The organism is Streptomyces sp. NPDC037288 (genome assembly GCF_055603265.1).
The window spans coordinates 113,698-228,804 of the sequence record NZ_JBVJVY010000002.1; the positions used below are offsets into that span (position 1 = coordinate 113,698).

Here is a 115,107-nt window from a genome sequence, read left to right on the forward strand (position 1 = left end):
CGCCTCAGCGGCCACCTGCCGGGTCTCCTACGACCTCGTCAACCAGTGGCCCGACGGCTTCCAGGCCACCGTCACCGTCCGCACCGACCGGCCCCTCGACGGCTGGAAGGTGTCCTGGGCCTTCCGCGACGGCCAGCAGGTCGGCCAGATGTGGGACGCCACGGCCCGCCAGGCCGGCTCCCGCGTCACCGCCACCGCCGCCGACTACGACAAGACCGTCGCCGCGCACGGCACGCTCTCCTTCGGGTTCCTCGGCACCTGGCAGGACAGGAACCGGTCGCCGTACGGTTTCACGCTCAACGGGGCGGCTTGCGGGGGCGGCTGAGCAAGCGGAGCGGATCGTGCTTCACAGGGTGAACGGCGCCTGGTGGGGCAGCCAGGGGGTTTCGTCCGGATCAGGTCGGATCAGGCCGCGGCGTCCGGTGCGGTGCCTCGCAAGGCGCAGGATCACCCGCGTACCGGGCGTACTCGGGTGATCCGACAGCGCGGCGAGGTGCCGTGCCGGGCGTCGCGGACCCGGGCTGGTCCGGACGAGACCCCTAGGTGGCCGAGGTGCGGCGACCGCCTCGGCGGTCGGAGCCGCGGCCGCCGGTCCCGGCAGCACCGCCCGTGGCTCCGCCGGCCGCCGTTCGCCGGCGGGATCCGCGGGCGTCCTTGCCGGAGGCGGTGCCGGTCGCCGCACCGGTCGCGGACGGGCGGTCGGCTCTGCGGGCGCCCGCGCCGCCGGCAGCTCCCGCGGCTCCGGAGGATCCGGCCCGCCGGGCAGCACCGCGCCCGCCGGCCGCGGAGGCGCCGCCTGACGCCGGCCCCCCGGCCGCGGCCCGGCGGTCCGAGCCCCGGCTCGCCGTCCCGGTGGCAGCGCCTGCTGCCGCTTCGGCCCCGCCGCCGTTCCGGCGTCGGCGGCCGGATCGCCTGCCGGGCTTCGTGCCGGTCTTTCCGTCCGGGCGGGAGCCCTGCGGTGTCGCCGGCTGGGGGACCTCGATGGTGACGGGTACGCCGCAGGGCTCGCGGGCGCCGGTGATGGTGGCCAGTGCCGTGTCGCCCGACGTGATGCGGGCCGTTCGGGGGCGGATGCCCGCGTCCGACATGAGCCGGGTGACGTCCCGTTTCTGGTCGGGCAGGACCAGTGTGACCACGCTGCCGGAGCCGCCGGCGCGGGCCGTGCGTCCGCCCCGGTGGAGGTAGTCCTTGTGGTCGGTGGGGGGATCGACGTTCACGACCAGGTCGAGGTCGTCGACGTGTATGCCCCGGGCCGCGACGTTCGTCGCCACCAGCGCGGTCACCTGGCCGTTCTTGAACTGCTCCAGGGTGCGGTTGCGCTGCGGCTGGGAGCGGCCCCCGTGCAGTGCCGCCGCGCGCACACCGACGGCCAGGAGCCGCTTGGTGAGACGGTCGGCGGACCTCTTGGTGTCCAGGAACAGGATGACCCGGCCGTCACGGGCGGCGATGCGCGTGGTGACCGCCTTCTTGTCGGTCTCGTCCTGGAGGTGGAGCACGTGGTGCTCCATGGTGGTCACCGCCCCCGCGGACGGGTCCACGGAGTGCACCACGGGGTCGGTCAGGAACCGCTGCACCAGGCGGTCGATGTTGCGGTCCAGGGTGGCCGAGAAGAGCATGCGCTGCCCGTCGGGCCGTACGTGCTGGATCAGCTTGGTGATCTGCGGCAGGAAGCCCATGTCGGTCATCTGGTCGGCTTCGTCCAGCACCGTGATGCGTACCTGGCCGAGCACGCAGTCCCCGCGTTCCACGAGGTCGTTGAGTCTGCCGGGGGTCGCCACGAGTACCTCGGCGCCGCGCCGGAGCGCATCGGCCTGCCGGGTGAGGGACAGCCCGCCGACCACGGTGGCCAGCCGGAGGTTGACCGCCGTCGCGTAGGGGGTCAGGGCGTCGGTCACCTGCTGGGCGAGTTCACGGGTCGGCACCAGCACGAGGGCGAGGGGTGCCTTGGGCTGCGCGCGCAGTCCGGCCGTGCGGGCCAGCAGCGCGAGCCCGAACGCGAGGGTCTTTCCGGAGCCGGTGCGTCCCCGTCCCAGCAGGTCACGGCCGGCGAGCGAGTTGGGCAGCGTGGCGGCCTGGATGGGGAAGGGGGTGGTCACGCCCTGCGCGGTGAGGGTCTTCAGCAGTCCCGCGGGCATGTCCAGACCGGCGAAGTCCTCGACGGCGGGAAGTGCGGGCGTCGTACTCTCCGGCAGCCGGAACTCATGCGGCGACGATGCGGACGGTCGGGGTGACGAGGCGCGCCGGTTCGGCTTCTGGGGCCTGCGGGACATGCGGTTGTCTGCCTTCCTGGAAACAGCACAAACCGGGGTCCGCACCATGCGGTGCGGACCCCGGTGAGCGGATACGCGTCCGGCGATCAGGCGGGGACGATGTTCTCCGCCTGCGGGCCCTTCTGGCCCTGCGCGACGTCGAAGGAGACCCGCTGGCCCTCCTGGAGCTCACGGAAGCCCTGGGTCGCGATGTTCGAGTAGTGGGCGAAGACGTCGGGGCCGCCGCCGTCCTGCTGGATGAAGCCGAAACCCTTTTCGGCGTTGAACCACTTCACGGTTCCCTGTGCCATGACCTTCTCCGATCTGTAGGCAGAGGCCCCATCCGGAGATGCCGGAAACAAATAATGCGCCTGAAGGAGAAACATTCCCGTCAGGCGCACATAGGTTCATGGGTACCACAACTGCAACGCCGTAATCTTAGCACAGCTCGGCGGACCGCAGTGGTTCACCGGAAGATCCGCGGCGACTCGGGCGCGTGCCGCTCTGCGGTCAAGACCGCTTCGCAAGGCGGCCGTTGGCCGGCCCGCCTTCGGTTTCGCCGGCGCACCGGACCGATCCGACGGCCACACCGCTCCCCTGTGGCGGTGTGACCGTCGGAGCTTCAGGGGCCGGCGCCGGGACTCGCCCCGGTGCACGGCCGTCCAGTCCGCCGCGACGCCCTCCTGCCGCAGGTCGGCACTGTCACCTCGACCGACGAGCGAGGTGTTCTCCGCCTCGGTCGTGACGGGGAGGGGCTGTTGTCGTGGGGAGCGGTTCCGTGAGTCGAGGAGCCGTTGCTCCGGCGCGGTGTGATCGTCCCGTCCGAGACGGTCCGCCGCTGGCGCGGGAAGTCCGGGCAGGTCCGCGCGAACGCGCTGCGGCGCCGACGGCCCCGGCGGGGGAGAGGCGGCACGAGGAAGAGGTCTTCATCACGGTCGACGGTCGGTGGCGTACGTGGCGGGCCGTGGATCCCCTGCTACCGGCCCCGGCGCCGTCTTGCGGCCACGCGGGACCACCGAGCCGGTACGGCCGTCCGCTTCGCCGTCCGGAGACGGATCACCGGCACCACCGGCCGGCACCCCGTGGCCCGACCCCGGGTTCGCCACCCTGCCCCGGCGCACCGCCGGACCTCGGGGCAGCCAACGGCGTGGCAGCGCTCCGGCGATCGGTGGGCGGCGAGGGCCGTGATGATGCAACGCTCATTTATGTCTCCTGTGGAGGCGAGAACTCCATCACGTTCACGGATCATGCTGCACCCACTCGCGGATGTCAATTGGCGCCTAGATCATCCACCGAGGCCCCTCGATGGGCTACAAATGTGTCCCCCCTGGTGCGGTGCGCGCCCTCCTGGCGCTAACCTTCAGTGCGCCGCCCACGCGGGTTTACCGACGACGAAGCAGGAGACCGCCTGTTTATGGAGAAGACCACCGGGGTGGAGGACGTCGCGGCGGCCCTGGCATCGATCAAGGCGGAGCTCGAGGAACTGGGCCACACCATCGAGGTGATCAACTTCGACCGGCTCACCCACGAAACGGGCATCGCCGAGGCGACGGTCCGCAAACTCTTCGCGGGGGAGTCCGTCAGCCCTGACGAGGTCGACCCGCCCTTCAAGGACCGCCTGCGGTTCCTTCTGGACACGAGGCTCAAGGAGAACGGGCGCAAGCACACGTTCCAGGAGGTCGCCGACGCCGTCGGTGTGGCCAAGTCGACGATCACCAACCTGTTGAACGGCTCGCGCAACCCGGGATTCGACGTCAGCAAGGACCTGGCGGAGTTCTTCAACGCCCCGGGCTTCTTCACGCTCGGACCGAAGACGGCTCTCCTCGCGGCCCTTGAGCCCGTCCTGGAACAGGCACGGCTGATCGCCGAACTCAAGGGCCGGCGGGTGGAGCGCGTGGCTCTGCGGGGAAGCGTGTCGGCCGGCAGTGACCAGTTGTCACGGCAGCTGCAGGCGGCGATCCACCAGGTGGTCGAAACGGCCCAGCGCGCGTCCCAGGCGCCGGCGGCCGCGGACGGGGGCGACGAGGACCCTGAACTCAGCGAACTCGCCGCCACCATGCGCTCGTTGCCGGCCAGACACCGCAGGAGCGTGATGGGCATCCTCAGAAACGCGGTAGGCCTGGCCAAGCACGACGATTGACGACAGCTTCCCGATGCGGTCCGCGGCCGCGTGGCGCCCGGCCGGCCGGGCCAGACCGGCCGTCACCTCGACGGGCGCCGCACGCTTCTCGCCGCGCGATACTGCCGCGCCAGGACGCCGAGGGCGGCAGGGACCGACGGTCGCGCCCCGCCGTGCAGGAGGGAACCTCCCTTGCGCCGTACGGCCTGGAGGTGGAGAACCTGGAGGGAGATCAGGGCTCGCAGAAACGGCCGGTAGGGCGCGTCGACCAGATCAGGCAGCCCCCGGCACGCGGTGAGCGCGGTCTCGGCGAGACCGGCCTGCGCGCCGACCAGCCGCCCCAGAGCGGGCACGCATGCCTGCGACTTGCCGCGCAGGTCCTCGACGGTCAGCCCGTACCGGTGAAGTTCCTCGCGTGCGATGCCGATGCGGCCCTGCTCGGCGTCCTCGGCGAGATCGGCCAGGAAGTCGACGCGCTGCCACCCCTCGATCAGCGCCCGGCATCCCTGGAGGAACAACTCGTCCACACCTGCCTGCGGCGCCGGCGCGATCAGCGACGCGGTGAGCATCAGGGCGGGTAGCGAGTAACCGTCGATGTAGGCCTGGTAGTCGGCCTCGCTGTCGAAGCCGGTCCATTCGGCCTCGACGGGCGCCCCGTCCAGGAAGTCGTGCACGCGCGCAGCCGTGTGCGGGCATCGGCGTGCGGTGTCGGCGAGCGCCCGGAGCAGAGCGGACGCGGGAGCCCCCGGGCCGGGGCCTGCATCGAGTGCCGCCGTGACCTCACGGTGCCATGAACCCAGTGCTTCCTTGCGGGCGCCGACCTCTCCGGCGTCGATCCGCTCGTCGGTTTCGTGCATGAAGGCGACCATGGCGACGACGGACGGATGCAGCTTCGCGGGGAGCAGCAGCCGGGTGGCGAGGTACTGGTGGAGGGCGAACTTGCGTACCAGGTCGCGCTGGGCGTCGTAGGCGCGCCGCAGCGTCGGGTCAGTGATGCCGGCCTCGGTCAGGGCCGCGGGCCATCGGGGCACTGCTCTCCTTCGGTTGGTGGTTCTGGTACGGGTACGGGCGGTCAGCGGTCCAGGAGGACGCGGGCCGTGCGCAGCAGGACGTGGGCGCGGGTGAGGGTTCGCGGATGCTGTCGCATGTGGACGACGTCCATGTAGGCGCGGTTGATCTCGGGGTCCCGGACCGATGCTCGGGTGATCTTGTCGCCCACCCAGCGGATCAGGGGATAGCCGCGGGGGTAGGGACCGGTGACGTGAGGCTGGGCCAGGTCGGCGGTCGTCGACAGTTTCCACCCCGCGTCGACGAAGACGTCCGCGCGACGGAAGTAGTCCCAGGCCGGAGCATGCGGCGCGGCTCCGGAGCGCAGGTACCCGGCGAGCGCGCCGGCCTGCAGAGCGGCGAGGGTGAGCCCCTGCCCGTAGACCGGGTTGACGCAGGCCATGGAATCGCCCGCCGCGACCAGTCCGCCCGGGAAGCGACTTGTCGCACGGAACAGGCGGCGCCGGCTCTCGCGGAAGTGGAACGTGCCGACGTCGCCCTGCAGCGCGCAGTGCTCGGCGACCTCCCGCAGCGGGGCGATGCAACGGCGCATTCTGGCGACGAACTCCCGTGGGTCCCTGGTAGGGCGGTGACCGGCGTAACCGGCCAGGACGACCGTCCACCGGCTGTTCTCGACCGCCGCGAGTGCTCCGGGTTCGCAGCGTGCGGGCTGGTAGCCGCTGTCGGGTCCCGGGGCGGAGTGGGCGATCACTGTCCCCGGGAGTTCGCTGCCCCGCTGGAATGCGGCCGTGGCGTAGCCGAGGTCGATCCGCATCCGCTCCACGGGCGGCACGGGCCACCCCTCCTGGTCGAGCCAACGGCTGAGCGGACTCGACCGGCCCATGGCATCGACGACGAGGTCGGCGGTGAGCGTCGTCACGCGCTCGGGCTCGTGTTCGTGCCCGGCCGGGGTGTAGCGGACGCCGCACACGCGGTCGCCTCGGATCAGGAGTCCTTGTCCGCGGCCGGCGAGGAAGCGCACGTTGGGCAGGTCCCGGGTGCGCCGTCGTACGGTGCGCTCGATGAACGGGCGCGTGGCGCCGAGCATGTCGACGTCGTCCAGGGGTGGGCGTGGCCTGCCGTCGACGTAGAACCGGACCGCCGGGCCGCTGCCGACCAGGGCACCGCCCGCGGTCATCTCCCCGGTGATGCCGGGAAACCAGCGTTCCAGCTGTGCGTGCCCCATCGCGAGCAGGGCGTGCAACTGCTGCCGGTGCGGTGCGCCTGAGCCGACTGCCTCACCGTCGAGGTGGTCCGGTTCCACGATGACGACCTCTTCGGCGAAGTCGCTCAGCACGCGGGCCGCCAACAGGCCCGCGTAGCTTCCACCAAGCACAACTGCCCGTTGCACGGCGCTCCCCTCCGAGCCCGTGACGGCTCAGCTCCGTTCGAATGGGTGCGTCGCTGGGAAGAGCGACCCGACGGGACACTATCGTGCCGCTGCGCGGGTCCGGGGCGCTCCTTCGCCCTCCTGGGCGGAGCGGACCACCTGTAGCGACGAGTCCACCAGGGGGGAGCGGAGGGCCCGGGCCAGGCGCACCAGTCGGGTCCTCTCCTGGGCGGCGGGCGTGTTCTTTCCCGGGGCGAACAGCGCGGGCCCGGCAGAAGCGGCCGGTGCCGCGCCGTCAGGGCCTGCCGCCTGAAGGCGTTCGACCGCGTCACGCAGGACTGCGGCCGTGGCGGCGGCTTCGAGTTCGTGGGGGGTCAGGCCCTTCTTGCCCAGGCCCAGTTCGCTTCGGAAGGCGTCGGACTTCATGGCCTCGCCGTACAGGCCCGCGACGGCCTGCACCGGCAGGTCGCTGATCCAGGCGCGCCGTTCCAGCTGCCGGATCCCGTCGAGGATCTCGATCACTCGTCGATGAAGCGTCCACCGGACGTTGAAGATGCGATTGGGCTTGGATCGCTCGGGACCGGCTGAGGCTTGCCGGTCGCCGTGCTCCGACCGGCGGTGCCCCGGGCCCAGGGACAGCTCCTGGTCGACCCCCGCGACGACGAGATCCCACAACGGCTGCAGAACCGCGATGTCCCGACGTTCGCCGAGCCACTTGCTCAACGCCGCTCCGGAGACTCCGTAGCACGTCATGATGGATCCCGCGACGCCGAAGGCGGAGCCCAGCACCCCCACGTCGTCGAGTTGGTGGTGACCGAGGGCGGCGGCTGCGGCTGCGGGCGCCGAACACGCCACGTACCCGGACGTCACGAGCATGCTGCGCCCGTACCAGCGGACGGAGTGCATGATGGCCTTGTCGTCGGCCCGCGCACGGCGCGTGCGACGCCATGTGTGCACCGTTCCGCAGGTGAGCATGGTCAGGAACACACTGAGGAAGACCTGCACCTGCGGATGGTTCACCTGGTCGGTGTTGAACTTGAGCGGATCGGCCGATCGGCCGAGATCCGTGGTCACAAACGCGACGACCATGACCGCGAAGGAGATGCCGTAGGCGACCGCCCAGGCCGTGATCCGCCGCCGGACCCGCCACGGCTGATCCGACCGGGACGGGGTCCACAAGATCGTCAAAAGGTGCTGCGTCCCGAAGCACAGGAGGATGCCCAGGTAGATCGGCAGCGTGGGGAACCACGGTTGACCGGTCGCCGAACCGAGACTCCGGTATCCGAGAGGAGAGGCGACCACGTAGACGATGCCGCCCAATCCGTGGGTGGCAACCTGCAGGGCCAGCGCGAAAGAAGGGGAACGTACGAAAGCGGAGGCCTTCCAGACGGCGATCGTCAGATGGAGGCCGGCGATGACCAGGTAGACAGTGGTCGCGCTGCTCTCAGACACCAGTCCTCCGGTGAGTGAAGCTGAAGGCGAAGCCGTGTGCGTCGGACTCCTGCAGCGCGATCTTGCGGTCCAGTGCCACGGTGGCGAAGGCCTCGACCTTTCGCTCGACCGGCGAGTCGTAGTGAGACCGCTGGAAGAAGGCGGTGACCGTATCGGGGTTGAGCGCCGGTGTGAGCTGGACCGCCAGCTCCCTCGACAGCGGGCTGCCGTTGCCCGCCCCGACGGGCACCCTGACGTCCTCCGCCTTGTCGAAGAGGAAATGCCCCAGTTCGTGGGCGATGGAGTTCACCTGAGTGAGTTCGCTGGCGTACTCGTCGACCGCGATGTAGTCCTGGTCCGGGGTGGCGAGAGAGAACGCGCTGACGGTGGGCGGCATGTCGATGTACAGTACAGAGATGGGGTTGCCGCGCCGTTCGGCGACGAGCTCCACCAGACCGTCGATGCTCTGGACGCTTGAGAGGCCCAGGTCTCTGCGGATCTGCCGGGCAGCCGCATGGGTTTCGCGGCGTATGGCGAGCTCTTCCCTGACCGTGCCCATCCAGCGGGGCCACTGCGGTCGCCGACGGCCCGTTCTCACGATCGGCTGCATCCTCGTTCCCCTCCGCCCGGGACCGCGGCCACCGCACGCCGGCCGAACCCATGGGGCCGAACCCGCGGACCGCCACGGCACCTTGCGTCGACGAGGGCGGCGGTCCGCGCGGCGCGGTGACCATGTCCGGGTGGCGCGGTACCGCAGGAGTGACGCCACTGCCGGCGAGCCGATCGATGCGCGGCGCCCGGTCGCAGGAGCCGTGCCCGGCGCGCGGCTCGAAGGCCCGCTCGTACGGCCCCGGTGGCCGCTCCTGCGGCGGATCGCGCGATCCACCCCGTCATCCGATCTCCTCACCCTGCCCCGACCACACCCCGGAAACCGCGTTCAAGTCACCAGACCCGGACAGTGTTTCAAAGCGTGTCGACCAACGCGTCGTCAACTATAGGTCCGGAACGCCGAGGGGTGGGCCGCGCACGGTGGCCGAAGCGATCCCTCGTACGGCAAGCCGGCCGCGCACCCGGGCCGACGGCCCTGCCGCGCCCGGCGCAGGCGCAGGCGGGAGCAGGCGGGTCCCTGAGGAAATCTCGAGCTGTTCTGCAGTTCTGGCACCCGATGTCATGACAGACAGTAGTTTTTCCATGACACGAGACGAGTCGATCTCAGGCGCCCACCTCTGGTGACCGGCAGCCTCAAGGAGCCAATGTGCCCGACGAAGCGTTCAGCATCGACAAGCGGCCCCTGCGAGATCTGCTGCGGCAGGTCGAGGTCGGCAAGGCGCAACTGCCCGAGTTCCAGCGGGGCTGGGTGTGGCCCTACCCGAACATCGCCAGCCTCCTCGCGTCGATCTCGCTGAGCTATCCCGTCGGCACCGTCATGTTGCTCAAGGCGGGTGGCGACGTCCGGTTCAAGTACCGGCCCATCGAAGGGGCCACCCCGGCCGGCGACCCCGAGCCCGACACGCTCGTACTCGACGGGCAGCAGCGGCTGACGTCGCTGTTCCAGTCCCTGAAGCTGAAAGGTCCGGTGGTCACCCAGGACCTGCGCAAGCATCAGGTGTCGGGCTGGTTCTACGTCGACATGGTTCAGGCTCTCGACGAGAACAGCGACCGCGAGGACGCCATCCGGTTTCTGCCGGAAACGCGCAGGGTCCTCAACTTCCGGGGGCAGGTCGTCGAGGACTACTCGACTCCCGAGCGCGAGTACGAGGCACATCTCTTCCCGCTTCACGCCGTCTTCGACGGCGGCGACTGGGGTTACGAGTTCACTGACCACTGGGACGGTGACAAGGACAAGCGCACCTTGTGGCGCGACTTCAACGAGGCGTTCGTCCGCCCCTTCGACCGCTACCACGTACCCGTCATCGAACTCGGGCAGGCGACTCCTCGCCAAGCTGTGTGCCAGGTGTTCGAGAAGGTCAACACCGGCGGTGTCACCCTGACCGTCTTCGAGCTGCTGACCGCCACTTACGCGGCGGACGAGTTCGATCTACGCGACCACTGGGAGCGGGAATGCCGGGCTGCCTGGAAGGCGCCCGAGTACCGCATCCTTCGCGAGGTCTCGAACACGGACTTCCTCCAGGCGGTCACCCTGCTGGCCACGGCCGAGCGGCGCGGGCGCGAGGCCGAACGCGGGACGGAGGAGGAGCGACTGCCACGCATCGGCTGCAAGCGCAAGGACATGCTCGCCCTCGCGCTGGAGGACTACGTACGCTTTGCGCCGTCCGTCATCGACGGGTTCAAGGCGGCGGCGAAGTTCCTGCACCGGCAGTTTCTCTTCGATACGAAGTTCCTGCCTTACGGGACTCAGCTGATACCGCTTGCCGCGATCCTGGCCCTGGCCGGAGATGCCGCACAGAGCGCCGGGGCTCAGCACAAGCTCGCCCGCTGGTACTGGTGCGGTGTGTTCGGGGAGCTTTACGGCGGCTCGACCGAGACGCGCTTCAGCCAGGACTTGCCGGATGTCGTCGACTGGATCCGCGAGGATGCGGCAGAGCCCCGGACCGTCACCGCCGCGCAGTTCGCCCCAGGACGTCTGCTGACTCTGCGTACGCGCAACAGCGCCGCCTACAAGGGGATTTACGCACTCCTGCTCAAGGCGGGGGCCCTGGACTGGCGCACCGGAGAGAAGGCCGAGGTCACCGGGTATTTCGACGAGTCCATCGACATCCACCACATCTTTCCCAAGACGTGGTGCGAAAAAGCCGGGTACGCCCCCGCCGACTACAACTCGATCATCAACAAGACCCCCTTGACCGCTCGCACCAACCGAATCATCGGAGGGGCAGCCCCCTCCGACTACCTGGGTCGTCTGGTCAGGACCGCCCAGACCCCTCACGAGAGCGTCGCCGAACGCATTCGCTCCCACCTGGCCCAACCGGAACTCATGGCCACCGACGACTTCGACGGATTCTTCACCGCCCGCAGAGCGGCGCTGCTCCGCAGCATCTCGGACGTGATGGGCAAGCCGATCCTGGACGACGAGCCGGGTGCCGAGGATCCGGGGGTCAGTCTCGACACAGCGGATGACACCGACGATCTGTGATCAACGAGATCCTCGTACGCACAGTGATCAACCCGGTGAAGCAAACATCGGCCCGGCCACGCTCCTTCGCACGTACGGCTACGTCGAGTGCGCCGCTGCCCACGCCTACGGCGAACAGGCCCTGCAGGCGGTGTCGGCGACGGGTGGGTCGCCGTGCACGCGCCGACCTCGCTGCGGACGGCAGCACCCACCTGAGCGTCGCCCGCGAACTGCACACCGCCGGCCGCCCGGACGAGGCCCTGCGATGGGCGGCACGCGGCATCGAGGAAACACCCGACGACGTCTCGGCCGGCTGCCGGCAGGTCGAGCGGGCACCGGCCCTCGTGCTGCCGCGCGCCGACGCCGGGCAGCGACAGCATGCGCGACTGCCATCGCCGCCTGGGCACCGAAGACGAGTCCAGGCACGGCCTATGACCCCGCCGGAAAATCGGTGGCGCCCGAGTACGCGCGCATCTAGGTTGGGATGGCTTCGGGCAGCGGCTGCTGGCCGCCGCTGTCGACCGGGTGAGGAACGGGAGGTGTGACCGATGGCTGTCTCTGTGATGGGTGCTGCCGGCATCCAGAAGTTCATCAAGTCCACCTCCGCGGCCACCGGCTGACGACTTCTCTGACCTCACCGCGCACGACGCGCGTATGCCGGGGCCCACCCTTGTGAAGGGTCTCCCTTGACTTCCAGCTTCGTGTTCTCCGCCTTCTCCGCTCTCGCTCCCTACGGCTGGGACGAGGCATGGGCGGACCATTTCGCACCCTACGACTCCGAAGGCCTGCTGCCCGGACGGGTGGTCCGCGTCGACCGCGGTCAGTGCGACGTCGTCACCGCCGACGGCGTCGTACGGGCCGACACCGCCTTCGTCACCCCGCACGACCCGCTGCGCGTCGTGTGCACCGGCGACTGGGTCGCCGTCGAGCCCGGCGGAAACCCACGCTACGTACGGACGTATCTGCCGCGCCGCACCGCCTTCGTGCGCTCCACCTCCTCCAAGCGGTCCGACGGGCAGATCCTCGCCGCCAACGTCGACCACGCCGTCGTCGCCGTGTCGCTCGCCGCCGACCCCGACCTCGGCCGCATCGAACGCTTCCTCGCCCTCGCTTGGGAGTCCGGCGCCCAGCCCGTCGTCGTCCTCACCAAGGCCGACCTGGTGCCCGACCCGGTCACCCTGGCCCACCTGGTGCAGGACGTCGAGACGAGCGCGCCCGGTGTGGCGGTGCTCCCCGTCAGCGCCCTGCACGGCGAGGGGCTCGACGTCCTCGTCGCACTGGTCGGCTCCGGTACGTCCGTGCTGCTCGGCCAGTCCGGCGCGGGCAAGTCCACGCTGGCCAACGCGCTCGTCGGCGCGGACGTCATGGACGTACGGGCCGCGCGGGACGTCGACGGCAAGGGCCGGCACACCACGACCACCCGCAACCTGCTCGCCCTGCCCTCCGGCGGGGTCCTCATCGACACGCCCGGGCTGCGGGGCGTGGGGCTGTACGACGCCGAGAGCGGCGTCGGCCAGGTCTTCGCCGAGATCGAGGAACTGGCCGGGCGGTGCCGTTTCCATGACTGCGCGCACGACAGCGAGCCGGACTGCGCGGTGCGCTCCGCCGTGGAGAGCGGGGAGCTTGCGGTGCGGCGGCTGGAGAGCTACCGGAAACTCGTGCGGGAGAACCAGTGGATCGTGGCGAAGACGGACGCGCGGGTCCGTGCGGAGCTGCGGCGGGACTGGAAGAGGAGGGGTGCCGTCGGCAAGGCCGCGATGGAGGCCAAGCGAGGACGATTCCGTTAGGCGCCGTGTGCTGCGGCCGGCCGGGGACGGGCGTCGCCCCAGTGGCACGGCCGCCCCGGCGGCGCGCCTCCCCGCGGCCCCAGCGCGACGTCCGAATCCCGCTGGCCCCACCCTGCTCCCCGCCCCACACTGGAACACGTGATGGACGAGGACACCAGGTACGAGGCGGTGCGGAGTCGGGACGGGCGGTTTGACGGGGTCTTCTTCTTCGCCGTCGAGACCACCGGGATCTACTGCCGGCCCAGCTGCCCGGCGGTGCCGCCGAAGCGGCGCAACGTGCGGTTCTTCCCGACGGCCGCCGCCGCACAGGGCTCGGGGTTCCGGGCCTGCCGGCGGTGCCGTCCCGACGCCGTGCCGGGGTCGGCGGAGTGGAATGTGCGGGCGGACGCCGTGGGGCGGGCCATGCGGCTGATCGCCGACGGTGTGGTGGACCGCGAGGGCGTCGCCGGGCTCGCCGCGCGGCTCGGGTACAGCGCCCGGCAGGTCCAGCGGCAGCTCACCGCGGAGCTGGGCGCCGGGCCCGTGGCGCTCGCCCGGGCGCAGCGGGCGCACACCGCGCGGGTGCTGCTGCAGACCACCGTCCTGCCGGTCACGGAGATCGCGTTCGCGTCCGGGTTCGCCAGCGTGCGGCAGTTCAACGACACCGTCCGGGAGGTGTACGCCTCGACGCCGACCGAGCTGCGGGCCGCCGCCCACCGCGGCCGGGGCGGTGCGCGGGGCCGGCGGATGCGCCGGCCCGCGCCGGGCGCCGGGATACCGCTGCGGCTCGCCTACCGCGGCCCGTACCAGGCCGGCGCCGTCTTCGACCAGCTCGCCGAGGAGGCGGTAACCGGAGTCGAGGAGGTTTCCGGCGCGCCGGGCGGCCGTACCTACCGGCGCACGCTGCGGCTGCCGTACGGCACCGGGCTCGTCGCCGTCGAGGAGCGCACCCGGGGGTCCAGGGGCAACGCCGCCACCCGTCCGGGCGGCTGGCTGGACGCGCGGCTGCATCTCACCGACCCCAGGGACCTCACCACCGCCGTGCAGCGGCTGCGGCGCCTGTTCGACCTCGACGCCGACCCGTACGCCGTCGACGAGCGGCTCGGCGCCGACCCGCGGCTGGGTCCGCTGGTCGCCGCCCGGCCCGGACTGCGCTCGCCCGGCACCGTGGACCCGCTGGAGCCGGCCGTCCGCGCCCTGGTCGGCAGGGAGGGCGCACAGGAGCTGGTGCGCCGGTACGGCAAGGTGCTCGACGCGCCCTGCGGCAGCCTCACCCGTCTCTTCCCCGAGCCCGCCGTCCTCGCCGAGGCCGGGCCCGGCGGCCCGCTGGGCGCGCTGGCCGCCGCCCTGGCCGACGGCACCGTACGGCTGGATCCGGGAGCCGACCGGGACGACGCGCAGGAGGCCCTGCTCGCCCTGCCCGGCATGGACCCGGCGACCGTCGCCGCGCTCCGTGTGCGCGCCCTCGGCGATCCGGACGTCGCCCCGCCCGGCGCGCAGGTGCCCGACGACTGGCGGCCCTGGCGCTCGTACGCCGTCCAGCATCTGCGCAGGGCAGGGGAGTGGAGCCGATGACCGGCGTGTACTGGGCCCGACTGGAGGCTCCCGTGGGCCCGTTGCTGCTCACCGCCGACGCGGACGGGGCGCTCACCTCGCTGTCCGTGCCCGGGCAGAAGGGCGGGCGGACGGTGCGGGACGGCTGGCGGCACGACACCGGTCCGTTCCGCGCCGCCGCGGACCAGCTCGCCGCCTATTTCGCCGGTGAGCTCAGGGAGTTCCGGCTGCCGTTGAGCGCTCACGGCACCGAGTTCCGGCACCGGGTGTGGGCGGCGCTGGACGAGGTGCCGTACGGTGCCACCGCCACCTACGGCGAGATCGCGGCGCGTATCGGCGCACCGCGCGCGGCGGTTCGCGCCGTCGGCGGCGCGATCGGCGCCAACCCCCTGCTGATCGTGCGCCCGTGCCACCGGGTCATCGGCGCGAACGGGGCGATGACCGGGTACGCGGGCGGAGTCGAACGCAAGGTGTGGCTGCTCACGCTGGAGGGCGCGCTCGCCGCCGGCGCGCCCTGACGCGGGCCCGTGGCCCGGAAGATCCGGTCCAGGTGGCAGGTGAGGACGGCGGTGGCGGAGTACGCGTCCCGCCGGCCGGCCAGGACGCCGGTGCCGGACCCGGCGGACATGGGCCGGCAGCCCGACGGCCTCGGTGCGGGGGTTGACCCCGGGCCGCAGAGGGCTGGAGCAGCCGGTCCTGGTCGTGCCGGAGCCGTGCGCCGTGATCAGGGCCGGTGTGTGCGCGCCTCTCGCATCCGCCGGCCCGTGCCGCAGCCCCTGACCGAGGCCGAACCGGGCGCCATCCGCACGCCGTCGTACCTGGTGCTCGGCAGGCGCAGCCCCCTGGTGCACCCGGACCGGCAGGCCGAGCGCGTTCCCCGCCTGAACCCGGGCGCCAGGCCCGAGATCGTCTCCCGCGCCGGCCACGGCCCGCAGACCGACCACGCGGAGCAGGCCAACCGCCTGATGCTGGACTTCACGAACTCCGCCGGACGCGGCCAGCCGGTGGTGCGCCAGCCGTCCTGCGGGGCTGGTCCGCGGTCGGCCGCGCGGGTCGACGGTGGCCGGGCGGCCGAGCCGCCGTGACGCCGGACGCGCGGGCTCCGCCTCGCCGCATACGGCCATGACGGTCGCCCGGCACGCCGCCCGCGCCCCGCACATCGGCTCCGCGCCCCGGGGCAGCCGTCCGACGTCCGTTGCGCCGAGCGGGTGGACCGCCGCCGAAGGTGCGGCGGCGCGGCCCGGCCGTGTGGCACGGTCTGCTCCGACGAGCCACGGGGAAGGACGGGTGCGGAGATGGCCGAGGTCGGACGGGCCCTAGCGGTGCTGCTGTTGGCGATACTGCCGGGCACGACGGCACCGGCCGTCGCGGAGCCGGCGCCGCCGCCCTGGACCGGCAGCTGGGAGACCGCGCCGTCGGGCACCGCCGCCGCGCTGCCCGGCGCCGCCGTCCGCAACGTGGTCCACCTGAGCGTCGGCGGCACGGCCGTGCGCATCCGGCTCAGCAACCGTTTCGGCACCGCGCCCCTGCACCTCGGCGCGGTCACCGTCGCGCTGCGCACGGCCGGTGCGGACGCCGTGCCGGGCACCCTGCGCACCGCCACCTTCCAGGGCGCCCCGAGTGTCACCGTCCCGCCCGGCCAGGACATGGTCACCGACCCGGTGCCGCTGTCCGTCCCGGCCGCCACCGACCTCCTCGTCACCGTGTACACCCCCGCCGACAACGGCCCCGCGACCTACCACCAGACGGCCCTGCAGACCAGCTACCTGGCCCCGGCGGGGGCGGGCCGGGCCACCGACGAGAACGGCACCGCGTACACGACCGCCATCAGCCGCTGGTACTACGTCACCGGGGTCGACGTCCTCGGCGGCGCCGCGGGCAGCATCGTCGCGTTCGGCGACTCCCTCACCGACGGAAACGGTTCCACCCCCGACACCAACCACCGCTGGCCCGACCGGCTCGCCGAACAGGTGCGCGCGGACCGGCTCGGCGTCCTCAACGCCGGCATCTCCGGAAACCGTCTGCTGCACGACGGCGCCGGTCCGAGCGCCCTCACCCGCCTGGACGCCGACGCCCTGGACCGGGCCGGGGTACGGGTCCTGGTCGTCCTGGAGGGCATCAACGACATCAAGGGCACACCGACCGCCGACGACGTCACCGCGTACGCCGACGCCTACCGCACGCTCGTCGCCCGCGCCCACGCCCGGGGCGTCCGGGTCGTCGGCGTCACCCTCACCCCGTACCGCGGCTTCCCCGCGTACACCGACGCCCGCGAGGCGGTACGGCAGCGGGTGAACGCCTTCATCCGCACCGGCGGCGCCTTCGACGCGGTCGCCGACGCCGACGCCGCCCTGCGCGACCCCGCCGACCCGACCCGCCTCCTGCCCGCCTACGACCCCGGCGACCACCTGCACTTCAACGACACGGGCATGGCGGCGGTCGCGGACACGGTCCGCCGGGCGCTCGCCGCAGTGGCCCGGTGACACCGGTTTCCGGCGCACGGTGACACCGGTTCCCGGACCCGGGTGCGGGGGGCGTGGTCCGGCGAGGCGGTGGGCGTCGCCGGTCCGGTTCGTCCGCGTCTGCCCTAGGGCGGTGACGGGTCAGCCCCACAGCACCGTGCCCAGCCACGCCCCCGCGATCAGCAGGCGTGCGACGTCGCCGGGTGGTCCTCCCGTGGGGGGCGGGCCGCCCGGCGGCCGTCCACCGTCATCTCCCGTTTGCCGTACGGCTGTTCACTCCCTCACCCGACGCGCCGTGCGGCGGGGCCGATGCGCCGGATTTTCCCGATGAACCGTTTTCACACCGCCCGTGCGGTGGACAATGAGCGGCATGAGCCAGCAGGGGGGAAGGCCCGCCCGTCCTGAGGACGACTGGTGGGGACAGCTGTACGACGACTCCACCGAGGACACCGGACCCACGGCCGCACCCGATTCCCTGGACGACCGGTTCGCCTCCGCGAAGCGCACGGTGACGGGCCGGCCGGTCCCGCCACCGTCGGGCGGGCCGGGACCGGGCACGCGGGCCGGAGCCGCCGCCGGTGCGGCCGGCAGCGCCGACGTGCCGGACCGTGGGGACCCCCCGGGGAACACGCCGGCGGGCCGGACCACACCGCCACCCCAGCGCACCCCGTGGGAACCGCCCCCGACCCGCCGCGAACCACCCCGACCGACCGACGGCCAACCCCCCGCACCCCCCACGGAACCGGCGGCGCGGAACCCGTCGGCACCCACCACCCCACCCCCTCGGCCCCAGGATCCGTCCACGCCCGCCGCAGACACCGCGCAGGAGCAGCCCCCGGCCGCGCCGCCCACCGGCCGGTCCGAGCAGGATGCGCCCGCGCCCGCGTCGCCCCCGGAGCCGGAGAAGCCGTCAGCGCCCGCCGCGCCCGCCGCGCCGCTGGATCGCCCAGCGCCCCGCGAACGCACCGCGCAGGAGGGGAGCCCTGCCTCGCCCGCAGCCCCGCTCACCGGCTGGTCCGCGCAGGATGCGGCCGGGCCCGACTCGCGCGCTCGGCCGCAGGGTCTCCCGGAGCCCGTCTCGCTCCCCGGGCCGCAGGACACGCCGGCGCACCTCTCGTCTCCGCAAGCGCCCCCGGCAGCCGCCACCCCCGACCCGCCCGAGCCCGCCGCTTCCGCACCCCCGCCCGCGCCGGCCACCTCACCCGCGCCCTCGCCCATCACTGCGTCCCCTCCCCCCTCCTCCCTGGACCACGTCGGCTCCGGTCCGCCCACCTACGACCCCGAGCCGACCGCGCTGCCGGCCGCCGATCCCGAGGGGCTGGGGGAGTTGGTGGCGGACACCGTGTTGGACGGGGCCCGGTACGGCGCGTGTACGTTGCGGGCCGTGTCGTTGCGCGGGGACTCGGCGCGGTACCGGGGCGAGCCGCGGCGGGACTCGCTGCTGACCGCCCGGTTCGGGACGGGGGAGCAGGCGCTGGTGCTGGTCGCCATGGCGACCGGGGTGCGGGGCACGCCGGGCGCGCATCTCGTGGCGGCCGAGGCGTGCCGGTGGATCGGGTGGGCCGTGGGCCGCAGCCGTCACCGGCTGGTGGCGGACATCCGGGCCGCCCGGTGCGGCGACCTGAAGTCGGGCCTGCACCGGCTGACCGACCGCAGCCTCGGCAAGCTCCGGGTGAGCGCGGTGGAACGGGGCGTCGACCCGGGGGAGTACACGGCGAGCCTGCGCTGTCTGCTGCTGCCCGCCGACCCCGACTGCCGTACGCGCGTGTTCTTCGGGGTCGGCGACGGCGGCCTGTTCCGGCTGCGGGACGGGGAGTGGCAGGACCTCGAGCCGCGCGTCATGTCCGACGACGGCAGCGGTGCGTCCGTCGCCGGCTTCGGCTCCCCACCGGCAACGCCCGCGAAAACGTTTGCCGAGACACCCGGGGGCGACCGGCTCACCATGGATCTCGGCATCCCGACCCCGCCGAGCCCGTACGAGCCGGCGCCGGAGCCGCCCCGCGAGCCGTTCCGGTTCCGAGCCTCGGTGGCCCGCCCGGGTGACGCGCTGGTGATGTGCAGCGCGGGCCTCGCCGACCCGCTGCGCGGCGAGGCCGCCCTCTGCGCCTATCTGGCCCGCCGCTGGTCCTCACGCACCCCGCCGGGCCTCGCCGCGTTCCTCGCCGACGCCCAGGTGCGGGTCAAGGGCTACGCCGACGACCGTACGGCGGCGGCCGTGTGGGAGGCGTAACCGCTGCCGCGGATGCGGGTGCAGAAGCCCGGGCAGCGCACCGGCACGCGCACCGGCACGCGCACCGGCGCGCTCAGGGACGCCCGCAGGGACGTCCCTCAGGCCCGAGGGACCGGCCCGGGTGGGCATCGACACCGGCCCCGGCGCCCCGTCCGTCGCGCCGAAGATCAGCGCCGAGACGGTCACCCCGTGCGCGCTGCCGGCCTCCCGCGCACGGCACCGCGCCCCTGAACCCGCCAGAACGGGAGCGGATTTCGGCCACTTTCACGGCGTGTGACGGTGTGCCGACGGCCGGTGCCGGACGCATCTGCCTTGCCGTCCCGGGGCGTCCGTGGCGCCCAGCGCCCTACGGGAGGCCGGCGAGGCGGGTGCGGCGCGGCCCGGCGGGCGGTCCGGACCCCGTACGGCCGTGGCCGAACCTCCGGTCATCGGGCATCTGCCAGGACTGCCCGGGTTCGTGCTGGGCAAGCATCCTCCGTGAACGTGTTCGACCAGGAGGGGCAGGGTCCAGCGGCGTGCGGGCGGGGGTCATGAAGAGTCAGGCACGAGGGGGCGGTCCCGCGGTCGTCGGGGGCTCCTCGGCGACGACGGGGGAAGAGGCCGACACCACCACGGAACACGCGCACCGGCTCCGGCGCAGGCTGGGGCGGGCGGATCTCGGGGCGGTGCCCGTGGCCCGCCGGGAGTTGCGCGATCTGCTGCGGCACTGGGGCAAACCGGGCCGCTCGGAGATCGCCGAACTGCTCACCAGCGAACTGGTCACCAACGCGCTCGTCCACACCGACGACGACGCGGTCCTCACGGCCGTGGTGGAGCGGGGCGGACTGCGCGTGGAGGTACGGGACTTCGTGGCCCGCAGACCGGATCTGAGAGGCCCGGACACGGACGACGACACCCACGGGCGCGGTTTGCTGCTGGTGCAGTCCCTCGCGGACGCCTGGGGCGTACGGCCGCACGGGGTGGGCAAGTCGGTGTGGTTCGAACTGGGCGCCGAGGCGGCGTGAGGCTTCGCGACGGGCGGGAAGGCCGGTTCTTCGGGTGCGGTTCGCCGTGGCCGGTCGCTCCCGTGGCCTCGCGCCTGTCAGGAAGGCGCAGTCGCGTCGCCCGGAAACGCGCCGGGGACGTGACCCGTGCGGTCATGCCCCCGGCGCGTCGGCGTGACGGACCTAGCCGAACTGCTGCTCCAGGTCCTTCAGCTTGCGCTCCAGGGAGTCCAGGCGGGGCAGGGCCATGGTGTCGTCCTCGGCGGTGAGGTCGACGGTCACCTGCTCAGCGGACGCGCTGCGGACCGGCTGCAGGGAGGGCCGGGCGCGTACGGGCAGTTGTTCCGCGGTGGATATGGCAGGCTCCGCGGTCGCCGGGGCGGGGCCACGCTCCACCGCCTGCACCTCGACCTGCCGGGCGCCGCGGCCGACGAAGCCGCGGTGGCCCCGGCTGATGGCCTTCAGCTGGGCCCGCTCGATCCGCTGCTGATCGCGTCGGCGCTGCCGCGTCTCCTCCTTCTGCCGCCTGTCCTCGCGGGCCTCCTCCACGGCCTCGTCCAGGCTGCGCACGCCCTCCAGGAGCATCAGCGACCAGGCCCGGTAGGTCTCGCGGGGGGCCCGCAGCCAGCGGACGATACGGATCTGCGGCAGCGGACGCGGCACCAGGCCCTGCTCGCGCAGCGCGGCCCGTCGGGTCTGCTTCAGCGCGCGGTCGAACAGGACGGCCGCCGACAGCGACATACCGGAGAAGAACTGCGGGGCGCCCGCGTGCGCGGCGCCCCGGGGCGCGTGCACCCAGTTGAACCACGCCGCGGCGGCGGCGAACAGCCACACGAGGATCCGGGAGCCGAGGGCGGCGTCACCGTGGCTGGCCTCGCGCACCGCGAGGACGGAGCAGAACATCGCCGCGCCGTCCAGGCCGAACGGCACCAGGTACTGCCAGCCGTCGGTCAGTCCCAGGTTCTGTTCGCCGAAGCCGACGAGGCCGTGGAAGGACAGGGCGGCGGCGACCGCCGCACAGCAGAACAGAAGGACGTACGAGGCCGTGCCGTAGATGGCCTCCTTGCGTCTGCGGCGCTCCTCGCTGCGCTCCCACGAGTCGTCCGCGCTGGCGTTCTCCCCGGAGGAGCGCTTGCCGCGCGCGAGCACCGCCACCGCCGCCAGCATCCCCAGGAGCAGTACGGCGCCCGGAAGCAGCCAGTTCAGCGATATGTCGGTCAGTCTCATCAGGGGTCCCTTGCATTGGGATAGGGCGTAACGCCCGCCATAGTGGCCCACTCCCGAGGGCCCTCAGGGGGTTTCGGGGCAAGAGGCCGCCAAGGAAGTGCAAGGGGATGTCCAGGGCGGCGTTCTGCTCGAACTGCCGCGTGAGCGTTGGGAATTGAGTTCGAATAAGACTACCCGGACGCGCGGTTCCGCGGAAATTTTCCGTGACGGGTGGGGAGCGTGTGAATCACCTGTTCCGGGATCCTCATAGGTAAGCCTTGCCTTATTTCCTCGGGGGTGAATTGGAACTCCCGCCTCGGGCGCCTAAGGTGCTTGACGGACAAGCGACAACCCGCCGTTAATGACCCAAGTGCCGACAAGCCCGCCAGGAGGAGCCGTGAAGCAGAGCGCACAGGGCTCCGCCGAGGCGGGGACACCGGAGCGCCGGAGGCCCGGCGCCGCCCGGGTGCCCGCGCAGGCGCGCGCGGAGGACGCCCCGGACGGCTGCCGCGAGCGGGACACCGCCCTGCCCGGCGCGCGCGGCGAGCACACGCACAGTGAGCGGCCGATTGCCGGGCCGCGGCCGGCGGTGCAGCGCTCCTCGGTGCGCGGGCAGATCCTGGACGCGCTGCGGACGGCGCTGGTCACCGGGGAGCTGAAGCCGGGTGAGGTGCACTCGGCGCCGGTGCTCGGCGAACGGTTCGGTGTCTCGGCCACGCCCGTGCGCGAGGCCATGCAGCAGCTCGCCCTGGAGGGCGCCGTCGAGGTCGTGCCCAACCGAGGCTTCCGGGTCGTCGAGCGGGGGGCGCGGGAGCTGGCCGAGCTGGCGGAGGTGCGGGCGCTCATCGAGGTGCCGGTGTTGCTGCGGCTGGCCCGGACCGTGCCGGGCGAGCGCTGGGCCGAGCTGCGTCCGCTCGCGGAGGAGACGGTACGGGCGGCGGCGTCCGGCTGTCCGGCGACCTACGCGGAGTCCGACCGGGCCTTCCACCGGGCGCTGCTCGCCCTGTCGGGCAACGAGCAGCTGGTCCGTATCGCCTCGGATCTGCACCGGCGGTCGCAGTGGCCACCGGTTCGGCGCGGCCGGACGTCTCTCGTGGCGGACGCGGCGGACCACATGGCGCTGCTGGACGCGCTGATCGCCGGGGAGGCGGACGTGGTGCGGGGGCTGGTGGAGGAGCACTTCGCGGGCGCGTGCTGAGCGGGTGCGGGGAGCGCCGTCGAGGTCCAGGCCGTCGCCGGGGCACGGGGAACCGCGCGATCAGCGCCGCCGGCCGCACCCGGTGACGAGACGGTGCCCGCCCCTACGCCGTGGCCACCCCCGGCGCCGGTGGGGACAACTGCCGTGCCAGCCAGGTCGGTACACCCCCGAGCAGCCGAAACAGACGGCGCGCCTCCTCCCGTAGCCGGGAGGCCTCCGGCTCGCACTCCGCGTCGGCCAAAGAGGCCAGCGCAGGGGCCGTACCCACCAGATAGCCCAGTTCCTCGCGGATCCGCAGGGATTCGGCGAAGCCGTGCCGGGCCTCGGCCAACTCGCCCTCGCGCAGCGCGAGTCCGGCAAGGTGACGCCACGTGAAGGACAGCAGCAGCGGGTCCGCGTGCGCGGCGGCGCCCGCGTGCGCCCGGCGGTACGCGGCGCGCGCCGCCTGCGCGGAGCGGGTCAGGTTCTCGGCGATCAGCCCCCGGCGGAAGTCCAGCAGTGCCCGGCCCGGCGCGCCCGGAGCGATCAGCGCCGCCGCCCGGCCGAGTGCTGCCCGCGCCTCGTCCGCGCGGTCCCGCACCCCGTGCAGCGTCGCCGTGTAGGCGAGTTGACCCCGCTCGCACGCGGCGGCCCCCCGCTCCTCGTCGGTGTGCGCGAGTGCCTCCGCCGTCCGCAGGGCGTCCTCCGCCTCCTCCCAGCCCCGCTCGGTGTACAGGCACCGTTCGACCAGCAGCACGGCCCGCTGCAGGGCCGTGGCGGGAGTGTCGGGCGGTAGCAGCGCCGCCGCGTCAGCCCAGCAGGCCCGCGAGCGCAGCCGCCATACCGCGGTCTGGAGCGGATCGTCACCTGGGGTCGTTCCGTTACCAGACATGGCGGTATGCGCCACGTTGCCCTCCCCGAGCACGCCATCGAGCTGTTGAGTGGTGGCGGCATTCCAGCACCAATCGCGGGGCCGGGCCAAGAGGGTGGGTGAAAGATTTCACAAAGTCGTGGGGTGCGCGCGGGGCGGGTTGTGGCCGTCGCGGCCACCGCGCGCCCCCGCTGACCTCAGCTCATCCGCAGGGCCAGGAAGAAGTCCAGCTTGTCCTCCAGCCGCGACAGGTCCCGTCCCGTCAACTGCTCGATGCGGCCGACCCGGTAGCGCAGCGTGTTGACGTGCAGGTGGAGCCGGGTGGCGCAGCGGGTCCAGGAGCCGTCGCAGTCCAGGAACGCCTCCAGGGTGGGGATCAGCTCCGCCCGGTGGCGGCGGTCGTAGTCCGTCAGCGGGTCCAGGAGGCGGGCGGTGAAGGCCCGGCGGACGTCGTCCGGGACGAACGGGAGCAGCAGGACGTGCGACGCCAGCTCCTGGTGCCCGGCCGCGCAGACCCGGCCGGGGCGGGCCGCCGCCACCCGGCGGGCGTGCCGGGCCTCCTCCAGGGCGCCGCGCAGGCCCTCCGCCGAGTGCACGGCCGCGCTGACGCCGAGAGTGAGCCGCCCGTCGCCGTCCAGGCCCGCCGACAGGGTCTCGCGCACCGACTGCAGCAGGGAGTCGGCCAGCAGACCGGTCTCCGAGCCGTCGTGCTCGGCGGAGACCGCCGGGAGCGGGACGAGCGCGATGGCCTCGTCGCCCGTGTGCGCGACGGCGATCCGGTCCGAGGGCTCGGGGCCGGTGGCCAGCGGGTCGACCAGCACCTCCTCCAGCAGTGACTGGGCGACCGGGCCGCCCTCGACCTCCCCGCCGTCCCACTCCACGCGGGCCACCACCACCTGCCAGTGCGGGGCCGCCCCGAGCCCGGGCAGCAGCACCGGCGCGGCCACCCGCAGGCGGGCCGCGATCTCGGCCGGCGCGGCCCCCGTCTGCACCAGCTCCAGCACCTCCTGGGCGAGCCGGCGCCGCACCGTGCGCGCCGCGTCCCGGCGGTCGCGCTCGACGGCGATCAGCTGGGTCACGCCCTGCAGCAGGTCCAGGCGCTCCTCGGGCCAGTCCCCGGCGTCCGCATCGACGGCCAGCAGCCAGTCCGACAGCACCGTCTCGCGCACGTCCCGGGCCGCCTGCGGGGTCCGGCCCAGGGAGCGGATCGGGAACAGCGAGTACGTCGTACCCCCCAGCAGGACACGGTGCGGGCCGCGCCGGCCGGTGCGGGTGGCCGCCAGGTGCTCGGCGGCGAGCTTCGCGCAGGTCTGCGCGGGCAGCGCCGGGCCCGCCACCTTGGAACCGGCGATCAGCCGGCCGGTGGGGGAGAGCACCCAGGCACGCAGGTCGAGGTCGGAGCAGAGCAGGTCCAGGACCACGTCCGGGCCGCCGCCCGCCGGGCCCGAGGTCATCATCCGCCGGTGCCGGTCCACGACGGCCGCCAAGTCCCCGGCGCGCTCGCCGGAGACCTGGCGTACGACGTACTCGGTGATCGTGGCGAAGGCCACCGACTCGTGCACGGCGAACAGCGGCAGCCGGTGCTTGGCGCAGGCCAGGACCAGGTCGTCCGGGATGTCGCCCAGCTCCGCCTCGCCGGCCGCGAGCGCCGCCACCCCGGCCTGCACCAGGATCCGTACGAACGGCTCGGAGTCGCCCGCGTCCCGGCGCCAGGCGAGGCCGGTCAGCACCAGCTCGCCCCCGGAGAGGTAGCGGCTCGGGTCGCGCAGGTCGGTGGTCATGACCCCGCGCACCGACCGGTCCAGTTCCTCCTCACCGCCGAGCAGCCGCAGGCCCAGCGCATCGGTGTCCAGAAGTGCGCGCAGCCGCATCTCGTCGCCGCCGTTCTTTGTCTCGAAACCTACGATGGATCTTGGAGGGTGACGGAGTAGGACCCGCACGGGCCGCACAGGGCACTCTCCCGGGGTCTCCGCGCTGTTTCCTGTGTTTCCCCAGGAAATCGGAGAGGTTACCGATGACCTCCGTTCATACGAATCTACAAGATGCCCGGTGTGGCCAGCCAACTCCTTCATGGTTTCGGTGACTGACCGTGCCGGAGTACGGGGCGGTGTACTGAGTCCACTCCGCGTTAACAGCACGTGAACGAGCCGGGCCCGCCGCACACGGATTGGCTCAATCTGTACGACCCATGAGACCAAGAAGAGAGCCGGTCATGGACTTCCTTCGCCCCGCCAGCTGGGAGGAGGCGCTCGCCGCGAAGGCCGAGCACCCCACCGCTGTGCCGATTGCGGGTGGCACCGATGTGATGGTCGAGATCAACTTCGACCACCGCCGGCCCGAGTACCTGCTCGACCTCAACCGCATCGGCGACCTCACCGAGTGGGAGGTCGGCGAGGAGAGCGTACGGCTGGGTGCCTCCGTGCCGTACACCAAGATCATGGAGAACCTCCGTGCCGAGCTGCCGGGCCTCGCGCTCGCCTCGCACACGGTCGCCTCCCCGCAGATCCGCAACCGCGGCGGCGTCGGCGGCAACCTCGGCACGGCCTCGCCCGCCGGTGACGCCCACCCCGCGCTGCTCGCGGCCGGCGCCGAGGTCGAGGTGGAGTCGGCGGCCCGCGGCACCCGCCTGATCCCGATCGACGAGTTCTACACCGGCGTCAAGCGCAACGCGCTCCAGCCCGACGAGCTGATCCGCGCCGTCCACGTCAAGAAGGCGGACGGCCCGCAGCAGTACTCGAAGGTCGGCACCCGCAACGCCATGGTCATCGCCGTGTGCGCCTTCGGCCTCGCCCTGCACCCCGAGACCCGTACGGTCCGCACCGGCATCGGCTCGGCCGCCCCGACCCCGGTCCGGGCCAAGGCCGCCGAGGAGTTCCTGAACGCGGCCCTGGAGGAGGGCGGCTTCTGGGACAACGGAAAGATCATCACCCCGTCGGTCGCCAGGCAGTTCGCCGCGCTGTGCTCGGCCGCCTGCAACCCGATCGACGACGTCCGGGGCACCGCGAGCTACCGCCGCCACGCGGTCGGCGTCATGGCCCGCCGGACGCTCACCTGGACCTGGGAGTCGTACCGCGGCAACCACCGCACCATCGAGGGAGCTGCGTGATGCGCGTCAACTTCACCGTCAACGGACGTCCGCAGGAGGCCGACGACGTCTGGGAGGGCGAGTCCCTGCTGTACGTCCTGCGCGAGCGCCTCGGCCTGCCGGGCTCGAAGAACGCCTGCGAGCAGGGCGAATGCGGTTCCTGCACCGTGCGCCTGGACGGCGTCCCGGTCTGCTCCTGCCTGGTCGCGGCCGGTCAGGCCGAGGGCCGCGACGTCGTGACCGTCGAGGGCCTCGCGGACTACGCCAAGCAGCGCGAGGAGCACGGCGGCTGCGCCACCGGAGCCTGCGGCACGTCCCTGCAGGACGCCCGGCAGTGGAAGGCGAAGGGCACCGACTCGCAGACCGGCGAGGGCACCGGACTCTCCCCGGTCCAGCAGGCGTTCATCGACGCCGGCGCCGTCCAGTGCGGCTTCTGCACCCCGGGTCTGCTCGTCGCTTCCGACGAACTCCTGGAGCGCAACCCGAACCCGTCCGACGCGGACATCCGCGAGGCGCTGTCGGGCAACCTGTGCCGCTGCACGGGCTACGAGAAGATCATGGACGCGGTCCGCCTGGCGGCCGCCCGTCAGTCCGAGGAGGTCTGACATGCCCGCCAACGGCGCCCCTACGAAGATCACGCAGGGTTCTCAGACCAAGGGCGGCATCGGCGAGTCCACGCTCCGCCCGGACGGCACCCTCAAGGTCACCGGCGAGTTCGCGTACTCGTCCGACATGTGGCACGAGGACATGCTGTGGGGCCAGATCCTGCGCTCCACCGTCGCCCACGCCGAGATCGTCTCGATCGACACCTCCGAGGCCCTGGCCACCCCGGGTGTCTACGCCGTCCTGACCTACGACGACCTGCCCACCGAGGTGAAGAACTACGGCCTGGAGATCCAGGACACCCCGGTCCTGGCCCACGGCAAGGTGCGCCACCACGGCGAGCCGGTGGCGCTCGTCGCCGCCGACCACCCGGAGACGGCCCGCCGCGCCGCCGCCAAGATCAAGGTGGCGTACAAGGAGCTGCCCGTCATCACCGACGAGGCCTCCGCCACCGCGCCGGACGCCATCCTGATCCACGAGGGACGCGACGACCACCACGCAGGCCACGTCCCGCACCCGAACATCGTCCACCGCCAGCCGATCATCCGCGGCGACGCGGACCGGGCCGCCAGGCGCGCCGACGTGATCGTCAGGGGCGAGTACACCTTCGGCATGCAGGACCAGGCCTTCCTCGGCCCCGAGTCCGGCCTCGCCGTGCCCGAGGAGGACGGCGGCGTCCACCTCTACATCGCCACCCAGTGGCTCCACTCCGACCTGCGCCAGATCGCGCCCGTCCTCGGCCTGCCCGAGGAGAAGGTGCGCATGACGCTGGCCGGCGTCGGTGGCGCCTTCGGCGGCCGCGAGGACCTGTCGATGCAGATCCACGCCTGTCTGCTGGCGCTGCGCACCGGCAAGCCCGTGAAGATCGTCTACAACCGGTTCGAGTCCTTCTTCGGACACGTCCACCGCCACCCGGCGAAGCTCTACTACGAGCACGGCGCCACCAGGGACGGCAAGCTCACGCACATGAAGTGCAGGATCGTCCTGGACGGCGGCGCCTACGCCTCCGCCTCCCCGGCGGTCGTAGGAAACGCCTCCTCCCTGTCGGTCGGCCCGTACGTGATCGACGACGTCGACATCGAGGCCATCGCCCTCTACACCAACAACCCGCCCTGCGGCGCCATGCGCGGCTTCGGCGCGGTCCAGGCGTGCTTCGCCTACGAGGCGCAGATGGACAAGCTGGCGAAGAAGCTGGGCATGGACCCGGTGGAGTTCCGGCAGCTGAACGCCATGGAGCAGGGGACCATCATGCCGACCGGGCAGCCGGTCGACTCCCCGGCCCCGGTCGCCGAACTGCTGCGCCGCATCAAGGCGATGCCGATGCCGCCCGAGCGCCAGTGGGAGTCCAGCGAGGGCGCCGACGTACGGCAGCTGCCCGGCGGTCTGTCCAACACCACGCACGGCGAGGGCGTCGTACGCGGCATCGGCTACGCGGTCGGCATCAAGAACGTCGGCTTCTCCGAGGGCTTCGACGACTACTCCACCGCCAAGGTGCGCATGGAGGTCATCGGCGGCGAGCCGGTCGCGACGGTGCACACCGCGATGGCGGAGGTCGGCCAGGGCGGTGTCACCGTCCACGCGCAGATCGCCCGCACCGAGCTCGGCGTCACCCAGGTGACCATCCACCCGGCCGACACCCAGGTCGGCTCCGCCGGCTCCACCTCGGCCTCCCGGCAGACCTACGTCACCGGCGGTGCCGTGAAGAACGCCTGCGAACTCGTCAGGGAAAAGGTCCTGGAGATCGGCCGGCGCAAGTTCGGCACCTACCACCCGGCCTGGGCGACCGCGGAACTCCTGCTGGAGGGCGGCAAGGTCGTCACCGACGGCGGCGAGGTCCTCGGCGACCTGGTCGACGTCCTGGAGGGCGAGGCCGTGGAGGTCGAGGAGGAGTGGCGGCACCGGCCGACCGAGGCCTTCGACCTGCGCACCGGCCAGGGCAACGGACACGTCCAGTACTCCTTCGCCGCGCACCGCGCCGTCGTCGAGGTCGACACCGAACTCGGCCTGGTCAAGGTCATCGAACTGGCCTGCGCCCAGGACGTCGGCAAGGCGCTCAACCCGCTCTCCGTCGTCGGCCAGATCCAGGGCGGTACGACCCAGGGCCTGGGCGTGGCGGTGATGGAGGAGATCATCGTCGACCCGAAGACCGCGAAGGTCAGGAACCCCTCCTTCACGGACTACCTGATCCCCACGATTCTCGACACGCCGACCATCCCGGTCGACGTGCTCGAACTCGCCGACGACCACGCCCCCTACGGGCTCCGTGGCATCGGCGAGGCCCCGACCCTGTCGTCCACGCCGGCCGTCCTCGCGGCGATCCGGAACGCGACCGGGCTGGAGCTCAACCGCACGCCGGTGCGGCCCGAGCACCTCACGGGAACCGCGTAACACCCGAATGCTCTCCGGGCGGCGCAGGGAACGTCACACACTCCGCCGCGCCGCCCGGAGGAACCCCCCTTTGAGTTCCGCACCGCTCGCGGTCCTTGAAGTACCAGGAAATTCGTTCGTCTCGGGCCGTCCCCCGGGTCGTCCATTCCCCAAATCCCGTGACCGTAGAGGCGGTTGTACGGGTGCCCCTGTGAACCTTGGGAGATGGCACCATGACCCAGCAGTCAGTGGAGCCCACGACCACCGCCGAAGACGCGGGCGCGGGTTCGCGTCCGTCGGCCGGCAGGTCGTGGCTCGACCGGTACTTCCACATATCCGAAAGAGGATCCACCATCGCGACCGAGGTCCGCGGTGGCGTCACCACCTTCATGGCGATGGCGTACATCCTTCTGCTCAACCCGGTGATCCTCAGCGGCGCGGACAGGTCCGGCGACTCTCTGAGTCAGAAGGCCCTCATCACGGCCACCGCGCTCGGCGCGGCGTTCACCACTCTCCTCATGGGCTGGATCGGCAAGGTGCCGCTCGCCATGGCCGCCGGGCTCTCCGTGTCCGGCGTGCTGGCCGGTCTGGTCATGGGCACCAAGGACCTGACGTGGGCCCAGGGCCTGGCGATGTGCGTCGCCTACGGCGTCGTGATCATGTTGCTGGTGGTCACGGGTCTCCGTGAGATGATCATGAATGCGATCCCGTTGCCGCTCAAGCACGGCATCACGATCGGCATCGGTCTGTTCATCGCGTTCATCGGTCTGGTCAAGGCCGGGTTCGTGCACGCCGGTACGGCGACCCCGGTCACCCTGGGCAGCGGGGGTGAGCTCGTCGGCTGGCCCGTCCTGCTCTTCGCCGTCACACTGCTGCTCATCTTCGCGCTGCAGGCGCGGAACGTGCCGGGTGCCATCCTCATCGGCATCGCCACCGGCACCGTTCTCGCGATCGTCGTCAACGCGGCCGGCCTCGTCGACGGCAAGACCTGGGCCAACGGTGAAGGCCCCGCGCTGCACGGCAGCGCCGTGTCGATGCCGGACTTCTCGCTCATCGGCAAGGTGTCCTTCAGCGGCCTGGGCGACGTCGGCTACATGACGGTCACCTTCATCGTCTTCACGCTGGTGCTCGCCGGCTTCTTCGACGCGATGGCGACCATCATCGGCATCGGTACCGAGGCCAACCTCGCCGACTCCCAGGGGCGGATGCCCGGCCTGTCCAAGGCGCTGTTCATCGACGGTGCCGGCGGCGCCGTCGGCGGTGTCGTGGGCGGCTCCGGCCAGACCGTGTTCGTCGAGTCCGCGACCGGCGTCGGTGAGGGCGCCCGTACCGGACTGGCCTCGGTGGTCACCGGCGGGTTCTTCGCCCTCTGCCTGTTCTTCACGCCGATCACGGCGATCGTGCCGCGCGAGGTCGCCTCGGCCGCCCTCGTCACCATCGGCGCGATGATGATGATGAACGCCCGCCACGTGGACTGGGGCGACCGCTCCGTCGCCATCCCGGTCTTCCTGACCGTCGTCATCATGCCGTTCACGTACTCGATCACCCCCGGTGTCGCGGCCGGTGTGATCTCCTACGTCGTCATCAAGATCGCCCAGGGCAAGTGGCGGGAGATCGGCCCCTTCATGTGGGGTCTGACCGTCCTCTTCCTCGTCTACTTCTCCCTGCATCCGATCCGAGCCCTGCTGGGCGTGCACTAGCCGCCCTGCCGGCGCCCTTCCCCGCGCAATCCGTTAGGAGACCGACAGATGCTGGACATCGCCGACGAGCTGAACCGGTGGGTCGAGCAGGGCCGTGACTTCGCCGTCGCCACCGTGGTGGCCGTCGGCGGCAGCGCCCCGCGCCAGCCCGGCGCCGCCCTCGCGGTGGACGCCGAGGGCACGGCCATCGGTTCGGTCTCCGGCGGATGCGTGGAAGGGGCCGTGTACGAGCTGTGCCGGCAGGCGCTGGAGGACGGCGAGACCGTCCTGGAGCGCTTCGGGTACAGCGACGAGGACGCCTTCGCCGTCGGCCTGACCTGTGGCGGCGTCATCGACATCCTCGTCACGCCGGTCCGGGCGGACGGTCCCGCCCGGCCGGTGGTCGCCGCCGCGCTGGCCGCCGCCGCCCGTGGGGAGGCGGCGGCGGTCGCGCGGATCGTGGAGGGACCGGCTCGGCTGCGGGGCCGGGCCCTCCTCGTGCGTCCCGACGGTTCCCGCGACGGCGGTTTCGGCGCCCATCCCGCACTGGACCGCACCGTCGCCGCGGAGGCCGGCGCCTTCCTGGACGCGGGCCGCACCGGCACCCTGGAGATCGGCGAGCAGGGCTCGCGCTGCGGCGCCCCGCTCACGGTCCTGGTCGAGTCCTCCGTCCCCGCACCCCGGATGATCGTGTTCGGCGCCATCGACTTCGCCTCCGCGCTCGTCCGCGTCGGCAAGTTCCTCGGCTACCACGTCACCGTGTGCGACGCCCGCCCGGTGTTCGCCACGCGCACCCGCTTCCCGGAGGCCGACGAGATCGTCGTCGAGTGGCCCCACAGGTACCTGGAGCGCACCGGGACCGACGGCCGTACGGTTCTGTGCGTCCTCACCCACGACGCCAAGTTCGACGTCCCCCTGCTGAAGGTGGCCCTGCGGCTGCCGGTCGCCTACGTCGGCGCGATGGGCTCCCGCCGCACCCACCTGGACCGCAACGCGCGGCTGCGCGAGGTCGGCGTCACCGAGCTGGAGCTGGCCCGGCTGCGCTCCCCGATCGGGCTCGACCTCGGGGCCCGTACGCCGGAGGAGACGGCCCTGTCGATCGGCGCCGAGATCGTCGCGAACCGCCGCGGCGGCAGCGGGGTCTCCCTCACCGGCGCGCACACCCCCATCCACCGCGAGACGGCCTCGTGGCCGGCCGCAAGGATCGGGTCGGTGGCCTGACCCGTCACGAAGTGCCGCGGGGGCGTCCGGCGCCCGCGGCAGCGTCCTGGCCGGTCGCGCCCCCACGGCGGGGCCGCACGGGGATACGGCCCCGCGTCCCCCGGGGCGCTGCTGCTCACGCCCGTCGAAGCAGCTGGTTGACCGCTCGGCCGAACATCACGCGTGCCGTGCCTTCCAGCAGCCCGTCGAAGGCTCGCGGCAGGAAGCGCACCCGCAGCTCCTCCCGCCACACCACCCGGCTGCGGCCCCCGGGACCCGGCCCCACCTCGATCTCCGCCCAGCCCCGCACCACCCGGCCGCGCTTTTCCAGGCGGCACAGGCCGGCCTCGCCGTCGGCGGGCGGGCGCCAGAGCGTCACCTCCATGACGTCGTCGACGGCCAGCGGGCCGAGGCCCGAACGGGCCACGAAGCGGGTGCCCACGCCGGTGGGCTCGGGGGTCAGTACCCGGACCCGGGTCAGCGGGACCGCGTCGGCGTGGCGGGGCCAGGTGGTGAGCCGGCGCCACGCCTCGTCGAGCGGAAGCGGGGCCGTGCGGGCGAAGGAGAAGGTCGGCACGGCACGATCGTAGGCAATGGCCGCCCGGTACCCGCGCGTTCACCCCCGCCTCACCCGCCGGCCGAGCGGGTCAGGGGTGTAGCCGCGCTCCTTCAGCGCGTCGACGATGCCCGGCACGGCGGGGACGGTGCCCGGGTAGATGTCGTGCAGCAGGATGATCCCGTCGCGGGACGACTGGGCGAGGACGCGCTTGGTGATGAGCGCCGAGTCGTTGGTCGTGTAGTCCTTGGCGGTCACGCTCCACAGCACCTCCGCCAGGCCCTGCTCCTTGGCGATCCGGTGCACGTCGGTGTCCGTGCGGCCCTGCGGCGGGCGCATCAGCGTCGGCCTGTGCCCGGTCAGCCGCTCGATCGCGTCGTTCGGCCGCTTCAGCTCCTCGCGTATCTGCGCGTCCGGTATCCGCGTGAGGATCTTGTGGTCCCAGGTGTGGCTCGCGACCTCGTGGCCCTCGGCGGCCATCCGCTTGACCAGCTCCGGGTACTTCTCCATGTGGTTCTTGCCGAGCAGGAAGAAGGTGGCCGGGACCTTCTTCTCCCTGAGGATGTCGAGCAGCCGCGCCGAGTTCTCGCTGGGTCCGGCGTCGAAGGTGAGCGCGATGCACCTGGCCTCGCGGCAGTCGACGGTCCCGAACTTCGCCGGCGCCCCGGGTGCCGCCTCGGCCCGTACGGTGCTCGGCGCGGTCGTGTCGGCCTGGGCGCAGCCGGACAGGGTGAGCGCCAGGCCGAGGGCGGCCGAGGCGAGCGCGGCCGGACGGAACCTCCGGGCGGTTGCGCGCATCTTCCCGGGCGCGTGTCCCGGCGACGCGGTCTTGTCGGTCGAATCAGGCATGCGTGGACTATACACTCGGTGTATAGATCTGGTGTGCGAATACCGTGGGACGTCGCGGAGTATCCGGCCGGGACGCCCGATCCGGGAGCACCATGGAAGGAGGGGCTCCGCGGAGGAGGACGAGCCATGCGCTTCCGGGACCGTGCCGAAGCCGGGCGGGAACTCGCCGGACTGCTGAGCGAGCTGCGGGAACAGGGCACCCTCACCGACCCCCTCGTCCTCGCCCTGCCGCGCGGCGGCATCGCCGTCGCCGAGCCCGTCGCCCGCGCGCTGGGCGCCCCGCTCGACGTGCTCATCGTGCGCAAGATCGGTGCCCCGCACCACCAGGAGTTCGCCGTCGGGGCGCTCGTCGGGGACGACCCGCCCCTCTTCAACGCCGGGACCCTGGACCGGCTCGGCCTGACCGAGGAATCCATGGCGCCGGTGGTCGAACGCGAACGCAAGGAACTGCGCCGCCGTGAGCAGCGCTACCGCGGCGACCGCCCGGCGCCGGACCCGGAGGGCCGCACGGTGATCGTGGTCGACGACGGACTCGCCACCGGCGCCACCGCCCGCGCGGCCCTGCGCCACGTCCGGCGCCGCCGGCCCGCGCACCTCGTCCTGGCCGTCCCCGTCGGCGCACCGGACTCCCTGGACCGGCTCGCCGGCGAGGCCGACACGATCCTGTGCCCGCACCGGCCGGCCGCCTTCAGCGCCGTCGGCCAGTGGTACGAGGACTTCGAGCAGCTGACGGACGCCGAGGTGCTGGCCGCGCTGCGGGCGCACTGACGGCCGGGTTTCCGTGCAGGGCGGCCCCGCGGATCAGCGCCGTCGGGTGCGTCGCCGTTGCCGGGTGCGGGTTCGTCGTGGCCGGTCGCGCCCCCGCGGCGGCGCCGCACACGCCGGACGGCTTCCTGCCGGCGCCCTACAGCCAGTCCCGCCGTTTGAAGACCACGTACAGCGCCGTGCAGACCACGGCCATCAGGCCCATCGCGAAGGGATAGCCGAACGCCCAGCGCAGTTCGGGCATGTGCGTGAAGTTCATGCCGTAGATCGTGCCGACCAGGGTCGGAGCGAAGAGGATGGCCGCCCACGACGAGATCTTCTTGACCTCCTCGTTCTGCTCGAAACCCGCCTCCGCCAGCGCCCGCATCTCCGCGTTCTGCTGCTGCGTGACCAGGGTCGCGTTGACCGTGAGGATCTCGGTGAGAGCCTGGCGGAAACCGTCGACGCGTTCGCTGATGTGGGTGACATGGTCGGCGACGTCCCGCAGGTAGCGCTGGAGTTCCTCGTCCGTCTCGTACTTGGCGAAGCCGGCCATCAGCCCGTGCAGCATGCCGACGAGCGGACGGGTGGCGCGCTGGAACTCGACCATCTCGCGGGAGAGTTCGTAGATACGGCGGGACACCTCGGGGTCGCCGCGGAACACCTCGGTCTCGATCTCGTCGATGTCGTTCTGGACACCCGAGACCACCGGGGCGTAGCCGTCGACGACGGCGTCGAGGATCGCGTACAGCACGGCCTCCGGGCCGAGCCCGAGCAGATCGGGGGAGTCCTCCATACGGCGCCGGACCGCCGACAGGTCCGGGGCCGCGCCGTGCCGGACGGTGATGACGAAGTCCGGGCCGACGAACACGTGCAGCTCGCCGAAGTCGACCTCCTCCGGCGCGTCCAGGTAGCGGGCGGCGCGCAGGACGACGAACAGGGTGTCGCCGTACCGTTCCAGCTTGGGCCGCTGGTGCGCCTCCATCGCGTCCTCCACCGCGAGGGGATGCAGCCCGAACTCGGCGGCCAGCGACCGCAGATCGGCGCCGGTGGGGCGGGCCAGGCCGATCCAGGACATGCCCGGGGGCTGCTCGCGCAGTGCGCGGTAGGTCTCGGCGAGCGTGGCGGGAGAGGAGACGCGGACGCCGTCGCGGTACAGCGCCGCCTGGACGATGCTCCCCGGCTCGGCGCCGTCCCCCGTGGGAGGGGCGGGTGCGGGCGCCTCGGTGACGGGGGGCTGGGACGGGGTGAGGGCGCGGCGCCAGGCGGATCTGCGCCCGCCGTTCCTGCCGCTTTCTCGCTCGGACATCGGACGCCTCTCCGTCGAGCCTGCGTACGCCTGATCACTCACCGGGGATGGAGGAGGGGAGAAACCCAGGGACAGGAGAAAAAGGATATCCGCGCACCCCCACGCCCGGCGCCCGCGCGCCCCGCACGTCTCGTTCGGCACCGTCGCGCCCGCGCGGGGGCGACCGCGACGGGGGCCCGGTGCCCCCGGTCTCCGGCGCAGCCGGCCGGACCCTGTGGCCTGTACCGAGGCGGTCGGGGCCCGGGCTCTACAGTCGAGCCCATGGAACTGCGTCAGCTCAGCTATTTCGTCGCCGTCGCCGAGGAGTTGCACTTCGGGCGGGCCGCCGAGCGGCTGCACATCGTGCAGTCCGCGGTCAGCCAGCAGATACAGCGGCTGGAGCGGGAGCTGGGCGCCGAGCTGTTCGACCGCTCGCCGCGCCGGGTGCGGCTGACCGGGGCGGGCGAGCGGCTGCTGCCCGAGGCGCGGGCGGTGCTCGCGGCTGCGCAGAAGGCGCGGGCCGCCGTGGCGGCGCCCACCGTGCTGCGCCTCGGCACCAGCACCGGGCTCGGCGCGCACCTGGACCGGGTGCTGGCCGCGTTCGCCGAGCGGGCCCCCGAGGTGCCGGTGGAGCTGCTCTCCCTGCCGGCCGAGGAGCGCCTGAACCGGGTCGCGGCGGGCCGGCTGGACGCCGCGTTCGTGCGCTCCGCCGAACCCCCGGCCGGAGTACGGGTGGTGCCGCTGTGGCCCGATCCGCTGGTGGCCGCCCTGCCGGCCACGCATCCGCTCGCGGCGCGGGACGAGATCGACCTCGCGGACCTCGCCGGGCTGCCCCTGGCCCTCACCCCGCGCCGGAACAACCCCACCCTGGTCGACCTGGTCGTCGGCGCCTGCCACGCGGCCGGCTTCGAACCGGCGCCCGGACCGGCCGGCGGCACGCTGCACGACACCCTCGCCACCATCGGCGCCCGCCCCCTGTGGACGGTCGTCTACGCCTCCCACGCGCGCGTGCTGGCCACGCCCAGAGTGGCGTACATCCCCTTCCGCGCCCCCGGACTGGCCCTGGCCACCGGTCTCGCGGTGTCCGCCGCCGCCCCCTCCCCGCACCTGGAGAAACTACTGCTGGCCTGCGACGATCACGCGAGCTGATCGCTGCGGTCGCGGACTGCTCCTTGGTCGCGGACGTGCGCCGCGATGGACTGGACCCACCGAACGAGAACACCACTCAAGGGAGTTCAGCCATGCCGATCGTCACCATCCAGCAGGGTCCCCGCGACACCGAGCTGAAGCGGGAGCTGGTCAAGCGGGTCACCGACGCCTTCGTCGACGCCTACCGGATCCCGGCGGAGACCGTGCAGGTGTGGATCCACGAGGTCCCGGCGGACAGCTGGGGCGCGGCCGGGAAGCTCACGGCCGACAAGTAGGCCCCGCGTTCCACGGGGGTGAACGTGGAGAGGGGGGCGTTGCGGGCCGCTCGTGGTGGCTCGCAACGCCCCCCTGGCATCTACCCGAGAGGTACTCGGGAGGTCTTCGGGGCTAGGAGTCGACCTGCGCGGTCACCAGGTCCGAGAAGGTGGTCAGCCGGGTGTACACACCCGGGTAACCGGCCTCCGCGCACCCCTCACCCCAAGAAGTGATCCCTGCCAGGACGCCCCCGATGAGCAGGGGACCGCCGCTGTCGCCCTGGCAGGTGTCTACGCCGCCGGAGCTGTATCCGGCGCACACCATGTCGGACCGGACGTAGTCCGAACCGTAGGAAGAACCGCAGCTGGAGTCGGACACGACCGGGACGGTCGCGGTCCGCAGCTGGTTGGAGGAGCTGCCGTTCTCCGAGGTGGTGCCCCAGCCGAGGATGCGGGCCGGGGTGCCGGCCGCGTACACGCTCGTCTGGGACGAGGTGACGTACGACGCCGGGGTGTACGGCATCGACGTCGACAGGGTCAGTACGGCCACGTCGTCGCCCTTGGTGGCGTCGGTGTAGCCCGGGTTGACCCAGATCTTGCTGACCTTGCTGACCGTGCCGTCGGTGCCGTTGAGAAAGGTCCGGCCGCCGACCACGCGGACGTTGGCCGCGGACTCGCCGGCCATGCAGTGCGCGGCCGTGACGACCTTCGTGGCGGCCACGAGCGTGCCGCCGCAGAACTGGTTGCCGGACGCGTCGGTGATCTGCATGACGAACGGGTACGCCGTCGTCGTGGTGGTCGTACCGCCGACGATGGGCTGCGGTGCGGCGCTCGCCGTGGGGGAGGCGAGCAGCGCGGTCGCCGCGGCGGCGGCGGTGGCCACCAGGGGTGCGGCGGTCTTTCTGGCACGTCTGAGCCCGGACATGAGTCTCCTCAGTGGGGTTGCACCGGTGGGGGGTCGCACGGGTGGTGGAGCACGGGGCGCGGGCACCCCCTGCTCGGGCGTGACCGAGAGGGAGGGACCGACCCCGTGTGCCCGGGCGAGCGGCACGCCCATTACGCTAGGACCCGGAGCCCGCGGCTCCCAATGAGGGAACCCCCTAGGGGGTTGGGTGAGGGAAAACCCTCGGTCCGGTTCAGTTAACTAGGGCCGTGCTCGGGGCGCCCGCGAGCCGCCGCCAATCGGACGATGTCCACGCGCGAGCGGATCCCCAGTTTGCGGTAGACCCGGGTCAGGGTCGCCTCCACCGTCTTGACGCTGATGAACAACCGGGCGGCGATCTCCCGGTTGGTGGCCCCCTCCATCACCAGCGCGGCCACCTGACGCTCCATCGCGGCCAGCACCGCCAGCGCGTCCAGGGCGTCCGGCGCGGGACGGGCCGGTTCCGGATCGGGGGCGGTACGGGATTCGTCCACCTGGCGCAGCCAGGGCAGCGCCCGGCAGCGGCGGAACAGCCGGGTGGCCTCGTCGTACGCCGCCGAGCCGGTGCCCGTCCGGGCCCTGGGAGCGCCGAGGCCCGGGGCGAGAGCCCGGCCGTGCTCGGCGTTTCCCGCTTCCGCGCCCCCCAGAGGCTCCGGCCACAGGCGCCCCCCTTCGGCCGGGCGCCGTCTGCCCCGCAGCCGGGCCAGCGCGAACGCGGCCCGCGCCTCCTCCAGGCCGTAGCCGAGCTTGCCGAGCCGGTCCTGAGCGGACGTCAGCTGCGCCACCGCCGCCTCCAGGTCGCCCTGCGCGGCCCGCACCAGGGCCTCGGAGCGGTCCAGGACGGCGAGGACGCTCTCCCGGCCGAGCCTGAGCGCGTGCTCGCGGCTCGCGGCGATGACGTCCTGCGCCTCGGCCGCCTCGCCGATCCGGACCAGGGCCTCGGCGAGGTCCCCCTGCCAGCGCCCGCGCGCCGGGTCGGTGATGCCCAGCCCCAGCTCCAGCGTGCGCACCCGGCGCAGCGAGCGGACCGTGCCCGCCGGGTCCCCGGCCACCAACTGGGCGTACCCGAGCGCGCCCAGAGCCCGGGACAGGTACATCTGGTCGCCGTCCTCCTCGGCGTGCGCCACCGCCTCCCGGGCGAGGGCCAGGGCCCGGTCCACATCGCCGCCGGAGGCCTCCGCGAGCGAGGTGAGCATCGCCGAGGCGGTCTCGCCGATCCCCGAGTCCCGGGCCAGGCGCAGGCTCTCGCGGGCCAGCTCCAGGGCGCGCCCGCAGTGCCCGGCGCGCAGTTCGGTCTCCGCGAGGCCGCGCAGGAAGTGCACCTCGGACTCCACCGAGCCGCGCCGGCGCACCTCGCGCAGCAGCGCGGTGACCGTCGTCCGGGCCTCGGCCAGCTGGTCGCCCATGACCAGCCAGCGGAACCGGGCGCTGGCCGCCCCGTTGTGGTGCCAGGCCACCCGCGGGTCCTGGGGCTCCTTCAGGGCGCGCTGGATGGTCCGGGGCGCCTCCGGGTGGCCCATCAGGGTCTCGGTCTGCGCCTGGAAGGCCAGCGAGAGCAGTTCGGTGCGCCGGTCCCTGCCGAGGGCGGCCAGCTCGGCGGCGTGCGCGGCGGCCTCGCGGGCCTCGGTGAAGTCGCCCTCCACGATCAGCGTCCGCCAGGCCAGCTGGTAGTGCACCAGGGCCAGCAGCCGCGGGTCGTCGCCGGCGTCGGCGAGGGCCTGCGGGAAGACGGCGTCGACCTCGGCCATGGTGTGGCCGGCGCTGTCGATGACGATGATCCAGGCGCGGACCCGGTCGGCGGGCACGGTCGCCCGGGCCAGCACCTCACGGGCGATGTCCCGGGCCAGGTCGATCTCGCCCGCGGTGATGGCGTCCTCGGCGGCCTGCAGCCGGCGCTCCTCCTGGCCCGGCGTCCCGTCGGCGGGGGTGTGCCGGGCGGCGAGCAGCCCCAGGTGGGCGGCGACCGAGGGGGCGCCGCGGTCCCGGGCGAGGGCGGCGGCCCCGGCGAGCCGGGCGGCGACCTCCGGATCGGTGCCGGTGGTGGCGAGCGCCAGATGCCGGGCCCGTTCGATCGGGTCGGAGGCCGCCGTGGACAGGGCCGCGTGCGCGGCGCGCCGCTCGTGCGCGGGCGCCTCCGCGTACAGCGCGGCCGATATCAGCGGGTGCGCGAACCGTACGGCCGGGGCGTCCGGCTCGGTGGCCAGCAGCCCGAGTTCGGCGGCCTGGGCGCATTCGGCCTCGGCGTTCTCCCGGCCGGCCGCGTGCAGCAGCGCCGGGGTGGGGCGGGCACCGGCGCTGGCCACCAGCAGGGTCCGGCGGGCCTCGACGGAGAGCATGTCCAGGCGGCTGAGCACCAGGGCGCGCAGGCTGGTCGGCACCGGCAGCGGCTCGCCCGGCCGGGGCGGGGTCGGGCTGTCGGCGAGGGCCCGGCCGAGTTCCAGGGCGAACAGCGGATTGCCGCCGCTGGTGCGGTGGATCTCGCGGACGGTGGAGCGGGGCAGGCCGCCGTGGCCGCGGTGGTCGAGCAGCTGGGCGACCTGGCCGCGGGAGAGGGGACCGAGCCGGACCGCGAGGGTGCCCGGCGGGCAGGAGCGCAGATGCCGGTCGTACTCCTGGCTCTCCTGGCCCTCGGTGCGCACCGCGCACAGCAGCTGTACCGGGGTGCCCTCCAGGCGCCGGGCGGCGAAGCCGAGCAGCTCGGCACTGGCCGGGTCCAGCCACTGCAGGTCGTCGGCGACGACGAGGACACCGCCCCGCGCGGCCAGCGCGCGCAGCGCGGAGAGCACCGCGAGGCGCAGGGCGAGACCGTCGCGCTGCAGGCTGGACTCGCCGCGGCCGGTGAGCGCCGACTCCAGGGCGGTGCGCTGGGCCAGGGGCAGCCGGGGGGAGACGTCGTCGAGGACCAGGCCGAACAGGTCGGCGAGGGCCAGGAAGGGGAGGTGGGATTCGGACTCGGTGGCCGAGCAGCGCAACACGGTCCGCGCGGTGGGGCCGTATTCCTCGGCCAATGCCCGCAGGACGGTGGATTTCCCTATTCCGGCGGGGCCGTGGAGCAGCACACTGCCGCCCGAGGCGAGTTGGTCGCGGGCGCCGGCGAACAGTTCCTCGCGGCCGATGACCAGGTCGGGGCGGCACCTGGCAGGCTCCTGGAAGTCCCGTCGCACGGTCACCGCTCCCCTCGTGTGTCGTGTCCGGGCCAAATTCTAGGCAACGATCGTCGAAATTCGGACGGAAGCCGTGGTGAGGGAAATAACAAACGGTCAAGCACAAGGAAAATCAAGGCGTCTGCGCTTGAATGGAAAGGTTTCCTCACCGCCTCGCCTCACGGCAGCAGCCCCGCCCTGCGCGCCGCGGTCACCGCCTCCCCTCGGGTGTGCGCACCCAGCTTCCGCATCGCCGAGCGCAGATAGCCCTTGACCGTCTCCGGGCGCAGCCCCAGCCGCTCGGCCACGGCCGCGTTCGTCGCCCCCGCCGCCACCCAGGACAGCACGTCCAGTTCGCGCGGCGCCAGAGTCGTGCCCCCAACCCGCCGCGGAGCGGTCAGCAGCCCGCACGCGGCCAGCAGTTCCGCCCGCAGCTCAGGATCGGCGATCCGCGGCGCGAGCGCGCGCAGCGCCGCGTGCGCCTCACGCACCTGCTCCCGGACGGCGCCACCCTCGGCGCCGGCGGGCTCCGGCCGGACCGCCGCCAGCAGCCCCCGCGCCTCGTCCCGCACCACCAGAGCCTGCTCCACGTCCCGCGCCACGGCCATCACCGCGCCCAGCGTGCGGTCGCCGAGCGGCTCGGCCGAGCGCAGCGCGCCGTAGAGCACCCCGCGCACCCGGCGCCGTACCACCACCGGCACGGCGACGACCGAGCGGATGCCCTCCGCGGCGACCGGGATGTCGTACTCATGGCTGATCTGCCGGGAACTGGAGTAGTCCGTCACCGCGCACGGCCGGGCGAGCGCCACCGCCTTGCCGCCGAGCCCGCTGCCGGAGGTCACCGCCAGCGAACGCAGGGCGGTCGTCGTCGTGCCGCTCAGCTCGCTGATCCGGATCTGCGGCCGGCCGGACCCGACAAGGCCGCCGAAGGCGACGGGCAGTCCGGTCACCCGCCGCAGCCGCGCCAGCGCCCCGCCGATCTCCACCGCCCCCGACGCCTCTGCCGTCACCGGTCCGCTCCTTCCGGCACCCCCACCCCCGTTCGGGGGTAGTGAGACCTGCATCACGGATTAGACGATGCCAGAGAGCCGCCCGGCAATGGTCCGGCAGCGCGAGGAGGACACGATGACGACGGCGACGGAGTTGTTCCGGAGCGCCCGGGACTTTCTGCTGGAGCACCGCGAGGACTACACCACCGCCTACGAGGGCTTCGCCTGGCCCCGGCCCCAGCACTTCAACTGGGCGCTGGACTGGTTCGACGTGATCGCCGCCGGCAACGGGAAGACCGCGCTGCACATCGTCGAGGAGGACGGCCGCGAGACCCGGCTGTCCTTCGCGCAGCTGTCCGAGCGGTCGAACCGGGTCGCCCGGTGGCTGCACGAGCGCGGCGTCGCCGCGGAGGACCGGATCCTCGTCATGCTCGGCAACCAGGCAGAACTGTGGGAGACCGCGCTGGCCGCGATGAAGCTGCGCGCGGTGGTCATCCCGGCCACCCCGCTGCTCGGCCCGGCCGACCTGCGCGACCGGGTGGACCGGGGCCGGGTGAAGCACGTGATCGCGCGCGCCGAGGACACCGCCAAGTTCACCGGCGTGCCCGGCGCCTACACCCGGATCTCGGTCGGCGGGCTGCCCGAGGAGGGCTGGGAGCCGTACGAGGACGCCTACACCGCCCCCGCCGAGTTCCTCCCCGACGGCCCCACCCTGGCCGACGACCCGCTCATGCTCTACTTCACCTCCGGCACGACCGCCCGCCCCAAGCTGGTCGAGCACACCCACACCTCGTACCCCATCGGGCACCTGGCGACCATGTACTGGATCGGCCTGAAACCCGGCGACGTCCACCTGAACATCTCCTCGCCCGGCTGGGCCAAGCACGCCTGGTCCAACCTGTTCGCCCCCTGGAACGCCGAGGCGACCGTCTTCCTGTTCAACTACACCCGCTTCGACGCGACCCGGCTCATGGCCGAGCTGGACCGGGCCGGGGTCACCACCTTCTGCGCCCCGCCGACCGTGTGGCGCATGCTCATCCAGGCCGACCTGAGCCGGCTGCGCACCCCGCCCCGCGAGGTCGTGGCCGCCGGCGAGCCGCTCAACCCCGAAGTCATCGAGCAGGTCCGGCGGGCCTGGGGCGTCACCATCCGGGACGGCTTCGGGCAGACCGAGACCGCCGTACAGGTCTCCAACAGCCCCGGCCAGGTGCTGAAGACCGGTTCCATGGGCCGCCCGAGCCCCGGTTACCGCGTGGAACTCCTCGACCCGGTCTCCGGCGCCCCCGGCGCCGCCGAGGGCGAGATCGCCCTCGACCTGTCCGAGCGGCCGGCCGGCCTGATGACCGGCTACCACGGCGACCCGGACCGCACGGCGGAGGCCATGGCGGGCGGCTACTACCGCACCGGGGACATCGCCGCCCGCGACGAGGACGGCTATCTCACCTACGTCGGCCGCGCGGACGACGTCTTCAAGGCCTCCGACTACAAGATCAGCCCGTTCGAGCTGGAGAGCGCGCTGCTGGAGCACGAGGCGGTGGCCGAGGCCGCCGTCGTGCCCGCGCCGGACGAGCTGCGGCTCGCCGTGCCGAAGGCCTACGTCGTGCTCGCCGAGGGCTTCGAGCCCGGCCCCGACACCGCGAAGGTCATCTTCGAGCACTCCCGCCAGGTGCTCGCCCCCTACAAGCGCATCCGCCGGCTGGAGTTCGGCGCCCTGCCCAAGACCGTCTCCGGCAAGATCCGCCGGATCGAGCTGCGCGAGGCGACGGCCCAGGGCTCGGACGACGAGTACCGCGAGGAGGACTTCCGGTGACCACCGAGCTGTCGTACACCCACGGAACCGGTTCCACCGCCCTGCTCGGGGACACCATCGGCGCCAGCCTGGACCGGGCCGTGGCCGCCTGGCCCGACCGCGAGGCCCTGGTCGACGTGCCGTCGGGGCGGCGCTGGACGTATGCGCAGTTCGGCGCCGCCGTCGAGGAACTGGCCCAGGCGCTGGCCGCGAGCGGCGTCGCCAAGGGCGACCGGGTCGGCATCTGGGCGGTCAACTGCCCGGAGTGGGTCCTCGTCCAGTACGCCACCGCCCGCATCGGCGCGATCATGGTGAACATCAACCCGGCCTACCGCACCCATGAGGTCGAGTACGTCCTGGGCCAGGCCGGGATCTCCCTGCTGTTCGCCTCCCTGAGCCACAAAAGCAGCGACTACCGGGCCATGGTCGACCAGGTGCGGGGCAGATGCCCCGGGTTGCGCGAGGTCGTGTACATCGGCGACCCGGGCTGGGAGGCGCTGCTCGGGCGGGGCACCGGTGACGCCGTGTACGAGGAACTGTCCTGCGACGACCCGATCAACATCCAGTACACCTCGGGAACGACCGGATTCCCGAAAGGCGCCACCCTCTCCCACCACAACATCCTCAACAACGGTTACTTCGTGGGGGAGTTGATCGCCTACAGCGAGCAGGACAGAATCTGCATCCCCGTCCCCTTCTACCACTGTTTCGGCATGGTGATGGGCAACCTGGCCGCCACCTCGCACGGCGCCTGCATGGTGATCCCGGCTCCGTCCTTCGAACCGAAGGCCACCCTGGAGGCGGTGCAGCAAGAGCGCTGCACGTCCCTGTACGGCGTTCCGACCATGTTCATCGCCGAGCTCAACCTCCCCGACTTCGCGGCGTACGACCTGTCGACCCTGCGCACCGGCATCATGGCGGGCTCGCCGTGCCCGGTGGAAGTGATGAAACGGGTCGTCGCCGAGATGCACATGGAGGAGGTCTCGATCTGCTACGGCATGACCGAGACGTCGCCGGTGTCGCTGCAGACCCGCAGGGACGACGACCTGGAGCACCGCACCGGCACCGTCGGCCGCGTCCTGCCGCACCTGGAGGTCAAGGTCGTCGACCCGGCCACCGGGGTGACCCGACCGCGCGGCACGGCAGGGGAACTGTGCACCCGCGGCTACAGCGTCATGCTCGGCTACTGGAACGAGCCGGAGAAGACCGCCGAGTCCGTCGACGCGGGCCGCTGGATGCACACCGGGGACCTGGCGGTGATGCGCGAAGACGGTTACGTCGAGATCGTCGGCCGGATCAAGGACATGATCATCCGGGGCGGCGAGAACATCTACCCGCGCGAGATCGAGGAGTTCCTCTACGCCCACCCCAAGATCAGGGACGTCCAGGTCGTCGGGGTGCCGCACGAGACGTACGGCGAGGAGGTGCTCGCCTGTGTCGTCCCGCACGACGCGGCGGACCCGGTGACCCTGGAGGAACTGCGCGCCTTCTGCCAGGGCAGGCTCGCGCACTACAAGATCCCCAGCAGGCTCCAGATCCTCGACTCCTTCCCGATGACGGTGTCCGGAAAGGTACGCAAGGTCGAACTGCGGGAGAGGTACCAGGTGTCACCTCCCCGGCCGTGAACGGCCGAGCCTGGGTGCCCGGCCGTTCACACGTCGGCGGCGCGGGCACGTGCGCGCACGAATTCGGTGACGCCGTGCGTGATACGGCCGCAAGCGGGCATCCGCTTGTTGCTCGACGGCGGACCCCGGACCGAGCGCGCTGTCGGCGGCACACACGGGCCGGGGTCCGTCGGACGTCACCGGAGCTCGCCGTGCGTCAGCCGCGGCCGTCGTGGGACCGGGTGCCCGGTCCCGGGGCGCCCGTGGTGTGCAGTGTGCCGGCCGGGTCGTTCATCGGCTGCGGGACGCCCGCGAGGTCCAGGACGAACAGCGGGATGCCCAGGGAGTTCGCACGGGCCCGGGCGTCGTCGGTGTAGCCGGCGAGGGAGAAGTACACACACTCCGCGGACTCCGTCATCGCCGTAAGCCACAGGCACTCCACATCCCGCGGTGCCGCCGGGCGCACCGTCGGGTCCACCTGCGCGAGCAGTCCGTGGGCGGCGAGCCCGATGCCGTTCGGGGGCCGCTGGTCGGCGCGGCGGATGTCCCGGTAGCCGAGCCAGCGCAGGTACAGCGCGGCGGCCGTGACGGCGTCGCGCGCGGTGCGGATGGCGCACGGCTGGAAGGCGGGACGGCGGGAGGGGGCGCCGGGCTCGCGCGCCGGTGAGGGGATACCGCTGTCTGCCGACGGCATGCGGTCGACGGTCGACGGTATACCGCTGTCTCCCGACGGTCCCCCGTCGTCCGTCGACGGTGTACCGCTCTCTGCCGACGGCCTGCGGTTGTCCGTCGACTGCATACCGTTGTCCGTGGGCGGCCTGCGGCTGTCCGTCGACTGCATACCGGTGTCCGTCGACGGCGTACCGGTCGGTGCGGAGTACGGGCCGGTGTCCGCCGGAGGTGTCGTCGCCACCGGGATGCGCAGGGCCGTGCCGCACGCGCAGCCCAGTTCCGGGTGCGGCCACTGGTTGCGGCGCCCGCAGGCGGCGCACGGCAGGGCGATCCACTCGTCGTCCCACGCCCGGTGAGCCGCCACGACCGGTCCGGCGGCCGGATCCAGCCGCGGGGCGGTGGGGGCGCCGCACGCGCACGGATACACCGGCGCGGTGTAGACGTGCTCGCGCCGGCAGGCCGGGCAGCGCACCGGCACGCTCTCGGGCATGGCCCACTCCCAGGCGTCGCGTCGGGACAGCGCACCCATCGTCCTCCTCCGCCACCCCCCTTGTCCGGCGCTTTCCGGGTCTGCACCTGTCTTGGCTCTCTTGACGTCATGGGCGTGCGCTTCTACATTGCTTCCAGATAGTAGAAGTTAAATTCCGTAATGCGGAATTTGTCGAACTGGAGACTGTGCTCACCGCGGGGCGCGACGGGAGTACGCATCCGACAGCCGAAGCAGGAGTACTCGATGGCTCGTATGACCGCTGCCCGCGCGGCAGTTGAGATCCTCAAGCGCGAGGGCGTCACCGACGCCTTCGGTGTGCCGGGCGCGGCGATCAACCCGTTCTACAAGGCCCTCAAGGAGGGCGGCGGGATCAACCACACCCTCGCCCGCCATGTGGAGGGGGCCTCGCACATGGCCGAGGGGTACACCCGCACCAAGCCGGGCAACATCGGCGTCTGCATCGGCACCTCCGGTCCGGCCGGCACCGACATGATCACCGGCCTGTACTCGGCCATCGGTGACTCCATCCCGATCCTGTGCATCACGGGCCAGGCGCCCACGAGCGTGATCCACAAGGAGGACTTCCAGGCCGTCGACATCGCCTCGATCGCCAAGCCGGTCACGAAAATGGCGGTCACCGTCCTGGAGGCCGCACAGGTCCCCGGTGTCTTCCAGCAGGCCTTCCACCTGATGCGCTCCGGCCGTCCCGGCCCCGTCCTGATCGACCTGCCCATCGACGTCCAGCTCACCGAGATCGAGTTCGACCCGGAGACGTACGAGCCGCTGCCCGTCTACAAGCCGGCCGCGACCCGCGCCCAGATCGAGAAGGCGATCTCCTTCCTGCTGGCCTCCGAGCGCCCGGTCATCGTCGCCGGCGGCGGCATCATCGGCGCCGACGCCAGCGACCTGCTGGTGGAGTTCGCCGAGCTGACCGACACCCCCGTCATCCCGACTCTGATGGGCTGGGGAGTGCTGCCCGACGACCACGAGCTGAACGCCGGCATGGTCGGTGTCCAGACCTCGCACCGGTACGGCAACGCCAACTTCCTGGAGTCGGACTTCGTCCTCGGCATCGGCAACCGCTGGGCCAACCGCCACACCGGCTACAAGCTCGACGTGTACCGCGGCGAGCGCAAGTTCGTCCACGTCGACATCGAGCCCACCCAGATCGGCAAGATCTTCCCGCCGGACTACGGGGTCGTCTCCGACGCCAGGGCCGCCCTGGAGCTGTTCATCGAGGTCGCCGGGGAACTGAAGGCCGCGGGCAAGCTGCCCGACCGCACCGACTGGGTCGCCTCCACCCAGGAGCGCAGGGCGACGCTGCTGCGCCGTACGCACTTCGACAACGTGCCCATGAAGCCGCAGCGGGTGTACGAGGAGATGAACAGGGCCTTCGGCCCGGACACCCGGTACGTCACCACCATCGGCCTCTCCCAGATCGCCGGCGCGCAGATGCTGCACGTCTACAAGCCGCGCCACTGGATCAACTGCGGCCAGGCCGGCCCGCTGGGCTGGACCATCCCGGCCGCGATCGGCGTCGCCAAGGCCGACCCGGACTCCCCGGTCGTCGCGCTCTCCGGCGACTACGACTTCCAGTTCCTGATCGAGGAGCTGGCGGTCGCCGCTCAGCACCGGATCCCCTACGTCCACGTCCTGGTGAACAACGCCTACCTGGGCCTGATCCGCCAGGCGCAGGCCGGCCTGGACATCAACTTCCAGGTCAACCTGGAGTTCGAGAACATCAACACGCCGGAGATCGGCGTCTACGGCGTGGACCACGTGAAGGTCGCCGAGGGCCTGGGCTGCAAGGCGATCCGGGTCACCGAGCCGGACCAGCTGGGGGCGGCGTTCGAGCAGGCGAAGAAGCTGGCCGCGGAGTACCAGGTGCCGGTCGTCGTCGAGGCGATCCTGGAGCGCGTCACCAACATCGCGATGAGCAGGACCATGGACATCGGTGACATCACCGAGTTCGAGGACCTGGCCACCGAGCCGGGCCACGCGCCGACGTCGATCAAGCCGCTGAAGGTCTGACACCGCCAGGCACACCAAGGGCGGCCCGTCCTCTCGGACGGGCCGCCCTTTCGCGTCCCCCGTGGCGTCCCCCGTGCATCCCCCGTCGAGGAGCTCACCGCCCCCGTGCCGGCGTGCCCCTGTGCCCATAATCTGCCCGGGCGGGAGGGGGGTTGAAGCCTGTGGCGCGGTGTTCAGAGCTTGATTTGAGCATGACGTAGCCCGTCTACGACCGGTGCGGTACGCCCGGCCGCTCCGGCTACAGCTCGTGCTCCGACAGCCCCGGCCAGTCGTCGGGGCCGCCGCCCTGCCACTCGATCAGGTCGCTCTCCTCCACCTCGATCCGGTCCAGATCGGCCAGCCGGAGGATCTCCACGACGTCGTCCAGATGCGAGGCGATCCCCAGGATCACGTCCCCCTCGGTGACCCGCCGTGAGCCGTCCAGGGCCGGGGAGTGGACCACGATGTGCGGGTACTGCGTATTGCCCATGTGTTCAGCGTGCGGCGGACGGGGCGCACCCGCACGCCGGGCCCGGACAGCACGAAGCGCTCCCCCCTGGCCGGGGGAGCGCTTGGCGTCCGTGTGGTGACCGTCCGACGGCGCGAGGCTGGGCGCGACAGGTCGTTCGCGCCGCCGGACGGAGCGGGTGGCCCCCGGAAAACAGGGGGCTGGGTGGGACCGCGGCGGTGTGCGACGGAGCCGGGGCCCCTTCCCTCTGGTCGAGAAGGGGACTCGGTCCTTCACCACCGCACTGGCTCGCACGCCGCCACGGTCCTCGCCCTGCCCGCGCCCACCGCCGTACGGCCACCCCTCATCCGGGCCGTCCGGCGTGTCGCGCGGGCCGCGTGCGGAGATCCCGACCTCCCGTCGGATTCCGTACGCTGCTTGCGATGTCCTGGTCTCAGTCCTCGCGCAGGGCGCGGACCGCCTCCTCCACGCGCTTGCCGTACTCCGGGTCGGCGGCGTGGAAGTGGGCCAGGTTCTTCTCGATCACGTCGTCGCGGGAGACCTGCGAGAGGCCGCCGGCGATGTTCGCGATCAGGCGGGACTTCTCCTCCTGCGACATCAGGCGGTACAGCTCGCCCGCCTGGAAGAAGTCGTCGTCCTTGGTGTGCAGCGGCGCCTCGTGGGTGCCCGTGTGGCCCGAGACCGCCAGCGGGGCGGACAGCGGGCGGCCGGTCTCCGCCGGGCCGTCGTAGGAGTTCGGCTCGTAGTTCTTGGCGCCGCGGCCCTGGCCGTTGACCGCCATGAAGCCGTCGCGGCCGTAGTTCCGGGCGCCGCCCGCAACCGCCTTCGGGGCGTTGACCGCCAGCAGGGTGTGGTTGACGCCCAGGCGGTAGCGGTGCGCGTCCGCGTAGGCGAACAGCCGGCCCTGGAGCATCTTGTCCGGGGAGGGGCCGATGCCGGGCACGAAGTTGTTCGGGGAGAAGGCGGCCTGCTCGACCTCGGCGAAGACGTTGTCCGGGTTGCGGTCGAGGACCAGGCGGCCCACGCGCTGCAGCGGGTAGTCCTTGTGCGGCCACACCTTGGTCAGGTCGAACGGGTTGAAGCGGTAGTCCGCCGCCTCGGAGGCCGGCATCAGCTGGACGTAGAGGGTCCAGGACGGGTGCACGCCGCGCTCGATCGCCTGGAGCAGGTCGGTCTGGTGCGAGTTCGGGTCCTTGCCCGCGAGCTCGGCGGCCTGGTCGGCGGAGAGGCTGCGGATGCCCTGGTTGGTCTTGAAGTGGTACTTGACGAAGAAGGCGTCGCCCTCCGCGTTCGTCCACTGGTAGGTGTGCGAGCCGTAGCCGTTCATGTGGCGGTAGGACGCCGGGATGCCGCGGTCGCCCATCAGCCAGGTCACCTGGTGCGTGGCCTCGGGGGCGTGCGCCCAGAAGTCCCAGACGTTGTCCGGCTCCTGACGGCCCGTGAACGGGTCGCGCTTCTGCGAGTGGATGAAGTCGGGAAACTTGATCGGGTCCTTGATGAAGAACACCGGGGTGTTGTTGCCGACGAGGTCGTAGTTGCCCTCCTCGGTGTAGAACTTCACCGCGAAGCCGCGCGGGTCGCGGACGGCGTCGGCGCCGCCGAGGGAGTCGGCGACCGTCGAGAAGCGCACGAACACCTCGGTGCGCTTGCCGATCTCAGCGAGGAAGTCGGCGTGGGTGAAGCCGGTGACGTCGTCCGTCACCTCGAAGTGGCCGTACGCACCGGAGCCACGGGCGTGCACCACACGCTCCGGGATGCGCTCGCGGTTGAAGCGCGCGAGCTTCTCCAGGAGGTGCTGGTCCTGGAGCAGGAGCGGGCCGCCGACGCCGGCGGATGCGGAGTTCTGGTTGTCGGCGACCGGGGCGCCGGCCTCTGTCGTGAGCACGCGCTTCGACATCGTGGACCTTCCGTGCGGGTTCAGCGGAAACCTGTTTCCGCTTTGTGGAGCCTAGAAGTGGGCAATCTGAACGTCAACAGTTTGTTGAAGCTGATCTCATGCTGATTCCGGGCGGCGCCGGCGCCTGGGCGCGACAGGACAGGTGTCAGCGACGGCGCCGCCCGGAAGTCTGTGGGACTCGGCTCAGACCTGGGCGCCGGAGAGGCGCTCCACGGCCCGCAGCAGGGCCGAGTGGTCCAGGCCGCCGTCGCCCTGGGCGCGCAGGGAGGCGACCAGCTGGGCGACCGTGGCACCGACCGGCAGCGCGGCGCCGACGTTGCGGGCGGCGTCGGTGACGATGCCCATGTCCTTGTGGTGCAGGTCGATGCGGAAGCCCGGCTTGAAGTCGCGGTTCAGGAAGTTGTCCTTCTTGCGGGTCAGCACGGTGGAGCCCGCCAGGCCGCCGTTGAGGACGTCCAGCGCGGCCGCGAGGTCCACGCCCGACTTCTCCAGGAAGACCACGGCCTCGGCGCACGCCTGGATGTTCACGGCGACGATCAGCTGGTTGGCCGCCTTCACGGTCTGGCCGGAGCCGTGCGGACCGCACAGCACGATGGTCTTGCCGAGCGCCTCGAAGATCGGCTTGGCCTCGTCGAAGTCGGCCTGCTCGCCGCCGACCATGATCGACAGTACGGCCTCGATGGCGCCGGCCTCACCGCCGGACACCGGAGCGTCCAGCACCCGGATGCCCTTGTCCTTGGCGGCCTTCGCCAGGTCGACGGAGGTCTGCGGGGTGATCGAGGACATGTCGATCAGCAGGGCGCCCTGCCTGGCGTTCTCCAGGATGCCGTCCGGGCCGTAGGCGATGGCCTCGACCTGCGGGGACGCGGGCACCATCGTGATGACCACGTCGGCGTCGCGCACGGCCTCGGCGATGGAGGAGGCGGCCGTGCCGCCGGCGGCGGCCAGGCGGTCGAGCTTGTCCTGCTCCAGCGTGAAGCCGGTGACCTGGTAACCCGCCTTGATCAGGTTCTCGGACATGGGGGAGCCCATGATGCCGAGGCCGATCCATGCGATCTTGGGAAGGTTGCTGCTCATGATTGGAGGTGCCTCTCTCAACTGCCTTGCAAAGTCAGGGGGTTCAGCGCGCGGCGCGCGCCTCGCGCGGAAGCCAGTCGAAGGCCTCGGCGCTCGGGCGGTCGCCGGCCTTGTACTCCAGGCCGACCCAGCCGTCGTAACCGGCCTTCTTCAGCTGGTCGAGCAGCTCCTGCAGCGGGAGCGAACCCGTCCCGGGGGCGCCGCGGCCGGGGTTGTCGGCGATCTGCACATGGCCGGTCTTCGCCGCGTACTGGTCGATGACCGACGGCAGGTCCTCGCCGTTCATGGACAGGTGGTACAGGTCCATCAGGAACGTCGCGTTCCCGAGGCCGGTCGCCTCGTTGACCCTGTCCACGATCCCGACGGCGGCGGGGGCGCTCACCAGCGGGTACAGCGGTGACTCGGGCTGGTTCAGCGCCTCGATCAGCAGGATCGCGCCGATGCGGTCGGCCGCCCGGGCCGCGAGGACCAGGTTCTCCAGGGCGAGCGCGTCCTGCTCGGCCGGGTCCACGCCCTCGACGCGGTTGCCGTACAGCGCGTTGAGCGCCTGGCAGCCGAGGGAGGCGGCGAAGCCGGCGGCCACGCCGATGTTGGCGCGGAACTTCTCCGACTCCTCACCCGGGACCGACAGGGCGCCGCGGTCCGGGCCCGGCAGCTGTCCGGCGTAGAAGTTCAGCCCCGTGAGCTGGACGCCCGCGTCCTCGATCGCCTTCTTCAGGGCGTCGAGCTCGGACCGCTCGGGGGTGGGGGAGTCGACCCAGGGCCACCACAGCTCGACCGCAGTGAAGCCCGCCGCGGCGGCGGCCGCGGGACGCTCCAGGAGCGGGAGTTCCGTGAAGAGGATCGACAGGTTGACGTTGAAGCGCTGGTCTGCGAATCCCACGGGGGCCGCGCTCCCTTCCCTATATTCCGCATTGCGGAAGTTGGTTTCTGCTTAACGGAAGAGTGCCTGTGAGAGGGTCTGGCTGTCAAGAGAGCCCACGAAAAAGTGCCCCCGCGCCTGGGGCGCGAGGGCACTGGACGAGGCCTGGTCAGAGGGCGTCGACGCCGCTCACCTTCCAGCCGTGGGAGGTGCGGGCGAGCGTCATCCGCACCCGGTTCAGGTCCAGGCGGGGCTGCGGGACCTGTGTGCTCTCGGTGACCTGGTCGACGAAGAGCAGGACGACGGCCTTGTCCGGTGTGGCCGACACGACGGAGACCGCCGGGGCGCCCCCGTCGGCGGGCGTGGCCACGGTCGCCCTCACCACGCCGTGGTACTTCGTCGCGGTCGGCGCGACCACCGTCTTCGTGGTCCTGCCGTACTGGTCGCGGAAGTGCCCGGTCAGCAGGGCGCGGGCCCGGGCGAAGTCCCGGTCCAGGTGCCGGTAGTCGTACGACAGCACGACCGGTGCCGCCTTCCGCGCGGCCGCGAGGGCCTCGCCGCGGGCCTGCTCCGCGTGCCGTCCCTGCCGGTACTGCCACCCGAGTACGGCGACCACGACCAGCGCCGCCACGAGGACGACGCCCAGCACCGCGGTGAGCACGCGCCGCCCGGCCCCGGGCGCAGGCGCGCTCTCCTCCGGCCCCGCCTCAGCGGCTTCAGCGGCTTCAACCGCCTCAGCGGCCTCGGATGCCTCGGGCGCCTCGGGCTCCGGCGGGTCCTCCCAGCCGTCCGCCGGTGGCTCGATGAGCAGGGTGCGTCCGGCGGAAGCCTTCTCCTCCGGGCCGGCATCGCGCTCGGGGCGCGCCGGCCGCCCGGCGCGCTTGGCCGCCGCGCGGGCGGCCGCGGTCAGGGGGCGGCGGGCCGGGGAGCCGGTGCCGCGGGTGCGGGAGGGCGGATTCGCCACGGTGTCTCTCCTCATTGATGGCCTCACGGGCGGGTCAGCCCACGAACGCGACGTCGGAGGTCAGCCAGCGGCCGGCCACGCGCACGAGGTCGAGCTGGAGCCGGTAGGTGCGCGGCTGGCCCTCGGGCGCTGCGGTGTTGGTCACCTTGCTGTCGGCGACGACCAGGACCTGGGCCGAGCGCTCGTCGCAGCGCACGATGCCCGCTTCCAGGACCTGCCCCTGCGACACCGACTTGTTCTGCGCGACAAGCTTCGTCAACTGCTCGGTCTGCGCGGCGAACTGCTTCTTGAAGTCGCCGGTGGCGCCTGTCAGCACAGTGCGGCTGTCCCGGCCGTAGTGCCGGTAGTCGAGCGAGGTGAAGTTCAGCGCCGACTGGCGGGCCGCCGCCAGGATGTCCTGACGGCGCTCGTCCGCCCCGCGCTGGCCGGACAGCTTCAGGCCCAGCCAGACGCCCAGCACGGTCGTCACTACCGTCGCGGCGACGAGCCCCGCCGACAGCAGCCTCGTGCGCCGCCCTCTCATGCCATCGGTCCCACGAGCAGCCATTGCCAGGACTCCTTTCCGAACACGCTCTGTTCGCCGCCCGTCGAGCCGATCCCGAGGGGCGTGCCGTCCGGGCCGGTCACGGTGCCGGTCTCCGGGTCGTACGGGGCCACGAACGCGGCCTGACGCGCGCCGCCCGAACCGGTCGTCGCGCCGGGGGCGTTCTGCGCGCCGCGCACCGAGGTCCCGCTCCCGTGCGGTGCCGTGCAGCGCGCGTGGGTGTTCGCCGGGCGGGTGGCGGTGTCGGCGGGGTCGCGCCGCTGGGTGCCGTAGCCCTGGGTGCAGGCGGGCGGGTCGTCGGCGTTCACGGTCATCCCGAAGTGGGTGGTGCCGTCGCCGGGGATCACCGTGTAGCTGCCCGCCACGGTGAGGGGGAGCGTGACCAGGGCCTGTTCGACGCCGGGCAGCCGGGCCACGGTGATCTGGCCGCCGCTGACGAGGTTGGCCAGCAGGACCGGAACGTGCGGCCGCGTGGACTTCAGCAGGGAGTCGAGCTCCCGCGTGGCGGGCACCGTACTGCCGATCAGCCGGCGCAGGTCGCCGTCGCTCGACTTCAGCTGCCCGGTGATCCTGGCCAGGTCGCGGGAGAACGACCTGATCGCCGAGCCCTGCTCCGCCTGCGTCCTGAGCACCTTCCGCGACTCCTCGATCAGCGAGGTGGTCTGCGGGAGCGACGCGGACGCCGACTCCACCAGCGCGTTGCCGGAGTCCACCAGCCGGGTCAGGTTCGCTCCCGTGCCCGAGAACGCCTTGCCCAGCTCGTCGACGGTGACCCGCAGGTCGTCCTTGCCGACGGAGTTGACCAGCCGGTCGAGGCTGAGGACCAGGTCGGTGACCGGCAGCGGGGTCCGGGTGCGGCTGCGCGGGATCGGGCTGCCGTCCACGAGGTACGGGCCACCCGGCCGGCGCGGCTGGAGGTCGACGTACTGCTCGCCCACCGCCGAACGGTCGGCGACCACCGCGAGGGTGTCGGCCGGGATCCTCGGGGCGCCGTCCTGGATCTTCAGGGCCACCGAGACACCGGAGCCGGTCAGCCGCAGACCGCCCACGCGGCCCACCGGCACCCCGCGGTAGGTGACCTCGGCGCCGGGGAAGACGCCCCCGGACTCGGCGAAGTCGGCACGGACGGTGTACCCGCGGTGCAGGACGTCGTCCACCAGGCCCGTGTAGCGGGCGCCGACGTACGACACCCCGAGGGCGGTGACGGTCGCGAAGGCGAGCAGCTGGGCCCTGACCGTACGTGTGATCACGGCAGTATCCCCTTCAGCATCAGCTCGGCGAGGCCGAGGTCGATCCCGGGCGGGAGGTGACGCGCGCCGTCCCCGGTGCCGTAGGCCGCGGTGCACACCGGCGGGCACAGCGGGGTGCTGCCGTCGGAGGGCTTCGAGGGCACGGCGGGTGCGGAGGGCACGGGCGGGGTGCCCGGCAGGGACGGAGTGGCCGGAAGGGACGGCAGGGACGGGGCCGGGGTGGGGACGCCGGGAAGATGCGGGGTCCCGGGTGCCGGGGCCTGCCGCCCCCGGCCCGGCTTGCCCGCCACGTTCCCGTAGAGGTCCGCCAGATCGAGGTCGGCGGTGATCTTCAGGTTGACGTAGTCGCCCTTGATCGCGTCCGTGGCGTTGCGCGGGAACGGATAGGTGGTGAGGATCTCCAGGGAGTTGGGCAGGTCGTCACCCGCCTTGTTCAGCTCCCGCAGGATGGGCCGCAGCTTCTCGAGGTTGGCGACGGTGTCGTCCCGGGAGGCGTTCACCACCCTGGTGCCGGTCGTGCCGAGCCTGGACAGGGCGGTGAGCATCTTCGTCAGGTCCTTGTGCTGGTCGGCGAGGGCCTTCAGGGCGGGCGGCATGGTGTCGACGGCCTGAGCGATGGTCTTCTTCTCCTTCCGCAGCCGCCTGCCGAGCCGGTCGACGCCCTCGAGGGCGCGCACGATCTCGGCCCGCTGGTCGTCGAGGCCGCCGAGGAAGGTGTCGAGCTGCTTCAGCAGCGATCTGACCCGGTCCTCGCGGCCGTTGAGGGCCTTGTTCAGCTCGACGGTGATCGTCCTCAGCTGGGCCACCCCGCCACCGTTGAGCAGCGCGGACAGGGCCGACAGGACCTCCTCGACTTCGGGGTTGCGCCCGCTGCGGGAGAGCGGGACGCGGTCGCCGTCGCGGAGCCGTCCGACGGGCCGTGTGCCGGCCGGCGCGGACAGGGCCACGTACTTCTCGCCGAGCATGCTGGTCTGCCTGAGGTCGGCGACCGCGTTGCCGGGCAGCTTCACCGAGCCGGCGATCCTGAGCCGCACGCGCGCGTGCCAGCCGTCCAGCTGCACCTTCTCGACCGTGCCCACGGTGACGTCGTCGACCTTGACCGCCGACTGCGGCACCAGGTCCAGTACGTCCCGGAACTCGACGGTGACGTGGTAGGCGTGGCCGTCCGAGGCGGCGCCGCCGGGGAGCGGGACGTCGTACCAGCCGTTGAACTCGCAGCCCGTCAGCAGCAGCGAGCCGACCGCCGTCCAGGCGGCCACCTGCCCCAAGCGCCGCGCGCTCATGCCGGTGCCCCCAGGATTCCGCCGAGGGTCTTGTCGACCGAGCCCGTCGCCGCCGGAGCCGACGGCACCTCGGGCAGGGAGCCGAAGAGTTTCCTCAGCCCCGCGCAGCTGTCGTGGTCGTCCCCGGTCGTCTTCAGGATCGAGCACAGCAGGGACGCCGGATCCTGCGGTGTCTGCGCGTTGTTGCGGGTGTCGAGGGTGCCGGCGGCGGGGTTGTACGCGTTCTGCAGGTTCGACAGGCCCGTGGGGGCGACGGTCAACAGCTCCTCCAGTGCGGCCCGTTGGGTGACGAGGACCTTGGTGACCTGGGCGAGGCCCTTGACGTCCGAGGTCAGCGCCTTCTTGTTGCCCTTCACGAAGCCCGACACGTCGGTGAGGGCGGCGGCCAGGTACTTCAGCGCGGCCGCGAGATCCTTGCGCTCCCCGGCGAGCTGGGCGGCCACGTCGGCGAGGTCGGTGTTGAACGACCGCACGCTCTGGTCGTCCGAGGCCAGCGCGGCCGTGAACACCTGCAGGTTGCGCACGGTCCCGAACAGGTCGCCGCGGCCGTCGGACAGCGTGGTGACCGCCTGCGACAGGTCCTCGACGGTCCGGTTGAGGTTCTTGCCCTGTCCCCGGAGGTTGTCCGCGCTCACCCCGAGCAGCCGGGACAGCGAGCCCTTCCGGTTGGCGCCGTTCGGGCCGAGCGCCTCGGCGGTGGTGTGCAGGCTGTCGAAGATCCGGTCCAGCTCGACGGGGACGGCCGTACGGGACTCGGGGATGACGTCGCCGTCCCGCATGACCGCGCCCTTGCGGTACACCGGCAGCAGCTGCACGTAACGGTCGCTGACCACCGAGGAGTTGACGATGGCGGCCTGTGCGCCCGCGGGGACCTTGCGGCCCCGGTCGTACTCCAGCTCCACCCGCACCCGGCCGCCCTCCGGCGTGATCTTCTCGACCTCGCCGATGCGGACACCGAGGACGCGGACGTCGGAGCCGGGGTAGATGCCGACGGTGCGGGGGAAGTACGCCGTGACGTGGACGGGGTCGGGGCCCGGCCACAGGACGACGGCGAGGCCGGCGACGATGGCGAGGGCGGTGAACAGGGCCAGCAGCCTGCGGATCATCGGGTGCCTCCTGTCCGTGGCGTGACCGGGGCGGCGACCAGGTTCTGGACGTAGGAGTCGAACCAGCGGCCGTTGCCGAGGGTGTTGGTGAAGAGCCGCACGTAGGGGCCGAGCAGCCGGACGCTGCGGTCGAGGCTCGCCTGGTTGCGTCCGAGCATCTTCACGAAGGTGTCGAGGTTCTTCAGGGCGGGTCCGATCTGCTTGCTGTTGTCGTCGACCAGGCCGGACAGCTCGATGCCCAGCAGCGCGGAACTCCTGAGCAGGGTGTGGATCGCCGCGCGCCGCTTGCCGATCTCCTTGAACAGCGCGTCGCCGTCCTTCACCAGCGCGGAGAAGTCCTTGGTGTGGCCGGCCAGCACCTTGGTGACTCCGTTCGCGTGGTCGAGGAGGCCGCGCAGCGCCTTGTCACGGGAGGCGACCGTCCGGGAGATCCGCGACAGTCCCTTGATCGAGGCCCGCACCTCCGCCGGGGAGTCCTGGAAGGTGGTGGAGATCGTGTCCAGCGCCTTCGCGAGCCGGTCCGTGTCGACCTTTTCGCTGGTGGTCGTCAGGTCGCTGAAGGCCTGGACGACGTCGTACGCCGACACCGTCCGCCGGAGCGGGATCTCGCTGTCCGGCCGCAGCTGACCGGGCCCCTCGGGGCGCAGGGCCAGGTACTTGGCGCCGAGGATCGTCTTGACCCGGATCGAGGCGCCGGTGTCCGTGCCGAACGCCGGGTGGCCCTTCACCTTGAAGGTGACCCTGACGTGGTCGCCCTCCAGGTCGACGTCCTCGACCTTGCCGACCTTGACCCCGGCGATCCGTACCTCGTCCCCGGGCTTGAGCCCGCCGGCCTCCGAGAAGGCCGCGCTGTACGTGTCGCCGCCGCCGATCAACGGCAGGCTGTCGGCGTTGAAGGCGGCGACCGCGAGCAGCGCGAGGACGGTGAGACCGACGGCGCCGACGACGACCGGATTGCGCTCACGGAAGGGCTTCAGGCGCGGTCGCTTCAGCCGGAGCCCGGGCAGCCTCGGCGGCAGGACCCGCACCCTGACCAGGGGTTCGGGGCGGGTGGTGCGCCTGGGCAGCCGGGAAAGTCCCGGCAGCTTCGGCGGCAGGACCCGTACCTTCACGAGCGGTTCGGGGCGGGTGGTGCGCCTGGGCAGCCGGGGGAGTCCCGGCAGCTTCGGCGGCAGGACCCGTACCTTCACCAGTGGTTCGGGGCGGCGCACCGTGCGCCGCGTGACGCGCATGCTCATCCGCCACACCTCGCCCTTGCCACGTGCAGCTCCGGGGCGATCACCTGCTTCGTCTTCGGCAGCACGATCCGGCCGTCGAAGTCGCAGAGGTAGAAGTTGAACCACGAGCCGTAGGACGCCGTCCCGGTCAGCTTGTTCAGCTTGTTCGGCAGCCGCTTCAGGACGCCCTCCACGGTCTTCTCGTTCTTGTCCAGGTTTCCGGTGAGATCGCCCAGCCCGGCGATGTCGTCCTTCAGCGGCGGCCGCGCGTCCTTCAGCAGCCCCGCCGTGACGTCCGTGAGGTCGCCGATGCTCACCAGGGACTGCCCGATGGGCTTGCGGTCGGCGGACAGTCCCGAGATCACCCGGCGCAGCTGCGTGAGCAGCCCGGAGAAGCGGGAGCCGCGCTTGTCGAGCGTCTCCAGGACGGTGTTGAGGTTCTTGATCACCGAGCCGATCAGCTGGTCGCGGTCGGCGAGGGTGGTGGTGAGGGAGGCCGTGTGCGCGAGCAGGCTGTTCACCGTGCCGCCCTCGCCCTGGAGGGTCTTGATGATCTCGGTGGCGAGCTGGTTGACATCGCTCGGGCTGAGCGCGGCGAACAGCGGCTTGAAGCCGTTCAGCAGGGCGTTGAGGTCCAGCGCCGGCTGGGTCCGGGACAGCGGGATGGTGCCGCCGGGCCGCAGCCGGGTGGTGCCGTCGCCGGTGCCCTCGGTGAGCGCGATGTACCGCTGCCCGACCAGGTTGCGGTAGCGGACGACCGCGCGGGTGCCCGCGAGCAGCGGCCGGTCCGCGGTGACGGTGAAGGCGACCTCGGCCAGGGTCCGGTCCTTGATCCGGATGCCCTCGACCTCCCCGACCCGCACTCCGGCCACCCGGATGTCGTCACCGGTCTCCAGCCCGGTCACGTCGGTGAACACGGCGTGGTAGGTCTCCTTCGGGGTGAAGGAGATGTTGACGATGGTGGCGGCGAGCAGCGCCGTCGCCGCGATCGTGACCAGCGCGAAGAGGCTGAACTTGATCAGCGGGGCGGCGGTCTGCCGGGCTCCTGTCCGGCTCATGCGACACTCACCGCCGTTCCGCGCGCGAGCGGCCCGAACAGCAGGGTCGCGACGGGCGGGACCTTGTCGGCGGGGACGCCCATGACGGGGGCCACGAGCGAGCCGACGGCCCGTTGCTCGGCCTCGGTGGCGGACACGTTGACACCTCCGGGGAGCGCGCCGCCCGGACTTCCGGCCGACGTACCGTCGTTGAGATGGGCTTTCGGCCCGGGCACCGGCGGATGCGGCAGGCCACGGCAGTCCGGGCCCGACCGCTCGCCGTAGACCGGCTCCTCACCGGGCCGGTACGCCCCCTGCGGCCGGACGACTTCGAGGGTGATCCGCATCTCGCCGCCCCGGAAGGCGTCCTCCGAGGCCTTCTCCTGCCGGACCAGGCCCTGGAACAGACACGGGTACTCGGGGGAGTAGCGGGCGAAGAGCGCCAGCGTGGGGCGGGAGACCCGGCCCAGGGTGATCAGGCGGTCGCCGTTCTCGGACAGGAAGTCGTTCGCCGTGCCCGCCACGGCAGCGGTCGAGCGGAGCCCCGCGGCCAGCTGGTCCCGCTTCTCCACGATCGTCCGGCTGGTGGTGACCGTGTTGCGCAGGATCCGCATCAGGTCGGGCGCGGCGTCGCCGTACACCTCGGCGACGTCGGCGAAGCGCGAGATGTCCTCCTTGAGCGAGGGCAGGTGCGGGTTGAGGCGGCGCAGGTAGCCCTCCACCCGGGTGAGGTTGTCGCCGATCCGGTCGCCGCGGCCCTCCAGCGCGGTGGCGAACGCCGAGAGGGTGGCGTTCAGTTCACCCGGCCGGACGGTTCGCAGCAGCGGCAGCAGGTCGTTCATCAGCTGCTGGAGCTCGATGCCGGCCTTCGTACGGTCCTGGGTGATGACGTCCCCGGCGCGGATGGGCCGAGCCGTTGAACGGGCCGACGGCACCAGGTCGACGTACTTCTCGCCGAACAGCGTCTTGGGCAGCAGCCGCGCGTGCACGTCCGAGGGGATGGACGGGACGTACTCGGGCTTGAGCGCGATGTCGAGGGTCGCCTTCGTGCCGTCGGAGTGCACCTCGCGCACCTCGCCGACCAGCAGTCCGCGCAGCTTGACGTCGGCGCGCGGATCCAGCTGGTTGCCGAGGGTGCCGGCCTGCAGGGTGACCGGTACGACGGAGGTGAACGCCTGCTGGTAGACGGCCACCGCGAGCGACAGCAGCAGGGCGAGCACGGCGAGGAACGCGATGCCGTACAGCCGGAGTCTCAGCGTTCTCACCGGCCTCACCCCGCGATCCGTACGGTCGTGCTGGCGCCCCAGATCGCGAGGCTCAGGAAGAAGTCGAGGACGTTGACGGCGACGATGGACGTCCGCACCGCCCGGCCCACCGCGACGCCGACGCCCGCCGGACCGCCGCTCGCGTGGTAGCCGTAGTAGCAGTGCACCAGGATGATCAGCACGGCGAAGACGATCACCTTGCCGAAGGACCACAGGACGTCCACCGGCGGCAGGTACTGGTGGAAGTAGTGGTCGTACGTGCCCGTCGACTGCCCGTAGTAGCCGGTGGTGATGGTGCGTGCGGCGAGGTACGAGGAGAGCAGCCCGATCACGTACAGCGGGACCACCGCGACGAAGCCGGCGATCATCCGGGTCGTCACCAGGAACGGCAGCGACGGGACCCCCATCACCTCCAGCGCGTCCGTCTCGTCGCTGATCCGCATCGCACCGAGCTGCGCGGTGAATCCGGCGCCGACCGTCGCGGACAGGGCGAGACCGGCCACCAGCGGGGCGATCTCCCGGGTGTTGAAGTACGCCGACAGGAACGCCACGAAGTTGGAGGTGCCGAGCTGGTTGAGGGCCGCGTAGCCCTGCAGGCCCACCTCGGTACCGGTGAAGAAGGACAGGAAGGCGATCACGCCGACCGTGCCGCCGACGACGGCGAGTGCCCCGCGGCCGAAGCTCACCTCGGCGAGCAGCCGCAGGACCTCCTTCTTGTAGCGGCGCAGGGTACGGCCCGTCCATGCCAGGGAGCGGCCGTAGAAGGAGAGCTGGGTGCCCAGCTCTTCGAGCGAGCGCAAGGGGCGGTCGAGAAGTCTCATCGGCTAACCCCTCTGCGGGACGACCTGGAAGTACACCGCGGTCATCACGAAGTTGGTCACGAACAGCAACATGAAGGTGATCACCACGGACTGGTTGACGGCATCGCCCACGCCCTTCGGACCGCCCTGCGCCGTCAGCCCCTTGTACGAGGCGACGATCGCGGCGATCGCACCGAACACCAGGGCCTTGATCTCGGCCGCCCACAGGTCGGACAGCTGGGCGAGGGTGGTGAAGGACGCCAGGTAGGCGCCGGGGGTGCCGTTCTGGAGGACGACGTTGAAGAAGTAGCCGCCCGCGACGCCGACCACCGACACCAGGCCGTTGAGCAGCACGGCCACGGTCATCGAGGCCAGCACGCGCGGTACGACGAGCCGGTGGACCGGGTCGATGCCGAGCACCTGCATCGCGTCGATCTCGTCCCGGATCTTGCGCGCCCCGAGGTCCGCGCAGATCGCCGTGCCGCCCGCGCCCGCGATCAGCAGCGCGGTGACGATCGGTGAGGCCTCGCGCAGCACGGCGAGCACGGACGCGGCACCGGAGAAGGACTGCGCGCCGAGCTGCCGGGTCAGGCTGCCGATCTGCAGCGCGATGACCGCCCCGAAGGGGATCGAGACCAGCGCCGTCGGCAGGATCGTGACGCTCGCGACGAACCACGCCTGCTGGATGAACTCCCTTGCCTGGAAGGGCCGTCGGGGCAGGGCCCGCGCGACGTCCAGCGCCATCGCGAACAGGTTGCCCGAGTGCCGCAGCGCATCCGTCGGGGAGAGTCTCATGGGCTGGTCACCTCCTTCCCGTGCAGCTCGGCCTCCCGTCCGGCGATCGCCTCCCAGCGGGGCGGGCGGGTGATGCCGGGGCTCGGCAGCAGGCGGGGAGTGAGGTCCTCGACTCCGCCGCCCTCGTCGATCAGGGCCAGCTCCTGCTCGACCTGGGCCGCGTCCTTCTCCTCCGCCATGCCGATCGGGCCCTGCATCCGGCCGTTCAGGAACTGCCGCACCACGGGCTCGTCACTGGTGAGCAACTCCTCGCGGGGCCCGAACATCACCAGCTCGCGCCGGAACAGCAGCCCGATGTTGTCGGGCACCTGGCGGGCCGAGGCGATGTCGTGGGTGACGATCAGGAACGTCGCGTCGATCTGTGCGTTGAGGTCGACGATGAGCTGGTTGAGGTAGGCCACGCGGACCGGGTCCAGGCCCGAGTCCGGCTCGTCGAACAGGATGATCTCCGGGTCGAGGACCAGGGCGCGGGCGAGCCCGGCGCGCTTGCGCATACCGCCGGAGATCTCGCCGGGCAGCTTGCCCTCGGCGCCGATCAGCCCGACCATCTCCATCTTCTCCAGCACGACGCGCCGGATCTCGCTCTCGGACCTGCGGGTGTGCTCGCGCAGCGGGAAGGCGATGTTGTCGTACAGGTTCATCGAGCCGAACAGCGCGCCGTCCTGGAACAGCACACCGAACAACTTCCGCACCTCGTACAGGTCGCGCTCGCGCAGCCGGGTGATGTCCCGGCCCTGGATCGTGATCGAGCCGCGCTCCGGTCTCAGCAGCCCGACGAGCGTCTTGAGGAACACCGACTTGCCCGTCCCCGAGGGGCCGAGCATCACCGAGACCTCCCCGGCGGGCAGCGTCAGCGAGACGTCCTGCCAGATGACCTGGTGGCCGAAGGACTTGGTCAGCCCCTCCACACAGATCTCCACACCCATCCGGTCCCACCCTTCGCCCGTGGAGCAGCTCCGACACCTGCTCTACGGGGAGGGGCGGGGCGTCCGTCGCGGCGACCGGGAAGTTTTTTCCGGACGCGTCGCCTGGGTGTTACGGCAGCTTTACGGAAGGCGCGCTCGGGGTCGGTACGGGAAGAGGAGCGGACCGGAGCGCGGGCGCCGGGGGCGGCGCCTGCACCGGGGGGACCGTCGGGAGGGACGGCACCGACGGCACCGCGGACCTCACCGGCAGCCGCGGAAGCGGAGGCGTCGAGACCTTCGGGAGGGGCGGCACGGACAGCGGCGCGGCGGACTCGCCGGTGGACGGCCGGACCGTGGTCCGGTCCGGGGCCGCCGGCGTCCTGCGCGTCCGCGGAACGTGCGCCCGCCCGGTGCGGTCGTCGGGGAGCACCTGCGCCACCCCCCGGGACTGTGCCGACCGCGGCGCCGGAGCCGGCGCGCCGCCGCCCCCGCCGAGCGCGTACGGCAGCACGAACCCCGCCACCGCCAGGGTCGCCGCCGTCGAGGTGACCGCCACGGCCTGCATCTTGCCGCCGCCGCCCGGACGCCCGCGCCCGACCAGGAACAGGGCGAGGCCGAGCGTCCCGGCGAGCGAGGCGCGCAGCGTCCGCCGGGCCCGGGCGAGCAGCGACTCGACGGTCCGGTAGCTGAGCCCCATCCGCACCGCGACCTGGCTCACGTCCAGGTCCTCGGACTTCAGCCGCAGTGCCTCCGCCTGCCGGGCGGGCAGCTCCCCGCTGCGCACGGCCAGCCACCTGGCCTCGGCCCGGTCGCACACCGCCTCCTCGACGGGGACCGGGCCCGGCGCGACGAGCGTGGGACGGCTGCCCACCTCGGCCTCGCGGTTGACCTGCCGGTACCGGTCGACGCACAGCCGCATCGTCACCGTCGTCAGCCAGGCGCCGAGCCGCTCGTCGTCGAGGTCCGGGCGCTCCGCGGCCCGCAGCATCGCCTCGTGCACGGCGTCCTCGGCGTCCTCCTGGCTCATCGAGCGCCGCCGGGCCACCTTGAGCAACTGCTCGCGGTGGCTCCACATGCGCTGCCACCGCTCGTCGGCGGCCACCGCGTCCGTAGGCATGTCCGTCGCCATGAGGGCCCCTTCGCGCTCACCCGCCGGTCCTGTGCTCCCGGCGGGTGGCGACATTACCGCCGAGTATCCGCGGTTGTGGAGGGGGAGGCGCTCATCGTGTTCCAGCCGTTGCCGGGCCTAGCCGTTGCTGGTCACAGGCCCCGCGTCGGGCAGCACGCCGCCGCCGGGCAGCGTGAGGGCGGGTCGGGGGACCGGGAGCGGCGGCGCCTCGGACTCCACCGGGGCGGCGGCCGTACGGGACGGGGCGGGCGAGGGCGGGGCGGGCGGCGCCGACGGCGTGCGCGAGGGCCCGGGGCCCGGCTCGCGGTCGTCCGACGGCTTCGGTGACGGCTTCGGCGAGGGCTTCGGGGCCTTCGGGCGGGACGGCTTCGGCCGGTCCCGGGACTCGGCGCCGGAGCCCGCGGGCGCGTCCGGCACCACGCGGTGTCCGGTCAGGTAGTACGCGTACCAGGCCTTGACCGTGCGCAGATAGGCGTCCGAGTGGTTGTAACCCAGGATCGCCCGGTCCAGGTCCGCGGGGTTCGACAGGTCCCGGCCGCCCGCGCACAGGTAGCGGCCGGCGGCGAGCGCCGCGTCGTAGACGTTGTCCGGGTCCGCCTGCCCGTCGCCGTTGCCGTCCGTGCCCCAGTGGGCCCAGGTCGACGGGATGAACTGCATCGGACCGACCGCGCGGTCGTACACCGCGTCCCCGTCGTACACGCCGCCGTCGGTGTCCGCCACGACGGCGAAGGCGCCGCCGGACAGCCGGGGACCGAGGATGGGCGGCACGGCCGTACCGTCCGGGGTCACCCGGCCGCCCCGCGCCTGCCCGGACTCCACCTGCCCGATCGCGGCCAGCAGCTGCCAGCGCAGCCGGCAGCCGGGCGCGGTGCGCGCCAGCTGCTCCTCGGCACGCCGGTAGGCGGCGAACACGCTCGCCGGCAGGGGGCCGCCCGTCATGCGCCGTGCCGAGCCCTTCTCGCGCCTGCGCAGCGGCGGTAGCCCGGTGCGGTAGGGGGTGTCGCCGGACACGCTGGGCCCGTGCCCGGCGGGTGCCGCCTGCGGCGTGGGCTCCGCGGCCTCGGCCAAGACCGCTCCCGGCGCCTGCGACGCGGTCATCGCGGCCATCGCCGCGACCGCGACCGCCGTCCCCTTCGCACCCCTCAGTGCCCCCTTGCGTGCACGCGCTGTCACTGTGCAGTCCCCTCCCCGGGTGAATCCGTCGTCCGTTCTACGCGGCCGCACGGCCAGTCCGTCGCACGGATCCGGGAGCGGCCCGCTTCGGGAGCCGGGCCGGCACGCGTGTCCGTTAAGGTCTCACCAAGCGGTCGGGGCGGTCACCGACCCCGATCGCCGGCCCGCCGGAACGCAGCGGGCCGGAACAGCTGCCATGGGGGCACAGTGCGACTGAGAGTGGAGTTCACGACGGAGCCTTTCGATCTCGACGAGGCGCCCGCGCACGCGCTGGTCGCCCGCGAGGTCATCGAGGCGGCGAAGCTGGACGCGGTGGACGTCGGCCCGTTCGGCAACACCGCGGAGGGTGGTGCCGACGCGGTCCTCACGGCCGTGGACGCCCTGCTGCGCAAGTCGCTGGAGGCCGGCGCCACCCGGGTCTCGCTCCAGGTCAACGTGATCGGGGACGCGAGCGGGGAGGGCGACAGGTGAGCGCGGACGAGCCCTTCATCACGGCCGTGAAGCCGCTGGTCGACGCCATGGGCGGGGAGATGCTCCCGCCGGACGAGGCCGGCCCCGAGGACGTCGTCCTGGCCTGGGAGGGTGTCGACGTCGTCGCCGTACGCCTGCCCCAGCTGGCCGACTCCCTCGACCACATCCTGGCCGCCATGGAGCGCAGGCGCGGCAAGCCGCTGGCCGAGCTGGACCGCAAGTCCAAGCAGGAGATGGTGCGGATACTGGAGGCGCGTGGCGCCTTCGCGGTGCGCCACGGTGTGGAGACCGTGGCGAGCGCGCTCGGCGTGAGCCGCTTCACGGTCTACAACTACCTCAACCGCGAGAAAGAGGGCTGACCGCCATTCGGGACGCCGCCCCGAATTTTCAACAAAGTGTTGACGTGGTGTTTCGGAGAGCGTTAGCTACAGGCAGCCCGTTCAGCACGAAGGCCGCATCCGGCCACGGAGGCTCCCGTGACTTCGACTTCCACGCCCCCGGGCCTGGCCCGGTTCAACGACCTGGAGGAGCGCGCGGCCCTCGCCGCCCTCCACGAGGCGTGTGCCTCCACCGAGTGGGCCCGCCGACTGCTCGCCGCCCGCCCCTACGCCACCGCGGACGCGCTCTACGCCGCCAGCGACGCCGCCATGGCCGAGCTGGGCACCGCGGACCTCGAGGAGGCGATGGCCGGGCACCCGCCGATCGGGCGGCCCAAGCCCGGCGACCCCACCTCCGCCCGCGAGCAGCGCGGCATGGCCGGCGCCTGCGAGGAGCTCAAGGCCGAGATACTCGAACTGAACCTGGCCTACCAGGAGAAGTTCGGCCATGTGTTCCTCATCTGCGCCACCGGCCGGACCGGCGAGCAGATGCGGGACGCGGTCAAGGAGCGGATCGGGAACGCCCCGGAGCAGGAGCGGGAGATCGTCCGCACCGAGCTGGGCAAGATCAACCGCATCCGACTGGCCCGACTCGTCGAAGAGGACGCCTGACACCATGAGCACCAGCACCACCGCCTCCGTGTCCACCCACATCCTGGACACCTCGATCGGCCGCCCCGCCGAGGGAGTCGCCGTCCGGCTCAGCGCCCGTAGCGGCCGCGCGGCGGACTGGCAGGCGCTCGGCGGCTCCGCGACCGACGCCGACGGCCGGTGCAAGGACCTGCCGGCCCTGCCGGAGGGGACCACACACGTACGGCTCGACTTCGCGGTGGAGCCGTATTTCGAGAAGAAGCAAGCCGATGCGCAGCAGGACGCCCCCGCGAATCGGGACAGCGGGCCGGCGGTGTTCTTCCCGGAGGTGGCGATCACGTTCGCCGTCGTACCGGGCGAGCACTACCACGTACCGCTGCTGCTCAACCCGTTCGGCTACTCCGTTTACCGAGGGAGCTAGCTAAATGCCGACCATCCTGGGACAGAACCAGTACGGCAAGGCCGAGAACCGAGTCGTAAAGATCACGCGGGACGGCGCCACCCACCACATCAAGGACCTCAACGTCTCCGTCGCGCTGAGCGGCGACATGGAGGAGGTCCACTACTCCGGCTCCAACGCCAACTGCCTGCCGACCGACACCACCAAGAACACGGTGTACGCGTTCGCCAAGGAGTACGGCATCGAGTCCGCCGAGCAGTTCGGCATCCACCTCGCCCGTCACTTCGTCACCTCGCAGGAGCCGATCCACCGCGCCCGGATCCGCATCGAGGAGTACGCCTGGGAGCGGATCGAGACCTCCGACGCCAACTCCAAGTTCATCGGCGCCGACGAGGTCAAGCACTCCTTCGTCCGCAAGGGCCAGGAGACCCGCGTCACCCAGGTCACCTACGACGGGGAGAAGTGGGAGGTCGTCTCCGGCCTGAAGGACCTGGTCGTGATGAACTCGACGAACTCCGAGTTCTGGGGTTACGTCAAGGACAAGTACACGACCCTGCAGGAGGCGTACGACCGCATCCTGGCCACCCAGGTCTCCGGCCGCTGGCGGTTCAACTGGACCGACGACGAGCAGAAGATGCCCCACTGGGAGAAGTCCTACGAGCAGGTCAAGAAGCACATGCTCCAGGCCTTCGCCGAGACCTACTCCCTCTCCCTGCAGCAGACGCTGTACCAGATGGGTGCGCGCATCATCAACAACCGCAGCGAGATCGACGAGGTCCGCTTCTCGCTGCCGAACAAGCACCACTTCCTGGTCGACCTGGAGCCCTTCGGGCTCAAGAACGACAACGAGGTCTACTTCGCCGCCGACCGGCCCTACGGCCTGATCGAGGCGACCATCCTCCGGGACGGCTGCGAGCCGAAGATCCCGGTCGACATGACCAACCTCTGACGCGGGACGCGTGTCCCCGGCCCCGCCCGCCCGGGCCGGGGACACGCCACACCGGAGGGAACACCATGGCACAGCCTGCGCAGGGGCCCGCCGAAGCCCCCTGTTCCACCCCGCCGGTGCACAGCGAGGACGCGGTGGCGTCCGTGCACCCGGCGGACGAGAGGCCTCCCGTCTCGCGGCTCGTCCCCGCCGCGCTTTGGCACGCCGCCGCGGTGTACGCGGGCCAGGCCACCCCTGCGCTCGGCACCGGCGCCATCCCGCCGGCCGCACCGGCCTTCCACGCCGGCCTCCCGGCCCGGGCGCGGACCGTGCTCGGCCGCGGGATCAGCGCGGGCGCGCTCGTCGCGGTCCCGCTCCACCTGTTCTTCCATCACCTCGGCACCCGGGGCCGCCCACCGGCTCCGGCACTCAAATCCTCCTAGGGTCCTGCCGTGCCCTCCCCGTGGAACCTCCCCCTTCTCACGGGCCCGCCACTCAAAGACAAGGAAGCACGATGGCACCATCGGCAGCCCAGCGCATCGTCATCGAGAACTGCGCGATCGCGACCGTGGACGCGGGCGACACGGAGTACGCCTCCGGCTACCTCGTCCTCGCCGGCAACCGCATCGAGTCGGTCGGTGCCGGTCAGGCCCCCGAGGGCCTGGAGAACGTGGTGCGCCGGATCGACGCGAGCGGCCACCTGGCCACGCCCGGCCTGGTCAACACCCACCACCACTTCTACCAGTGGATCACCCGGGGTCTGGCCACCGACCACAACCTGTTCAACTGGCTCGTCGCGCTCTACCCCACCTGGGCGCGCATCGACGAGCGGATGACCTACGCGGCCGCGCAGGGGTCCCTCGCCATGATGGCCCGCGGCGGTGTCACCACCGCCATGGACCACCACTACGTGTTCCCGCACGGCTCCGGCGACCTGTCCGGCTCGATCATCCGGGCCGCCGCCGAGACGGGCGTCCGCTTCACGCTGGCCCGCGGCTCGATGGACCGCAGCGAGAAGGACGGCGGACTGCCGCCGGACTTCGCCGTCGAGACGCTGGAGGGCGCGCTCGCGGCGACCGAGGCGACCGTCAAGGAGCACCACGACGCCTCCTTCGACGCCATGACCCAGGTGGCCGTCGCCCCCTGCTCCCCGTTCTCCGTCTCCACCGAACTCATGCGTGAGGGCGCCCAGCTGGCCCGCCGCCTCGGCGTACGGCTGCACACCCACGGCTCGGAGACCGTGGAGGAGGAGAAGTTCTGCCACGAGCTGTTCGGCATGGGCCCGACCGACTACTTCGAGTCGACGGGCTGGCTGGGTGAGGACGTGTGGATGGCGCACTGCGTCCACATGACCGACTCCGACATCGCCGCGTTCGCCCGTACGAAGACGGGTGTGGCCCACTGTCCGTCGTCCAACGCCCGTCTCGCCGCCGGGATCGCCCGCGTCCCCGACATGCTGCGATCCGGCGTCCCGGTCGGCCTCGGCGTCGACGGCACCGCCTCCAACGAGTCCGGCGAACTGCACACCGAGCTGCGCAACGCCCTGCTGATCAACCGCCTCGGCACGCACCGCGAGGCCGCGCTGAACGCCCGTCAGGCGCTGCGGCTCGGCACCTACGGCGGCGCCCAGGTCCTCGGCCGGGCCGGGCAGACCGGCTCGCTGGAGGCGGGCAAGCTGGCGGACGTGGTGCTGTGGAAGATGGACACCCTCGCCCACGCGTCCATCGCGGACCCGGTGACCGCGCTGGTCTTCGGCGCCGCGGCCCCTGTGTCGGCCTCCTTCGTCAACGGCAAGCAGATCGTGGAGAACGGCCGCCTGCTCACCGTCGACGAGGACGCCGTCGCCCGCAGCACCCGCGAGGAGGCCCAGCGCCTCGCCCGGATCGCCGCCCAGGCCTGATCCCCCCTCCGCTCCGGCAGCCGCCCGTCCCGACGGCCGGCCCACCGGACAAACCCGCCGGCCACCTCACACAGGTGGCCCGCCGACAAACTTGGCGGTCGCCCCGTACGGGCGGTTCGCCGGCAAACTTGGCGGTCGCCTCGTACGGGCGGTTCGCCGGAGGTCTCGGCAGAGCTGCTCGTGCGGCGTCCGCCGCAGGACTTGGCGGTCGCCCCTGGCGGGCGGTTCGTCGGAAGGCTCGGTGGCTCGGCTCGTGCGGCCGGTCTGCCGGGAGGTCTCGGCAGACCGGTTCATGCGGCCGGTCTGCCGGAGGTCTCGGTGGGTCGGCTCATGTGGCCGGTCTGCCGGAGGACTTGGCGGGTCGGCTCGTGCGGCCGGTCTGCCGGAGGACTTGGCGGGTCGGCTCATGTGGCCGGTCCGCCGGAAGGCTCCGGTCGGGAGGGACGGCTCCCGACCGGGGTCCGTGGACCCGAGCGGGGTCCACGGCAGCCGTTCCGGGGCGTGTGCACGCACGCGCCCCGGAACGGCACCACTCGACCCGCTCACAGCGCCACCCCCGTCCCGGTCCCGCACGACCACACGCACCACCTCCATGAAACCCGCGTCGACGACGACGTGTCACCCGCCCGGAGGAGCCGCCGTGGCCGCCCATCCTGTTGACGAGAAACTCCCCGCCCTCAAAATGGCGACCAGCGGCCTGCAGCACGTGGCCGCCATGTACGCGGGAGTCGTCGCCCCGCCCCTGATCGTCGGTGCGGCCGTAGGCCTGTCCGGCACCGACCTCACCTTCCTCACCGGAGCCTGTCTGTTCACCGCCGGGCTCGCCACCTTCCTGCAGACCCTCGGTTTCTGGAAGATCGGCGCCCGGCTGCCGTTCGTCAACGGCGTCACCTTCGCCGGCGTCGCCCCCATGACGGCGATCGTCGCCTCCGCCAAGGACAAGTCCGAGGCACTGCCGGTCATCTTCGGCGCCGTCATCGTCGCCGGTCTCCTCGGCTTCCTCGCCGCCCCCTTCTTCAGCAAGGCGATCCGTTTCTTCCCGCCCGTCGTCACCGGCTCGGTCATCACCCTGATCGGCGTCTCGCTGCTCCCCGTCGCGTTCGGCTGGGCCCAGGGCCCCGACCCCAGGGCGAGCGACTACGGTTCGACGACCTACCTGACCATCGCCGGCATCACCCTGGCCGTCGTCCTCGTCCTGCGCCGCTTCACCCGCGGCTTCGTCAAGCAGATCGCGGTCCTGCTCGGCCTGATCCTCGGCACGCTCATCGCGATACCCTTCGGCGTCACGGACTTCGGCCCCGTCGCCCACGCGGACGTCGTCGGCTTCCCGACCCCGTTCCACTTCGGCACCCCGCGGTTCCAGGTCGCGGCGATCCTGTCGATGTGCGTGGTCATGGTCGTCTCCATGACGGAGTCCACGGCCGACATGCTGGCGCTCGGCGAAGTCGTCGAACGCCCCGCCGACGAGAAGACCATCGCCGCCGGACTGCGCGCCGACACCCTCGGCTCCGCCCTCAGCCCCCTGTTCAACGGCTTCATGTGCAGCGCCTTCGCCCAGAACATCGGCCTCGTCGCCATGACGAGGATCCGCAGCCGCTACGTCGTCGCCGTGGGCGGCGGCTTCCTGGTCCTGATGGGCCTGTGCCCGATGGCCGCCTCGCTCATCGCCGTCGTCCCCCGCCCGGTCCTCGGCGGCGCCGGCGTCGTCCTGTTCGGCTCGGTCGCCGCCAGCGGCATCCAGACCCTGGTCCGGGCCGGACTGGAGAAGGACAACAACATCCTGATCGTCGCCGTCTCCCTCGCGGTCGGCATCATCCCCATCACCGCGCCGGGCTTCTACCACGCCTTCCCCGAGACCGCGAGGATCGTCCTGGACTCCGGCATCTCCACCGGCTGCGTCACCGCCGTCCTGCTCAACCTCGTCTTCAACCACATCGGCAAGGGCCGCGAGGCCCAGGACGTCACCCATCCGATGGAGTCCGGGGAGGAACTGGCACCGGCGCACTGAACCGGCGGCGAAGGCGGGGCCGGGGTCACCCCCCGGCCCCGTCTCGGGCCACCCCTCCGCACACGGCGGACTCCTCGGCGATCCAGCGAGCCAGCTCCGCGTCGTCCGCCACCTCGGCGATGACGTCGTCGTACAGGCGCACGGCGTCCGCGTGGCGGCCCTGGACGCCGCCGGGACCAGGCCACGCCGTGAGGTTCACCGGCAGCCGCAGCCGCAGCCGCAGCGGCCGACCGGCCGGGGCCGGCGCGACCGGATGCGGATCGCCGAGGCGCGCCGCCCACGGCGCCGAGCGCGGTGCGGAGCCGCTCGACACGCCGGACCGCACGGCCTACAGACCGAACAGGGCGAGGTCCGCCGTCAGCTCCTTGAACACCTCCCGCGGGTCGGGGACCAGCTTGCGCTCGTCGAGGTCGAGCAGGCCGCCCACCGCGCTGACCTCGGCCGCCAGCGTGCCGTCGGTCTTGCGTATCTCCTGCACGATCCGGAACGTCCTGCCGCCGCCCCACTCGAACTCACAGGTCACGTCGACCTCGTCACCGGCGAGCAGTTCGCGCCGGAAACGGATGGTCGTCTCCAGGGCCACCGGACCCACACCCCGCCCCACGAGCCGTGCCTGGCTGATGCCGGCCGCCTGGAGGAGCGACCAGCGGGCGTGCTCCGCGTAGTTGAGGTACACGGACTGGTTGAGGTGTCCTTGGGTGTCGGTCTCGTAGCCGCGGACGCTCACGCGCACGGAAAACGGTTCGCTCACGGGTTCCCCTTCTCGTGTACGACACACTGATCCGCCGATCCTTGCACGCCGCTCACACCCGGCGCGGCGAGGCGAGCAGATACCGCACCCTCGTCCGCGGTTCGGTGTACTCCCCCGCCTGCCAGCCCGCGCGCGCCAGCGTGGCCGCGCAGGCCGCGAGGGTCTCCGCCTCCGGCGCGTACACGGCGACCGCCTCCGGCTGCGGGGTCGCGCGGACCCGGTAGCCGTCCGTGTCCCCGCCCGCGGGACGGTGCCCGGCCGCCTCCAGAGCGAGCGCCGCCGCCCGCACCAGATGCGTGCGCTCCCAGCCGCACGGCCGGTCCACCGCGCCGTCGGGGTTGGTCATGCGGCGCAGCTCCAGCAGCCCCTGCCAGGCGCTGTGCACCTCACGCGGACGCGCAGGGCCGGCCGCGGGCGGCTCCTCCTCGCCACCGGCCCGCGCCGCGAACACGCCCGTGGCCGGCGCGGGCTCCTTCGCCGCCTCGGGTGCCGCCTCCCGTATCCGATGGCCCGCGGGGGTCAGGAAGTGCTCGTGCGGCGGCCGCGGATGCCGGAACGCCAGTCCCCGCTCGACCAGCGCGGCGAGCTGCGCCCGCGTACCGCGCAGCCGCCCGGTCACCGGATCGGCGGCCTCGATCAGACGTCGCTGCGCGGCGGTCGGCGGTGGCGTCACGGCGCGCTCCCTCCGGTTCCGTCCCTGTCCCCGGCCGCCCCCGCGGACGGCCCCTTGTGCAGAGTACGACCCGGGTCCGACACCACCCGCAGGATGCGGCAGCGCCCCCGTGCGCCCGCCTACTCCCGCGGCCGGATGTTCCACCCCGTCACCACCGGCCGCCCGTGCTCGGTGCCCAGCCGGCACAGTGCCCCCGTCGCCAGTTGGAACAGGGCTCCGTGCCGCGGCGGGAGGCCGAGGCGGCGGGCGGTCAGGACGCGCAGGAAGTGGCCGTGGGCGATCAGGACGACGACGCCCTCCGTACGGGCGACGGCGGCGTCGGCCTTGGCCAGTATCCGGTCGGCGCGCTCCCCGACCTGCTCCGGGGTCTCGCCCGGACGCTCCGGCGGCCCGGGCGCGACCCCGTCCGTGAACAGGAACCAGCCGGGCCGGCTCCGCTGGATCTCCACGGTGGTCACGCCCTCGTATCCGCCGTAGTCCCACTCGCGCAGGTCGGCGTCGACCCGGGCGTCCGGGATCCCGATCAGCTCGGCGGTCTCCCGGGCCCGCTGCAGGGGGCTGACGAACGCGGCCCCGATCCGGTGCGGGCGGATCAGCGGCACCAGCCGGCGGGCCTCCTCCCGCCCGTGCTGGGTCAGGGGTACGTCGGTCCAGCCGGTGTGCCGTCCGGACCGCGACCACTCGGTCTCTCCGTGCCGGACGAGAAAGAGGTCACCCACGTCAGCGCCCTTCCCGCTCGCCTGCCAGCACGGTGTCACAGGGAGTCCGCCGCACGCAGGACGGACTGCGCCAGACGGCCGTTCTCCAGGGCGGCGCCCACTCCGGAGGGGAAGGAGAACCGGCGCCGGGTGTAGGCGTAGGCGATGCCGTTCGCCGGGTCGGCGAAGCCCAGCGAGCCGGTCGCGCCGCTGTGCCCGAAGGTGCCGGCGTCGAGGAACGGGTACAGCGCGGGGGTGTGCTCGAAGCCCCGCGCGAAGTGGTTCTCGCTGCCGGTGACCAGGTCCGGCCCGCCCGGGGTGCGCAGGGCGCCGAAGGAGGCCGCGGTCGCGGGCGTGAGCAGCGGCGGCCTGCCGTCCACGGTGCTGATGGCCGCCGCGTACATCCCGGCGACCCCGCGGGCGTTGCCCACCCCGCCCGAGGACGTCGGCCCGAGGGCCTTCACCCGGGGGTGGTTGCCGAAGGCCACCAGGTCGGTCGGCGCCGGCCCGTGCGCGTTGAAGGCGATGCCCCGGATGCTGTCCGGAGCCGCCGCCCGCTCCTTCAGCAGGGCGGCCTCCTCGGGGGTCGGCACCAGCGGCTGCACGTCCACCCAGCGCTTCTCGGCCTCGACGGGCAGGCCCAGGTAGTAGTCGAGCCCGTACGGAACCCGGATCCGCTCCTCGTACAGCTCCTGGATCGACCGGCCGGTCACCCGGCGCACCACCTCACCGGTGAGGGCGCCGATGACGAAGGCGTGGTAGCCCCAGGCGCTGCCAGGCTCCCACAACGGCCGGCGCGCCGCCAGGCGGGCCGCGACGAGCCGGTCGTCGGCCAACTCCTCGATGCTGAGGGGCTGTTCGGCGTCTCCGGGAAGTCCGGCCCGGTGCTCCAGCAGCTCGCCCAGCGTCAGCCGGTCCTTGCCGTGGGAGCCGAACTCGGGCCAGTACGCGGCGACTTCCCGGTCCAGGTCGAGCACCCCGTCCTGCACCAGCAGGGCGACGACGAGGTGTGCGGCTCCCTTGGCGATGGAGTAGAGGGTCGTCAGCGAGTCCCCGTCGATGCCGTCGCCGCCCCACAGGTCCACCACGCGCCGCCCGTGCCGGTACACCGCGAGCTGTGCGCCCGGATCGTCCCGTTCCTCGGCGAGTACCGCCGCGAACTCCTCGCGTACGCCCTCGAATCCCTGCGCCACCGTGCCGTGCACATCGATCGTCATGCGTCGTTCCCCCTTGTTCGGTGATCACCGGCAGGGATCGTCAACGACCCGTGGCCGCCGGGCATTCCCGGTGGCTCAGGTGCCCGGCAGGACCAGTGTGTTCTCGGTGCCGAGGGCCTGGGCGCCGGTGTCGGCGTACAGCGTGGTCTCGCCGTCGGACCAGCGCACGACCAGGTCGTCGCCCGTGTGGTCGGACGTGAGGTCGCCGGTGGTCATGACCTGGGCGTGCGGCCAGGTGCCGTTCGGGCCGCGCAGCCGGGACCGGGTGCCGAGGCCGCGGGCCGAGACACCGGCGTAGCTGTCGAGCGAGCCGTCGGACCAGCGCACGAGCAGGTCCGCGCCGGCCGTGCCCCGGAAGGCGCCGCCGCTGAGCAGCGCGGCCTTGGTCCAGGTGCCGTTCGCCGCGAGGAGCTGCTTGCCGGTGCCGAAGGACCCGGCGCGGATGCCGGTGTAGAGGACCAGGCTGCCGTCGGAGCGGCGTGCCAGCACGTCGGTCACGCCCTGGGCCCCGTGGAACTGCCCGGAGGTGAGCTGTACGACGTTCTGCCAGGCGGACTTGGGCTTCGCCATCTGCACCTCGCGGCCCACCCCGGAAGGGCTGAGATCCGGGTACAGGGTGACCTCGCCGTCCGACCAGCGCACCAGCAGGCCCGGCCGGCCGCCGGTGAAGGTCCCGCCGGTGATGTTCCGGGCGTGCGTCCAGGTGGAGTTGGCCTTCAGCAGCCGCCTCTCGGCACCGAACGCGCCGTTGCCGTCCCCGGGATACAGGGTGACCCCGCCGTCGGACCACACGACGAGCAGGTCGCCGCGGTGGTCGCCGGTGTAGTCCGCGCAGGCCATCAGCGCGGCCTTCTGCCAGTGGGCCGCACCGCCCGGCAACTGGAGCCCCTGGTACGGGGGCAGGCCGGTGGGCGGGTGCTGGTCGGCGACCGCGTCGGCGAGCAGGTTCGCGGCGTCGGCACCGAACGCCGGGGCGTAGCTGATGTAGTCGACGTTCGCGTCGTTGCCGCCGCCGTTGTAGCCGCCGAGGTTGCCGATGACGTGGCCGGTGCCCGCGTCGTCCTGGTAGTCGGTGATCCACGGGCTGCCGGACACGCCGCCGTAGTAGCCGCCGCAGGTCATCGACATCTGCCGGTAGCCGGGGAGTTGCTGCGTCGGCACGGTGCACTTGACGGCCTGCCCGGCGCTGTTGTGCCCGTAGGAGGGGTAGCCGACGACGGTCACGTTCTTGTGGGTGTAGCCGTTCGCCCGGGTGAAGGTCAGACCGCCGCCGACCGCGTCCTGGAGGCTCTGGCCGCGCTGGTTGGCCGAGACCCTGGCGAACGCGGTGTCCAGGTCCGACGCGGGCTTCTTGGTGGTCGTCGACCCCTTGTCGGGCACGTACCGGGGGTCGGTGAAGACCCGCTGGATGTGGAAGATGCCGTACGGCTGCCGGTCGGGGCTCGCGCCCTTCACGAACCTGGGGACGAAGACGTAGTCGCCCTTCATGTTCAGCGCGCAGTGGGCGGCGGTGAGCACGATGTTGCGTGCCGCGGTGTCGATCACACTGCCGGTGCAGTGCCAGGTGGTGCCGCCCGGCCCGTCGGACCCGAAGAACGTCCCGACGACACGGGTCCCCTGGAAGAGGGTGCCCTGCGGCCGGCCCGCCGCCGCGGCGCCCGGCCCCGGCCGGTCCGGCCGGGGCCGGTCCGCGTCCAGCGGCGCCGCGTCCGCCATCCGCTGCGCGGTCCAGAAGCGGGCGGCCTGCCGCGCCTCCTGCCCGGCGGGGGGCGCCGGCGACGCGGCGGCCCCGGCCTGCGCGGGCGCGACCCCGCCGCCGAGGGCCGCGCCGCACACCACGGCGACGGTCGTGCGGCGTATGCGCGTCGAGGACGGTCTTCTGGACGAGAACAACGGTGCTCCCCCTGGTCTGCTGCGGGTCTGCTGGAACCCGACCCGGGGGCGGCGGCGCGGCGCTGGCCGGCGCGTGGATCCCCCCGGTTCGTGCGGGGCGATCTTCGCACAGGCGCACGAACGCGCGAAACGGGCTACTGCCGGTACCCGCCGAGGAACCGCCCGATCCTGCCGATCGCCGCCTCCAGGTCCTCCGCGTGCGGCAGGGTGAGGATGCGGAAGTGGTCGGGCGAGGGCCAGTTGAAGCCGGTGCCCTGGACCACCTGGATCTTCTCGCGCAGCAGCAGGTCGAGGACGAACTTCTCGTCGTCGTGGATCGGGTGCACCTTCGGGTCGATGCGCGGGAACGCGTACAGCGCGCCCCTGGGCTTCACGCAGGACACGCCGGGGATCTCGTTGAGTTTCTCCCAGGCCACGTTCCGCTGCTCGTGCAACCGGCCGCCGGGCAGGGTCAGTTCGCGGATGGACTGGCGACCGCCGAGCGCGGCCTGGATGGCGTACTGGGCGGGCGCGTTGGGGCACAGGCGCATGGAGGCCAGCATGGTCAGGCCCTCCAGGTAGTCCTTCGCGTGCTGCTTGGGGCCCGTCACCACCAGCCAGCCGGAGCGGAAGCCCGCCACCCGGTACGTCTTGGACAGGCCACAGAAGGTGAGGACGACCAGGTCGGGGGCGAGGGCGGCGGCGGAGTGGTGGACGGCGTCGTCGTACAGGATCTGGTCGTAGATCTCGTCGGCGAACACCATCAGGCCGTGCCGGCGGGCCAGGTCGAGGATGCCCTCGACGACCTCCTTCGGATAGACCGCGCCCGTCGGGTTGTTCGGGTTGATGATGACCACGGCCTTGGTGCGGTCGGTGATCTTCGACGCCATGTCGGCCAGGTCCGGGTTCCAGTCGGCCTGTTCGTCGCACAGGTAGTGGACGGCCTTGCCGCCGGCCAGGGTGGTCGCGGCCGTCCAGAGCGGGAAGTCCGGGGCGGGGACGAGGATCTCGTCGCCGTCCTCGACGAGGGCCGTCACGGCCATGGAGACCAGCTCGGAGACGCCGTTGCCCAGGAAGACGTCGTCCACGCCGACGTCGAGGCCGAGGCTCTGGTAGCGCTGCGCGACCGCGCGGCGGGCGGAGAGGATGCCGCGGGAGTCGGTGTAGCCGTGCGCCCGCGGCAGCATCCGGATCATGTCCTGGAGGATCTCCTCCGGCGCCTCGAAACCGAAGGCGGCGGGGTTGCCGGTGTTCAGGCGCAGCACGCTGTGCCCGGCCTCCTCCAGCGCGTTGGCGTGCTCGATCACCGGGCCGCGGATCTCGTAACAGACCTCGCTGAGCTTGTTCGACTGCCGGAACTCCATGCGCCCCTCCGGAAACTCGTGGTGCTTGGTTTTACCAAGTGGGAGCTTGGAAAGTCCAATGACATGTCTAGACTGCGGGTCATGTCACCTCGCCGAAGCTACGACCAGTACTGCTCCGCGGCCCGCGCCCTCGACCTCGTCGGGGACCGCTGGACCCTGCTGATCGTCCGGGAGCTGCTGGCCGGCCCCCGCCGCTACACGGACCTGCACGCGGACCTGCCCGGCGTGAGCACGGACGTACTCGCCTCCCGGCTGAAGGACATGGAGCGCGACGGCCTCACCACCCGCCGCCGGCTCCCGCCGCCGGGCGCGGTCTATGTCTACGAACTGACCGGCAGAGGCCGGGAGTTGCTCCCCTTGCTGCAGGCGCTGGGCTGCTGGGGTGAGGCCGAACTGGGGGAGCGGCGCCCGACCGACGCGGTCCGCGCCCACTGGTTCGCGCTGCCGTTGCTGCGCGGCCTGGAAGGCGAGGGCCTGGTCGAAGTCCGGCTGGAGGAGGGCGACTTCCATCTGCGCGTCGGCGCGCAGGAGGGCCCGGTGTACGGCCACGGACCCGCACCCGGCGAGCCGGACGCCCGGCTGGTGATGGACGCGGCGACCTGCGAGGCCGTCGCCCGGGGGGAACTGGACCTGAGGGCCGCGGCACGGGACGGACGGGTGACGGTGACGGGGGACGGCACGCTTGCCAAGGCGCTGCGGGAGGGGTGAACGGGCTGTCGCTCCTGGACGAAGAAGGCCCGCCGGCAGGCGGGCCTTCGAGCGCGTCGGCTCACACGTTCGGCGGCACCCGGGACGGCCGGCCCGACCCCCGGGTCAACGCATACCCGCCGATGCCGGCGAGAGCCGCGAGCACACCCCCGATCGCCGTCCACACCCAGCGGTCGGACCACCAGCCGGAGGACCAGCCGTCGTCCGAGCCGAAGCCGGACAGCACCGCCGCCCTGGAACCCTCCCCGTCCGCCGCGGACGTGACGGCGATCCCGGGAACCAGCGGCTTGCCCAGCGAGCCGTCCGCCGCCGCCGCGCCGCCGATGTCCTGGGAGTCGGCACGGACACCGACGCTCACCGGCTTGCCGAGGTCGGCGGGACCGAGGTCCACGACCGTCAGCCGGATGTAGTACGTGCCCGGCAGCGGATCGTTCGCCCACGGCTCGGACCAGCCGCGTACCGTCCGCAGCACACAGGCCAGTTCGACGGAGGACGCGCCCTGCCCGGCCGTACGGGCCGCCGCTCCGTACTGGCAGGCCTGACGGCGTCGCAGTCCGTCGTACACGTCGATCTGCCAGGTCTGCGCCCCATGCGTCGCGGGCAGCTTCACGCTCGCCTTGACGGTGGGCCGCTGCCCGGTGTCCGCGGGGAACGACCAGTACAGGTAGTCACCCGTCGAGCCGGACGCCGTGGCCTGCTGTCCCTGCCGGATCTCCGTCGCCGTACGGAACGAGGTGCCCGCCCGAGTGGGCGCCTTGCCGTCGGCGGAGGCGCCGGGAGACGGGGAGGAGTCGGCCGCGGCCGGTCCGGCCGCGAGCCCGAGCGCCAGCAGCGCCGCACCCATCACACGTGTGATCCGCATCAGTTCGTCCTCCAGACCGCGACCCGCCAGCGCGACAGCCAGCCCCACAGCAGACCCGCCAGGAAGCCGGTCAGCACCAGCGCGCCCAGCAGCCACCAGCCGCGGCCGAGACCGAACGAGGCCACGTCGTGGTGCCCGGACGGCCCGTCCACGACGTCGACGGTCAGCTCCAGCGGCAGACCCGGCGTGGTCTTGACACCCGCCGCGGCCGAGAAGGAGTTGGTGACCTGCAGGCACACCGTCTCCGCGGGCGCGTTGTCGTCGTCACTCCCGGGCTTCGGATAGCGCAGGCCCGTCGAGATCACGTCCGTACGGCCCGTGCCGGCGGCCTCGCCGCGCACGATCTCCCGTCCCCGCACCGTCACCGCCCGCAGCAGCACCCCGTGGTCCGGGTGCACGGCCCGGTCGTCGGCCACGCTCACCGCGGCGCGCAGCTCCTTGCCGGGGTCCACCTCGACCTTGTACCAGCGCTGCTGCCCGAACTCCTCACGGTCCGTGTACAGCCCGGACTTCAGCGTCGGTGCCTTCTCGCACCGCGCGGCGCCCTCGGTGGCCACCGGCGTCACCACCGGATCGGCCGCGCGGTCCACCAACTGACCGACCCGGTCGGACAGTTCCTCCTTGTGCCGGACGTCGGTGTAGGTGCCGCCGGTCGCGTCCGCGATGCAGCTGAGCTGGTCGCGGGTCTTGGCGTCCGGCACCAGGCCCAGGGTGTCGATGGTCAGCCCGATGCCCTTGGCGGCGATCTCGCGGGCCACCTCGCACGGGTCGAGCGGCTGGCAGGTGTCCTCGCCGTCGCTGATCAGGACGATACGGCGGGTGCCGTCGCCGCCGTCGAGGTCGTCCGCCGCCTTCAGCAGCGCGGGCCCGATCGGCGTCCAGCCGGTCGGCTGCAGCGTGGCCACCGCCGTCTTCGCGTCGGTCCGGTTCAGCGGCCCGACCGGGTAGAGCTGCGCGGTGTCCTTGCAGCCCTCCTTGCGGTCGTTGCCGCGGTAGTTGGCGCCCAGGGTGCGTATGCCGAGCCGGACCTCCTGCGGCGTCGCGTCCAGCACCTCGTTGAACGCCTGCTTGGCCGCGGCCATCCGGGAGCCGCCGTCGATGTCCCGCGCCCGCATCGAACCGCTGACGTCCAGCACGAGTTCGACCTTCGGGGCGGTCGCCTGTGTCTCGTCGGCGACGGCTGGGCCGGGCAACGCGATCCCGGCCGCCAGGGCGGCGAGGAGAGCACAGACTCCCGCCGCCAGCCGTTGTCTTGTGATCATCGCCGGATCTTATGGAGCGGACGGGCCGGGCTCCAAAACGAGCGGCACCCGGCGTCTCAGCTCATCGGGTTCGGCAGGGCCGTCCACTGGTCGCCCGGAGTGCGCGGGGACAGCCGCATCAGGGTCAACGCCTTCGCCGGCAGCGGGCCTTCGCACAGGGCGCGCAGGTCGGCGCCGTCCGTCAGGTCCGGTACGGCGGCGGACAGGGCCGCCCCCAGCGCCGCGCCGGAACCCGCCGTACCGGCCAGCGCGCCCGCCACCAGGGAGCCGAACAGCTTGCGGCGCAGGGCCGTCTCGTCGTCGGTGATCAGGCGGCCGGTGAGCGCGGGCGGGACGATGCCGTGCCGGGCCAGGCGCGCCGGGCTGATCCGGATGTCGGCCAGGTCGCGGTAGACCAGCCGCAGGGGGGTGCCGTCGGCCGCCAGGATCACCAGCAGGTTCTGGCCGTGCGCCTCCAGGGCCACGCCGAGGTCGAGCAGGCGCAGCCCCACGGTCAGGGCCAGGCGGGCGAACGCGGCCGTCCAGGCGGGCGCGTCCGGCAGACCGGTGGCGGGGAGCGCGGCCACCGGCAGGACCTGTTCGCCCGGGCGCGTGTACACCTCGGGCGACTCGCGCAGCAGCGCGGCCAGGTCGGGGGAGTGGGCCGAGACCGCGCCCAGTGTGCGGGTGAGGTGCAGCAGGCCGTCGGTGCGCGCCGCCAGCTCCTCGCCGAGGGCCGTCAGCGGCGCGGCGGCCCGGACCGAGTACGGGGAGATGTCCCGCACGCAGGACGTCAGCCGGGTGCTGAGCGCGGTCTTCACGTGCGTGCCGCCCGGCAGCGCGAGGGTGCGCAGGGACAGCAGGGGCCGGCCGGGGCGCCAGGGGGCGTACGACCGCTTCAGGACGTGCCCGGCCTGCCACGGGTGCACGGGCACCAGCAGCCGTCCGCCGTCGCGCAGTTCCCGGGGCCAGTCACCGCTCACCAGGCAGTCAGCCGCCGGCACCGGCACCGTCCCCAGCTCCACCACCGGCCGGTGCTCCGGGCCGTACGCCAGCTGGTCGGCCACCGAGAAACCGGGACGGGCACGGCAGTTGGGATGGTACGGGTGCCCGTCCGTCACCCGCTGTTCCCACTCCCAGTCCCTCCCCGGGCCCTCGGCCGGGGGGACCCCCACCGGCCACTCCTTCGGGTGATCCGCGTCGGCCCGCGACAGCGCCAACGAGGCGGTGCTGTCCGCCAGTTCGGCGGCGAACGCCGCGCCGTGCGGCACCGCGAGGGCGGTCAGCAGACCGGCCGGATCCACCTGGCGCTCCCGGTCCAGACGGACGCCGGTGACGTACGCGCTGGTGGCGTACGGGTCCGCGGGCGGCCCGTACAGTGTCCGGCCGTCGGCGAGCCGCAGCGCCAGGCTGTGCGCGCCGTGCACCCGGCCGGTGATCCACGGCAGCGGCTCATGGGCCAGCGCCCGCCACAGCCGGGTCAGCACGGCGGCGCGGGCGCCCGGCAGCTCCGCCGTGTACCGGGGCAGCAGCTCCGGCCGCACGGCGGCCAGCTCCTCGGCGACCCGGGCCTCGGTGGTGGGGGGACGGTGCACGGTCGGCTCCTCGGTTGCACGCTGCACGCAGCATGATTGTCAGGGACGACAGACATACTGAGCGCGACGACCCCCGACGAAACGAACGGATCGCGTGGACCTGACACCCCCCACCGACGCCGTCGGCCGCCGCGCCGACGCCTACGCGGCCGCGCCTGTGCTGAACTGCCTGCTGCGCGAGGTGGCCGAGCCGGACCCCGGTGACCCGCGGGTGCACCGGCTGCCGAGCGGGCGGCTGCTGCGCGTGCGTCCCGGCCGGCGCCCCGCCGACCCCGAGGTGTGCGCGGCCGGGGTCTGGCACCGCGTCGGGCACACCGAACTGGTCAAACTGGTCACCGAGGAACTGCGCCGGCACACCGGGCTGGCGGGCGGTGACCTGCCCGCGGAGATGGCCGACAGCCGGGACGCGGTCGCCGCGCTGCTCACCGCCCGCGCCCGGGCGGTGCCGCCCGCCGACCCCTATCTGCTCTCCGAGCAGTCCCTGATCACCGGTCACCCCTGCCACCCCGCCCCCAAGGCGCGCGGCGGCGGCCCGGTCGCCTCCTGGCTGCCGTACGCCCCCGAGGCGCACGCCCGTTTCCCGCTGGTGCTGCTCGGGGTGCGCGAGGACCAGGTGGCCGAGGAGGGCGACACCGGCCCCCTGGACGCGCTCGGCACGGCCCCGCCCGGCTACCGGCTGCTGCCGGCCCACCCCTGGCAGCTGGAACTGCTGGGCCGGGAGCTGGCGGAGGCCTTCGCCGACGGCCGCCTGGTCCGGCTCGGCGAAACCGCCTTCCCCGCCTGGCCCACGGCGGCGGTCCGCACGGTGTACGAGCCGCGGCGCGATGTGTTCCTGAAGTTCAGCCTGGACGTGCGCATCACCAACGACATCCGCCGGCTGTGGCGCCACGACCTGCGCAGACTGCGCCGCACCGACAGGGCCGCCGGGCACGCCTTCGCGGCGCTGGGCCCGCCCGCGGCCTGGCTGAGCGACCGCGGCTACCGCACGGCCGCCTTCGCCTTCGAGGAGCTGGCCGTCCTCGTGCGGGACGGTCTGCGCGGCCACCTGCTGCCGGGCGCCACCCCGCTGCTCGCCGCCGGCCTCGCCGAGGGCTTCGACGGCAGCCCGCTGGCCGGCGCGGCCGACCCGGCGGCCTGGTGGAAGGCGTATCTGCGCCAGGTCGTCCCGCCCGCCCTGACGGCCTTCGACGCGCACGGAGTCGTCCTGGAAGCCCACCTGCAGAACACCCTCGTCGCCGTGGACGCGGCCGGCACGCCCGTCCAGGCGCTGTTCCGGGACGCCGAGGGCACCAAGCTGCTGCCGGACGTGAGCAGGGCCGCGGGCTGGGAGCGGCTGGTCTACTGCCTGGTGGTCAACCACCTCACCGAGATCGCCGCGGCCCTCGCCGAACACCATCCCGGACTCGACCCCTGGCCCGCGGCCCGCGGCGAACTCGCCCGGCACCGCCTGCCCGAGATCCCCGCCCTGCTCAGCGCGCCCACCCTGCCCGGCAAGACCAACCTGCTGCTGCGCTGGACCGGGGCGGACGGCGCGGACGCCCGCTACCTGCCCCTGCCGAACCCCCTGGCGGGCCGCTGACCCCGGTGCGGCTCACCGGGCCGTGCCGAAGTCCTGGGTCCAGTAGCTGCCGGGCTGCGCGAGACCGACGCCGATCTGCTGGAACGAGCAGTTGAGGATGTTGGCCCGGTGCCCGGGGCTGGACATCCAGCCCGCCATGACCTCGTCCGGGGTGCCGTAGCCGTAGGCGACGTTCTCGCCGTAGGCGCTCCAGTCGTAGCCGGCGGCCGTGATGCGGTCGCCCGGGGCGGACCCGTCGGACCCGGTGTGCGACATGTTCTGGTGGGCCGCCATGTCCGCGCTGTGCTCCTGCGCGGCCTTGGTCAGCGCCGGGTTCAGGGTCAGGGCCTGGCAACCGACCTTGGCGCGTTCGGCGTTGACGAGCTGCACGATGCGCGCGACGACCCCGGACGCCGTGGCGGTGGTCTTCGGCGTGCTCGGCGCGGCGGGGGCGGCGGCGGTGGCCCTGGGAGTGCTCGGAGTGCTGGGCGTGCTGGGAACAGCGGTCCTCGTGGGCGTGCGGACCGTGACCTTCTTGTGCGTGTGGGGGTGAGCGGTGGCCCGGGGCGTGGGCGGCGCGGCGGCCGGCGGCGTGGGCGGCGCGGTGACCAGCGGCGCGGGTGCGTGATGGTGGCCGTTGCGGTGGTGATGCCCATGGGTGTGGTGCCATCGCGGCTGCGGCGTGCTCGTGGCGGCGACGTCGGACGGGTCCGCCGTGCCGTACGGCCAGTCGGTGCAGGCCAGGGCGACGGACGGCACTCCCACCGTGCCGATGGTGACGGCGGCGATGACTATCCGCCGCAACTGCTGTGTCCTGCGGTGCTTGCCCATGCGTGAACCTCACTCGGTGATCGCCGGGCGCTCATTCTCAGGACGCCTTCACAAGGAGCGCAAAGGCCCTCTCCTCCTACCTTGCCTAGTAGGCTCGGCGGCCCCTTGCCAGGTGGGCGAAGAGATGCCCGGGTTCGCGTTCGCGATGTTTGCGCTCTCCTGGCGCCCCGTCAGAAACGCCTTGCGGAGGACGAATCGGCGAGGGCTTCGATCGGGTGGCGCGCCGTCCCTCGAAGAGTGGCCCGAGTCCCCGGCAAGCCGGACAAATCCCCTATGTCGACGTGGTGGTTCCTACTAACGGGCATGGTTAGTAGCCGTGAGCGGCGTGACGGACCTCACTCTCCGTGCCCCTGGGGCGCGCAGCACATACGCTGAACCACGTGCTGCGCGACGTGACTGCTGTTCGATACGTGACCCCGCTGCGGTCCGGCGGCTCCGTGCCCGCAGTCGTGGAGGCCGACGACGACGGCACCTACGTCGTGAAGTTCACCGGCTCGGCACAGGGACACAAGGCGCTGGTCGCCGAGGTGATCGTCGGCGAACTCGCCCGTGCGCTCGGGCTGCGCTTCCCCGAGCTGGTCCTCGTCCACTTCGACCCCGCCGTCGCCGCGGGCGAACCGCACCAGGAGGTGCGGGAGCTGCACGGCGCGAGCGCGGGCGTGAACCTCGGCATGGACTATCTGCCGGGCGCCCGGGACTTCACCCCGAAGATCGCGAAGTCCTTCCCCGTGGACCCGCTGGAGGCCGGCCGGATCGTCTGGCTGGACGCGCTGACCGTCAACGTGGACCGCACGGTCCACAGCTCCAACCTCATGGTCTGGCCGACGCTCGGCACCGCGCCACCGCGCCTGTGGCTCATCGACCACGGCGCCGCCCTCGTCTTCCATCACCGATGGGACACCACCACGCCGGGCAAGAGGTACGACTTCCGCCACCACGCCCTCGGCCACTACGGCCCCGACGTCCGCGCCGCGGACGCCGAGCTCGCCCCACGGGTGACCGAGGAGCTGCTGCGCGGCGTCGTCGCCGAGGTCCCGGACGCCTGGCTGGCCGAGGACGCCGGCTTCGCCACGCCCGACGACGTCCGCGCCGCGTACGTCGGCTACCTCCTCGCCCGGGTCCGTCTCTCGCGGGAGTGGCTGCCCACGGACTTCCCGGGCCGTGAACAGCTCGCGGCCGAGGAGGCCGCCCGCGCCGAGAAGACGCAGGCGGCCCGCCCGGACTGGCTCAAGCGCGTCCCCGACCTGCACGGCAAGCCGGCGGCGGAACAGGACTGGTCGGTGCACCTGGGATGACGGGGAGGGCAGGGGGACGGCACATGTCGTACAGGGGCGGCGCATGTCGTACGGATCGAGTACTGCCCCCGTACCACTGGGGGGAGCTGTCCACGGGCGGCTGAACCCGGGGAGTCGCATCTCAGGGCCACTGGCCATCAAGCGGGCGCGGCAGGTCGAACCGGACGTCCTGCCACAAGGCGCGCAGCCCGGACGTGTCGTCGGCGGACAGGTGGTCGCCGGGGACGGCCCAGGACTTGACCGGCGTGCTTTCGGCGGTGACCGCCGGCCAGCCCGGGTCGCCGGTGGCCGCGAAGCCGGCCCAGGAGTGGAGCATGCGGCGGGACAGGGCGCGGTCGTGGTCGTCGGGGGCACCGCCGATGAGGAAGTCGGCGCCGACGGCGTCCAGGTTGCCGAAGGCGAACGGGATGTCCGCGGTGTGCCAAGGTCTGGCCGCCCCGCGCCTGCGGGCGAAGCGGGCCAGGTACGCCCGGCCGCCGGCCCTCGCATGGTGCTCGGCCAGACGGGCGGTGTACTCGCCGAACTTCGCGTCGCTGGAGATCGCGAGGTAGCGGTCGAGTACCGGGGCGCCCGTCATCGCCGCGCGGTAGCCGTCGAGCAGGCGGGCCGGGAGGCGCAGGGCCTCGGCGAAGTCCGCCAGTTCCGCCCCGGTGGTGACCTCCCGCACGGCTCCCACCGCGTGGAGGAACCAGCACTCCTCCAGCGTGTGGCACACCAGCAGGTCCACCTCGCGCGCCGCCCCGGAGGCGAGCGCGCGCAGCGGGTGCGCGGGCAGCACCTCGCCGTCGACGACGGGTTGGAAGATCACCGGGTCGAAGGCGTGGATCGCCGCCACGGGGTCGGTCCCGCAGTGCGCGGCGGCTTCGTCGGAGGCGGCCACCAGCACCTCGGGCGGCACCGACAGCAGACCCTTTGCCGTCGGGGCGACCCCGGCCGGCGCCGCGATCCGCTCGGTGACCGCCGCGGCGAGCTCGACCGTGTGGAAGGCCTGGGGCGCGCTGTGGGCAATGGCCCGCCGGAACAACCCCCGTGCCTGTTCCATGGCCATCAGGCAGAGCACCGAGCCTGCCCCGGAGGAGTGCCCGGCGACGCTGACGTTCCCGGGGTCGCCGCCGAAGGCGGCGATGTTCTCCCGGACCCAGCGCAGCGCGGCGACCTGGTCCAGCAGCCCACGGTTGTCGGGAAGGCCGGGCACATGCCCGAAGCCCTCGAAACCCACCCGGTAGTTGCAGCTGACCACGACCAACCCGGCGCGGGCCAGGGCCGTCCCGTCGAAGTCGGGCTGGGCGGAGGAGCCGAACGTGCAGGCGCCGCCGTGGATCCAGAAGAACACCGGCAGCGCCCCGCCGTCCGCACCCTTCGGCACCCACACATTGACGGTCAGGACGTCTTCGTCCCCGGGGTGCCACACCGGCGCTCCGGGCAGCTGCGCCGACTGCGGGGCGATGGGGCCGAAGGCCGTGCAGTCCCGGACCCCGCCCCAGGCCGGCGCCGGTTGCGGCTGCCGGAACCGGAGGGCGCCGAAGGGCGCGGCTGCGTACGGGACACCGAGCACGGCGGTGACGCCGTCGCCCGCCCCCGTGCCCCGCACACGGCCGTTCGCCGTCCGGAAGACTGCTTCGACACCGCGTGGTTGCTCGCTCATCGCGGGACAGTCTCGCTCACCGGCACGCGCCGGCGCGACCGGAAAGAATGCCCCCCGACGGGCCCGTTCGTCCTTGCCCAGCCGGGCCCGGGACATCCCGGGCCCTTACGGCCAGGACCCGCTGAGCTGCCGGACCGGCATCTGCGCCACCCGCGTCCGGCCCCTGCCGGCGGGCCTTCCTCGACGGCGAGTCGACGGTACGCCTCTGCGGCGCCGGGGACGACAGATCCCTGGCACGGTCCGCCGCCACCTGCGGGACGGCCAGAGTGGTCCGGTGGTCCCCCGACGGCCGGCTGCCCGCGACCGCGGGAGACGGCTGGGCCGCCTTCCGGGACGCGGCCACGGCCGAGTGCCGGGCCGTCTGCACCCCGGCCTGCCACATCCCGCTGGGGCGCACTGGTCCGACGACGGCTGCTCCTTCGCCGTCAGGGGCGAGGACCGCCGCGGCTACACGTGGTCCCCGCCCGGCAGAACCGACGTCCGGCGGTGCGACGCGCTCCTGGAGCGGTCCGCGGCCGAGGTGCGCGAGCTGACCGCCGAGGAACGCCGTCGCCACGGCCTGCCCGGGTGACGGCGCCCGGCACGCCACACGCACCGGGAGCCGCCAGGGGCGGGCTCAGCCCTTGAGCTGCTCGTACGCCGGCAGGGTGAGGAAGTCGGCGTAGTCGTCGTCCAGGGAGACCTGCAGCAGCAGATCGTGCGCCTCCTGCCAGTGGCCGGCGGCGAAGGCCTGCTCGCCGATCTCCTTGCGCAGGGCGTCCAGTTCCTCGGCGGCGACCTTGCGGGCCAGTTCGGGGGTGGCCCTGTCGCCGTTCTCGAACTCGACGCCCGCGTTGATCCACTGCCAGATCTGGGAGCGGGAGATCTCGGCGGTGGCCGCGTCCTCCATGAGGTTGAAGATGGCGACCGCGCCGAGCCCGCGCAGCCAGGCCTCGATGTACCGGATGCCGACCTGGACGGCGTTGACGAGACCGGCGTACGTCGGCTTCGCGTCCAGCGAGTCGATCGCGATCAGGTCGGCCGCCTCGACGTGCACGTCCTCGCGCAGCCGGTCCTTCTGGTTCGGCTTGTCGCCGAGGACCTTGTCGAAGGACTCCATGGCGATCGGGACGAGGTCGGGGTGGGCGACCCAGGAGCCGTCGAAGCCGTCGTTCGCCTCGCGGTCCTTGTCGGCGCGGACCTTCTCGAAGGCGACCTTGTTGACCTCCGCGTCCCGGCGGGACGGGATGAACGCGGCCATGCCGCCGATGGCGTGCGCGCCGCGCTTGTGGCAGGTGCGGACGAGGAGTTCGGTGTACGCCCGCATGAACGGGGCGGTCATCGTGACCGCGTTGCGGTCCGGGAGGACGAACCTGGCGCCCGCGTCACGGAAGTTCTTCACGATGGAGAACAGGTAGTCCCAGCGGCCGGCGTTCAACCCGGCGGCGTGGTCGCGGAGTTCGTAGAGGATCTCCTCCATCTCGTACGCGGCCGTGATCGTCTCGATCAGGACGGTGGCGCGGACGGTGCCCTGCGGGATGCCGACGTAGTCCTGCGCGAAGACGAACACGTCGTTCCACAGCCGGGCTTCGAGGTGCGACTCGGTCTTCGGCAGGTAGAAGTACGGGCCCTTGCCGAGGTCCAGCAGCCGCTGGGCGTTGTGGAAGAAGTACAGGCCGAAGTCGACGAGGGCGCCGGGGACGGCACGGCCGTCGGCGTCGACGACGTGCCGCTCGTTCAGGTGCCAGCCGCGCGGGCGCATGACGACCGTGGCCAGCTCCTCGTTCGGCCGCAGGGCGTACGACTTCCCGGACCCCGGGTCGGTGAAGTCGATGCTGCGGGTGTAGGCGTCGATCAGGTTGACCTGGCCGAGGACGACGTTCTCCCAGGTGGGCGCGGAGGCGTCCTCGAAGTCGGCGAGCCAGACCTTCGCGCCCGAGTTGAGCGCGTTGATGGTCATCTTGCGGTCGGTGGGGCCGGTGATCTCGACGCGCCGGTCGTTCAGCGCGGCCGGGGCCGGGGCGACCTGCCAGGAGTCGTCCGCGCGGATCGCGGCCGTCTCGGGCAGGAAGTCGAGCGTGGAGGTGCGGGCGATCTCGGCGCGGCGCTCGGCCCGGCGGGCGAGGAGTCCGTCACGGCGCGGGGTGAACCGCCGGTGCAGCTCCGCCACGAAGGCGAGCGCCGCGTCCGTGAGGACCTCTTCCTGCCGGGGCAGGGGCTCGGCGTCGACGATGGCCAGCGGGGACGGCGCTGGTGCGGACATGAGCTGTCACTTCCTTCAGCGGTGGCACCGGGTGCCTAGTGGCACGAATAGGGCGAACAGCGCCCGCTGTGCGGTCAGGCGCTTCTGAACAGTGGATAGTAGTTTCCTCATTGTGGAACTTCAATGGTTTGTTGATGTCGAGATTCTCTGAGTCGAGGCAAGGTGGCGCCCAGTGCCACCCTCTTCACTCAAGGTGGCGCAGGTCGGCCTCGGTGTCGATGTCGTACGGCTCGGCCACGTCCGCGCACTCGACGAGCCGGATGCGCCCCGCGTGCTCCTTCAGGTAGCCGCGGGCCCCCCGGTCCCCGGTGGCCGTCGCCGCGACGCCGGGCCAGTGGGCCGCGCCGAAGAGCACCGGATGCCCGCGCGCGCCGTCGTAGGCGGCCGAGACCAGCGACGTGTCGTCCTCGTACGCACCGAGCACCCGCCCCACGGCCGCCGGTCCGATACCCGGCTGGTCGACGAGGCTCACCAGGGCCGCGTGCGCCCCCGTACCGGCGAGCGAGGCCAGGCCGGCCCGCAGCGAGGAGCCCATGCCCTCGGCCCAGTCGGGGTTGTCCACGAGCACACAGCCGGTCAGGTCGGCGCGCGCCCTCACGTCCTCGGCACGGGCGCCCAGGACGACGTGCACGCGGGCGCACCCGGCCGCGCGCAGCACCCCGACCGCGTGCTCGACCAGCGGGCGCCCCCGGCGCTCCAGCAGCGCCTTGGGGCGCCCGCCGAGCCGTCTGCCCCCGCCGGCGGCGAGCAGCAGCCCGGCGACCTCCTCGCGATGCCTGTCCGTCATGCGTCCTGCATACACCTGACGCGGCCGGCGACGGCCCGATTCCCTTGGGCTGATTTTCGGTCCGCGCGGTGGCGCTCCCGGACGCGGTGGCGTTTACTGGCCCGCGCACGACGGAGTGTGAGGGGGAGGGCTGTGTTGCGGAGCTTGGGGCAGAGGCCAGTGACCGGCAGCGGCGAGGACCCGAGAGCGGCGGAACTGAGGACCGCGGTGTCCCGGCTGCGCCGCGAACTCGCCGCACTCCCCTCCGAGTTCCCCGACCGCGCCATAGCCGAGGACGAACTGGCGGCCCTTGCGGCGATGGCCATGGGGGGCCGCCCGGAGATCCCCCGCCTGCGCGGCTCCCTGTTGCTGATCGCCGGCGCGATCGGCTCGGTCAGTGCCCTGGCCAGGGGCCTGAGGGGGGTCCGGGATGCGGTGGACCTGTTCGGTGAGTCTCCGGGAGACTGAAAGCGGGGGCTGAGCCCACCTGCCGTCAGGCGCCCGAACTGGCCAGTGCCTGGGACAGCTCGAGGGCGATCTGCTGCAGCACCGGCACGATCTTCTCGGTGGCCGCTTCCGTCACCCGCCCGGCCGGTCCCGAGATCGAGATCGCCGCGGCCGTCGGGGACTCCGGCACGGACACCGCCAGGCACCGCACCCCTATCTCCTGCTCGTTGTCGTCGACGGCGTACCCCGTGCGCCGCACGTCCTCCAGCGCCGCCAGGAACCCGTCGGGCGTGGTGATGGTCTTCTCGGTCGCGGCCGGCATCCCGGTCCGGGACAGCAGCGCCCGCACCTCGTCGTCCGGCACCCCGGCGAGGAGCGCCTTGCCGACCCCGGTGGAGTGCGGCAGCACCCGACGCCCCACCTCGGTGAACATCCGCATCGAATGCTTGGACGGCACCTGCGCCACGTACACGATCTCGTCGCCGTCCAGCAGTGCCATGTTCGCGGTCTCGCCGGTCTCCTCGACCAGCCGCGCGAGGTACGGCCGCGCCCACGTGCCGAGCAGCCGGGCCGACGACTCACCGAGCCGGATCAGGCGCGGGCCGAGCGCGTACCGCCGGTTCGGCTGCTGGCGGACGTATCCGCAGGCGACCAGTGTGCGCATCAGCCGGTGGATGGTCGGCAGTGGCAGCCCGCTGGTCGCGGACAGCTCGCTGAGGCCGACCTCGCCGCCGGCGTCCGCCATTCGCTCCAGCAGGTCGAAGGCGCGCTCCAGGGACTGGACCCCGCCGCCGGCGGAGGGTTTGGCGGAGTCGGTGGTGCTGGCGTCGGACGTCGGCACGGCGCGTTCCTTTCGGGGCTGACAGGAGGGCAGAAGCCTACCCGGCGGCCGGTTGACTCCCTGCTTGTACATAACTACGTTCTGCTTGTCGGAATTCTAATTCCGCTTTGTGGAAACGTCCAGAGTGAGTGACGGCCGGGCGCTGCCCAGAAGTGTGCCCCTTGACGGCGGCGAAACGGGAGTGAAGACTCCTTCAACAGAACGTTGAAGTCCGTTACGTGGGTGTAGATCCCGTTTCCTTGGCGTAAAACGGCGGTACAGAGAGGGGTTCGGGTGTCCGACGCTGAACTGGTCCTGCGCTCGACGCGCGTCATCACCCCGGAAGGGACGCGGGCCGCCTCGGTCACCGTGTCCGCCGGGCGGATCACGGCCGTCCTGCCGTACGACACCGAGGTCCCGGCCGGCGCGCGGCTCGAGGACCTCGGCGACCACGTCCTGCTGCCCGGCCTCGTCGACACCCACGTGCACGTCAACGACCCCGGCCGCACCGAGTGGGAGGGCTTCTGGACCGCCACGCGCGCGGCGGCGGCCGGCGGCATCACCACGCTGATCGACATGCCGCTCAATTCCCTCCCGCCGACCACGACCGTCGGGAACCTGCGCGTGAAGCAGCAGGTGGCCGCCGACAAGGCGCACATCGACGTCGGCTTCTGGGGCGGCGCCCTGCCGGACAACGTCAAGGACCTGCGCCCGCTGCACGACGCCGGTGTCTTCGGCTTCAAGGCGTTCCTGTCCCCCTCCGGCGTGGACGAGTTCCCGCACCTCGACCAGGACCGGCTGGCCCGGTCGCTGGCCGAGATCGCCGGCTTCGGCGGCCTGCTGATCGTGCACGCCGAGGACCCGCACCACCTCGCCGCCGCCCCGCAGCACGGCGGCCCCAGGTACGCCGACTTCCTCGCCTCCCGCCCGCGCGACGCCGAGGACACGGCCATCGCGAGCCTCGTCGCGCAGGCCCGCCGCCTCCACGCGCGCGTGCACGTCCTGCACCTGTCCTCCAGCGACGCGCTGCCGCTGATCCGCGCCGCCCGCGCCGAGGGCGTCCGGATCACCGTGGAGACCTGCCCGCACTACCTCACCCTCACCGCCGAGGAAGTCCCGGACGGCGCGAGCGAGTTCAAGTGCTGCCCGCCCATCCGCGAGGCCGCCAACCGGGACCTGCTCTGGGAGGCGCTGGCCGACGGCACCATCGACTGTGTCGTCACCGACCACTCGCCCTCCACCGCCGATCTGAAGACCGACGACTTCGCCACCGCCTGGGGCGGCATCTCCGGCCTCCAGCTCAGCCTGTCCGCCGTATGGACCGAGGCCCGCAGGCGCGGTCACGGCCTGGAGGACGTCGTCCGCTGGATGTCCACGCGGACGGCCGCGCTGGCCGGCCTGGACGCCGCCAAGGGCGCGATCGCGCCCGGCCGCGACGCCGACTTCGCCGTCCTCGCCCCGGACGAGACCTTCACCGTCGACCCGGCCGCTCTGCAGCACCGCAACCGGGTCACCGCGTACGCCGGCAAGACCCTGTACGGCGTCGTGAAGTCCACCTGGCTGCGCGGCGAACGCATCGTCGCGGGCGGCGAGTTCACCGAGCCGAAGGGCACGCTGCTCACCCGCCCCCAGTAAAGCCACCCCGCACCCGCAACCCGCCGACTTCGGAAAGGACCCCCTGATCACCGTGACGGCGACACCCACCTTCACCGGCGACGCGAACCCCTACGGAGGCGGCGACCCGTACGCGGACTACCGCACCGCCGACTTCCCCTTCACCCAGTACGCCAACCTCGCCGACCGGCAGCTCGGCGCCGGTGTCATCGCCGCCAACGACGAGTTCTTCGCCCAGCGCGAGAACCTCCTGGTGCCCGAGCCGGCCGAGTTCGACCCCGAGCACTTCGGGCACAAGGGCAAGATCATGGACGGCTGGGAGACCCGCCGACGGCGCGGCGCCTGCGCCGAGCACCCCTGGCCGACCGCCGAGGACCACGACTGGGCGCTGGTCCGCCTCGGCGCACCCGGCGTGATCCGCGGGATCGTCGTCGACACCGCCCACTTCCGCGGCAACTACCCGCAGGCGGTCTCGGTCGAGGCCACGTCCGTACCCGGCACGCCGTCCCCTCAGGAGCTGCTGGGCGACGACGTGAAGTGGACGACGATCGTCCCGCGCACCGCCGTCGGCGGCCACGCGGCGAACGGCTTCGAGGTCACCGTCGAGCAGCGCTTCACCCATCTGCGCGTCAACCAGCACCCCGACGGCGGCATCGCCCGCCTGCGGGTCTACGGCGAGGTCGTCCCGGACCCGCGCTGGCTCGCCGTCCTCGGCACCTTCGACGTGGTCGCCCTGGAGAACGGCGGCCGGGTCGAGGACGCCTCCGACCTCTTCTACTCCCCGGCCACCAACACCATCCAGCCGGGCCGCTCCCGCAAGATGGACGACGGCTGGGAGACCCGCCGCCGCCGCGACCAGGGCAACGACTGGATCCGCTACGGGCTGGCCGGCCAGTCGCGGATCAGCGCGATCGAGATCGACACGGCCTACCTGAAGGGCAACAGCGCCGGCTGGGCCTCCGTCTCCGTCAAGGACGGCGAGGACGGCGAGTGGACCGAGATCCTGCCGCGCACCCGCCTGCAGCCCGACACCAACCACCGCTTCGCGCTCCCGGAGGCGGCCGTCGGCACGCACGCGCGGATCGACATCTTCCCCGACGGCGGCATCTCCCGCCTGCGCCTGTTCGGCTCCCTGACCGAACAGGGCGCGACGGGCCTCGCCGCCCGGCACCAGGAACTGGGCGGCTGACCCACCCCTGCGCGCGCGGGGCGCCCCGGCCCGGACAGCACCGGGGCGCCCCGCGTGTCACCCGTACGGACCCGGCCCACGGCTCCTGGAACTCACGGGTGCCTCTTCCGCGTTCTCCCCCACGTGACCCTTCAGCAAGAGATCGTCGGCAACGCCATGCAGATGGCGGTCGTCAACCTGCAGCCCGGCCAGACCGTCTACTGCGAGGCCGGGAAGTTCCTCTTCAAGACGACGAACGTAACCATGGAAACGCGGCTGTCCGGGCCCTCCGGCAACGGTCGGCAGGGCCAGGACGGCGGGGGCGGCGGCATGGGCGGCCTGCTGCGCCAGGCCATGGGCACCGCCATGCAGGTGGGCCAGCGCATGCTCGCGGGCGAGTCCCTGGCCTTCCAGTACTTCACCTCCCAGGGCGGCGAGGGCACGGTCGGCTTCGCCGGCGTGCTCCCGGGGGAGATGCGGGCCCTGGAACTCGACGGCGTGCGCGCCTGGTTCGCCGAGAAGGACGCCTTCGTGGCCGCCGAGTCCACCGTCGACTTCGGCATCGCCTTCGCCGGCGGCCGCACCGGCATGAGCGGCGGCGAGGGCTTCATCCTGGAGAAGTTCACCGGGTACGGCACGGTGATCATCGCCGGCGCGGGCAACTTCATCGACCTCAACCCGGCGGACTTCGGCGGCCGTATCGAGGTGGACACCGGCTGCGTGGTGGCCTTCGAGGAGGGCATCCAGTACGGCGTCCAGCGCGTCGGCGGCCTCAACCGACAGGGCATCATGAACGCCGTGTTCGGCGGCGAGGGCCTGTCCCTGGCCACCCTGGAGGGCGACGGCCGGGTGATCCTGCAGTCCCTCACCATCGAGAGCCTCGCCAACGCGCTGAAGAAGGCCCAGGGCGGCGACAAGCAGGGCCCGACGGGCGGCCTGTTCTCCACTCACGCCGGCTGAACCGATGAGTTGCGGGTGTCTGCGGGGTCTGAACCGATGACACAGGCCCCGCACCCGGAAAGAAGGCACCCGCCATGGGCAAGCTCGTCTCCACGATCTTCGTCACGCTCGACGGCGTCTACCAGGCGCCCGGCGGCCCCCAGGAGGACACCCGGGGCGGCTTCGGGCACGGCGGCTGGAGCTTCACGTACGGCGACGACGACTTCGGCCGGTTCGTCACCGAGGTCTTCGGGCGCGCGGGCGCGTTCCTGCTCGGCCGCCGTACGTACGAGATCTTCGCGTCGTACTGGCCGAAGGTGACCGACCCCGCCCACCCGATCGCCGCCAAGCTGAACGCCCTGCCCAAGTACGTCCCCTCGTCCACCCTCACCGACCCCGGCTGGTCCGGAACCACCGTGATCGGCGGCGACCTCGCCAAGGAGGTCGCCGCTCTCAAGGAGCGCACCGACGGCGAGCTCCAGGTGCACGGCAGCGGCGCCCTGCTCCGCTCCCTGCTCGACCTCCGACTCGTCGACACCCTCCACCTGCTCACCTTCCCGGTGGTGCTCGGCTCCGGCCTGCGCCTGTTCGCCGAGGGCGCCGTACCGACCGCCTTCACGCACACCGCCGGACGCGTCACCGCCGCCGGTGTCTCCCTCCAGTCCTACGACCTGGCCGGCAGGCCGCGGTACGGCTCCTACGGCCTCCCGGAAAACGCCTAGCCGAAGATCGCCACCGCAGGTACGGTGATCGCGCCCCGCGCGAGCCGCCGACGTCTCCGCACCCCCGTCGGAGACCGGGAGAGCCGCCCGCATGTCGTCGATCGCCGTACCGGGTGCCGCCGCACCCCCTCGCGCCTGGCACACCGACCTGCCCCTGCTGCTGGTCGCGGTCTGCTGGGGCGCCAGCTACCTCGCGGCCAAGGACATCACCACCGCCCGTACGGTGCTCGCCGTCCTGGTGCTGCGCTTCGCCCTCGCCCTGCCCGTCCTGGCCGTCGCCGCACGCCGGGCCCTGCGCGCGCTGACCGCCGCCCAGTGGCGCGGCGCGGTCCTGCTGGGGGTGATCCTCAGCGGGATCTTCCTGCTGGAGACCTACGGGGTGGTGCACACCTCGGCGACCAACGCGGGGCTCATCATCAGCCTCACCATGGTCTTCACCCCGCTCGCCGAGGCCGCCGCCACCCGCACCCGGCCCGCCCCCGGCTTCCTCGGCGCGGCGCTGCTGTGCGTGCTCGGCGTGCTGCTGCTCACCCAGGGCGGCGGCTTCACCCGGCCGAGCGCCGGCGACCTGCTGATGCTGCTCGCCGCGCTGGCCCGCACGCTGCACGTGCTCGCCATGTCGCGGATCAGGGCCGTACAGGGCGCCGACGCGCTGCCGCTCACCACGGTCCAGCTCGGCGCGTCCGTCGCCGTGTTCGCCGTCCTGTCCGCCGTCTCCGGCGGCCCCGCGCCCTGGACGGCCGCGGCGGACTTCGGCCCGCGGGCCTGGGCGGGGCTGCTGTTCCTGTCGGTGCTGTGCACGGTGTTCGCCTTCTTCGTCCAGATGTGGGCGGTGCGCCGTACCTCCCCGTCCCGGGTCGGTCTGCTGCTCGGCACCGAGCCGCTGTGGGCCGCCGCCGCCGGTATCGCCCTCGGCGGGGAACGGCTCGGGGCGGCGGGGCTCGTGGGAGGCGCGCTGGTGCTTGTGGGGACGGCGTGGGGACGCCGGGCGTCAGGTTAACTTCGCGAAAACTCATCGGACTTGACGGGTAAACCTTCAACTTTGTCGTTGACATGCCAACGTCTACGCGCGTCATCATGAGGGCATGAGATTCCCCCCACGCGCCACTCGCGCCGGCGCCGCAGCCGTCCTTCTGTCCGCCCTGCTCGTGGGCGGCACCGTCTCCGCCACCACGGCGGACGCCGCCCCCACGACGGCCGTCGCGGCCGCGTCGGTCGGCAGCATCTGCTACGGCGACCTGCCCTCGCAGGCCCACGACACCCTGAACCTGATCGACCAGGGCGGGCCCTTCCCGTACTCGCAGGACGGCACCGTCTTCTCCAACAAGGAAGGCGTCCTGCCCGGCCAGCGGTCCGGCTACTACCACGAGTACACGGTGATCACCCCTGGCTCCCCCACGCGCGGTGCCCGGCGCGTCGTCACCGGCGAACAGTCCCAGGAGGACTACTACACCTCCGACCACTACGCCACGTTCGACCTGATCGACTTCGGCTGCTGAGCCGACCGGTCACGTCCGGGGAAGCGGCGTGACCGGGAAGTCCCGGAAGCTCCCGTACGTGTCCCACGGCCACGACGCTCACCCCGCGGCCACGCCCCCACGCACCGGCCACGGGGCGGGCGTCGTGGCGCCACATGACCGCCCCACGACCGCCCCACCCCGGGTCGTGCCGCCGAAAGTCCACAGGCGTGAGACTTTGGTCGCTGATCCCGTGTACGGCACGGCCCCGGCGGCCGATCCTGCGTAGATTTGCCGACCGTGAGCAAGGACGAGGCGATACGGGTGACGCAGGGGTTCGCGGGCCGCCGCTGGCTGTTCCCCTCGGCCCTGGTGTACGAGCTGGACCCGGACGCCCGCGCTTCCGGCCGGCGACCGCGGCGCACCGCGCGCGACTGGGTCGTCGACCTCTCCTGCTTCCTGCTGGCCGCCGTGCTCGGTCTGGCGGCCGCGCAGTCCGTGCCCGACGAATCCGGTCTGCCGCACTCCCTCGTCGTCCTCGACCAGACGCTCGGCGCCGTCGCCTGCGCGGCGATCTGGCTGCGGCGCCGGTGGCCGGTCGGCCTCGCCGCCGCGATGGTCCCGGTCGGCCTGCTGTCGAACACCTCGGGCGGGGTGGCGATGGTCGCCCTGTTCACGCTCGCCGTGCACCGCCCCTTTCGCTACGTGGCCTGGATCGGCGGCGTCGACCTCGCGCTGATCCCGCTCTTCTACTGGCTGCGGCCCGACCCCGACCTGCCCTACGCCGGAACCGTCGCGTTCACCACGCTGCTCACCGTGTCGGTCATCGGCTGGGGCATGTTCGTCCGCTCCAAGCGGATGCTGATGCTGAGCCTGAGGGACCGGGCCCACCGGGCGGAGACCGAGGCACGGCTGCGCGCCGAGCAGGCCCAGCGGCTGGCCCGGGAGGCCATCGCCCGCGAGATGCACGACGTCCTCGCCCACCGGCTCACCCTGCTCAGCGTGCACGCGGGTGCCCTGGAGTTCCGGCCGGACGCACCGCGCGAGGAGATCACCCGGGCCGCCGGAGTGATCCGGGAGAGCGCCCACGAGGCGCTGCAGGACCTGCGGGAGATCATCGGCGTGCTGCGGACCGGCGAGTCCGAGGAGACGGCCGGCGAGCGGCGCCCGACACTGGCCGCTCTGGACGCCCTCGTCGCCGAGTGCCGCGAGGCGGGCATGAAGGTCACCCTGGACCACCGCGTCGCCGACCCGGCCGCCGTCCCCGCCTCCGTCGGCCGCACCGCCTACCGCATCGCCCAGGAGGCCCTGACCAACGCCCGCAAACACGCCCCCGGCGCCGAGGTCACCCTGACCCTCACCGGCACGCCCGGCGACGGCCTCACCCTCGCCGTCACCAACCCGGCGCCCACCACCGAGCCCGCCCCGGTCCCCGGCTCCGGCCAGGGCCTGATCGGCCTGACCGAACGCGCGAGCCTGACCGGCGGCCGGCTGGAGCACGGCACCACGGCCGACGGGGGGTTCGCGGTACGGGCCTGGCTGCCGTGGGCCCAGGGCGCACCGGCGGCCTGACGATGCCGTCGTACGCCGGCAGGGCCCCCGCGCGCCGCCCGCACCGTGATTACGTAAGGCCCATGACACCGATCAGACTCCTCCTCGTGGACGACGACCCGCTCGTACGCGCCGGACTGTCCCTGATGATCGGCGGGGCCGGGGACATCGAGATCGTCGGGGAGGCCGCGGACGGCGCGCAGGCCGAGGAACTCGTCGCGCGCACCCGGCCCGACGTCGTCCTCATGGACCTGCGGATGCCGTCGGTGGACGGGCTCACCGCGACCGAGCGGCTGCGCGCCCGGGCCGATGCCCCGCAGGTCGTGGTGCTCACCACCTTCCACGCCGACGAGCAGGTGCTGCACGCCCTGCGCGCGGGCGCCGCCGGATTCGTCCTGAAGGACACCCCGCCGGCCGAGATCGTCGACGCCGTGCGCCGCGTCGCGGCCGGCGACCCCGTCCTGTCGCCCGCCGTCACCCGGCAGCTGATGCGGCACGCGGCCGGCGGCGCCGCCGACGCACGCCAGGCACGTGCCCGCGCGCGGCTCGCCGTCCTCAACGACCGCGAACGCGAGGTCGCCGTCGCCGTCGGCCGCGGCCTCGCCAACGCCCGGATCGGCGCCGAACTGTTCATGAGCGTGGCCACCGTCAAGACACACGTCTCCCGCATCCTCGCCAAACTCGGCCTCGACAACCGCGTGCAGATCGCGCTGCTCGCCTACGACGCCGGACTCCTCGAAAAGGACGGGCACTAAGCCCGTGCGCCGCGCGTTGTCCCTGTACCGGGAGGACCCGGTGAGCCTCGGGGGAGTCCGGAAGGGGAGCGATGGACAGGCAACACGTGGTCGATCTGCGGGAGTTCGGGGACGCCCTGCGCACGGATCCGCATCCGGTGTACGCCCGGCTGCGTGAGCAGGGCCCCGTCCACCGCGTCCGGCTGCCGGACTGGGAGGACGCGGCCTGGCTGGTCGTCGGGTACGAGGAGGCGCGGGCGGCCCTCGCCGACACCCGGCTGGCCAAGGACGCCAGCAAGATCGGTGTGACCGTCATGGACCAGCAGATGATCGGCAAGCATCTGCTGGCCACCGATCCGCCCCAGCACACCCGCCTGCGCGGCCTGGTCACGCGTGCGTTCACGATGCGCCGGGTGGAGCAGTTGCGCCCGCGGATCCAGCAGATCACCGACGAACTGCTCGACGAGATGCTCCCGGCCGGCCGCGCCGACCTCATCGCCTCCCTCGCCTACCCGCTGCCCATCACCGTCATCTGCGAACTCCTCGGCGTCCCGGACATGGACCGCGAGGAGTTCCGCAAGACGTCCACGGAGGTGGTCGCACCGACCAACGAGCAGACGGCATACGACGCGGTCGTCAGCCTCGGCGCGTACCTCACCGACCTGATCGAGGACAAGCGCAGCTCCGGCTCCGCCGACGACCTGCTCAGCGATCTGATCCGCACCACCGCCGAGGACGGCGACCGGCTCTCCGCGCAGGAACTGCGCGGCATGGCCTTCCTGCTGCTGATCGCCGGCCACGAGACCACCGTCAACCTCATCGGCAACGGCGTCCACGCCCTGCTGACCCACCCCGGTCAACTCGCCGCCCTGCGCGCCGACATGAGCCTCCTGGACGGCGCCGTCGAGGAGATGCTGCGCTACGAGGGCCCGGTGCACAGCGCCACCTACCGGTTCGCCGCCGAGCCCCTGGAGATCGCCGGTACGGCCATCGAGCGGGGCGCCCATGTGGTGATCAGCCTCACCGCCGCCCAGCGCGACGGCGAGCGCTACGACGACCCGCACCGGTTCGACATCCGTCGCGACACCCGCGGCCATCTCGCCTTCGGCCACGGCATCCACTACTGCCTGGGCGCACCTCTGGCCCGTCTGGAGGGCCGCACGGCCATCGGCACCCTCCTGCGCCGCGCCCCCGGCCTCGCCCTGGACGGTGACCCGGGCGAATGGCTCCCGGGCCTGCTGATGAGAGGCGTACGCAGCCTGCCGGTGCGCTGGTAGCTTCCCGGGGGCCGACGTCCTGCCCCGGCTGTGGCCGGCCCGGCCGGCGCCCGCCCCGCCCCGGCGGCGCTGCACGGCTGCGGGCAGTCGTGCCGCCGGGGCGGCACGGGTGGGCGCTGCGGCGCCCGGCCGGTACCGGTGAGCGACCCAAGCCCCGGCCGGCTCTGGGCCGACGGCGCCGACGCTCCGCCGGACCCGCAGCCGTCCCGGCTCCCGCTACGACGCCCGTACCCGGTCCGGGATCTCGGCCAGGGGCACCGGGCGCCGCTCCCGCCGGGAGACCTCGCAGGCCTCGGCGACCCGCAGGGCCTGCAGGGCCTCGTGGCCGTCGCACGGATTGGCGCACTCGCCGCGGATCACGTCCACGAAGGCGTTCAGTTCCGCCTCGTAGGCGGGCCCGAACCGTTCCAGGAACCCCGTCCACGGCTTGTCCGCGGGCGGCGGCCCGGTCGGCTCGGTGGACGCGAGCGGCGTACGGTCGTCCAGGCCCACCACGACCGTGTCCCGCTCCCCGGCCAGCTCCATGCGCACGTCGTAGCCCGCGCCGTTCAGCCGGGTCGCCGTCGCCGTGGCGAGCGTGCCGTCGTCCAGCGTGAGCAGCACCGCGCCCGTACCGACGTCACCGGCCTCGCGGAACAGCGGGAGACCGCCGTCGGAGCCGGTGGCGTACACCTCGGCCACCTCACGGCCCGTCACCCACCGCAGCACGTCGAAGTCGTGGATCAGCGTGTCCCGGAACAGCCCGCCGGACAGCGGCAGCCACTCGGGCGGGGGAGGGGACTGGTCACAGGTCATCGCGCGCACGGTGTGCAGCCGGCCGAGCCGTCCCGAGCGCACGGCCTCGCGGGCACCGGCGTATCCCGCGTCGAAGCGCCGCTGGAACCCCATCTGCAGGACCGTTTCGGCCGTCTCCACCTCGGCGAGCGCCTGCAGCGTGCCCGGCAGGTCGAGCGCGATCGGCTTCTCGCAGAAGACCGGCAGCCCCGATCGGGCCGCCCGGCCGATCAGTTCGGCATGGGCCGGCGTCGCCGTGGTGATCACCACCGCGTCCACGCCCCACCTGAAGATCTCGTCCACGCCCGGCGCCGCCGTCTCGCCCAGCCGGTGCGCCAGCGTCTGCGCCCGCACCGGATCCGCGTCCGTCAGGATCAGCGAACCGACCTCGCGGTGGCGGCTGAGCGCTCTCGCGTGAAGGGTGCCGATGCGGCCCGTACCGATGACCCCGATGCGCATGGAAACAAAGTGAGGGCCGACCCCGCATCCTGTCAATGTGTATGTCCGGACAATCGGACTACACGACTTCCCGTCAACCGATCACCGGGCTACGCTCGAGTCCGTGCCGAAACCAGATGTGGACCCGACCGTGTCGCTCGACCTCCGTGTGGACCGTAGCTCCCCGGTGCCGTTGTACTTCCAGCTCTCCCAGCAGCTGGAGGCCGCCATCGAGCACGGCAGCCTCACCCCGGGCAGCCTGCTGGGCAACGAGATCGAGCTGGCCGCACGGCTCGGCCTGTCCCGGCCGACCGTCCGCCAGGCCATCCAGTCCCTCGTCGACAAGGGACTCCTCGTGCGCCGCCGCGGCGTCGGTACGCAGGTGGTGCACAGCCAGGTCAAGCGCCCGCTGGAGCTGAGCAGCCTCTACGACGACCTGGAGGCGGCCGGCCAGCGCCCCGCGACCAAGGTGCTGGTCAACACCGTCCTGCCGGCCTCCGCCACCGTCGCCGCCGCACTCGGCATCCCCGAGGGCAGCGACGTGCACCGCATCGAGCGGCTGCGCCTCGCGCACGGCGAGCCGATGGCGTACCTGGTCAACCACCTCCCGCCCGGCCTGCTCGACCTGGACACCGGCCAGCTGGAGGCCACCGGCCTGTACCGGCTGATGCGCTCCGCGGGGATCACCCTGCACAGCGCCCGCCAGTCCATCGGCGCCCGCGGGGCCACGGCGGCCGAGGCCGAGCGGCTCGGCGAGGCCGAGGGCGCCCCGCTGCTCACCATGCAGCGCACCACCTACGACGACACCGGCCGGGCGGTCGAGTTCGGCGACCACACCTACCGTCCGGCGCGCTACTCCTTCGAGTTCCAGCTGCTCGTCCGGCCCTGACGGCACTCAGCGGCTCGTCGCAATGTCCGGACAATCGGACGGAGTGGGTACTCCCTGCCGCGTCACGAGTGTTACCTGTGTTCGATACTGGAGCGTTTGGGGCTGCCGAGGCGATCGGCGGTCCCTCTCGTCCGTCGGAGCAAGAACACAGCAAGAAGGGGCACTGCCTCGTGGCACGGTTTCGGACCTGGGCGGTCATCGCGCTGACAGGGACACTTTCGCTGTCCCTGGGGGCGTGCAGCAGCACCGGAGGCAAGCGGGCCGAGGACGCCCGCAAGGCCGCCGCGGCCCAGGGGAGGGCGGCGGTGAACACCCCGCGCTGGACCTTCGCGATGATCACCCACTCGGGAGACGGCGACACCTTCTGGGACATCGTGCAGAGCGGCGCCAAGCAGGCCGCCGTCAAGGACAACATCAACTTCCTGTACTCGCACGACGACGAGGCCCAGCAGCAGGCGCAGCTGGTGGACGCGGCGGTCGACAAGAAGGTCGACGGGATCATCGTCACCCTCGCCAAGCCGGAGGCCATGAAGGCCGCCGTGGCCCGCGCCGAGAAGGCCGGCATCCCGGTCATCACGGTGAACTCCGGCTCCGCCGAGTCCAAGGCCTTCGGTGCCCTCACCCACATCGGCCAGGACGAGACGATCGCCGGCGAGGCCGTCGGCGACGAACTGAACAGGCGCGGCAAGAAGAAGGCCCTGTGCGTGCTGCACGAGCAGGGCAACGTCGGCCACGAACAGCGCTGCGACGGCATCGCCAAGACCTTCCGCGGCACGCTGCGCAAGCTCTACGTCAACGGCACCGACATGCCCGACGTCCAGTCCGCCATCGAGGCCAAGCTGCAGGCCGACCCGTCCCTCGACGCCGTCGTCACCCTCGGCGCGCCCTACGCGGACACCGCCGTGAAGGCCAGGGCGGACGCCGGCAGCAAGGCCGAGATCGACACCTTCGACCTCAACGCCAAGGTCGCGGCCTCGCTGAAGGGCGGCACCCTCGGCTTCGCCGTGGACCAGCAGCCGTACCTCCAGGGCTACGAGGCGGTCGACCTGCTGTGGGCCTACAAGTACAACGGCGACGTCCTCGGCGGTGGCAAGCCGGTCCTGACCGGCCCGCAGATCATCACCAGGGACCAGGCCTCCGCGCTGGCGCGGTACACCGAGCGGGGCACCCGATGACCGCGACCACGGAAGAAGCCGCGGACGTGACGGCTGACGAAAGGATTCTGCAGACCTCGCCGGTGCGGAAGCTGCTCGCCCGCCCGGAACTGGGCTCGGTCGTCGGCGCGCTCGCCGTCTTCGTCGTCTTCGCCTTCGCCGCCGACGGCTTCCTGCGCGCCGCCAGCCTCAGCACGGTCCTGTACGCCTCCTCGACCATCGGCATCATGGCCGTACCCGTGGCCCTGCTGATGATCGGCGGCGAGTTCGACCTGTCGGCAGGCGTCCTGGTGACGTCGTCCGCGCTGATCTCGTCGATGTTCAGCTACCAGATGACGGCGAACACCTGGGTCGGGGTGGGTGTGTCCCTGCTGGTCACCCTCGCGATCGGCGCCTTCAACGGCTTCATGCTCACCCGCACCGGGCTGCCCAGTTTCATCGTCACGCTCGGCACCTTCCTGATGCTGACCGGCATGAACCTCGGCTTCACCAAGCTGATCGACGGCACGGTCTCCACCAAGACCATCGCCGACATGGAGGGCTTCGCGAGCGCCCACGCCGTCTTCGCCTCGACCCTCACCGTCGGCGGCATCGACTTCAAGGTCACCATCCTGTGGTGGCTGGGCCTGGTCGCCCTCGCCTCCTGGATCCTGCTGCGTACCCGCGCCGGCAACTGGATCTTCGCCGTCGGCGGCAACCAGGACGCGGCCCGCGCCGTCGGCGTCCCCGTCGCCAGGACCAAGACCGCCCTCTACATGGGCGTGGCCCTCGGCGCCTGGATCTCCGGCCAGCACCTGCTCTTCTCCTTCGACGCCGTCCAGTCCGGCGAGGGCGTCGGCAACGAACTGATCTACATCATCGCGGCCGTCATCGGCGGCTGCCTGATCACCGGCGGCTACGGCAGCGCGATCGGCTCCGCCGTGGGCGCACTCCTGTTCGGCATGACCAGCAAGGGCATCGTCTTCGCCGAGTGGAACCCCGACTGGTTCAAGTTCTTCCTCGGGGCGATGCTGCTCCTCGCGACCCTGCTCAACGTCTGGGTCCGCAAGCGCGCGGAGGTGACCGAGTGACACTCGTGGAGCTGACCGGCGTCAGCAAGCGCTACGGCACCGTCCGCGCCCTGGAAGGCGTCTGCCTGGAGGTCCACGCGGGCGAGATCACCTGCGTCCTGGGCGACAACGGGGCGGGCAAGTCGACCCTGATCAAGATGATCGCGGGCCTGCACCGCCACGACGGCGGCACCCTGCGCATCGAGGGCGAGGAGACCCACCTCACCTCCCCGCGCGAGGCCCTGGACCGCGGCATCGCCACGGTCTACCAGGACCTGGCCGTCGTCCCGCTGATGCCGGTCTGGCGCAACTTCTTCCTGGGCTCGGAGCCCCGCAAGGGCGCCGGCCCCTTCAAGCGCCTGGACACCGACCTCATGCGCCGCACCACCCGCGAGGCACTGCTGCGCATGGGCATCGACCTCCGCGACGTCGACCAGCCCATCGGCACCCTCTCCGGCGGCGAACGCCAGTGCGTGGCGATCGCCCGCGCGGTCCACTTCGGCGCGAAGGTCCTGGTCCTGGACGAGCCGACGGCCGCCCTGGGGGTGAAGCAGTCCGGTGTGGTGCTGAAATATGTGGCGGCGGCACGGGACGAGGGCCTGGGTGTCGTTCTCATCACCCATAACCCGCACCATGCGTACCTGGTGGGCGACCGCTTCGTTCTGCTGCGGCGAGGCACGACGGTGGGCAATTACACACGGGGCGAGATCACGCTGGACGAGCTGACCCAGCAGATGGCGGGAGGGTCCGACCTGGACGCTCTACGCCATGAACTGCGCCGTGGTTGAGGGGCACGGGGAACGGCGCGGGCAGCCACCGCGCAGGCCGCGCCCGGCGGCGACCGCGCCTCCCCTCGCCCCGCCCCGCGCAGCACCGGGGGTGAGGGTGCGGCACAATCGAGCCCGATGAGCACCTACCGCGACCTCACCGCCCCCATCGGCTCCCGCCGAGCTCCCGTCCTGCGAACAGTGGGCACCAGGGAACGCCGGTCACATCTGACCGCCCCCCGGGTCCCCACTGTCGGCATCGACATCGGCGGCACCAAGGTCATGGCGGGCGTCGTGGACGCCGACGGCAACATCCTGGAGAAGCTCCGCACGGAGACCCCGGACAAGTCCAAGAGCCCCAAGGTCGTCGAGGACACCATCGCCGAACTGGTCCTGGACCTGTCCGACCGGCACGACGTGCACGCGGTCGGCATCGGCGCCGCCGGATGGGTCGACGCCGACCGCAACCGCGTGCTGTTCGCCCCCCACCTGTCGTGGCGCAACGAACCGCTGCGCGACCGCCTGAGCGGTCGCCTCTCCGTGCCGGTCCTCGTGGACAACGACGCCAACACCGCCGCCTGGGCCGAGTGGCGCTTCGGCGCCGGGCGCGGCGAGGACCACCTCGTCATGATCACACTCGGTACCGGTATCGGCGGCGCCATCCTGGAGGACGGCCAGGTCAAGCGGGGCAAGTTCGGCGTCGCCGGTGAGTTCGGCCATATGCAGGTCGTCCCCGGGGGGCACCGCTGCCCGTGCGGCAACCGCGGCTGCTGGGAGCAGTACAGCTCCGGCAACGCGCTGGTCCGCGAGGCCAAGGAGCTGGCGGCGGCCGACTCGCCGGTGGCCTACGGGATCATCGAGCACGTCAAGGGCAACATCGACGACATCACCGGCCCGATGATCACCGAGCTGGCCCGCGAGGGCGACGCCATGTGCATCGAGCTGCTCCAGGACATCGGCCAGTGGCTCGGCGTCGGCATCGCCAACCTCGCCGCCGCCCTCGACCCGTCCTGCTTCGTCATCGGCGGCGGCGTCTCGGCCGCCGACGACCTGCTCATCGGCCCGGCCCGGGACGCCTTCAAGCGCCACCTCACCGGTCGCGGCTACCGCCCCGAGGCCCGCATCACCCGCGCGCAGCTCGGCCCGGAGGCCGGCATGGTCGGCGCCGCGGACCTGGCCCGGCTGGTCGCCCGCCGGTTCCGCCGGGCCAAGCGCCGCCGGGTGGAGCGGTACGAGCGCTACGAGCGGTACGCCCAGGCTCGCCGCGACCGGGACACCGCATGAGCGCGTCGCTGCCCCGTCAGGCCGCCGCGCCGGACCAGCCGCACCGTCGCGCCGAGACCCCCCGGCACAAGGCCAGGCGCCGCGCGCTCACCCTGCTGATCATCGGTCTGCTGATCGGCGTGCCCGCGCGCTACCTGGTGATCTCCGCCAACCTGAGCCGCGACAGCGGCAAGGACAAGGAGGCGAAGTACTCGGCGACCGGCCTGACCCCGGGCTGGCCGTCGAAGGTGCAGATCCGCCTCTACCAGGTGCCCGTCCCGCACCCGGCCGACCAGATCGCCTCCTACGAGACGAACAACTGGAAGACCAGCCGGCTCTACGCGCAGTTCCGCACCAACACCGCCGGCCTGGACAGCTTCCTGCAGACGATGGGCACCCGCCGGGACCGGCTGAAGAAGGGCGACATCGCCATCGGTACGCGCGACCGGAAGGTCAGCGGCTGGCAGTTCACCGGACCCGGCCCCTGGTGGGGACTGACCCACGGGCAGAAGAACCCGGCGCCGACCCAGGACGTGGTCGTGAACCTGTCCGACCCGAAGAACCCGATCGTCTACGTCGTCTCGCGCACGGTGCCGTGAGCACCGGCCCCGGCCGGTCGCCGGGGCCGGTTGTCAGACCCCGCCCGTAGAGTCGAAGACGTCTGATCCGGCACACGGGCGGGAGGTGGCAGGACGTATGAGCGGTGGCACGGCCGAGGTGGCCGAGCGCACGGGAGGTTTCGGCCCGGCCGGAAACCCGGTCCCGGTGCGCCTCGCCTCCGTCTACCTGCCCGCGCCCCTTCCGCGCGAGGGCCGCATCGCCTTCTGGGACCCCGACGGCGGCTCCGTCGAGGGCGACACCGCCGAACTCACGGTCGTACGACGCCATGGTCCCGGCGTGCGCCGCCGGCAGGTGCCCGCGCTGACCGTGCCGCTCACCGAGGCCCTGCCGCTGCTGGTCCGGGCCCGCCACGACCCGGCCGCGCATCCGGCCACGGCCTGCTGGGGCGCCGCCGCCCTGCACGCGCTGCGGCTGGTCGCGCGCGGCCGCCTGCTGCCCGGCCTGACCCGGGAGGGGCACGACGCCTGGCGGGCCGGCCCGCTGGAACCCGACGACATCGCCCACGTCCGCGCGATCGCCGCGGCCCTTCCCCCCGAGGGCCACGCGGTGCCCCTCCCGGACCCCGGCCCGTTGCGGCTGCCCGAGCCGGAGGCCCTGGTCCGCCACTTCCTGGACGCGGTCGCCGACACCCTGCCCCGCACCCCGGCCGCCCCGTTCACCTGCGGCCGGCCCTTCGCCGCCCGGGAGCCGGTGGCGCTGCCGCAGGCCCACGAGTGGGCGGCCGAGGTCGCCGCCGGCATGGACGCGGGCGTGCGGATCTCGCTCCGCCTGGACCTGTCGGCGTACGACGTCTTCGACGCCGGCGCGAGCGACGGCGCGCGTGCCGCGACACCGGCCGAGGGCGCCCCGCGGGCGACCGGCCCGAGGAACGCCGGCGCCGCCGTCGTGCAGGTGCACAGCCTCGCCGATCCCACCCTGGTGGCCGACGCGGCGGCGCTGTGGGCGGGGGAGGCCGGCACGGCGTTCGGGCCCCGCGCGCGGGTGGACGCCGCCCTCGCCGTGCGGCGCGCGGCACGCGTGTGGCCGCCCCTGGACCGGCTCGCCGAACAGGACGTGCCCGACGTCCTCGCCCTGTCGGAGGACGAGCTCGGCGAACTGCTCGGTGTGGCGGCCACCCGGCTGGCCGCCGCCGGAGTCGCCGTGCACTGGCCGCGGGACCTCGCCCGCGACCTCACGGCCGCCGCCGTGATCCGCCCGGCGCCCGGCTCGGCGACCGACGGCACCGGCTTCTTTGAGAGCGAGGACCTGCTCCGGTTCCGCTGGCAGCTGGCCCTCGGCGGTGACCCGCTCAGCGAGGCCGAGATGGACGCCCTCGCCGAGACCCACCGTCCGGTCGTACGGCTGCGGGACCGCTGGGTGCTGGTCGACCCGGCCCTCGTCCGCAAGGCCCGCAAGCGCGAACTGGGTCTGCTCGACCCGGTCGACGCGCTGTCCGTCGCGCTCACCGGCACCGCCGACGTCGACGGCGAGACCGTCGACGCCGTCCCGGTCGGTGCGCTGGCCGCCCTCCGCGACCGGCTCACCGCGGGCCTGCGCCCCGCCGACCCGCCCCCGGGTCTCGCCGCCACCCTCCGCGACTACCAACTGCGCGGTCTGGCCTGGCTGGACCTCATGACCTCCCTCGGCCTGGGCGGCTGCCTCGCCGACGACATGGGCCTCGGCAAGACCGTCACCCTCATCGCCCTGCACCTCAAGCGCGCCCGCCCCGAACCGACCCTCGTGGTCTGCCCGGCCTCCCTGCTCGGCAACTGGCAGCGGGAGATCACCCGGTTCGCGCCCGGCGTGCCCGTCCGCCGCTTCCACGGCCCCGATCGCACCCTGGACGGCCTGGCCGGCGGCTTCGTCCTCACCACGTACGGCACCATGCGCTCCACCGCGGCCCGCCTGGCCGAACAGCCCTGGGGCATGGTCGTCGCCGACGAGGCCCAGCATGTGAAGAACCCGTACTCCGCGACCGCCAAGGCCCTGCGCACCATCCCGTCCCCCACGCGCGTGGCGCTGACCGGCACCCCGGTGGAGAACAACCTCTCCGAACTGTGGGCCCTGCTCGACTGGACCACCCCGGGGCTCCTCGGCCCCCTGAAGTCCTTCCGCGCCCGGCACGCGCGAGCGGTGGAGAACGGCGAGGACGAGGAAGCGGTCCAGCGCCTGGCCCGCCTGGTACGGCCGTTCCTCCTGCGCCGCAAGAAGTCCGACCCCGGTATCGTCCCCGAACTGCCGCCCAAGACCGAGACGGACCACCCGGTGCCGCTCACCCGCGAGCAGGCCGCGCTGTACGAGGCGGTGGTGCGCGAGTCCATGCAGGCCATCGAGACGGCCGAGGGCATCGCGCGCCGGGGCCTGGTCCTGAAGCTGCTGGGCGCGCTGAAGCAGATCTGCGACCACCCGGCGCTCTACCTGAAGGAGGAGGTACACCCCGGCCGGCCGGCCGCCCGCTCCGGAAAACTCGCCCTGCTGGACGAGCTGTTGGACACCCTGCTCGCCGAGGACGGCTCGGCGCTCGTCTTCACCCAGTACGTCGGCATGGCCCGGCTCATCACCGCCCACCTGTCGGCCCGCGCGATCCCCGTCGACCTCCTGCACGGCGGCACCCCGGTCCCGGAGCGCGAGCGCATGGTCGACCGCTTCCAGAACGGCGAGACCCCGGTCCTCGTGCTGTCGCTGAAGGCGGCGGGCACCGGCCTGAACCTCACCCGTGCGGGCCATGTCGTCCACTTCGACCGCTGGTGGAACCCGGCCGTCGAGGAACAGGCCACCGACCGCGCGTACCGCATCGGCCAGACGCAGCCCGTCCAGGTCCACCGCCTGGTCACCGAGGGTACGGTCGAGGACCGCATCGCCGAGATGCTCGCCGCCAAGCGTGCCCTGGCCGACGCCATCCTCGGCTCCGGCGAGGCGGCCCTCACCGAACTGACCGACCGCGAGCTGTCCGACCTCGTCCGCCTGCGGAGGACCGCATGACAGCCCCCACCCCCCGCCCCGGCGACGCCGCCCGCCACGCCCTGCGGGCAGCACGGGAACGGGCCGAGGCCGAGCGCGCGGAGCGGGCCGAGGCGGCACCGGGTGCGTCGCCGGCGGCGGTTCAGGACGGGCCGGGCGTGACTGAGGAGCCGGGTCAGGCCGGCCCGGGTGCGTTCGAGCGCACGGGCCGGCTCGGTCCGGGCGCCTCGGAGGGGTCGGGTCATGCCGGGCCGAGCACCTCGGAGGATTCGGGCCGGCTTGGGCCCCGTGCATCACAGGGGCCGGTCCGGCACGTGTCGGGTGCGGTACAGGGGCCGGCGGCGGACCCAGGGGAGAGAGGGCCCGAGGACCCGGTTGAGCGAGCGGAGAAGGCGTCCGAGGGGTCGGTTCGGCGCGCGTCGGAGGTGACCGGCGGGTCGGTTCGGCGAGACCAGGAGGCGCCGGAGGGGGCCGTTGAGCCGGCGGCGGGTGATTCGGAGGGGGCCGTCGAGCGAGCGGCGGGCGCCCTTGAGGCCATCGTCTCCGGCGCGGCGGGGGCAACGGATGCGCCGGCCGGGGCGGCGCCGGGAGACCCTGCGACCACCGGCGCGAGGCCCGGCGACGTGGCACGCGCGGCACTCCGGGCCGCGGTGTCCGCGCGGCGGAGCGAGCGCGAAGCTCCGACGACTGCCGTGACCCCGAGCCAGGGCGACGACGAGGTGCAGCCGGCCTCCCCTTCCCCCGCCACCGCTTCGGCCCCGCCCGTCGCGAGCAGCCCGAGTCGGGACGACGCCCCCGACCGTGTCGGGACCGTGCCGCAGGCCCGCTCCGCAACCCCGGAGGGCGGGCGCCCCGGCGACGCCGCTCGGGAAGCGCTGCGTGCGGCCCGGCGGGAGGCGCTGGCGGAGGCGGACGAGGCCGCCCGACGCGGGACGCCGGTGGCGGAGCCGCGTGTGCGGCACCAGGCGCGCGCCACGGGAAACTCCGGTTCGCCGGCCTCGCGCACCGGATCCGGGCCACAGGCCGCTTCCCGGGCCACTCGGCTCAAGGCCGCCCAGGACATCCGGCATTACCTGGCGAACGCCTTCCGGATGCCCACCTGGTCACAGACCCCGGAGGAGACGAACACCGCCGGAGCAGGATCCGGCGACACGACCGACAGCGCCGAGCCGCGCCCGGCGCCTGCCTCGGCCGCGGCCCCGGATACCGCGACCCCCGCCGAGCCGCTGCCCACGCCCACCGAGTCGGTCACCCCCACCGCCACCACCCCGCACCTGACGACGCCGCACCCCGCGACCCCGCCCGCCACCACCCCGAGCGGCTCCGCCCCCGTGTACCCCCACGTGCCGCCCACCATGGCCACCCCCCACCGCGACACCGAACTCCGGCGCACCTTCGCGGCGTTCGCGGCACGGGCGGCCGGGGCCGGGGAGGCGCCGTTCGCGGCGACCTGGTGGGGGAACGCCTGGGTCCAGGCGCTGGAGCAGGGCGCGCTGGATCCCAAGCGGCTGGCCCGCGGCCGCGGGTACGCGGACCAGGGCCATGTGGACGCGATCACCGTCACCCCGGGGCTCGTGCTGGCGTACGTGCGCGGGAGCCGCCCCCGGCCGTACCGGGTCCAGGTGCGGGTCCGCACACTGGAGGACGAGGACTGGGCGCGGTTCCTGGACACGGCCGCCGACCGGCCGGGGCACATCGCCGCCCTGCTCGACAAGGAGCTGCCGCACTCGCTCGCCGACTGCGGGGTCCCGCTGCTGCCCGGCCCCGGCGACCTCGTCCCGCGCTGCAGCTGCCCGGACTCCGGGCACCCCTGCAAGCACGCGGCG

Annotated in this window: 99 protein-coding genes and 2 pseudogenes (2 of these 101 cut by a window edge); 52 read left to right on the plus strand and 49 right to left on the minus strand. The window is 72.6% G+C overall.

Going from position 1 to position 115,107, the window contains the following annotated elements; all coding sequences use genetic code 11:
* Window positions 1–325, plus strand: the 3' portion of a protein-coding gene (locus tag ACZ7GZ_RS02890; protein ID WP_471020407.1) for a cellulose binding domain-containing protein. It extends 1,175 nt beyond the left edge of the window; only the last 325 of its 1,500 coding nucleotides appear in the window; the start codon falls outside the window, past its left edge; its stop codon occupies window positions 323–325.
* Between the two features lie 214 nt (window positions 326–539).
* Here the strand turns inward: ACZ7GZ_RS02890 and ACZ7GZ_RS02895 are convergent, their stop codons facing one another.
* A complete protein-coding gene (locus ACZ7GZ_RS02895; RefSeq protein WP_471020408.1) occupies window positions 540–2,270 on the minus strand; it encodes a DEAD/DEAH box helicase in 1,731 nt (576 codons plus the stop codon).
* Between the two features lie 86 nt (window positions 2,271–2,356).
* Window positions 2,357–2,560: a cold-shock protein gene (locus ACZ7GZ_RS02900; RefSeq protein ID WP_471020410.1), complete on the minus strand. Its 204-nt coding sequence runs from the start codon at window positions 2,558–2,560 to the stop codon at window positions 2,357–2,359.
* Between the two features lie 1,103 nt (window positions 2,561–3,663).
* Between ACZ7GZ_RS02900 and ACZ7GZ_RS02905 the strand changes: the two genes are divergently transcribed.
* Window positions 3,664–4,389 (plus strand): helix-turn-helix domain-containing protein, encoded by a 726-nt coding sequence (locus ACZ7GZ_RS02905; RefSeq protein ID WP_471020411.1) that lies wholly within the window; start codon window positions 3,664–3,666, stop codon window positions 4,387–4,389.
* Window positions 4,390–4,451: 62 nt separating this feature from the next.
* On the opposite strand, the gene ACZ7GZ_RS02910 is transcribed toward ACZ7GZ_RS02905, so the two are convergent.
* The 4 genes from ACZ7GZ_RS02910 to ACZ7GZ_RS02925 form a co-directional block, all read right to left on the minus strand.
* A complete protein-coding gene (locus tag ACZ7GZ_RS02910) occupies window positions 4,452–5,399 on the minus strand; it encodes a phytoene/squalene synthase family protein (RefSeq protein WP_471020412.1) in 948 nt (315 codons plus the stop codon).
* Between the two features lie 41 nt (window positions 5,400–5,440).
* Complete coding sequence (locus ACZ7GZ_RS02915; RefSeq protein ID WP_471020414.1) at window positions 5,441–6,766, minus strand: FAD-dependent oxidoreductase; 1,326 nt, start codon at window positions 6,764–6,766, stop codon at window positions 5,441–5,443.
* 78 nt (window positions 6,767–6,844) lie between these two features.
* Window positions 6,845–8,197: a DUF6545 domain-containing protein gene (locus ACZ7GZ_RS02920; RefSeq protein ID WP_471020415.1), complete on the minus strand. Its 1,353-nt coding sequence runs from the start codon at window positions 8,195–8,197 to the stop codon at window positions 6,845–6,847.
* Window positions 8,190–8,774, minus strand: coding sequence for an ImmA/IrrE family metallo-endopeptidase (locus ACZ7GZ_RS02925; RefSeq protein ID WP_471020416.1), 585 nt, complete (start codon window positions 8,772–8,774; stop codon window positions 8,190–8,192). Before ACZ7GZ_RS02925 ends, ACZ7GZ_RS02920 begins: the two co-directional genes overlap by 8 nt.
* A 657-nt stretch (window positions 8,775–9,431) precedes the next feature.
* Here ACZ7GZ_RS02925 and ACZ7GZ_RS02930 point away from each other — a divergent pair.
* The 8 genes and pseudogenes from ACZ7GZ_RS02930 (at window position 9,432) to ACZ7GZ_RS02965 (ending at window position 20,265) form a co-directional block, all read left to right on the plus strand.
* A complete protein-coding gene (locus tag ACZ7GZ_RS02930) occupies window positions 9,432–11,270 on the plus strand; it encodes a GmrSD restriction endonuclease domain-containing protein (protein WP_471020417.1) in 1,839 nt (612 codons plus the stop codon).
* 665 nt (window positions 11,271–11,935) lie between these two features.
* Window positions 11,936–13,036 carry a ribosome small subunit-dependent GTPase A gene (rsgA, locus tag ACZ7GZ_RS02935; protein WP_471020419.1) on the plus strand — a complete coding sequence of 367 codons (1,101 nt, stop codon included), beginning with the start codon at window positions 11,936–11,938 and terminating at the stop codon, window positions 13,034–13,036.
* Window positions 13,037–13,177: 141 nt separating this feature from the next.
* Window positions 13,178–14,590 (plus strand): DNA-3-methyladenine glycosylase 2 family protein, encoded by a 1,413-nt coding sequence (locus tag ACZ7GZ_RS02940; RefSeq protein WP_471020771.1) that lies wholly within the window; start codon window positions 13,178–13,180, stop codon window positions 14,588–14,590.
* Complete coding sequence (locus ACZ7GZ_RS02945) at window positions 14,587–15,087, plus strand: methylated-DNA--[protein]-cysteine S-methyltransferase (protein ID WP_471020420.1); 501 nt, start codon at window positions 14,587–14,589, stop codon at window positions 15,085–15,087. The genes ACZ7GZ_RS02940 and ACZ7GZ_RS02945 overlap by 4 nt, the downstream gene beginning before the upstream one ends.
* A gap of 163 nt (window positions 15,088–15,250) precedes the next feature.
* Window positions 15,251–15,555: pseudogene (locus ACZ7GZ_RS02950) on the plus strand (alpha/beta fold hydrolase); the annotation flags it as partial.
* A gap of 309 nt (window positions 15,556–15,864) precedes the next feature.
* Window positions 15,865–17,052, plus strand: a complete 1,188-nt coding sequence (locus ACZ7GZ_RS02955; RefSeq protein WP_471020421.1) for an SGNH/GDSL hydrolase family protein — start codon at window positions 15,865–15,867, stop codon at window positions 17,050–17,052.
* Window positions 17,053–17,401: 349 nt separating this feature from the next.
* The gene (locus tag ACZ7GZ_RS02960) at window positions 17,402–19,261 is read left to right on the plus strand and encodes a protein phosphatase 2C domain-containing protein (RefSeq protein WP_471020422.1); all 1,860 of its coding nucleotides are present in this window, start codon (window positions 17,402–17,404) and stop codon (window positions 19,259–19,261) included.
* A gap of 530 nt (window positions 19,262–19,791) precedes the next feature.
* Window positions 19,792–20,265: an ATP-binding protein gene (locus ACZ7GZ_RS02965; protein WP_471020424.1), complete on the plus strand. Its 474-nt coding sequence runs from the start codon at window positions 19,792–19,794 to the stop codon at window positions 20,263–20,265.
* 162 nt (window positions 20,266–20,427) lie between these two features.
* Here ACZ7GZ_RS02965 and ACZ7GZ_RS02970 read toward each other — a convergent pair whose 3' ends face one another.
* Entirely contained in the window at window positions 20,428–21,471 is a 1,044-nt protein-coding gene (locus ACZ7GZ_RS02970; RefSeq protein ID WP_471020426.1) for a DUF2637 domain-containing protein, read from the minus strand.
* A 376-nt stretch (window positions 21,472–21,847) separates the two neighbouring features.
* On the opposite strand from ACZ7GZ_RS02970, the gene ACZ7GZ_RS02975 reads away from it, so the two are divergent.
* Window positions 21,848–22,648 carry a GntR family transcriptional regulator gene (locus tag ACZ7GZ_RS02975; RefSeq protein ID WP_471020427.1) on the plus strand — a complete coding sequence of 267 codons (801 nt, stop codon included), beginning with the start codon at window positions 21,848–21,850 and terminating at the stop codon, window positions 22,646–22,648.
* Between the two features lie 103 nt (window positions 22,649–22,751).
* On the opposite strand, the gene ACZ7GZ_RS02980 is transcribed toward ACZ7GZ_RS02975, so the two are convergent.
* Together ACZ7GZ_RS02980 and ACZ7GZ_RS02985 are read right to left on the minus strand one after the other, a co-directional pair.
* A complete protein-coding gene (locus ACZ7GZ_RS02980; protein ID WP_471020430.1) occupies window positions 22,752–23,519 on the minus strand; it encodes a hypothetical protein in 768 nt (255 codons plus the stop codon).
* Between the two features lie 176 nt (window positions 23,520–23,695).
* Window positions 23,696–25,369: a PucR family transcriptional regulator gene (locus ACZ7GZ_RS02985; RefSeq protein WP_471020433.1), complete on the minus strand. Its 1,674-nt coding sequence runs from the start codon at window positions 25,367–25,369 to the stop codon at window positions 23,696–23,698.
* 341 nt (window positions 25,370–25,710) lie between these two features.
* Here ACZ7GZ_RS02985 and ACZ7GZ_RS02990 point away from each other — a divergent pair, with 341 nt between their 5' ends.
* The 5 genes from ACZ7GZ_RS02990 to ACZ7GZ_RS03010 all read left to right on the plus strand — a co-directional run bounded on the left by ACZ7GZ_RS02990 (window position 25,711) and on the right by ACZ7GZ_RS03010 (window position 32,453).
* Window positions 25,711–26,604 (plus strand): FAD binding domain-containing protein, encoded by an 894-nt coding sequence (locus ACZ7GZ_RS02990; RefSeq protein WP_471020434.1) that lies wholly within the window; start codon window positions 25,711–25,713, stop codon window positions 26,602–26,604.
* The gene (locus ACZ7GZ_RS02995; RefSeq protein ID WP_471020437.1) at window positions 26,604–27,188 is read left to right on the plus strand and encodes a (2Fe-2S)-binding protein; all 585 of its coding nucleotides are present in this window, start codon (window positions 26,604–26,606) and stop codon (window positions 27,186–27,188) included. Before ACZ7GZ_RS02990 ends, ACZ7GZ_RS02995 begins: the two co-directional genes overlap by 1 nt.
* Window position 27,189: 1 nt before the next feature.
* On the plus strand, window positions 27,190–29,574 hold the full coding sequence (locus ACZ7GZ_RS03000; RefSeq protein ID WP_471020439.1) for a xanthine dehydrogenase family protein molybdopterin-binding subunit: 2,385 nt from the start codon (window positions 27,190–27,192) through the stop codon (window positions 29,572–29,574).
* Between the two features lie 212 nt (window positions 29,575–29,786).
* The gene (locus ACZ7GZ_RS03005) at window positions 29,787–31,253 is read left to right on the plus strand and encodes an NCS2 family permease (RefSeq protein WP_471020442.1); all 1,467 of its coding nucleotides are present in this window, start codon (window positions 29,787–29,789) and stop codon (window positions 31,251–31,253) included.
* Between the two features lie 48 nt (window positions 31,254–31,301).
* Window positions 31,302–32,453, plus strand: coding sequence for an XdhC family protein (locus ACZ7GZ_RS03010; RefSeq protein ID WP_471020443.1), 1,152 nt, complete (start codon window positions 31,302–31,304; stop codon window positions 32,451–32,453).
* Window positions 32,454–32,568: 115 nt separating this feature from the next.
* Here ACZ7GZ_RS03010 and ACZ7GZ_RS03015 read toward each other — a convergent pair whose 3' ends face one another.
* Window positions 32,569–33,009 carry an SRPBCC family protein gene (locus ACZ7GZ_RS03015; protein ID WP_471020444.1) on the minus strand — a complete coding sequence of 147 codons (441 nt, stop codon included), beginning with the start codon at window positions 33,007–33,009 and terminating at the stop codon, window positions 32,569–32,571.
* A gap of 39 nt (window positions 33,010–33,048) precedes the next feature.
* On the minus strand, window positions 33,049–33,786 hold the full coding sequence (locus ACZ7GZ_RS03020) for a polysaccharide deacetylase family protein (protein WP_471020772.1): 738 nt from the start codon (window positions 33,784–33,786) through the stop codon (window positions 33,049–33,051).
* A 177-nt stretch (window positions 33,787–33,963) separates the two neighbouring features.
* Between ACZ7GZ_RS03020 and ACZ7GZ_RS03025 the strand changes: the two genes are divergently transcribed.
* Window positions 33,964–34,605 (plus strand): phosphoribosyltransferase, encoded by a 642-nt coding sequence (locus ACZ7GZ_RS03025; RefSeq protein WP_471020446.1) that lies wholly within the window; start codon window positions 33,964–33,966, stop codon window positions 34,603–34,605.
* 136 nt (window positions 34,606–34,741) lie between these two features.
* Here the strand turns inward: ACZ7GZ_RS03025 and ACZ7GZ_RS03030 are convergent, their stop codons facing one another.
* Window positions 34,742–35,890, minus strand: a complete 1,149-nt coding sequence (locus tag ACZ7GZ_RS03030) for a magnesium and cobalt transport protein CorA (protein WP_471020448.1) — start codon at window positions 35,888–35,890, stop codon at window positions 34,742–34,744.
* Window positions 35,891–36,151: 261 nt separating this feature from the next.
* Between ACZ7GZ_RS03030 and ACZ7GZ_RS03035 the strand changes: the two genes are divergently transcribed.
* Window positions 36,152–37,018 (plus strand): LysR family transcriptional regulator, encoded by an 867-nt coding sequence (locus ACZ7GZ_RS03035; RefSeq protein ID WP_471020451.1) that lies wholly within the window; start codon window positions 36,152–36,154, stop codon window positions 37,016–37,018.
* A gap of 92 nt (window positions 37,019–37,110) precedes the next feature.
* Window positions 37,111–37,293 (plus strand): 4-oxalocrotonate tautomerase DmpI, encoded by a 183-nt coding sequence (gene dmpI / locus ACZ7GZ_RS03040; protein WP_471020454.1) that lies wholly within the window; start codon window positions 37,111–37,113, stop codon window positions 37,291–37,293.
* A gap of 112 nt (window positions 37,294–37,405) precedes the next feature.
* On the opposite strand, the gene ACZ7GZ_RS03045 is transcribed toward dmpI, so the two are convergent.
* The 3 genes from ACZ7GZ_RS03045 to ACZ7GZ_RS03055 all read right to left on the minus strand — a co-directional run bounded on the left by ACZ7GZ_RS03045 (window position 37,406) and on the right by ACZ7GZ_RS03055 (window position 42,347).
* Complete coding sequence (locus tag ACZ7GZ_RS03045; protein WP_471020455.1) at window positions 37,406–38,197, minus strand: S1 family peptidase; 792 nt, start codon at window positions 38,195–38,197, stop codon at window positions 37,406–37,408.
* A gap of 215 nt (window positions 38,198–38,412) precedes the next feature.
* Window positions 38,413–41,364 carry a helix-turn-helix transcriptional regulator gene (locus ACZ7GZ_RS03050; protein WP_471020457.1) on the minus strand — a complete coding sequence of 984 codons (2,952 nt, stop codon included), beginning with the start codon at window positions 41,362–41,364 and terminating at the stop codon, window positions 38,413–38,415.
* Between the two features lie 152 nt (window positions 41,365–41,516).
* Window positions 41,517–42,347: a helix-turn-helix transcriptional regulator gene (locus ACZ7GZ_RS03055; RefSeq protein ID WP_471020458.1), complete on the minus strand. Its 831-nt coding sequence runs from the start codon at window positions 42,345–42,347 to the stop codon at window positions 41,517–41,519.
* Between the two features lie 115 nt (window positions 42,348–42,462).
* Between ACZ7GZ_RS03055 and ACZ7GZ_RS03060 the strand changes: the two genes are divergently transcribed.
* Complete coding sequence (locus tag ACZ7GZ_RS03060; RefSeq protein WP_471020460.1) at window positions 42,463–44,136, plus strand: AMP-binding protein; 1,674 nt, start codon at window positions 42,463–42,465, stop codon at window positions 44,134–44,136.
* Window positions 44,133–45,740: an AMP-binding protein gene (locus ACZ7GZ_RS03065; RefSeq protein WP_471020461.1), complete on the plus strand. Its 1,608-nt coding sequence runs from the start codon at window positions 44,133–44,135 to the stop codon at window positions 45,738–45,740. Before ACZ7GZ_RS03060 ends, ACZ7GZ_RS03065 begins: the two co-directional genes overlap by 4 nt.
* Window positions 45,741–45,936: 196 nt before the next feature.
* Here the strand turns inward: ACZ7GZ_RS03065 and ACZ7GZ_RS03070 are convergent, their stop codons facing one another.
* Complete coding sequence (locus ACZ7GZ_RS03070; RefSeq protein WP_471020463.1) at window positions 45,937–46,920, minus strand: hypothetical protein; 984 nt, start codon at window positions 46,918–46,920, stop codon at window positions 45,937–45,939.
* A gap of 204 nt (window positions 46,921–47,124) precedes the next feature.
* On the opposite strand from ACZ7GZ_RS03070, the gene gcl reads away from it, so the two are divergent.
* On the plus strand, window positions 47,125–48,912 hold the full coding sequence (gene gcl / locus ACZ7GZ_RS03075; RefSeq protein WP_471020464.1) for a glyoxylate carboligase: 1,788 nt from the start codon (window positions 47,125–47,127) through the stop codon (window positions 48,910–48,912).
* A gap of 238 nt (window positions 48,913–49,150) precedes the next feature.
* On the opposite strand, the gene ACZ7GZ_RS03080 is transcribed toward gcl, so the two are convergent.
* The 17 genes from ACZ7GZ_RS03080 to ACZ7GZ_RS03160 all read right to left on the minus strand — a co-directional run bounded on the left by ACZ7GZ_RS03080 (window position 49,151) and on the right by ACZ7GZ_RS03160 (window position 66,664).
* Window positions 49,151–49,381, minus strand: coding sequence for a hypothetical protein (locus tag ACZ7GZ_RS03080; protein WP_351244234.1), 231 nt, complete (start codon window positions 49,379–49,381; stop codon window positions 49,151–49,153).
* 412 nt (window positions 49,382–49,793) lie between these two features.
* A complete protein-coding gene (locus ACZ7GZ_RS03085) occupies window positions 49,794–51,257 on the minus strand; it encodes a catalase (RefSeq protein ID WP_471020466.1) in 1,464 nt (487 codons plus the stop codon).
* A gap of 183 nt (window positions 51,258–51,440) precedes the next feature.
* Window positions 51,441–52,334, minus strand: a complete 894-nt coding sequence (locus tag ACZ7GZ_RS03090) for a 2-hydroxy-3-oxopropionate reductase (RefSeq protein ID WP_471020467.1) — start codon at window positions 52,332–52,334, stop codon at window positions 51,441–51,443.
* 43 nt (window positions 52,335–52,377) lie between these two features.
* The gene (locus ACZ7GZ_RS03095) at window positions 52,378–53,217 is read right to left on the minus strand and encodes a TIM barrel protein (RefSeq protein WP_471020469.1); all 840 of its coding nucleotides are present in this window, start codon (window positions 53,215–53,217) and stop codon (window positions 52,378–52,380) included.
* A 148-nt stretch (window positions 53,218–53,365) separates the two neighbouring features.
* Complete coding sequence (locus ACZ7GZ_RS03100; RefSeq protein ID WP_471020470.1) at window positions 53,366–54,160, minus strand: hypothetical protein; 795 nt, start codon at window positions 54,158–54,160, stop codon at window positions 53,366–53,368.
* A gap of 34 nt (window positions 54,161–54,194) precedes the next feature.
* A complete protein-coding gene (locus ACZ7GZ_RS03105; protein ID WP_471020472.1) occupies window positions 54,195–54,707 on the minus strand; it encodes a hypothetical protein in 513 nt (170 codons plus the stop codon).
* Entirely contained in the window at window positions 54,680–55,954 is a 1,275-nt protein-coding gene (locus ACZ7GZ_RS03110; RefSeq protein WP_471020473.1) for an MCE family protein, read from the minus strand. The genes ACZ7GZ_RS03105 and ACZ7GZ_RS03110 overlap by 28 nt, the downstream gene beginning before the upstream one ends.
* Window positions 55,951–57,237 (minus strand): MCE family protein, encoded by a 1,287-nt coding sequence (locus tag ACZ7GZ_RS03115; RefSeq protein ID WP_471020475.1) that lies wholly within the window; start codon window positions 57,235–57,237, stop codon window positions 55,951–55,953. Before ACZ7GZ_RS03115 ends, ACZ7GZ_RS03110 begins: the two co-directional genes overlap by 4 nt.
* Complete coding sequence (locus ACZ7GZ_RS03120) at window positions 57,234–58,343, minus strand: MCE family protein (protein ID WP_471020477.1); 1,110 nt, start codon at window positions 58,341–58,343, stop codon at window positions 57,234–57,236. The genes ACZ7GZ_RS03115 and ACZ7GZ_RS03120 overlap by 4 nt, the downstream gene beginning before the upstream one ends.
* Entirely contained in the window at window positions 58,340–59,320 is a 981-nt protein-coding gene (locus tag ACZ7GZ_RS03125) for an MCE family protein (RefSeq protein ID WP_471020773.1), read from the minus strand. Before ACZ7GZ_RS03125 ends, ACZ7GZ_RS03120 begins: the two co-directional genes overlap by 4 nt.
* A 257-nt stretch (window positions 59,321–59,577) precedes the next feature.
* A complete protein-coding gene (locus ACZ7GZ_RS03130; RefSeq protein WP_471020478.1) occupies window positions 59,578–60,618 on the minus strand; it encodes an MCE family protein in 1,041 nt (346 codons plus the stop codon).
* Window positions 60,615–61,862 (minus strand): MCE family protein, encoded by a 1,248-nt coding sequence (locus tag ACZ7GZ_RS03135; protein WP_471020479.1) that lies wholly within the window; start codon window positions 61,860–61,862, stop codon window positions 60,615–60,617. Before ACZ7GZ_RS03135 ends, ACZ7GZ_RS03130 begins: the two co-directional genes overlap by 4 nt.
* Before the next feature lie 5 nt (window positions 61,863–61,867).
* Window positions 61,868–62,683 carry an MlaE family ABC transporter permease gene (locus ACZ7GZ_RS03140; RefSeq protein WP_471020480.1) on the minus strand — a complete coding sequence of 272 codons (816 nt, stop codon included), beginning with the start codon at window positions 62,681–62,683 and terminating at the stop codon, window positions 61,868–61,870.
* A 3-nt stretch (window positions 62,684–62,686) separates the two neighbouring features.
* Complete coding sequence (locus ACZ7GZ_RS03145) at window positions 62,687–63,457, minus strand: MlaE family ABC transporter permease (protein WP_471020481.1); 771 nt, start codon at window positions 63,455–63,457, stop codon at window positions 62,687–62,689.
* Entirely contained in the window at window positions 63,454–64,383 is a 930-nt protein-coding gene (locus ACZ7GZ_RS03150) for an ABC transporter ATP-binding protein (protein ID WP_471020482.1), read from the minus strand. The genes ACZ7GZ_RS03145 and ACZ7GZ_RS03150 overlap by 4 nt, the downstream gene beginning before the upstream one ends.
* Before the next feature lie 109 nt (window positions 64,384–64,492).
* Window positions 64,493–65,491 carry an RNA polymerase sigma factor gene (locus ACZ7GZ_RS03155; RefSeq protein ID WP_471020484.1) on the minus strand — a complete coding sequence of 333 codons (999 nt, stop codon included), beginning with the start codon at window positions 65,489–65,491 and terminating at the stop codon, window positions 64,493–64,495.
* A gap of 117 nt (window positions 65,492–65,608) precedes the next feature.
* Window positions 65,609–66,664, minus strand: coding sequence for a lytic transglycosylase domain-containing protein (locus ACZ7GZ_RS03160; RefSeq protein ID WP_471020486.1), 1,056 nt, complete (start codon window positions 66,662–66,664; stop codon window positions 65,609–65,611).
* 207 nt (window positions 66,665–66,871) lie between these two features.
* On the opposite strand from ACZ7GZ_RS03160, the gene ACZ7GZ_RS03165 reads away from it, so the two are divergent.
* From ACZ7GZ_RS03165 to ACZ7GZ_RS03200, 8 genes and pseudogenes are all read left to right on the plus strand, one after another.
* Entirely contained in the window at window positions 66,872–67,135 is a 264-nt protein-coding gene (locus ACZ7GZ_RS03165; protein WP_471020489.1) for a YkoF family thiamine-binding protein, read from the plus strand.
* 47 nt (window positions 67,136–67,182) lie between these two features.
* Window positions 67,183–67,494, plus strand: coding sequence for a helix-turn-helix domain-containing protein (locus tag ACZ7GZ_RS03170; RefSeq protein ID WP_471020774.1), 312 nt, complete (start codon window positions 67,183–67,185; stop codon window positions 67,492–67,494).
* 117 nt (window positions 67,495–67,611) lie between these two features.
* Window positions 67,612–68,124 (plus strand): 2-oxo-4-hydroxy-4-carboxy-5-ureidoimidazoline decarboxylase, encoded by a 513-nt coding sequence (uraD, locus tag ACZ7GZ_RS03175; protein ID WP_471020492.1) that lies wholly within the window; start codon window positions 67,612–67,614, stop codon window positions 68,122–68,124.
* A gap of 4 nt (window positions 68,125–68,128) precedes the next feature.
* Window positions 68,129–68,524 (plus strand): hydroxyisourate hydrolase, encoded by a 396-nt coding sequence (gene uraH / locus ACZ7GZ_RS03180; protein ID WP_471020494.1) that lies wholly within the window; start codon window positions 68,129–68,131, stop codon window positions 68,522–68,524.
* A gap of 4 nt (window positions 68,525–68,528) precedes the next feature.
* A complete protein-coding gene (gene pucL / locus ACZ7GZ_RS03185; protein ID WP_471020497.1) occupies window positions 68,529–69,452 on the plus strand; it encodes a factor-independent urate hydroxylase in 924 nt (307 codons plus the stop codon).
* 236 nt (window positions 69,453–69,688) lie between these two features.
* Window positions 69,689–69,874, plus strand: a pseudogene (locus ACZ7GZ_RS03190) (purine permease); the annotation flags it as partial.
* Window positions 69,875–69,945: 71 nt separating this feature from the next.
* Window positions 69,946–71,331, plus strand: a complete 1,386-nt coding sequence (locus ACZ7GZ_RS03195; protein ID WP_471020500.1) for an 8-oxoguanine deaminase — start codon at window positions 69,946–69,948, stop codon at window positions 71,329–71,331.
* A gap of 640 nt (window positions 71,332–71,971) precedes the next feature.
* Entirely contained in the window at window positions 71,972–73,339 is a 1,368-nt protein-coding gene (locus ACZ7GZ_RS03200; RefSeq protein ID WP_471020502.1) for a nucleobase:cation symporter-2 family protein, read from the plus strand.
* A gap of 25 nt (window positions 73,340–73,364) precedes the next feature.
* Here ACZ7GZ_RS03200 and ACZ7GZ_RS03205 read toward each other — a convergent pair whose 3' ends face one another.
* From ACZ7GZ_RS03205 to ACZ7GZ_RS03235, 7 genes are all read right to left on the minus strand, one after another.
* A complete protein-coding gene (locus ACZ7GZ_RS03205; RefSeq protein WP_471020505.1) occupies window positions 73,365–73,652 on the minus strand; it encodes a hypothetical protein in 288 nt (95 codons plus the stop codon).
* Between the two features lie 15 nt (window positions 73,653–73,667).
* Window positions 73,668–74,090, minus strand: coding sequence for an acyl-CoA thioesterase (locus ACZ7GZ_RS03210; protein WP_471020506.1), 423 nt, complete (start codon window positions 74,088–74,090; stop codon window positions 73,668–73,670).
* 52 nt (window positions 74,091–74,142) lie between these two features.
* Window positions 74,143–74,763: a hypothetical protein gene (locus tag ACZ7GZ_RS03215; protein ID WP_471020509.1), complete on the minus strand. Its 621-nt coding sequence runs from the start codon at window positions 74,761–74,763 to the stop codon at window positions 74,143–74,145.
* Window positions 74,764–74,882: 119 nt separating this feature from the next.
* Window positions 74,883–75,482, minus strand: coding sequence for a histidine phosphatase family protein (locus ACZ7GZ_RS03220; RefSeq protein ID WP_471020510.1), 600 nt, complete (start codon window positions 75,480–75,482; stop codon window positions 74,883–74,885).
* Window positions 75,483–75,517: 35 nt separating this feature from the next.
* Window positions 75,518–76,678: a serine hydrolase domain-containing protein gene (locus ACZ7GZ_RS03225; protein ID WP_471020512.1), complete on the minus strand. Its 1,161-nt coding sequence runs from the start codon at window positions 76,676–76,678 to the stop codon at window positions 75,518–75,520.
* Between the two features lie 75 nt (window positions 76,679–76,753).
* Complete coding sequence (locus tag ACZ7GZ_RS03230; RefSeq protein ID WP_471020513.1) at window positions 76,754–78,571, minus strand: trypsin-like serine peptidase; 1,818 nt, start codon at window positions 78,569–78,571, stop codon at window positions 76,754–76,756.
* Between the two features lie 134 nt (window positions 78,572–78,705).
* Window positions 78,706–79,914: a pyridoxal phosphate-dependent aminotransferase gene (locus ACZ7GZ_RS03235; protein WP_471020515.1), complete on the minus strand. Its 1,209-nt coding sequence runs from the start codon at window positions 79,912–79,914 to the stop codon at window positions 78,706–78,708.
* A gap of 81 nt (window positions 79,915–79,995) precedes the next feature.
* On the opposite strand from ACZ7GZ_RS03235, the gene ACZ7GZ_RS03240 reads away from it, so the two are divergent.
* Entirely contained in the window at window positions 79,996–80,622 is a 627-nt protein-coding gene (locus ACZ7GZ_RS03240; RefSeq protein WP_471020516.1) for a winged helix-turn-helix transcriptional regulator, read from the plus strand.
* A gap of 61 nt (window positions 80,623–80,683) precedes the next feature.
* Here the strand turns inward: ACZ7GZ_RS03240 and ACZ7GZ_RS03245 are convergent, their stop codons facing one another.
* The 3 genes from ACZ7GZ_RS03245 to ACZ7GZ_RS03255 are packed head-to-tail and all read right to left on the minus strand — an operon-like array spanning window position 80,684 to window position 84,320.
* Window positions 80,684–81,484 (minus strand): hypothetical protein, encoded by an 801-nt coding sequence (locus ACZ7GZ_RS03245; protein WP_471020517.1) that lies wholly within the window; start codon window positions 81,482–81,484, stop codon window positions 80,684–80,686.
* Window positions 81,484–82,746, minus strand: a complete 1,263-nt coding sequence (locus ACZ7GZ_RS03250; protein WP_471020519.1) for a VWA domain-containing protein — start codon at window positions 82,744–82,746, stop codon at window positions 81,484–81,486. The genes ACZ7GZ_RS03245 and ACZ7GZ_RS03250 overlap by 1 nt, the downstream gene beginning before the upstream one ends.
* Before the next feature lie 56 nt (window positions 82,747–82,802).
* A complete protein-coding gene (locus ACZ7GZ_RS03255) occupies window positions 82,803–84,320 on the minus strand; it encodes an IucA/IucC family protein (protein WP_471020522.1) in 1,518 nt (505 codons plus the stop codon).
* Window positions 84,321–84,414: 94 nt separating this feature from the next.
* Here ACZ7GZ_RS03255 and ACZ7GZ_RS03260 point away from each other — a divergent pair, with 94 nt between their 5' ends.
* Window positions 84,415–85,899 carry an IucA/IucC family protein gene (locus tag ACZ7GZ_RS03260; protein ID WP_471020524.1) on the plus strand — a complete coding sequence of 495 codons (1,485 nt, stop codon included), beginning with the start codon at window positions 84,415–84,417 and terminating at the stop codon, window positions 85,897–85,899.
* Between the two features lie 12 nt (window positions 85,900–85,911).
* On the opposite strand, the gene ACZ7GZ_RS03265 is transcribed toward ACZ7GZ_RS03260, so the two are convergent.
* Complete coding sequence (locus ACZ7GZ_RS03265; protein WP_471020526.1) at window positions 85,912–86,709, minus strand: CAP domain-containing protein; 798 nt, start codon at window positions 86,707–86,709, stop codon at window positions 85,912–85,914.
* 380 nt (window positions 86,710–87,089) lie between these two features.
* Between ACZ7GZ_RS03265 and ACZ7GZ_RS03270 the strand changes: the two genes are divergently transcribed.
* Window positions 87,090–88,004, plus strand: coding sequence for a HipA family kinase (locus ACZ7GZ_RS03270; RefSeq protein WP_471020529.1), 915 nt, complete (start codon window positions 87,090–87,092; stop codon window positions 88,002–88,004).
* 121 nt (window positions 88,005–88,125) lie between these two features.
* On the opposite strand, the gene ACZ7GZ_RS03275 is transcribed toward ACZ7GZ_RS03270, so the two are convergent.
* Window positions 88,126–89,649 (minus strand): carboxylesterase/lipase family protein, encoded by a 1,524-nt coding sequence (locus ACZ7GZ_RS03275; RefSeq protein WP_471020530.1) that lies wholly within the window; start codon window positions 89,647–89,649, stop codon window positions 88,126–88,128.
* A 349-nt stretch (window positions 89,650–89,998) separates the two neighbouring features.
* Between ACZ7GZ_RS03275 and ACZ7GZ_RS03280 the strand changes: the two genes are divergently transcribed.
* Window positions 89,999–90,220: a hypothetical protein gene (locus ACZ7GZ_RS03280; RefSeq protein ID WP_471020532.1), complete on the plus strand. Its 222-nt coding sequence runs from the start codon at window positions 89,999–90,001 to the stop codon at window positions 90,218–90,220.
* Window positions 90,221–90,265: 45 nt separating this feature from the next.
* On the opposite strand, the gene aceB is transcribed toward ACZ7GZ_RS03280, so the two are convergent.
* A complete protein-coding gene (gene aceB, locus ACZ7GZ_RS03285; protein WP_471020534.1) occupies window positions 90,266–91,891 on the minus strand; it encodes a malate synthase A in 1,626 nt (541 codons plus the stop codon).
* 184 nt (window positions 91,892–92,075) lie between these two features.
* Window positions 92,076–92,678: a nucleotidyltransferase family protein gene (locus ACZ7GZ_RS03290; protein ID WP_471020536.1), complete on the minus strand. Its 603-nt coding sequence runs from the start codon at window positions 92,676–92,678 to the stop codon at window positions 92,076–92,078.
* Window positions 92,679–92,810: 132 nt separating this feature from the next.
* On the opposite strand from ACZ7GZ_RS03290, the gene ACZ7GZ_RS03295 reads away from it, so the two are divergent.
* Window positions 92,811–93,125: a DUF5955 family protein gene (locus tag ACZ7GZ_RS03295; protein WP_471020538.1), complete on the plus strand. Its 315-nt coding sequence runs from the start codon at window positions 92,811–92,813 to the stop codon at window positions 93,123–93,125.
* Window positions 93,126–93,150: 25 nt separating this feature from the next.
* Here the strand turns inward: ACZ7GZ_RS03295 and ACZ7GZ_RS03300 are convergent, their stop codons facing one another.
* Window positions 93,151–93,945, minus strand: coding sequence for an IclR family transcriptional regulator (locus ACZ7GZ_RS03300; RefSeq protein WP_471020539.1), 795 nt, complete (start codon window positions 93,943–93,945; stop codon window positions 93,151–93,153).
* A gap of 273 nt (window positions 93,946–94,218) precedes the next feature.
* Here ACZ7GZ_RS03300 and allB point away from each other — a divergent pair, with 273 nt between their 5' ends.
* The 9 genes from allB to ACZ7GZ_RS03345 all read left to right on the plus strand — a co-directional run bounded on the left by allB (window position 94,219) and on the right by ACZ7GZ_RS03345 (window position 103,386).
* Window positions 94,219–95,559 (plus strand): allantoinase AllB, encoded by a 1,341-nt coding sequence (gene allB / locus ACZ7GZ_RS03305; protein WP_471020540.1) that lies wholly within the window; start codon window positions 94,219–94,221, stop codon window positions 95,557–95,559.
* Between the two features lie 52 nt (window positions 95,560–95,611).
* Window positions 95,612–96,727: an allantoicase gene (alc, locus tag ACZ7GZ_RS03310; protein ID WP_471020541.1), complete on the plus strand. Its 1,116-nt coding sequence runs from the start codon at window positions 95,612–95,614 to the stop codon at window positions 96,725–96,727.
* A gap of 123 nt (window positions 96,728–96,850) precedes the next feature.
* Entirely contained in the window at window positions 96,851–97,666 is an 816-nt protein-coding gene (locus ACZ7GZ_RS03315) for an AIM24 family protein (RefSeq protein WP_471020543.1), read from the plus strand.
* A 74-nt stretch (window positions 97,667–97,740) separates the two neighbouring features.
* Entirely contained in the window at window positions 97,741–98,367 is a 627-nt protein-coding gene (locus ACZ7GZ_RS03320) for a dihydrofolate reductase family protein (RefSeq protein ID WP_471020545.1), read from the plus strand.
* Between the two features lie 91 nt (window positions 98,368–98,458).
* Window positions 98,459–99,367, plus strand: coding sequence for a DMT family transporter (locus ACZ7GZ_RS03325; RefSeq protein ID WP_471020547.1), 909 nt, complete (start codon window positions 98,459–98,461; stop codon window positions 99,365–99,367).
* An 85-nt stretch (window positions 99,368–99,452) separates the two neighbouring features.
* A complete protein-coding gene (locus tag ACZ7GZ_RS03330; protein ID WP_471020549.1) occupies window positions 99,453–99,866 on the plus strand; it encodes a ribonuclease domain-containing protein in 414 nt (137 codons plus the stop codon).
* A 258-nt stretch (window positions 99,867–100,124) separates the two neighbouring features.
* Window positions 100,125–101,396: a sensor histidine kinase gene (locus ACZ7GZ_RS03335; protein WP_471020551.1), complete on the plus strand. Its 1,272-nt coding sequence runs from the start codon at window positions 100,125–100,127 to the stop codon at window positions 101,394–101,396.
* 62 nt (window positions 101,397–101,458) lie between these two features.
* On the plus strand, window positions 101,459–102,130 hold the full coding sequence (locus ACZ7GZ_RS03340; protein ID WP_471020553.1) for a response regulator transcription factor: 672 nt from the start codon (window positions 101,459–101,461) through the stop codon (window positions 102,128–102,130).
* 71 nt (window positions 102,131–102,201) lie between these two features.
* Window positions 102,202–103,386 carry a cytochrome P450 family protein gene (locus ACZ7GZ_RS03345; RefSeq protein WP_471020555.1) on the plus strand — a complete coding sequence of 395 codons (1,185 nt, stop codon included), beginning with the start codon at window positions 102,202–102,204 and terminating at the stop codon, window positions 103,384–103,386.
* Between the two features lie 216 nt (window positions 103,387–103,602).
* On the opposite strand, the gene ACZ7GZ_RS03350 is transcribed toward ACZ7GZ_RS03345, so the two are convergent.
* Complete coding sequence (locus ACZ7GZ_RS03350; RefSeq protein WP_471020557.1) at window positions 103,603–104,619, minus strand: Gfo/Idh/MocA family protein; 1,017 nt, start codon at window positions 104,617–104,619, stop codon at window positions 103,603–103,605.
* A gap of 130 nt (window positions 104,620–104,749) precedes the next feature.
* On the opposite strand from ACZ7GZ_RS03350, the gene ACZ7GZ_RS03355 reads away from it, so the two are divergent.
* The 8 genes from ACZ7GZ_RS03355 to ACZ7GZ_RS03390 all read left to right on the plus strand — a co-directional run.
* Window positions 104,750–105,487, plus strand: a complete 738-nt coding sequence (locus ACZ7GZ_RS03355; RefSeq protein WP_471020777.1) for a GntR family transcriptional regulator — start codon at window positions 104,750–104,752, stop codon at window positions 105,485–105,487.
* Window positions 105,488–105,657: 170 nt separating this feature from the next.
* Window positions 105,658–106,662, plus strand: coding sequence for a sugar ABC transporter substrate-binding protein (locus ACZ7GZ_RS03360; RefSeq protein ID WP_471020559.1), 1,005 nt, complete (start codon window positions 105,658–105,660; stop codon window positions 106,660–106,662).
* Window positions 106,659–107,711 (plus strand): ABC transporter permease, encoded by a 1,053-nt coding sequence (locus ACZ7GZ_RS03365; protein WP_471020561.1) that lies wholly within the window; start codon window positions 106,659–106,661, stop codon window positions 107,709–107,711. The genes ACZ7GZ_RS03360 and ACZ7GZ_RS03365 overlap by 4 nt, the downstream gene beginning before the upstream one ends.
* The gene (locus ACZ7GZ_RS03370; RefSeq protein WP_471020563.1) at window positions 107,708–108,478 is read left to right on the plus strand and encodes an ATP-binding cassette domain-containing protein; all 771 of its coding nucleotides are present in this window, start codon (window positions 107,708–107,710) and stop codon (window positions 108,476–108,478) included. Before ACZ7GZ_RS03365 ends, ACZ7GZ_RS03370 begins: the two co-directional genes overlap by 4 nt.
* A gap of 117 nt (window positions 108,479–108,595) precedes the next feature.
* On the plus strand, window positions 108,596–109,741 hold the full coding sequence (locus ACZ7GZ_RS03375) for an ROK family glucokinase (protein WP_471020565.1): 1,146 nt from the start codon (window positions 108,596–108,598) through the stop codon (window positions 109,739–109,741).
* Window positions 109,738–110,319, plus strand: a complete 582-nt coding sequence (locus ACZ7GZ_RS03380; RefSeq protein ID WP_471020567.1) for a sugar kinase — start codon at window positions 109,738–109,740, stop codon at window positions 110,317–110,319. Before ACZ7GZ_RS03375 ends, ACZ7GZ_RS03380 begins: the two co-directional genes overlap by 4 nt.
* A 97-nt stretch (window positions 110,320–110,416) precedes the next feature.
* The gene (locus tag ACZ7GZ_RS03385; RefSeq protein ID WP_471020569.1) at window positions 110,417–113,302 is read left to right on the plus strand and encodes an SNF2-related protein; all 2,886 of its coding nucleotides are present in this window, start codon (window positions 110,417–110,419) and stop codon (window positions 113,300–113,302) included.
* A 671-nt stretch (window positions 113,303–113,973) separates the two neighbouring features.
* Window positions 113,974–115,107, plus strand: the 5' portion of a protein-coding gene (locus ACZ7GZ_RS03390; protein ID WP_471020570.1) for an SWIM zinc finger family protein. Its footprint extends 798 nt past the window's final position; only the first 1,134 of its 1,932 coding nucleotides appear in the window; the start codon lies at window positions 113,974–113,976; the stop codon falls past the right edge of the window.

Bases quoted from the DNA above. Each gene is read 5' to 3' on its own strand.
- ACZ7GZ_RS03020 (WP_471020772.1), bottom strand. From the start codon at position 33,786: ATGCGCGCAACCGCCCGGAGGTTCCGTCCGGCCGCGCTCGCCTCGGCC.
- ACZ7GZ_RS03010 (WP_471020443.1), top strand. From the start codon at position 31,302: ATGCTGGACATCGCCGACGAGCTGAACCGGTGGGTCGAGCAGGGCCGT.
- ACZ7GZ_RS03275 (WP_471020530.1), bottom strand. From the start codon at position 89,649: ATGAGCGAGCAACCACGCGGTGTCGAAGCAGTCTTCCGGACGGCGAAC.
- ACZ7GZ_RS03350 (WP_471020557.1), bottom strand. From the start codon at position 104,619: ATGCGCATCGGGGTCATCGGTACGGGCCGCATCGGCACCCTTCACGCG.
- gcl (WP_471020464.1), top strand. From the start codon at position 47,125: ATGGCTCGTATGACCGCTGCCCGCGCGGCAGTTGAGATCCTCAAGCGC.
- ACZ7GZ_RS03060 (WP_471020460.1), top strand. From the start codon at position 42,463: ATGACGACGGCGACGGAGTTGTTCCGGAGCGCCCGGGACTTTCTGCTG.
- ACZ7GZ_RS02905 (WP_471020411.1), top strand. From the start codon at position 3,664: ATGGAGAAGACCACCGGGGTGGAGGACGTCGCGGCGGCCCTGGCATCG.
- ACZ7GZ_RS03140 (WP_471020480.1), bottom strand. From the start codon at position 62,683: ATGAGACTTCTCGACCGCCCCTTGCGCTCGCTCGAAGAGCTGGGCACC.
- uraH (WP_471020494.1), top strand. From the start codon at position 68,129: ATGAGCACCAGCACCACCGCCTCCGTGTCCACCCACATCCTGGACACC.
- ACZ7GZ_RS02945 (WP_471020420.1), top strand. From the start codon at position 14,587: ATGACCGGCGTGTACTGGGCCCGACTGGAGGCTCCCGTGGGCCCGTTG.
- ACZ7GZ_RS02970 (WP_471020426.1), bottom strand. From the start codon at position 21,471: ATGAGACTGACCGACATATCGCTGAACTGGCTGCTTCCGGGCGCCGTA.
- ACZ7GZ_RS03235 (WP_471020515.1), bottom strand. From the start codon at position 79,914: ATGGAGTTCCGGCAGTCGAACAAGCTCAGCGAGGTCTGTTACGAGATC.
- ACZ7GZ_RS02960 (WP_471020422.1), top strand. From the start codon at position 17,402: ATGAGCCAGCAGGGGGGAAGGCCCGCCCGTCCTGAGGACGACTGGTGG.
- ACZ7GZ_RS03245 (WP_471020517.1), bottom strand. From the start codon at position 81,484: ATGCGGATCACACGTGTGATGGGTGCGGCGCTGCTGGCGCTCGGGCTC.
- ACZ7GZ_RS03265 (WP_471020526.1), bottom strand. From the start codon at position 86,709: ATGGGCAAGCACCGCAGGACACAGCAGTTGCGGCGGATAGTCATCGCC.
- ACZ7GZ_RS03290 (WP_471020536.1), bottom strand. From the start codon at position 92,678: ATGACGGACAGGCATCGCGAGGAGGTCGCCGGGCTGCTGCTCGCCGCC.
- ACZ7GZ_RS03325 (WP_471020547.1), top strand. From the start codon at position 98,459: ATGTCGTCGATCGCCGTACCGGGTGCCGCCGCACCCCCTCGCGCCTGG.
- ACZ7GZ_RS03250 (WP_471020519.1), bottom strand. From the start codon at position 82,746: ATGATCACAAGACAACGGCTGGCGGCGGGAGTCTGTGCTCTCCTCGCC.
- ACZ7GZ_RS02895 (WP_471020408.1), bottom strand. From the start codon at position 2,270: ATGTCCCGCAGGCCCCAGAAGCCGAACCGGCGCGCCTCGTCACCCCGA.
- ACZ7GZ_RS02900 (WP_471020410.1), bottom strand. From the start codon at position 2,560: ATGGCACAGGGAACCGTGAAGTGGTTCAACGCCGAAAAGGGTTTCGGC.
- ACZ7GZ_RS03340 (WP_471020553.1), top strand. From the start codon at position 101,459: ATGACACCGATCAGACTCCTCCTCGTGGACGACGACCCGCTCGTACGC.
- ACZ7GZ_RS02990 (WP_471020434.1), top strand. From the start codon at position 25,711: ATGGACTTCCTTCGCCCCGCCAGCTGGGAGGAGGCGCTCGCCGCGAAG.
- ACZ7GZ_RS03345 (WP_471020555.1), top strand. From the start codon at position 102,202: ATGGACAGGCAACACGTGGTCGATCTGCGGGAGTTCGGGGACGCCCTG.
- ACZ7GZ_RS02980 (WP_471020430.1), bottom strand. From the start codon at position 23,519: ATGTCTGGTAACGGAACGACCCCAGGTGACGATCCGCTCCAGACCGCG.
- ACZ7GZ_RS02940 (WP_471020771.1), top strand. From the start codon at position 13,178: ATGGACGAGGACACCAGGTACGAGGCGGTGCGGAGTCGGGACGGGCGG.
- ACZ7GZ_RS03120 (WP_471020477.1), bottom strand. From the start codon at position 58,343: ATGATCCGCAGGCTGCTGGCCCTGTTCACCGCCCTCGCCATCGTCGCC.
- ACZ7GZ_RS02995 (WP_471020437.1), top strand. From the start codon at position 26,604: ATGCGCGTCAACTTCACCGTCAACGGACGTCCGCAGGAGGCCGACGAC.
- dmpI (WP_471020454.1), top strand. From the start codon at position 37,111: ATGCCGATCGTCACCATCCAGCAGGGTCCCCGCGACACCGAGCTGAAG.
- ACZ7GZ_RS03170 (WP_471020774.1), top strand. From the start codon at position 67,183: ATGGGCGGGGAGATGCTCCCGCCGGACGAGGCCGGCCCCGAGGACGTC.
- ACZ7GZ_RS03035 (WP_471020451.1), top strand. From the start codon at position 36,152: ATGGAACTGCGTCAGCTCAGCTATTTCGTCGCCGTCGCCGAGGAGTTG.
- ACZ7GZ_RS03385 (WP_471020569.1), top strand. From the start codon at position 110,417: ATGAGCGGTGGCACGGCCGAGGTGGCCGAGCGCACGGGAGGTTTCGGC.
- ACZ7GZ_RS02955 (WP_471020421.1), top strand. From the start codon at position 15,865: ATGGCCGAGGTCGGACGGGCCCTAGCGGTGCTGCTGTTGGCGATACTG.
- ACZ7GZ_RS03005 (WP_471020442.1), top strand. From the start codon at position 29,787: ATGACCCAGCAGTCAGTGGAGCCCACGACCACCGCCGAAGACGCGGGC.
- ACZ7GZ_RS03090 (WP_471020467.1), bottom strand. From the start codon at position 52,334: ATGAGCAGCAACCTTCCCAAGATCGCATGGATCGGCCTCGGCATCATG.
- ACZ7GZ_RS03365 (WP_471020561.1), top strand. From the start codon at position 106,659: ATGACCGCGACCACGGAAGAAGCCGCGGACGTGACGGCTGACGAAAGG.
- ACZ7GZ_RS03000 (WP_471020439.1), top strand. From the start codon at position 27,190: ATGCCCGCCAACGGCGCCCCTACGAAGATCACGCAGGGTTCTCAGACC.
- ACZ7GZ_RS03240 (WP_471020516.1), top strand. From the start codon at position 79,996: ATGTCACCTCGCCGAAGCTACGACCAGTACTGCTCCGCGGCCCGCGCC.
- ACZ7GZ_RS03155 (WP_471020484.1), bottom strand. From the start codon at position 65,491: ATGGCGACGGACATGCCTACGGACGCGGTGGCCGCCGACGAGCGGTGG.
- ACZ7GZ_RS03145 (WP_471020481.1), bottom strand. From the start codon at position 63,457: ATGAGACTCTCCCCGACGGATGCGCTGCGGCACTCGGGCAACCTGTTC.
- ACZ7GZ_RS03115 (WP_471020475.1), bottom strand. From the start codon at position 57,237: ATGAGCGCGCGGCGCTTGGGGCAGGTGGCCGCCTGGACGGCGGTCGGC.
- ACZ7GZ_RS03085 (WP_471020466.1), bottom strand. From the start codon at position 51,257: ATGTCGAAGCGCGTGCTCACGACAGAGGCCGGCGCCCCGGTCGCCGAC.
- ACZ7GZ_RS03030 (WP_471020448.1), bottom strand. From the start codon at position 35,890: ATGTCCGAGCGAGAAAGCGGCAGGAACGGCGGGCGCAGATCCGCCTGG.
- ACZ7GZ_RS03045 (WP_471020455.1), bottom strand. From the start codon at position 38,197: ATGTCCGGGCTCAGACGTGCCAGAAAGACCGCCGCACCCCTGGTGGCC.
- ACZ7GZ_RS03070 (WP_471020463.1), bottom strand. From the start codon at position 46,920: ATGGGTGCGCTGTCCCGACGCGACGCCTGGGAGTGGGCCATGCCCGAG.
- ACZ7GZ_RS02985 (WP_471020433.1), bottom strand. From the start codon at position 25,369: ATGCGGCTGCGCGCACTTCTGGACACCGATGCGCTGGGCCTGCGGCTG.
- ACZ7GZ_RS03320 (WP_471020545.1), top strand. From the start codon at position 97,741: ATGGGCAAGCTCGTCTCCACGATCTTCGTCACGCTCGACGGCGTCTAC.
- ACZ7GZ_RS03225 (WP_471020512.1), bottom strand. From the start codon at position 76,678: ATGACGATCGATGTGCACGGCACGGTGGCGCAGGGATTCGAGGGCGTA.
- ACZ7GZ_RS03130 (WP_471020478.1), bottom strand. From the start codon at position 60,618: ATGAGCCGGACAGGAGCCCGGCAGACCGCCGCCCCGCTGATCAAGTTC.
- ACZ7GZ_RS03150 (WP_471020482.1), bottom strand. From the start codon at position 64,383: ATGGGTGTGGAGATCTGTGTGGAGGGGCTGACCAAGTCCTTCGGCCAC.
- ACZ7GZ_RS03330 (WP_471020549.1), top strand. From the start codon at position 99,453: ATGAGATTCCCCCCACGCGCCACTCGCGCCGGCGCCGCAGCCGTCCTT.
- ACZ7GZ_RS03025 (WP_471020446.1), top strand. From the start codon at position 33,964: ATGCGCTTCCGGGACCGTGCCGAAGCCGGGCGGGAACTCGCCGGACTG.
- ACZ7GZ_RS02965 (WP_471020424.1), top strand. From the start codon at position 19,792: ATGAAGAGTCAGGCACGAGGGGGCGGTCCCGCGGTCGTCGGGGGCTCC.
- ACZ7GZ_RS03375 (WP_471020565.1), top strand. From the start codon at position 108,596: ATGAGCACCTACCGCGACCTCACCGCCCCCATCGGCTCCCGCCGAGCT.
- ACZ7GZ_RS03195 (WP_471020500.1), top strand. From the start codon at position 69,946: ATGGCACCATCGGCAGCCCAGCGCATCGTCATCGAGAACTGCGCGATC.
- ACZ7GZ_RS03080 (WP_351244234.1), bottom strand. From the start codon at position 49,381: ATGGGCAATACGCAGTACCCGCACATCGTGGTCCACTCCCCGGCCCTG.
- ACZ7GZ_RS03105 (WP_471020472.1), bottom strand. From the start codon at position 54,707: ATGGCTGCTCGTGGGACCGATGGCATGAGAGGGCGGCGCACGAGGCTG.
- ACZ7GZ_RS03380 (WP_471020567.1), top strand. From the start codon at position 109,738: ATGAGCGCGTCGCTGCCCCGTCAGGCCGCCGCGCCGGACCAGCCGCAC.
- aceB (WP_471020534.1), bottom strand. From the start codon at position 91,891: ATGTCCGCACCAGCGCCGTCCCCGCTGGCCATCGTCGACGCCGAGCCC.
- pucL (WP_471020497.1), top strand. From the start codon at position 68,529: ATGCCGACCATCCTGGGACAGAACCAGTACGGCAAGGCCGAGAACCGA.